104 protein-coding genes (2 of these 104 cut by a window edge) are annotated in these 111559 nt (G+C 71.4%); 64 read left to right on the top strand and 40 right to left on the bottom strand.

What is annotated here, in order from left to right; genetic code table 11:
- The 3 genes in view from pufM to ABL310_RS13985 are tightly spaced (at most 16 nt apart) and all read left to right on the top strand, a layout consistent with a single transcriptional unit that may run on beyond the window.
- Nucleotides 1-419: the final stretch of a photosynthetic reaction center subunit M gene (pufM, locus tag ABL310_RS13995; protein WP_349367628.1), read on the top strand. 559 nt of this gene lie to the left of the window's left edge; only the last 419 of its 978 coding nucleotides appear in the window; its start codon lies beyond the left edge, outside the window; the stop codon is at nucleotides 417-419.
- Entirely contained in the window at nucleotides 416-1522 is a 1107-nt protein-coding gene (pufC, locus tag ABL310_RS13990) for a photosynthetic reaction center cytochrome PufC (RefSeq protein WP_349367627.1), read from the top strand. The genes pufM and pufC overlap by 4 nt, the downstream gene beginning before the upstream one ends.
- Nucleotides 1523-1538: 16 nt before the next feature.
- Nucleotides 1539-2306, top strand: a complete 768-nt coding sequence (locus tag ABL310_RS13985; protein ID WP_349367626.1) for a hypothetical protein — start codon at nucleotides 1539-1541, stop codon at nucleotides 2304-2306.
- A 162-nt stretch (nucleotides 2307-2468) separates the two neighbouring features.
- On the opposite strand, the gene ABL310_RS13980 is transcribed toward ABL310_RS13985, so the two are convergent.
- On the bottom strand, nucleotides 2469-2795 hold the full coding sequence (locus tag ABL310_RS13980) for a hypothetical protein (RefSeq protein WP_349367625.1): 327 nt from the start codon (nucleotides 2793-2795) through the stop codon (nucleotides 2469-2471).
- A 151-nt stretch (nucleotides 2796-2946) separates the two neighbouring features.
- Here ABL310_RS13980 and ABL310_RS13975 point away from each other — a divergent pair, with 151 nt between their 5' ends.
- Entirely contained in the window at nucleotides 2947-3963 is a 1017-nt protein-coding gene (locus ABL310_RS13975) for a sodium:calcium antiporter (RefSeq protein WP_349367624.1), read from the top strand.
- 94 nt (nucleotides 3964-4057) lie between these two features.
- Here ABL310_RS13975 and ABL310_RS13970 read toward each other — a convergent pair whose 3' ends face one another.
- On the bottom strand, nucleotides 4058-4867 hold the full coding sequence (locus ABL310_RS13970; protein ID WP_349367623.1) for a PRC-barrel domain-containing protein: 810 nt from the start codon (nucleotides 4865-4867) through the stop codon (nucleotides 4058-4060).
- A 214-nt stretch (nucleotides 4868-5081) separates the two neighbouring features.
- Here ABL310_RS13970 and parE point away from each other — a divergent pair, with 214 nt between their 5' ends.
- The 3 genes from parE to ABL310_RS13955 all read left to right on the top strand — a co-directional run bounded on the left by parE (nucleotide 5082) and on the right by ABL310_RS13955 (nucleotide 10286).
- Complete coding sequence (gene parE / locus ABL310_RS13965; RefSeq protein ID WP_349367622.1) at nucleotides 5082-7145, top strand: DNA topoisomerase IV subunit B; 2064 nt, start codon at nucleotides 5082-5084, stop codon at nucleotides 7143-7145.
- A gap of 238 nt (nucleotides 7146-7383) precedes the next feature.
- Nucleotides 7384-8877, top strand: a complete 1494-nt coding sequence (locus tag ABL310_RS13960; RefSeq protein ID WP_349367621.1) for an NAD-dependent succinate-semialdehyde dehydrogenase — start codon at nucleotides 7384-7386, stop codon at nucleotides 8875-8877.
- A 35-nt stretch (nucleotides 8878-8912) separates the two neighbouring features.
- Nucleotides 8913-10286, top strand: a complete 1374-nt coding sequence (locus ABL310_RS13955) for an aspartate aminotransferase family protein (protein ID WP_349367620.1) — start codon at nucleotides 8913-8915, stop codon at nucleotides 10284-10286.
- A gap of 51 nt (nucleotides 10287-10337) precedes the next feature.
- Here the strand turns inward: ABL310_RS13955 and glpX are convergent, their stop codons facing one another.
- Nucleotides 10338-11336 carry a class II fructose-bisphosphatase gene (glpX, locus tag ABL310_RS13950; protein WP_349367619.1) on the bottom strand — a complete coding sequence of 333 codons (999 nt, stop codon included), beginning with the start codon at nucleotides 11334-11336 and terminating at the stop codon, nucleotides 10338-10340.
- Between the two features lie 64 nt (nucleotides 11337-11400).
- Nucleotides 11401-12720, bottom strand: coding sequence for a homoserine dehydrogenase (locus tag ABL310_RS13945; RefSeq protein WP_349367618.1), 1320 nt, complete (start codon nucleotides 12718-12720; stop codon nucleotides 11401-11403).
- A 261-nt stretch (nucleotides 12721-12981) separates the two neighbouring features.
- Here ABL310_RS13945 and ABL310_RS13940 point away from each other — a divergent pair, with 261 nt between their 5' ends.
- The 3 genes from ABL310_RS13940 to ABL310_RS13930 all read left to right on the top strand — a co-directional run bounded on the left by ABL310_RS13940 (nucleotide 12982) and on the right by ABL310_RS13930 (nucleotide 16860).
- Complete coding sequence (locus tag ABL310_RS13940) at nucleotides 12982-14262, top strand: O-acetylhomoserine aminocarboxypropyltransferase (protein WP_349367617.1); 1281 nt, start codon at nucleotides 12982-12984, stop codon at nucleotides 14260-14262.
- Nucleotides 14263-14356: 94 nt separating this feature from the next.
- Nucleotides 14357-15190 carry a rhomboid family intramembrane serine protease gene (locus tag ABL310_RS13935; RefSeq protein ID WP_349367616.1) on the top strand — a complete coding sequence of 278 codons (834 nt, stop codon included), beginning with the start codon at nucleotides 14357-14359 and terminating at the stop codon, nucleotides 15188-15190.
- 395 nt (nucleotides 15191-15585) lie between these two features.
- Nucleotides 15586-16860 carry a multidrug effflux MFS transporter gene (locus ABL310_RS13930; RefSeq protein WP_349367615.1) on the top strand — a complete coding sequence of 425 codons (1275 nt, stop codon included), beginning with the start codon at nucleotides 15586-15588 and terminating at the stop codon, nucleotides 16858-16860.
- Nucleotides 16861-16872: 12 nt separating this feature from the next.
- Here ABL310_RS13930 and ABL310_RS13925 read toward each other — a convergent pair whose 3' ends face one another.
- Together ABL310_RS13925 and ABL310_RS13920 are read right to left on the bottom strand one after the other, a co-directional pair.
- Nucleotides 16873-18162 (bottom strand): MFS transporter, encoded by a 1290-nt coding sequence (locus ABL310_RS13925; protein WP_349367614.1) that lies wholly within the window; start codon nucleotides 18160-18162, stop codon nucleotides 16873-16875.
- A gap of 120 nt (nucleotides 18163-18282) precedes the next feature.
- Nucleotides 18283-19218 carry a ChaN family lipoprotein gene (locus tag ABL310_RS13920; RefSeq protein WP_349367613.1) on the bottom strand — a complete coding sequence of 312 codons (936 nt, stop codon included), beginning with the start codon at nucleotides 19216-19218 and terminating at the stop codon, nucleotides 18283-18285.
- 130 nt (nucleotides 19219-19348) lie between these two features.
- Here ABL310_RS13920 and ABL310_RS13915 point away from each other — a divergent pair, with 130 nt between their 5' ends.
- Nucleotides 19349-21298: a glycoside hydrolase family 15 protein gene (locus ABL310_RS13915; protein WP_349367612.1), complete on the top strand. Its 1950-nt coding sequence runs from the start codon at nucleotides 19349-19351 to the stop codon at nucleotides 21296-21298.
- Here the strand turns inward: ABL310_RS13915 and ABL310_RS13910 are convergent.
- Entirely contained in the window at nucleotides 21285-21995 is a 711-nt protein-coding gene (locus tag ABL310_RS13910; protein ID WP_349367611.1) for an HAD hydrolase-like protein, read from the bottom strand. The two genes, ABL310_RS13915 and ABL310_RS13910, sit on opposite strands and share 14 nt — an antisense overlap.
- A 127-nt stretch (nucleotides 21996-22122) precedes the next feature.
- Here ABL310_RS13910 and ABL310_RS13905 point away from each other — a divergent pair, with 127 nt between their 5' ends.
- From ABL310_RS13905 to ABL310_RS13890, 4 genes are all read left to right on the top strand, one after another.
- Nucleotides 22123-22662, top strand: coding sequence for a VOC family protein (locus tag ABL310_RS13905; RefSeq protein WP_349367610.1), 540 nt, complete (start codon nucleotides 22123-22125; stop codon nucleotides 22660-22662).
- Nucleotides 22663-22793: 131 nt separating this feature from the next.
- Nucleotides 22794-23987 carry an MFS transporter gene (locus ABL310_RS13900; RefSeq protein WP_349367609.1) on the top strand — a complete coding sequence of 398 codons (1194 nt, stop codon included), beginning with the start codon at nucleotides 22794-22796 and terminating at the stop codon, nucleotides 23985-23987.
- Between the two features lie 34 nt (nucleotides 23988-24021).
- Entirely contained in the window at nucleotides 24022-25002 is a 981-nt protein-coding gene (locus tag ABL310_RS13895; RefSeq protein ID WP_349367608.1) for a hypothetical protein, read from the top strand.
- Nucleotides 25003-25074: 72 nt separating this feature from the next.
- The gene (locus ABL310_RS13890) at nucleotides 25075-25605 is read left to right on the top strand and encodes a gamma carbonic anhydrase family protein (protein ID WP_349367607.1); all 531 of its coding nucleotides are present in this window, start codon (nucleotides 25075-25077) and stop codon (nucleotides 25603-25605) included.
- A 19-nt stretch (nucleotides 25606-25624) separates the two neighbouring features.
- On the opposite strand, the gene ABL310_RS13885 is transcribed toward ABL310_RS13890, so the two are convergent.
- From ABL310_RS13885 to yidD, 6 genes are all read right to left on the bottom strand, one after another.
- Nucleotides 25625-26314 carry a transglutaminase-like cysteine peptidase gene (locus ABL310_RS13885; protein WP_349367606.1) on the bottom strand — a complete coding sequence of 230 codons (690 nt, stop codon included), beginning with the start codon at nucleotides 26312-26314 and terminating at the stop codon, nucleotides 25625-25627.
- Between the two features lie 329 nt (nucleotides 26315-26643).
- Nucleotides 26644-27252 (bottom strand): transglutaminase-like cysteine peptidase, encoded by a 609-nt coding sequence (locus ABL310_RS13880; RefSeq protein ID WP_374730330.1) that lies wholly within the window; start codon nucleotides 27250-27252, stop codon nucleotides 26644-26646.
- Nucleotides 27253-27464: 212 nt separating this feature from the next.
- Nucleotides 27465-28091: a PilZ domain-containing protein gene (locus tag ABL310_RS13875; RefSeq protein WP_349367605.1), complete on the bottom strand. Its 627-nt coding sequence runs from the start codon at nucleotides 28089-28091 to the stop codon at nucleotides 27465-27467.
- 108 nt (nucleotides 28092-28199) lie between these two features.
- A complete protein-coding gene (locus ABL310_RS13870; RefSeq protein WP_349367604.1) occupies nucleotides 28200-28778 on the bottom strand; it encodes a PAS domain-containing protein in 579 nt (192 codons plus the stop codon).
- 352 nt (nucleotides 28779-29130) lie between these two features.
- Nucleotides 29131-31158, bottom strand: coding sequence for a threonine--tRNA ligase (thrS, locus tag ABL310_RS13865; RefSeq protein ID WP_349367603.1), 2028 nt, complete (start codon nucleotides 31156-31158; stop codon nucleotides 29131-29133).
- 67 nt (nucleotides 31159-31225) lie between these two features.
- Complete coding sequence (yidD, locus tag ABL310_RS13860) at nucleotides 31226-31636, bottom strand: membrane protein insertion efficiency factor YidD (RefSeq protein ID WP_349367602.1); 411 nt, start codon at nucleotides 31634-31636, stop codon at nucleotides 31226-31228.
- A gap of 218 nt (nucleotides 31637-31854) precedes the next feature.
- Between yidD and ABL310_RS13855 the strand changes: the two genes are divergently transcribed.
- Together ABL310_RS13855 and ABL310_RS13850 are read left to right on the top strand one after the other, a co-directional pair.
- Entirely contained in the window at nucleotides 31855-32430 is a 576-nt protein-coding gene (locus ABL310_RS13855; RefSeq protein ID WP_349367601.1) for an SH3 domain-containing protein, read from the top strand.
- A 127-nt stretch (nucleotides 32431-32557) separates the two neighbouring features.
- Entirely contained in the window at nucleotides 32558-33910 is a 1353-nt protein-coding gene (locus ABL310_RS13850) for a replication-associated recombination protein A (protein ID WP_349367600.1), read from the top strand.
- Nucleotides 33911-34408: 498 nt separating this feature from the next.
- Here the strand turns inward: ABL310_RS13850 and ettA are convergent, their stop codons facing one another.
- Nucleotides 34409-36061, bottom strand: coding sequence for an energy-dependent translational throttle protein EttA (gene ettA / locus ABL310_RS13845; protein WP_349367599.1), 1653 nt, complete (start codon nucleotides 36059-36061; stop codon nucleotides 34409-34411).
- 216 nt (nucleotides 36062-36277) lie between these two features.
- Here ettA and ABL310_RS13840 point away from each other — a divergent pair, with 216 nt between their 5' ends.
- The 18 genes from ABL310_RS13840 to ABL310_RS13755 all read left to right on the top strand — a co-directional run bounded on the left by ABL310_RS13840 (nucleotide 36278) and on the right by ABL310_RS13755 (nucleotide 56605).
- Nucleotides 36278-37312 carry an alpha/beta hydrolase gene (locus ABL310_RS13840; protein WP_349367598.1) on the top strand — a complete coding sequence of 345 codons (1035 nt, stop codon included), beginning with the start codon at nucleotides 36278-36280 and terminating at the stop codon, nucleotides 37310-37312.
- Between the two features lie 197 nt (nucleotides 37313-37509).
- Nucleotides 37510-39054: a phytoene desaturase family protein gene (locus ABL310_RS13835; RefSeq protein ID WP_349372061.1), complete on the top strand. Its 1545-nt coding sequence runs from the start codon at nucleotides 37510-37512 to the stop codon at nucleotides 39052-39054.
- A gap of 17 nt (nucleotides 39055-39071) precedes the next feature.
- Nucleotides 39072-39551 (top strand): DUF2141 domain-containing protein, encoded by a 480-nt coding sequence (locus tag ABL310_RS13830; protein ID WP_349367597.1) that lies wholly within the window; start codon nucleotides 39072-39074, stop codon nucleotides 39549-39551.
- Between the two features lie 12 nt (nucleotides 39552-39563).
- A complete protein-coding gene (locus tag ABL310_RS13825; protein ID WP_349367596.1) occupies nucleotides 39564-41099 on the top strand; it encodes a phytoene desaturase family protein in 1536 nt (511 codons plus the stop codon).
- Nucleotides 41100-41757: 658 nt separating this feature from the next.
- Nucleotides 41758-42483: a lysophospholipid acyltransferase family protein gene (locus ABL310_RS13820; RefSeq protein ID WP_374730410.1), complete on the top strand. Its 726-nt coding sequence runs from the start codon at nucleotides 41758-41760 to the stop codon at nucleotides 42481-42483.
- Nucleotides 42480-43598, top strand: a complete 1119-nt coding sequence (locus tag ABL310_RS13815) for a glycosyltransferase (protein ID WP_349367594.1) — start codon at nucleotides 42480-42482, stop codon at nucleotides 43596-43598. The genes ABL310_RS13820 and ABL310_RS13815 overlap by 4 nt, the downstream gene beginning before the upstream one ends.
- A 4-nt stretch (nucleotides 43599-43602) precedes the next feature.
- Nucleotides 43603-45267, top strand: coding sequence for a squalene/phytoene synthase family protein (locus ABL310_RS13810; RefSeq protein ID WP_349367593.1), 1665 nt, complete (start codon nucleotides 43603-43605; stop codon nucleotides 45265-45267).
- Nucleotides 45264-46556: an FAD-dependent oxidoreductase gene (locus ABL310_RS13805; protein WP_349367592.1), complete on the top strand. Its 1293-nt coding sequence runs from the start codon at nucleotides 45264-45266 to the stop codon at nucleotides 46554-46556. Before ABL310_RS13810 ends, ABL310_RS13805 begins: the two co-directional genes overlap by 4 nt.
- Nucleotides 46553-47497, top strand: coding sequence for a 4-hydroxy-3-methylbut-2-enyl diphosphate reductase (gene ispH / locus ABL310_RS13800; RefSeq protein ID WP_349367591.1), 945 nt, complete (start codon nucleotides 46553-46555; stop codon nucleotides 47495-47497). Before ABL310_RS13805 ends, ispH begins: the two co-directional genes overlap by 4 nt.
- Before the next feature lie 173 nt (nucleotides 47498-47670).
- Nucleotides 47671-48390, top strand: coding sequence for a protocatechuate 3,4-dioxygenase subunit beta (gene pcaH / locus ABL310_RS13795; protein WP_349367590.1), 720 nt, complete (start codon nucleotides 47671-47673; stop codon nucleotides 48388-48390).
- Nucleotides 48383-48952, top strand: coding sequence for a protocatechuate 3,4-dioxygenase subunit alpha (pcaG, locus tag ABL310_RS13790; protein WP_349367589.1), 570 nt, complete (start codon nucleotides 48383-48385; stop codon nucleotides 48950-48952). The genes pcaH and pcaG overlap by 8 nt, the downstream gene beginning before the upstream one ends.
- 10 nt (nucleotides 48953-48962) lie before the next feature.
- Complete coding sequence (gene pobA / locus ABL310_RS13785; protein ID WP_349367588.1) at nucleotides 48963-50171, top strand: 4-hydroxybenzoate 3-monooxygenase; 1209 nt, start codon at nucleotides 48963-48965, stop codon at nucleotides 50169-50171.
- Nucleotides 50168-51532 carry a lyase family protein gene (locus ABL310_RS13780; protein WP_349367587.1) on the top strand — a complete coding sequence of 455 codons (1365 nt, stop codon included), beginning with the start codon at nucleotides 50168-50170 and terminating at the stop codon, nucleotides 51530-51532. Before pobA ends, ABL310_RS13780 begins: the two co-directional genes overlap by 4 nt.
- 217 nt (nucleotides 51533-51749) lie before the next feature.
- A complete protein-coding gene (locus tag ABL310_RS13775; protein ID WP_349367586.1) occupies nucleotides 51750-52154 on the top strand; it encodes a carboxymuconolactone decarboxylase family protein in 405 nt (134 codons plus the stop codon).
- Between the two features lie 118 nt (nucleotides 52155-52272).
- The gene (locus ABL310_RS13770) at nucleotides 52273-53331 is read left to right on the top strand and encodes a TRAP transporter substrate-binding protein (RefSeq protein WP_349367585.1); all 1059 of its coding nucleotides are present in this window, start codon (nucleotides 52273-52275) and stop codon (nucleotides 53329-53331) included.
- An 8-nt stretch (nucleotides 53332-53339) separates the two neighbouring features.
- Nucleotides 53340-53930: a TRAP transporter small permease subunit gene (locus ABL310_RS13765; RefSeq protein ID WP_349367584.1), complete on the top strand. Its 591-nt coding sequence runs from the start codon at nucleotides 53340-53342 to the stop codon at nucleotides 53928-53930.
- Between the two features lie 15 nt (nucleotides 53931-53945).
- On the top strand, nucleotides 53946-55274 hold the full coding sequence (locus tag ABL310_RS13760; RefSeq protein WP_349367583.1) for a TRAP transporter large permease: 1329 nt from the start codon (nucleotides 53946-53948) through the stop codon (nucleotides 55272-55274).
- 365 nt (nucleotides 55275-55639) lie between these two features.
- On the top strand, nucleotides 55640-56605 hold the full coding sequence (locus tag ABL310_RS13755) for an IS110 family transposase (RefSeq protein WP_349367582.1): 966 nt from the start codon (nucleotides 55640-55642) through the stop codon (nucleotides 56603-56605).
- A 77-nt stretch (nucleotides 56606-56682) separates the two neighbouring features.
- Here ABL310_RS13755 and ABL310_RS13750 read toward each other — a convergent pair whose 3' ends face one another.
- The 6 genes from ABL310_RS13750 to ABL310_RS13725 form a co-directional block, all read right to left on the bottom strand.
- Nucleotides 56683-57141 carry a cupin domain-containing protein gene (locus ABL310_RS13750; RefSeq protein WP_349367581.1) on the bottom strand — a complete coding sequence of 153 codons (459 nt, stop codon included), beginning with the start codon at nucleotides 57139-57141 and terminating at the stop codon, nucleotides 56683-56685.
- Nucleotides 57142-57170: 29 nt separating this feature from the next.
- Nucleotides 57171-57869, bottom strand: coding sequence for an ABC transporter ATP-binding protein (locus ABL310_RS13745; RefSeq protein ID WP_349367580.1), 699 nt, complete (start codon nucleotides 57867-57869; stop codon nucleotides 57171-57173).
- Nucleotides 57869-58618: an ABC transporter ATP-binding protein gene (locus tag ABL310_RS13740; RefSeq protein ID WP_349367579.1), complete on the bottom strand. Its 750-nt coding sequence runs from the start codon at nucleotides 58616-58618 to the stop codon at nucleotides 57869-57871. The genes ABL310_RS13745 and ABL310_RS13740 overlap by 1 nt, the downstream gene beginning before the upstream one ends.
- Nucleotides 58615-59619 carry a branched-chain amino acid ABC transporter permease gene (locus ABL310_RS13735; protein WP_349367578.1) on the bottom strand — a complete coding sequence of 335 codons (1005 nt, stop codon included), beginning with the start codon at nucleotides 59617-59619 and terminating at the stop codon, nucleotides 58615-58617. The genes ABL310_RS13740 and ABL310_RS13735 overlap by 4 nt, the downstream gene beginning before the upstream one ends.
- Before the next feature lie 13 nt (nucleotides 59620-59632).
- Entirely contained in the window at nucleotides 59633-60553 is a 921-nt protein-coding gene (locus ABL310_RS13730; protein ID WP_349367577.1) for a branched-chain amino acid ABC transporter permease, read from the bottom strand.
- A 213-nt stretch (nucleotides 60554-60766) separates the two neighbouring features.
- Nucleotides 60767-61963, bottom strand: a complete 1197-nt coding sequence (locus ABL310_RS13725; RefSeq protein WP_349367576.1) for an ABC transporter substrate-binding protein — start codon at nucleotides 61961-61963, stop codon at nucleotides 60767-60769.
- A gap of 261 nt (nucleotides 61964-62224) precedes the next feature.
- On the opposite strand from ABL310_RS13725, the gene ABL310_RS13720 reads away from it, so the two are divergent.
- The 8 genes from ABL310_RS13720 (at nucleotide 62225) to ABL310_RS13685 (ending at nucleotide 69926) form a co-directional block, all read left to right on the top strand.
- Nucleotides 62225-63019 (top strand): SDR family oxidoreductase, encoded by a 795-nt coding sequence (locus ABL310_RS13720; protein WP_349367575.1) that lies wholly within the window; start codon nucleotides 62225-62227, stop codon nucleotides 63017-63019.
- Nucleotides 63019-63555, top strand: a complete 537-nt coding sequence (locus tag ABL310_RS13715; RefSeq protein WP_349367574.1) for a MarR family transcriptional regulator — start codon at nucleotides 63019-63021, stop codon at nucleotides 63553-63555. Before ABL310_RS13720 ends, ABL310_RS13715 begins: the two co-directional genes overlap by 1 nt.
- Complete coding sequence (locus tag ABL310_RS13710) at nucleotides 63552-64385, top strand: enoyl-CoA hydratase family protein (protein ID WP_349367573.1); 834 nt, start codon at nucleotides 63552-63554, stop codon at nucleotides 64383-64385. Before ABL310_RS13715 ends, ABL310_RS13710 begins: the two co-directional genes overlap by 4 nt.
- A gap of 10 nt (nucleotides 64386-64395) precedes the next feature.
- A complete protein-coding gene (locus ABL310_RS13705) occupies nucleotides 64396-65556 on the top strand; it encodes an acyl-CoA dehydrogenase family protein (protein WP_349367572.1) in 1161 nt (386 codons plus the stop codon).
- Between the two features lie 241 nt (nucleotides 65557-65797).
- On the top strand, nucleotides 65798-67441 hold the full coding sequence (locus tag ABL310_RS13700) for a benzoate-CoA ligase family protein (protein ID WP_349367571.1): 1644 nt from the start codon (nucleotides 65798-65800) through the stop codon (nucleotides 67439-67441).
- Nucleotides 67438-67899: a thioesterase family protein gene (locus ABL310_RS13695; protein WP_349367570.1), complete on the top strand. Its 462-nt coding sequence runs from the start codon at nucleotides 67438-67440 to the stop codon at nucleotides 67897-67899. Before ABL310_RS13700 ends, ABL310_RS13695 begins: the two co-directional genes overlap by 4 nt.
- Entirely contained in the window at nucleotides 67896-68333 is a 438-nt protein-coding gene (locus tag ABL310_RS13690) for a RidA family protein (protein WP_349367569.1), read from the top strand. Before ABL310_RS13695 ends, ABL310_RS13690 begins: the two co-directional genes overlap by 4 nt.
- 360 nt (nucleotides 68334-68693) lie before the next feature.
- A complete protein-coding gene (locus tag ABL310_RS13685; protein ID WP_349367568.1) occupies nucleotides 68694-69926 on the top strand; it encodes an FAD-dependent oxidoreductase in 1233 nt (410 codons plus the stop codon).
- On the opposite strand, the gene ABL310_RS13680 is transcribed toward ABL310_RS13685, so the two are convergent.
- The 3 genes from ABL310_RS13680 to ABL310_RS13670 form a co-directional block, all read right to left on the bottom strand.
- Complete coding sequence (locus ABL310_RS13680) at nucleotides 69899-71641, bottom strand: hypothetical protein (protein WP_349367567.1); 1743 nt, start codon at nucleotides 71639-71641, stop codon at nucleotides 69899-69901. The genes ABL310_RS13685 and ABL310_RS13680 overlap by 28 nt on opposite strands.
- Nucleotides 71642-71718: 77 nt before the next feature.
- Nucleotides 71719-72129, bottom strand: coding sequence for a type II toxin-antitoxin system VapC family toxin (locus tag ABL310_RS13675; protein WP_349367566.1), 411 nt, complete (start codon nucleotides 72127-72129; stop codon nucleotides 71719-71721).
- A complete protein-coding gene (locus ABL310_RS13670) occupies nucleotides 72126-72392 on the bottom strand; it encodes an AbrB/MazE/SpoVT family DNA-binding domain-containing protein (RefSeq protein WP_349367565.1) in 267 nt (88 codons plus the stop codon). The genes ABL310_RS13675 and ABL310_RS13670 overlap by 4 nt, the downstream gene beginning before the upstream one ends.
- A 167-nt stretch (nucleotides 72393-72559) precedes the next feature.
- Here ABL310_RS13670 and ABL310_RS13665 point away from each other — a divergent pair, with 167 nt between their 5' ends.
- Nucleotides 72560-73243, top strand: coding sequence for a 3-oxoacid CoA-transferase subunit A (locus ABL310_RS13665; protein WP_349367564.1), 684 nt, complete (start codon nucleotides 72560-72562; stop codon nucleotides 73241-73243).
- Nucleotides 73244-73257: 14 nt separating this feature from the next.
- Nucleotides 73258-73908, top strand: coding sequence for a 3-oxoacid CoA-transferase subunit B (locus tag ABL310_RS13660; protein ID WP_349372060.1), 651 nt, complete (start codon nucleotides 73258-73260; stop codon nucleotides 73906-73908).
- A gap of 6 nt (nucleotides 73909-73914) precedes the next feature.
- Here the strand turns inward: ABL310_RS13660 and ABL310_RS13655 are convergent, their stop codons facing one another.
- Nucleotides 73915-74307: a PIN domain-containing protein gene (locus ABL310_RS13655; protein WP_349367563.1), complete on the bottom strand. Its 393-nt coding sequence runs from the start codon at nucleotides 74305-74307 to the stop codon at nucleotides 73915-73917.
- Complete coding sequence (locus ABL310_RS13650) at nucleotides 74304-74534, bottom strand: AbrB/MazE/SpoVT family DNA-binding domain-containing protein (protein ID WP_349367562.1); 231 nt, start codon at nucleotides 74532-74534, stop codon at nucleotides 74304-74306. The genes ABL310_RS13655 and ABL310_RS13650 overlap by 4 nt, the downstream gene beginning before the upstream one ends.
- A gap of 194 nt (nucleotides 74535-74728) precedes the next feature.
- Between ABL310_RS13650 and ABL310_RS13645 the strand changes: the two genes are divergently transcribed.
- On the top strand, nucleotides 74729-75772 hold the full coding sequence (locus ABL310_RS13645) for a GMP reductase (RefSeq protein ID WP_349367561.1): 1044 nt from the start codon (nucleotides 74729-74731) through the stop codon (nucleotides 75770-75772).
- Between the two features lie 422 nt (nucleotides 75773-76194).
- Here the strand turns inward: ABL310_RS13645 and ABL310_RS13640 are convergent, their stop codons facing one another.
- Complete coding sequence (locus tag ABL310_RS13640) at nucleotides 76195-77418, bottom strand: MFS transporter (protein WP_349367560.1); 1224 nt, start codon at nucleotides 77416-77418, stop codon at nucleotides 76195-76197.
- Between the two features lie 194 nt (nucleotides 77419-77612).
- On the opposite strand from ABL310_RS13640, the gene ABL310_RS13635 reads away from it, so the two are divergent.
- The 3 genes from ABL310_RS13635 to ABL310_RS13625 all read left to right on the top strand — a co-directional run bounded on the left by ABL310_RS13635 (nucleotide 77613) and on the right by ABL310_RS13625 (nucleotide 81742).
- Entirely contained in the window at nucleotides 77613-78170 is a 558-nt protein-coding gene (locus ABL310_RS13635; protein WP_349367559.1) for a TetR/AcrR family transcriptional regulator, read from the top strand.
- Nucleotides 78171-78296: 126 nt separating this feature from the next.
- The gene (argS, locus tag ABL310_RS13630) at nucleotides 78297-80057 is read left to right on the top strand and encodes an arginine--tRNA ligase (protein WP_349367558.1); all 1761 of its coding nucleotides are present in this window, start codon (nucleotides 78297-78299) and stop codon (nucleotides 80055-80057) included.
- Between the two features lie 71 nt (nucleotides 80058-80128).
- Nucleotides 80129-81742, top strand: a complete 1614-nt coding sequence (locus ABL310_RS13625; protein ID WP_349367557.1) for an SPOR domain-containing protein — start codon at nucleotides 80129-80131, stop codon at nucleotides 81740-81742.
- Between the two features lie 40 nt (nucleotides 81743-81782).
- On the opposite strand, the gene surE is transcribed toward ABL310_RS13625, so the two are convergent.
- The 6 genes from surE to ABL310_RS13595 all read right to left on the bottom strand — a co-directional run bounded on the left by surE (nucleotide 81783) and on the right by ABL310_RS13595 (nucleotide 86868).
- Complete coding sequence (gene surE, locus ABL310_RS13620; protein ID WP_349367556.1) at nucleotides 81783-82547, bottom strand: 5'/3'-nucleotidase SurE; 765 nt, start codon at nucleotides 82545-82547, stop codon at nucleotides 81783-81785.
- Nucleotides 82548-82552: 5 nt separating this feature from the next.
- Complete coding sequence (gene serS, locus ABL310_RS13615) at nucleotides 82553-83854, bottom strand: serine--tRNA ligase (protein ID WP_349367555.1); 1302 nt, start codon at nucleotides 83852-83854, stop codon at nucleotides 82553-82555.
- 57 nt (nucleotides 83855-83911) lie between these two features.
- On the bottom strand, nucleotides 83912-84715 hold the full coding sequence (gene tatC, locus ABL310_RS13610) for a twin-arginine translocase subunit TatC (RefSeq protein ID WP_349367554.1): 804 nt from the start codon (nucleotides 84713-84715) through the stop codon (nucleotides 83912-83914).
- Nucleotides 84712-85314 carry a Sec-independent protein translocase protein TatB gene (gene tatB, locus ABL310_RS13605; protein WP_349367553.1) on the bottom strand — a complete coding sequence of 201 codons (603 nt, stop codon included), beginning with the start codon at nucleotides 85312-85314 and terminating at the stop codon, nucleotides 84712-84714. The genes tatC and tatB overlap by 4 nt, the downstream gene beginning before the upstream one ends.
- 126 nt (nucleotides 85315-85440) lie before the next feature.
- Nucleotides 85441-85689 carry a twin-arginine translocase TatA/TatE family subunit gene (locus ABL310_RS13600; protein WP_349367552.1) on the bottom strand — a complete coding sequence of 83 codons (249 nt, stop codon included), beginning with the start codon at nucleotides 85687-85689 and terminating at the stop codon, nucleotides 85441-85443.
- Between the two features lie 54 nt (nucleotides 85690-85743).
- On the bottom strand, nucleotides 85744-86868 hold the full coding sequence (locus tag ABL310_RS13595; protein WP_349367551.1) for an ABC transporter ATP-binding protein: 1125 nt from the start codon (nucleotides 86866-86868) through the stop codon (nucleotides 85744-85746).
- Nucleotides 86869-87094: 226 nt separating this feature from the next.
- On the opposite strand from ABL310_RS13595, the gene nagZ reads away from it, so the two are divergent.
- The 11 genes from nagZ to ABL310_RS13540 all read left to right on the top strand — a co-directional run bounded on the left by nagZ (nucleotide 87095) and on the right by ABL310_RS13540 (nucleotide 99491).
- Complete coding sequence (gene nagZ / locus ABL310_RS13590) at nucleotides 87095-88105, top strand: beta-N-acetylhexosaminidase (protein ID WP_349367550.1); 1011 nt, start codon at nucleotides 87095-87097, stop codon at nucleotides 88103-88105.
- Between the two features lie 41 nt (nucleotides 88106-88146).
- Nucleotides 88147-88968 (top strand): ScpA family protein, encoded by an 822-nt coding sequence (locus tag ABL310_RS13585; protein WP_374730329.1) that lies wholly within the window; start codon nucleotides 88147-88149, stop codon nucleotides 88966-88968.
- A 1-nt stretch (nucleotide 88969) separates the two neighbouring features.
- Nucleotides 88970-89731 (top strand): SMC-Scp complex subunit ScpB, encoded by a 762-nt coding sequence (scpB, locus tag ABL310_RS13580; RefSeq protein ID WP_349367549.1) that lies wholly within the window; start codon nucleotides 88970-88972, stop codon nucleotides 89729-89731.
- A 187-nt stretch (nucleotides 89732-89918) separates the two neighbouring features.
- Entirely contained in the window at nucleotides 89919-91580 is a 1662-nt protein-coding gene (gene flgK, locus ABL310_RS13575) for a flagellar hook-associated protein FlgK (RefSeq protein ID WP_349367548.1), read from the top strand.
- Between the two features lie 15 nt (nucleotides 91581-91595).
- Nucleotides 91596-92609 carry a hypothetical protein gene (locus tag ABL310_RS13570; RefSeq protein WP_349367547.1) on the top strand — a complete coding sequence of 338 codons (1014 nt, stop codon included), beginning with the start codon at nucleotides 91596-91598 and terminating at the stop codon, nucleotides 92607-92609.
- Nucleotides 92610-92903: 294 nt separating this feature from the next.
- Nucleotides 92904-94070 (top strand): ABC transporter ATP-binding protein, encoded by a 1167-nt coding sequence (locus tag ABL310_RS13565; protein WP_349367546.1) that lies wholly within the window; start codon nucleotides 92904-92906, stop codon nucleotides 94068-94070.
- Nucleotides 94071-94081: 11 nt separating this feature from the next.
- On the top strand, nucleotides 94082-95020 hold the full coding sequence (locus ABL310_RS13560; protein ID WP_349367545.1) for an ABC transporter permease subunit: 939 nt from the start codon (nucleotides 94082-94084) through the stop codon (nucleotides 95018-95020).
- Nucleotides 95017-95814, top strand: coding sequence for an ABC transporter permease subunit (locus ABL310_RS13555; protein WP_349367544.1), 798 nt, complete (start codon nucleotides 95017-95019; stop codon nucleotides 95812-95814). The genes ABL310_RS13560 and ABL310_RS13555 overlap by 4 nt, the downstream gene beginning before the upstream one ends.
- Nucleotides 95815-95899: 85 nt before the next feature.
- Nucleotides 95900-97084, top strand: a complete 1185-nt coding sequence (locus ABL310_RS13550; protein WP_349367543.1) for a pyridoxal phosphate-dependent aminotransferase — start codon at nucleotides 95900-95902, stop codon at nucleotides 97082-97084.
- Between the two features lie 115 nt (nucleotides 97085-97199).
- Nucleotides 97200-98210 (top strand): thiamine-phosphate kinase, encoded by a 1011-nt coding sequence (thiL, locus tag ABL310_RS13545; protein WP_349372058.1) that lies wholly within the window; start codon nucleotides 97200-97202, stop codon nucleotides 98208-98210.
- 9 nt (nucleotides 98211-98219) lie between these two features.
- Nucleotides 98220-99491 carry an MFS transporter gene (locus ABL310_RS13540; RefSeq protein WP_349367542.1) on the top strand — a complete coding sequence of 424 codons (1272 nt, stop codon included), beginning with the start codon at nucleotides 98220-98222 and terminating at the stop codon, nucleotides 99489-99491.
- Between the two features lie 41 nt (nucleotides 99492-99532).
- On the opposite strand, the gene ABL310_RS13535 is transcribed toward ABL310_RS13540, so the two are convergent.
- A complete protein-coding gene (locus tag ABL310_RS13535; protein ID WP_349367541.1) occupies nucleotides 99533-100027 on the bottom strand; it encodes a fasciclin domain-containing protein in 495 nt (164 codons plus the stop codon).
- Nucleotides 100028-100380: 353 nt separating this feature from the next.
- On the opposite strand from ABL310_RS13535, the gene ABL310_RS13530 reads away from it, so the two are divergent.
- Nucleotides 100381-102561 carry a sodium-translocating pyrophosphatase gene (locus ABL310_RS13530; RefSeq protein ID WP_349367540.1) on the top strand — a complete coding sequence of 727 codons (2181 nt, stop codon included), beginning with the start codon at nucleotides 100381-100383 and terminating at the stop codon, nucleotides 102559-102561.
- A gap of 73 nt (nucleotides 102562-102634) precedes the next feature.
- Nucleotides 102635-102979, top strand: a complete 345-nt coding sequence (locus ABL310_RS13525; RefSeq protein WP_349367539.1) for a tRNA-binding protein — start codon at nucleotides 102635-102637, stop codon at nucleotides 102977-102979.
- Nucleotides 102980-102991: 12 nt separating this feature from the next.
- Here the strand turns inward: ABL310_RS13525 and ABL310_RS13520 are convergent, their stop codons facing one another.
- From ABL310_RS13520 to ABL310_RS13505, 4 genes are all read right to left on the bottom strand, one after another.
- Entirely contained in the window at nucleotides 102992-103255 is a 264-nt protein-coding gene (locus ABL310_RS13520) for a hypothetical protein (protein WP_349367538.1), read from the bottom strand.
- A 136-nt stretch (nucleotides 103256-103391) separates the two neighbouring features.
- Nucleotides 103392-103685 (bottom strand): hypothetical protein, encoded by a 294-nt coding sequence (locus ABL310_RS13515; protein ID WP_349367537.1) that lies wholly within the window; start codon nucleotides 103683-103685, stop codon nucleotides 103392-103394.
- A 73-nt stretch (nucleotides 103686-103758) separates the two neighbouring features.
- Nucleotides 103759-105099 (bottom strand): ATP-binding protein, encoded by a 1341-nt coding sequence (locus tag ABL310_RS13510; protein WP_349372057.1) that lies wholly within the window; start codon nucleotides 105097-105099, stop codon nucleotides 103759-103761.
- Nucleotides 105100-105185: 86 nt separating this feature from the next.
- A complete protein-coding gene (locus ABL310_RS13505) occupies nucleotides 105186-105932 on the bottom strand; it encodes a response regulator transcription factor (protein ID WP_349367536.1) in 747 nt (248 codons plus the stop codon).
- A 254-nt stretch (nucleotides 105933-106186) separates the two neighbouring features.
- Between ABL310_RS13505 and ABL310_RS13500 the strand changes: the two genes are divergently transcribed.
- A complete protein-coding gene (locus ABL310_RS13500) occupies nucleotides 106187-107392 on the top strand; it encodes an IS110 family transposase (RefSeq protein ID WP_349367535.1) in 1206 nt (401 codons plus the stop codon).
- Between the two features lie 26 nt (nucleotides 107393-107418).
- Here the strand turns inward: ABL310_RS13500 and ABL310_RS13495 are convergent, their stop codons facing one another.
- Nucleotides 107419-108078: a MarR family winged helix-turn-helix transcriptional regulator gene (locus ABL310_RS13495; protein ID WP_374730409.1), complete on the bottom strand. Its 660-nt coding sequence runs from the start codon at nucleotides 108076-108078 to the stop codon at nucleotides 107419-107421.
- Between the two features lie 222 nt (nucleotides 108079-108300).
- Between ABL310_RS13495 and ABL310_RS13490 the strand changes: the two genes are divergently transcribed.
- Nucleotides 108301-109188 carry a branched-chain amino acid aminotransferase gene (locus ABL310_RS13490; RefSeq protein ID WP_349367534.1) on the top strand — a complete coding sequence of 296 codons (888 nt, stop codon included), beginning with the start codon at nucleotides 108301-108303 and terminating at the stop codon, nucleotides 109186-109188.
- A 57-nt stretch (nucleotides 109189-109245) separates the two neighbouring features.
- Here the strand turns inward: ABL310_RS13490 and ABL310_RS13485 are convergent, their stop codons facing one another.
- Both ABL310_RS13485 and sseA read right to left on the bottom strand, forming a co-directional pair.
- Nucleotides 109246-110688, bottom strand: coding sequence for a Do family serine endopeptidase (locus tag ABL310_RS13485; protein WP_349367533.1), 1443 nt, complete (start codon nucleotides 110686-110688; stop codon nucleotides 109246-109248).
- A gap of 85 nt (nucleotides 110689-110773) precedes the next feature.
- Nucleotides 110774-111559: the 3' portion of a 3-mercaptopyruvate sulfurtransferase gene (gene sseA, locus ABL310_RS13480; RefSeq protein WP_349367532.1), read on the bottom strand. It continues 63 nt past the right edge of the window; the window shows 786 of its 849 coding nt (coding positions 64-849); its start codon lies beyond the right edge, outside the window; the stop codon is at nucleotides 110774-110776.

Genomic DNA, 111559 nt, shown 5'->3' with positions numbered 1-111559 from the left:
CCGCGTTCTCGATCCGGTACGGTAACCTCTTCTACAACCCGTTCCACGCGCTCTCGATCGTGTTCCTGTACGGCTCGACCCTGCTCTTCGCCATGCACGGCGCGACCGTGCTCGCCACGACCCGCTACGGGTCGGAGCACGAGGTCGAGCAGATCGTCGACCGCGGCACGGCTTTCGAGCGCGGCGGCTTGTTCTGGCGCTGGACCATGGGGTTCTGCGCCACCGCCGAGTCGATCCATCGCTGGGCCTGGTGGTTCGCCGTCCTCACGCCGCTCACCGGCGGCATCGGCATCCTCCTGACCGGCACCGTCGTCGACAATTGGTACGAGTGGGCCGTCAAGCACGGCGTCGCTCCGCCGACCCCGGTCGCCTATCCCGTCCTGCCCGACCCGGCGACCCTGACCGGAGGTGCGCAATGAACCAGAGAACCGCCTGGAGCAACTTCTGGCTCGGCATGGGCGGCGCCGTCGCCGCCGTGATCGGGGTCGGGATCGTCTCCACCTTCGAATGGCCGGACACCGAGTCGGTCCAGACCGGCTATCGCGGCAACGGGATGGTGCAGGTCTACAACCAGGTCGCGCTCGCGAACCAGGTCGCCGAGACCGAGTTCCCCGAGCCCGAGCCGCCGATCGAGCCCGCCGGCATCCTGGCCTCCGAGATCTACGAGAACGTCCAGGTCCTCGGCCATCTCGACGTCAGCGACTTCAACCGGCTGATGCTGTCCATCTCGAACTGGGTCGCGCCGGAGCAGCAATGCGCCTACTGCCACGCCGAAGGCGAGGAGCTGTCGTCCGACAGCCTCTACACCAAGCGCGTGGCCCGTCGCATGATCCAGATGACGATGGACATCAACGAGACCTGGAACGAGCACGTCATGCCCACGGGCGTGACCTGCTACACCTGCCATCGCGGCCAGAACGTTCCGGAATACGTCTGGTTCGAGGATCCGGGCCAGTGGCGCGGGACCGGCCTCGTCGGCAATCCGGCGGAGCAGAACCTGCCCTCCGAGACGGCCGGCCTGTCCTCCCTGCCGTTCGATCCGCTGGTGACCTACCTCGCCGAAGGCCCGGAGGAGATCCGGGTCGCGGGCGAGACGGCGCTGCCGACGGGCAACCGCACCTCCATCAAGCAGACGGAGTGGACCTACAGCCTCATGATGCACATGTCGCAGTCGCTCGGCGTGAACTGCACCTACTGCCACAACAGCCGCTCGTTCGGCGACTGGGAGCAGAGCCCGCCGCAGCGCACCACGGCCTGGCACATGATCCGGATGACCCAGGCGATGAACCAGGAATACCTCGTCCCGCTCGGTCCGGAATATCCGGCCGACCGGATGGGGCCCGGCGGAGACGCGCCCAAGATCAACTGCACCACCTGCCACCAGGGCGCCTACAAGCCGATGTACGGCTACTCCATGATCGAGGCCCACCCCGAGCTCACGACCTTCGGGCCGCCCGAGCTCCAGGACCCGCCCATGGAGATGACGCCGGCCAGCGCCGACGCGCCCGCCACCAGCCAGTGACGAAGGGGACCGCGGCATGATCATGACCATCGTCGAGAGCGGAGGAAAGCTCCCGAAGGGAGCGGCGGCCGCGGTCTTCGCCATGCTGGGCTACGTCGCGGCGGCGAGCATCGTCGCGGGGCTCGGCGATCTCGGCGCGGGGCTGCTCGTCCTCGTCATGGGCGGCGTCACGGTGGGCGTCGTCGACTACATGATGTGGCGCGACGTCTCCCGGGAGGGCGGCGGGCCGGCCCGCGCGCTCGGGACCTACGTTCTCGCCGGGCCGGAGACGGAGGGCGGGCCGGAGAGCCCGGCCGCCGTCCACGCCTTCGACCCGGTGCGGCGGGAGGGCGGGGCGCCGGTGGCGCCTCCGGTCTCAGCTCCGGCGCCCGCTCCCGCGGCGCCGGCCGAGCCGGCTTTCGCCGGCCCGGGCGAGCCGGCCAACGACGAACCGGCCAACGACGCGACTACCCCGACGGCCGGCGTGGCGGTCGCGTCCGAAGCGAAAGCCGTCGCGGCCGACGCCGCGCCGGAGGAGAAGGCCGACGCCGTCGGCTCGCGGCCGCCCGCGCTCGCCGCGCCCCGTGGCGAGCCGGACGACCTCAAGCGCATCAACGGCATCGGGCCCACCAACGAGAAGAAGCTCAACGCGCTGGGCGTCTATCATCTCGACCAGATCGCCGCCTGGGACGACGCCCAGGTGCGATGGGTCGGCGCCTATCTCGCCTTTCCGGGGCGGATCGAGCGCGAGGACTGGGTCGGGCAGGCCAAGGCGATGGCGGGGTCCGACGCCGCCACCGCCTGAGCCGGCGCGGCGCGACGGACCGGGCCTGCGCCCGAACCGTCCGAAAGCATCCGCCATGACATCGAGCGAGACGATAGCGAGCCGTCGGCGCCTTGCGCCGGCGGCTTTCGCCGTTTCCGACGCCGCCGCCCGACGCCGCCGCCCGCCGCGTCGACCGGGACCTCACGCCGCCCGTGTCAGCCGCCTGCGGTTCGCGCGCACGCGCCGGCGATAGAGGCGCACGACGTCCTCCGCGGCAGTCGAGCCCCGGCCGGTCAAGGCGGCGCGGGCGACGAGGTATTGTGCATCGGCGAGCGCCGCGAGCTTCTCGGGCACGAGGAGGTGCGTCTCCTGCGCGGGAACGGCGCCGGTGGCGAGCCCCACGAGCCGCAGCCCGATCACCGCCTGCGCCTCGAAGCCGAGCCGCGCGCTCGCCATCCAGAGGTCGAGCCAGGGATCGAGGGAGAGCCGCTGGAGGCGGGCGAGGGAGGAGAACGCGCTCACGGTCATCGGGTCGCTTTCGTGGTGCGGCGCGGGAGGGGCCGCGGCGGGGTGGCAACCCGCCGCCGGGCGATCGGTTCGCGTCCGGCGGGATCAGCTTAACCCTTCGGTCGTTGTCGCGGGAGCCCCTCCCGCCGCATTTCCGGAGCGCTTCCGCTGCATGCCCGTCGACCTCGCCGCCCTGCCTCTCTGGCTCGTCGCACTCGTGTTCGCCGCCGCGGCGGCCGTCGTCTGGCTCGCCGGCACGCGGCTCGCCGGCGCCGCGGACGCCATCGCCGAGGAATACGGGCTCGGCCAGGCCCTGGTGGGCATGCTGCTGCTCGGCGCCGTCACCTCGCTGCCGGAGATCGCCGTCTCGGTGTCGGCCGGGCTCTCGGGTGAAGCGTCGCTCGCGATCAACAACCTGCTCGGCGGCGTGGCGATGCAGGTGGTGCTCATCGCCTTCGCGGACGCGCTGGTCGGCGGGCGCGCCATCACCGGCGAGGCGGCGCGGCCGAGCCTGCTGCTGCAGCCGGTGCTCTGCGCGGCGCTCCTCGCGCTCCTCGCCGGCGGGATCGCCGCGGGGGAGGTGGCCGTGATGGGCGTCGGCGCCTGGAGCGCGGCGACCTTCGCGGCGGGGATCGTCTTCTTGGTGATCGTCTCGCGCAGCCACGGGCGCGAGCTGCCCGCCGACGGCGGTCGGCGCGCCCGGCGCAAGGGCACGCACGGCCTTCCCGCGCCCGTCGCAATGGTGGGACTGCTCGCGCCGATCCTCGTCGTCGCGGGCTATCTGCTCGCACGCGCGGGCGACGTCCTCGCCGAGCAGACCGGGATCGGCGAGGCCTATGTCGGCCTCGTCCTCGTCTCCCTCGCAACGTCCCTGCCGGAGGTCTCGACCCTGTACGGGGCCGTGCGGCGCGGTCGCTACCGCATGGCCATGGGCGACATCTTCGGCACCAACATCTTCGATGTCGGCCTCGTCTTCGTGGTCGATCTCGCCTATCGCGAGGGTCCGGCCCTGGCCGAGGTCGGCGCCTTCTCCGTCGTCGCGGCGCTGCTCGGCGCGGTCCTGACGCTGATCTACGCCGCCGGCCTCATCGAGCGCGCGGACCGCAAGCTCGCCCGGCTCGGTGTGGACAGCTGGGCGGTGCTCGCAGCCTATGCCGGTGGTCTGGCGCTCCTGTGGACGCTCAGATGAGGAGGGGCGACGGCCCGATCCGCCGCCGGCGAGGGGAAGGCGCGGTGCACGAGGGGATGCCTCCTCGCGACCGCGCCCCTTCCTCTCCCGAGCGTCACTGCGGCTGGGCGGGGGCCGTGTCGTCCTCGGCAGGCGGCGGCGTGGCGCCGGTGGCCTCGACGGGCTGCGTCGGGGTCTCGACCTCGGCTTCGGTCTCCGCCTGACCCTCGGCCCGGCCCTGCTGGTCGAGGCGGGCGAAGTCCGGGGCCTGCTGGAGCTCCTCGCGTGTATAGTCGACGAGGATGTGCCGGATGTCGGTCCCGCCGGTCATGGCGAGGCCCCGGCCGGTCTGCGCGGCGGGCGGCTGCGTCGCGCCGGCTTCCTCGGTCGCCTCGGCCTCGCCCTCGAAGATCACCTCGATCGCCTCGCTGGGGATCGCGACGCGCTTCTCGCCGATGCCGAGAAAGCCGCCGACCCCCACGACGACGCCGAGGATCCGCCCGTCGGCGGTGACGAGCATGTCCTCCACCGAGCCGAGATCCTCGTCGCCGGCGGTGCGCACCTCGGCGTCCATCAGCTCGGAGGCCATGAGGTGGTTCTGGCCCTGGCGGGCGATGAAGCCTCCCTGGAGCTCGACGTCGCCGCCCATGGGTTGCGTGTCGGCCTCGACGGTCTCGACCTGGACCTCGACCGGCTCGGACGTGGTGTCGGTCTCGGCCTGGATCGGCTGCGGCTCGCCGGCCGGCTCGCCGGTCTGCGCCTGGCCGGTCGTGCTCCCCTCGGGAGCCGGCGGCATCACCTGCATCGTCTCCGTCGCGGAGGACGGCTGGTCGGACGCGCCGGACGTGCCGGACTGCGCCAGCGCGGGCCCCGCGAGGAGGAGCGCGGAGAGCGCGCAGGCGGTGGTGAACGAATGACGCTTCATCGGGGGATACTCCCAATCACGCTTCCTCCATGTGGAAGCGCAGCCCGAACGCCGGATGCGATCCCGGCGTTCCCGCCCTATCTGTGGAGAACCCGTGGCGAGAGCGCCCGGCGCGCATTCGGCTTTTGCGGTTTGTGATTTGTTCTCGTATAGAGGCGGGTGGCGTCCCGTTTGCGGGCGGGGTGCGATTCGGGTCGGTCGGGACGGAGTGGGCATGGCGAACGGGGACGATCTCTTCGAAGGCGGTGCGGCGCGCAAGCTGGAGGCGCAGCAGCAGGCGCCGGCCAAGCGCGGCGCGCGCGCGGCGGAGAAGGCGACCGGCGCGATCGGGGAGGCCGGCTACGACGCCTCCGCCATCGAGGTGCTGGAGGGGCTCGAGCCCGTGCGCCGGCGCCCCGGCATGTATATCGGCGGCACCGACGAGAAGGCGCTCCACCATCTCTTCGCCGAGGTGATCGACAACTCCATGGACGAGGCCGTGGCGGGCCATGCGAGCTTCATCGAGGTGGAGCTCGGCGCCGACGGCTTCCTCACCGTCACCGACAACGGCCGCGGCATCCCGGTGGACCCGCACCCCAAGTTCCCCGGCAAGTCCGCGCTCGAGGTGATCCTCACCACGCTGCATGCGGGCGGCAAGTTCGATTCGAAGGTCTACGAGACCTCCGGCGGCCTGCACGGGGTCGGCGTCTCGGTGGTCAACGCGCTCTCCGAGCGGCTCGAGGTCGAGGTCGCCCGCGGGCAGACGCTCTACCGCCAGGTCTATTCCCGCGGCCTGCCGCTCGGCCCGCTGGAGACGGTCGGCCGGGTGCACAACCGCCGCGGAACGCGAGTGCGCTTCAAGCCGGACCCGGAGATCTTCGGCCCGCAGGTGAAGTTCTCGCCGCTGCGCCTGTTCAAGATGGCGCGCTCCAAGTCCTACCTCTTCGGCGGCGTCGAGATCCGCTGGCGTTGCGACGCCTCGCTGGTGGTGCCGGGGGAAGGCTTCACCGAGGAGGCGACGTTCAAGTTTCCCAACGGCTTGAGGGACTATCTTCAGGCCGAGATCGAGGGCAAGGACCTGGTCGTCGACCAGATTTTCGCCGGAAAGGTCTCGAGACCCGGCGGCCACGGCTCGCTCGAATGGGCGGTGGCCTGGCTCGCCACCGGCGAGGACGGCTTCTCCTCCTCCTATTGCAACACGATCCCGACGCCGGAGGGCGGCACGCACGAGTCCGGGTTGCGCATCGCGCTGCTGCGGGGCCTGCGCGAGCACGCCGAGCGCGTCAACCAGACGAAGCGCATGAGCGCGGTGACGGCGGACGACGTCATGGTCACCTGCGCCGCCATGCTCTCGGTCTTCATCCGCGAGCCCGAGTTCCAGGGGCAGACCAAGGACAAGCTCGCGACGCTCGAGGCCTCGCGCATCGTCGAGAGCGCGGTGCGCGACGCCTTCGACCATTGGCTCGCCGCCTCTCCCGCGCAGGCCGGCAAGCTCCTCGACTGGGTCGTCGACCGCGCCGAGGAGAGGCTGCGGCGGCGCCAGGAGAAGGAGGTCGCCCGCAAGTCCGCGACGCGCAAGCTGCGGCTTCCGGGCAAGCTCGCCGACTGCACCCGGGCGGGGGCGGCGGGCTCGGAGCTCTTCATCGTCGAGGGCGATTCGGCCGGCGGCTCGGCCAAGCAGGCCCGCGACCGGCAGACCCAGGCGGTGCTGCCGCTGCGCGGCAAGATCCTCAACGTGGCTTCCGCCGGGCGCGACAAGCTCGCGGCGAACCAGCAGCTCGCCGACCTGATCCAGGCGCTAGGCTGCGGCACCGGGGCGAATTATCGCGACGACGACCTGCGCTACGAGAAGGTCGTCATCATGACGGACGCCGACGTCGACGGCGCCCACATCGCCTCGCTGCTGATCACCTTCTTCTACCGGCAGATGCCGCGGCTGATCGACAACGGCCATCTCTATCTGGCGGTCCCGCCGCTCTACAAGCTCACCCACGGCGCGAAGTCGGTCTACGCCGCCGACGAGGCCGAGCGCGAGCGGCTGACGAAGAGCGCGTTCAAGGCCAACGCCAAGGTGGAGGTGAGCCGCTTCAAGGGCCTGGGCGAGATGATGCCGGCGCAGCTCAAGGAGACGACGATGCATCCGGACAAGCGCCGGCTCCTGCGCGTCGCCATCGTCGCCGACGACCGCGAGGCGACGTCGGACGCCATCGAGCGGCTGATGGGCAACAAGCCGGAAGCGCGCTTCGCCTTCATCTCCGAGCGCGCCGCCTTCGCCGAGACGATCGATCTCGACATCTGAGGCCCGCCATCGCGTTGACCGAGCACGCTCCGCGAGGGAGGAGGACGAGCGGGTGACGCCGCTGGTTCCTGTCGGCAGAGCCCGGGCGCGGCCCGCCCGCCGCGCCGGGCGCCCGGAGAGAATCTCTCCCGCCCGCGCCTCGGACGGACCAAGTCTCCGCCGTCGCCGCGGAAAAAGGCCTCCCTCTCCGCGCGCGCGGCGTAGCCTTCCGCAACGTCGTTTCGCTGGAGGCCCGCCCATGACCGCGCACGTCTCGCGCCCCGATCGCCATCCCGCGCTCGCGCGTCTCGCCGACAAGCGGCTCCTGCGCGAGCTCTCCTATGTCGACGGCCGCTGGGTCGCGGGGGAGGCCGGCGCCGGTTTCGCCGTCACCGATCCGGCGAGCGGCGCCGGGCTCGGCTGGGTGACGGCCCTCGATGCGCACGAGACCGCGCGCGCCGTCGACGCGGCCGCGCGCGCGCAGGCCGGCTGGGCGGCGCTCCTGCCGCAGGAGCGCGCCGAGCGTCTTCGCGCCTGGCACGCCGCGATCCTCGCCGCCGCGGAGGACCTCGCGCTGCTGATGACGCTCGAGCAGGGCAAGCCTCTGGCCGAGGCCCGGGGCGAGATCGCCTACGGGGCCTCCTTCGTCGCCTGGTATGCCGAGGAGGCGACGCGCGTCGGCGCCGAGACATCGGCGAGCCATCTGCCGGGCGCGCAGAGCCTCGTCACCCGCGAGCCGATCGGCGTCGCCGCGCTGATCACGCCCTGGAACTTCCCCTCCGCCATGCTCACCCGAAAGGCCGCAGCGGCCCTCGCGGCCGGCTGCACGGTCGTCGCGCATCCCTCGCACCACACGCCGTTCTCGGCGCTTGCGCTCGCCGAGCTCGCCGAGCGCGCGGGCCTGCCGGCGGGCGTCCTCAACGTCGTCACCGGCGACGCCGAGACGATCGTCGGCGCGCTCGCCGACGATGTTCGGGTCGGCGCGCTCAGCTTCACCGGGTCCACCGAGATCGGCCGTCTCGTCGCCGCGCGCTGCGCGCCGACGATGAAGCACCTCGTCATGGAGCTCGGCGGCCATGCGCCGCTCGTCGTGTTCGAGGACGCCGATCTCGACCGCGCCGTCGAAATCGCCCTGGACGCCAAGTTCGCGACCTCCGGCCAGGACTGCCTCGCCGCGAACCGCATCTACGTCCACGCGCGCCTCTACGACGCCTTCCTCGCCCGCTTCGCGGAGCGGATCGCCGCCCTGCGCGTCGGGGACGGCCTCGAGCCCGACGTCGCGATCGGGCCGATGATGCACGAGCGGGCGGTGGCGAAGATCGCCGCGCAGGTCGCGGACGCGCGAGCGCGCGGTGCGCGGGTCCTCGTCGGCGGCGCGCCGCATCCGCGCGGCGGCTGCTTCGTCGCTCCGACGCTTCTCGCCGACGTGCCCGACGACGCGCTGATCATGCGCGAGGAGACCTTCGGCCCCGTCGCCGCCGTGACGCCGTTCGAGAGCGAGGACGAGGTCGTCGCCCGCGCCAACGCCACCGAGTACGGCCTCGTCGCCTATGTCGTCACCCGGGACCTCGGCCGGGCTTTGCGCCTCACGAAGCGGCTGCGCTTCGGCATGGTGGCGATCAACCGCGTGAAGATCACCGGCGCCCCCATCCCCTTCGGCGGCGTCAAGCAGTCCGGCCTCGGGCGCGAGGGCGCCCGCGCCGGGCTCGAGGAATTCACCACGCTCAAGTACGCCTGCCTCGACCTCGCCTGAGGCGCCGCGGCCCGGACCTGCCAGGAGACATCCCCATGAACGCACACGACAACCAGCTCACCGCCTGGGACCGCGACCACTTCTTCCATCCCTCGACCCATATGGGCCAGCACGCCCGCGGCGAGAGCCCGACGCGGATCGTCACCGGTGGCGAGGGCTGCACCATCGTCGATCGCGACGGCCGGCGCTCGCTCGACGCCTTCGCGGGTCTCTACTGCGTCAATGTCGGCTACGGCCGCACCGAGATCGCCGAGGCGATCTCGCGGCAGGCGCACGAGCTGGCCTATTACCACGCCTATGTCGGCCACGGCTCGGAGGTGGCGATCCGGCTCGCCAAGATGATCGTCGAGCGCGCGCCGGAGCCCATGAGCCGGGTCTATTTCGGCCTCTCCGGCTCGGACGCGAACGAGACCAACATCAAGCTCGTCTGGTATTACAACAACGTGCTCGGGCGCCCGGAGAAGAAGAAGATCGTCTCGCGCTGGCGCGGCTATCACGGCTCGGGCGTGATGACCGGCTCGCTCACCGGGCTTTCGCTCTTCCACGACGCCTTCGACCTGCCGCGTGCCCCCATCCTGCACACGCAGGCGCCCTATTATTTCCGCCGCCCGGACCTCGACATGTCGCAGGAGGACTTCTCCGACTTCTGCGCCGCCGAGCTCGAGGCGCTGATCGAGCGCGAGGGGCCCGAGACGATCGCCGCCTTCATCGGCGAGCCGCTTCTCGGCACCGGCGGCATCGTGCCGCCGCCGACGGGCTACTGGGAGAAGATCCAGGCGGTGCTCGCGCGCCACGACATCCTGCTCATCGCCGACGAGGTGGTGACCGGCTTCGGCCGGCTCGGCACCATGTTCGGCTCGGAGCATTACGGCATGCGCCCGGACCTCATCACGATCGCCAAGGGGCTGACCTCGGCCTACGCGCCGCTCTCCGGCTCGATCGTGGCGAAGGACATGTGGGAGGTCCTGGTCCAGGGCTCGGACGCGCTCGGACCCATCGGCCACGGCTGGACCTATTCCGCCCATCCGCTCTGCGCCGCGGCGGGCGTCGCCAACCTGGAGCTGATCGACACGCTCGGCCTCGTCGACAACGCCCGCGAGGTCGGCGCCTATTTCCGCGGCGCGTTGGCGGACGCGCTCGCGGGCCACGAGCATGTCGGCGAGGTGCGCGGCGACGGCCTGCTCGCGGCTGTCGAGTTCGTGGCGGACAAGGGCAAGCGCGTCTTCTTCGACGCCGAGGCCAAGGTCGGCCCGAAGGTCGCCGCGACCTTGGCGGCGCGCGGCGTCATCGGCCGCGCCATGCCCCAGGGCGACATCCTCGGCTTCGCCCCGCCGCTGTGCCTGACGAATGCGGAGGCCGACACGATCGTCGCCGCGGCGGCGGGCGCGGTGAAGGAGGTGCTGGGGTGAAGGGGCGCCGTTCGGGGGAGGCGGGCAGGGCGCCCGCCTCGGCCGACCTGATCAATCCAGGTGGAACTTCGCCCATTCGCGGTGCTCGGCCGCGATCTTGCGCACGGTGCCCGTCGCCGAGCGGTAGACCACCGTCTCGGTCTCGATCACCTCGGGGCCGAACTTCACGCCCATGGTCAGCGCCGAGTCGGTGACGCCGGTGGCGGCCACGATCACGTCGCCGGAGGCGAGCTCGGTGACGTCGTACTTCTTGTTGGGGTCCTTCACGCCCATGCCGTAGGCGCGCTCGCGCTTCTCCTCGGTATCGAGGACGAGGCGGCCCTGCATCTGGCCGCCGATGCAGCGCAGCGCGCCAGCCGCGATCACGCCCTCGGGCGCCGCGCCGATGCCGAGATAGATGTCGATGCCGGTCTTCTCGGGCTGGGTCGTGTAGATCACGCCGGCGATGTCGCCGTCGGAGATCAGCCGCACCGCGGCGCCGGTGGCGCGCACCTCGGCGATGAGATCGTGGTGGCGCGGGCGGTCGAGGATCAGCGCGGTGATCTCGGCGGGGGTGACGCCCTTCGCCTTGGCGAGAGAGCGGATGTTCTCGGTGGGCGTCGCGTCGAGGTCGACGACGCCGGCGGAATAGCCCGGGCCCACCGCGATCTTGTTCATGTAGACATCGGGCGCGGCGAGCAGCGTGCCGCCCTCGGCCATCGCCATCACGGCGATGGAGCCCGGCATGTCCTTGGCGCAGAGCGTCGTGCCCTCCAGCGGGTCGACGGCGATGTCCACCTTCGGGCCGGTGCCGTTGCCGACGCGCTCGCCGATGAAGAGCATCGGCGCCTTGTCGCGCTCGCCCTCGCCGATGACGACGGTGCCGTCGATGCCGAGTCTGTTGAGCTCGCGGCGCATGGCGTCGACCGCCGCCTGGTCCGCCGCCTTCTCGTCGCCGCGACCGCGCAGGCGCGCCGCGGACACGGCGGCGCGCTCGGTGACGCGCACGAGCTCGAGCGTCAGGATGCGCTCGATGAAGACGTTCGGGACGATGTGTGACGGCGGCTTCATGAACCGGACCTCCTTCTGAGCCTCGACGCGGGCGCGGGACGCCCGGCCATGACGACAACGGCGCTCACTCGCGCTCGATCCGGATCACCTGCGGCGGCTCTGCGACGTGCCCGTCGGCGTCGATGCGCGCCAGCGCCTCGCGGATCGCGGATTCGGTCGTCGCGTAGGTGATGAGCACCACGGGCACCGGCGCGCCGGAGCGGCCGGTCGGGTCGACGTCGGCGGTGCGGGCGCGGTGCTGGATGATGCTCTCGAGCGAGATGTCGGCCTGGGCCATGCGGGTGGCGATGCCCGCGGCGGAACCGGGACGATCGAACACCGAGAGGCGGATGTAGTAGCCGCCCTCGTGGCGCTGCATCGGCGCGCGCTGCGGCCTCTCCAGCCGCGCGGCCGGAACGCCGAAGGCGGGGCGCGTCGCGCCGACCGCCACGTCGCAGATGTCGCCGATCACGGCGGAGGCGGTGGCGTCTCCGCCGGCGCCCGGACCGATCAGGCTGAGCTCGCCCACTGCGTCCGCGTCGATGGCGACGGCGTTGAGCACGCCCATCACCTGCGCGAGCGAGGCGGTCTTGGGCACCATGGTCGGGTGGACGCGCTGCTCGATGCCGGTCTTCGTCCGCTCCGCGACGCCGAGCAGCTTGATCCGGTAGCCGAGCTCGTCCGCCATGGCGATGTCGATGGGCGCGATCTTGGAGATGCCCTCGACGTAGATCGCCTCCGGGTCGAGCGCGACGCCGAAGGCGAGGCTCGTGAGGATGGCGAGCTTGTGGGCCGCGTCGTAGCCCTCGACGTCGAAGGTCGGGTCGGCCTCCGCGTAGCCGAGGCGCTGTGCGTCGGCGAGGCATGCCGCGAAGGAGAGCCCCTCCGCCTCCATGCGCGAGAGGATGTAGTTGCAGGTGCCGTTGAGGATGCCCGACACGCGGGAGACCCGGTTGCCGGAGAGCGCCTCGCGCAGGGTCTTGACCACCGGCACGCCGCCGGCGGCGGACGCCTCGAAGGCGAGCGCGACGCCGTTCTCCTCGGCCAGGCGGGCGAGGGCGAGCCCGTGCTTGGCGAGCAGCGCCTTGTTGGCGGTGACGACGTGCTTGCCGGCGGAGAGCGCCGCCTCGACGAGCGCGCGGGCGGGCCCCTCGTCGCCGCCGATCAGCTCGACCACGCAATCGACGTCCGGGTCCCGCGCGAGCGCGGACGCGTCGTCGTGCCAGGCGGCGTGCGCGAGATCGAGCCCGCGGTCGCGGCTGCGGTCGCGGGCGCAGACGGCGGTGAGCGCGATCGGCCGGCCGGCGCGCGTCGCGAGGCTCTCGGCGTTGCGCGCGATCAGCCGCGCGACGCTCGCCCCGACGGTGCCCAACCCGGCGATCCCCACCCGCAGCGGCTCTTTCATCGAACGATGTCCTTCTTCCCGACCGGCGCGACGGTATTGCACCCTTTCGCGCGCGCTTTCAAGGAAGGGGGCGGGAAACACGCGCGGTCGCGTTCGGCAAACCGAATGTGTCTCCGCGCCCGCACGAGCCGCCTCGCAGCCGCTTGCACCGTGGGCGTTTGCGTGGAGCGCAAGGTCTGTGCGAGGCCATTGACGCGCCCCCTCCGTTCTCTTAAAAGAACGATCGTTCTTCCGTACAGACGCCACCGAGGGAACGCCGCGATGACCGACCGCACGCCCGGGTTCAACACGCTCGCCATCCACGCCGGGGCCACGCCGGATCCGACGACCGGGGCTCGCGCGACGCCGATCTACCAGACGACCTCGTTCGTCTTCGACGACGTCGACCACGCCGCCTCGCTGTTCGGCCTCCAGGCCTTCGGCAACATCTACTCGCGCATCGGCAACCCGACCTGCGCGGTGCTCGAGGAGCGCGTCGCCGCGCTCGAGGGCGGCACCGCCGCGCTCGCGGTCGCGTCCGGCCATGCGGCCGAGTTCCTGACCATGCACGCCCTGATGCAGCCGGGCGACGAGTTCGTCGCCGCCAAGAAGCTCTACGGCGGCTCGATCAACCAGTTCAACCATTCCTACAAGAACTTCGGCTGGACGGTACGCTGGGCCGACACCGAGGATCCGGCGAGCTTCGAGGCCGAGATCAACGAGCGCACCAAGGCGATCTTCATCGAATCGATCGCCAATCCCGGCGGCGTCATCGTCGACATCGCCGCGATCTCGGCCATCGCCAGGAAGCACAAGCTGCCGCTCATCGTCGATTCGACCATGGCGACGCCCTATCTCTGCCGCCCCATCGAGCACGGGGCGGACATCGTCATCCATTCGGCGACGAAGTTCCTCGGCGGCCACGGCAACTCGATCGGCGGCGTCATCGTCGACGCGGGCACGTTCGACTGGGCGGGCGACGAGCGCTACCCGATGCTCTCGAAGCCCCGCCCAGAATACGGCGGCATGGTGCTCGGCGAGACCTTCGGCAACTTCGCCTTCGCCATCGCCGTGCGGGTTCTCGGCCTGCGCGACCTCGGCCCGGCGCTCTCGCCCTTCAACGCCTTCATGATCCTGCAGGGCATCGAGACGCTGCCGCTGCGCATGCAGCGCCATTGCGACAACGCGCTCACCGTGGCGCGCTGGCTCTCGGAGCATCCGGCGGTGGAGTGGGTGTCCTATCCGGGGCTGCCGGGCGACAAGTACAACGCGCTGGCCGAGCGCTATACGCCGAAGGGCGCTGGCGCCGTCTTCACCTTCGGCCTGAAAGGCGGCTACGACGCGGGCGTGGCGCTCGTCTCGAAGCTGCAGCTGTTCTCGCATCTCGCGAATATCGGCGACACCCGCTCGCTGGTGATCCACCCGGCCTCGACCACCCACCGCCAGCTCACCGACGAGCAGCGCGTCGCCGCCGGCGCGGGCCCGGAGGTGGTGCGCCTCTCGGTCGGCATCGAGGATCCGGAGGACCTGATCGCGGACCTGGATCAGGCGCTGGCGGGGTGAGCAGGCACGGGGCGGGGGGCGTGACGCGCCCCCTTCCCATCCGCCCCGCTCTCCGCCAAGCTCCCGCAGCGTCACCCCGCCTCGGGAGCCCCCCATGATCGCCATCGGCGACGACAATCCGCTGCGGCACGTCCGCAGCGCCTACGTCAATCACGCGCTGATCGCCGCTTGCGTGATCGCCTTCTTCCTCGTCCCGGAGACGGCCATCGAGTACGCGCTGCTGCCGGCGCAGATCGTCGGCGCGGGCGGGCTCGGGCCGCAGACGGGGAGCGTGCCCGGCTGGGCGACGCTGTTCACCTACACCTTCCTGCACGCGGGCTTTCTCCACCTCCTCGGCAACATGGTCACGCTCTGGGTCTTCGGCGACAATGTCGAGGACGCTTTGGGGCACGTGCGCTACCTCGTCTTCTTCCTCCTCGCCGGCGCCGCCGGCGGCCTCGCGGAGGCGTTCCTCACCGGCGACCCCGGCATCCCGGTCGTCGGCGCGAGCGGGGCGGTGTCGGGGGTGATGGGCGCCTACCTGATGCTGCACCCGCGCGCGAAGATCTTCGTCCTCGTCGGCTTCCGCGTGCCGGTGGCGCTGCCGGCGGGGCTCTTCGTCGGCTTCATGATCGCGCTGAACCTGATGATGGCGCTCTCCGGCGACACGGGTGCGATGGTCGCCTGGTGGGCGCATGTCGGCGGCTTCGCGGCGGGGATGATCCTGGTCGGGCCGATGCGCTATCACGACGTCGCGCTGTTCCAGCCGGCCCACGCCTATCCCGACCAGACGAAGCGCTTCGCCTTCGCCCGGCGCTTCGTCATCGACCTCACCCCGAGGGTGGTCGCCGGCGTGGAGCGCTCCATGTCCGAGCGCGTCGCCGCCGTGGCGAAGGCGCTCGGGTTCTTCATCGCGATCATGCTCGTGGTGGAGCTGTTCGTGCCATAGACGCGCACCTCCCGGGCCTCCGGGACTCGGCATCGGTGGCGGGGAGAGGAAGGACGAGACGTCGGCGCGCGCTTTTCCTCCTCCCTTGTGGAGGAGGTGTCGGCGAAGCCGACGGAGGTGGGTCGCCGTGCAGCGCGAGCCCTCGTCGATGCTATCGTGCGGGATGTGTGCGTCGCTACCCTCGAGACAGTTCTGCACGACCCACACCCCCGGCCCCTCGCCACAAGGGCGAGGGGAGACCGTCGGCGCACGACACCTCGGGTCGCGACCGTCCTGCCGAAGGCCGGGGCGGGGGCGCGCGCTTGGGGAAGGTTCCGCGCCCCTGCCATGCGCGCGCCCGGCTTGCTCGCGCGGGCGCGGGGGCGCACAAGAAGCACCCGAAGGTCGAGACCGCCATGAACGACACCGCCTCGCCCGCCTCCCGCGCGGCGGCGCACGCCCCCGTGGCGGCGCCGGACGACGCCGCGCGGCATGCGCCGATGCGGTTCGGCGAGTTCGTCGCCATGGTCGCCGCGCTGATGGCGCTCAATGCGCTCGCCATCGACGTGATGCTGCCGGCGCTCCAGGACATCGGCGCGGCGCTCGGCGTCGCCGACCCGAACGACCGGCAGGCGATCCTGCCCGTCTACCTCCTCGGCTTCGCCATCGGCCAGTTCCTGATCGGCTCGGTCTCGGACCGCTTCGGCCGGCGCGCGGTGCTGATCGCGGGCCTCCTGTTCTACGTTGCGGCGGCCCTGCTGTGCACGCTCGCGCCGACCTTCGAGGCGCTGCTTCTGGGGCGCTTCGTCCAGGGCCTCGCCTCGGCCGCCCCGCGGGTCGTGACGATCTCGATCGTGCGCGACTGCTACGGCGGACGGCGGATGGCGAGCGTGCTCTCGCTCGCCATGATGTTCTTCCTCGTCGTGCCGGTGATCGCGCCGGCCATCGGCCAGGCGATCGTGCTCGTCGCGCCCTGGCGCGCCATCTTCGGCCTCCTCGCCCTCTACGGGCTCGGCATGCTGCTGTGGACCGCGACGCGCCTGCCGGAGACGCTCGCGCCCGAGCGGCGGCGTTCGGTCGGCCCGCGCGCCCTCGCCGCCGCCTTCCGCGAGGTGTTCGCCACGCGCCAGACGCTGGGCTACGCCCTCGCCGGCGGGACCATGTTCGGGGCGATGTTCGGCTTCATCGTCTCGGCCGAGCAGATCTTCGCCGAGCTCTACGGCCTCGGCGCGCTGTTCCCGCTCGCCTTCGCGGCGATGGCGCTGTCGATGTCGCTGTCGTCGCTGATCAATTCCCGCCTCGTCGGCCGGCTCGGCATGCGCCGGCTCTCGCACGGGGCGGTGGCGACCTTCACGGCGATCTCGCTCGCCCTGCTCGCGCTGGAGCTGGCGGGGGCGCTCACGCTGGCGCCCCTGATGATCCTGCTCGGCGGGGTGATGTTCCTCGTCGGCATGATCTTCTCGAACTTCAACGCGCTGGCGCTCGAGCCGATGGGCCACATCGCCGGTACGGCCTCCTCCGTCTTCGGCTCGGTGACGACGCTGATGGCGGCCCTGATGGGCGGCGCCATCGGCCAGGCCTACGACGGCACGGTGCTGCCGCTCGTCGCGGGCTACGTCGTCCTCGGGCTCACCACGCTCGCGATCCTGCTGGTTACCGAGAAGGGACGGCTGTTCGAGCGCGGGGCGTGAGGCGCAACCTCCTCACGCGGCCTCCTCGCGCGCCGCCCGCTTCGCGTCGCGCCGGCCCAGGACCGCGTAGATCCCCCCGGCGATCCCGGCGAGCACGCCGCCGGTCCCCACGGCCCAGACCGGCGCCGTCGCCGCCGCCAGCGGCCCGGCGAGGATCGGCGGCACGCCGCGGCCCAGAGACCGCAGCGAGGCGTAGATGCCGAGTACCCGGCCCTGGTCGCGGTCCTCGGTCGTCTTCGAGACGAGCGCCGTCAGGTTCGGCCGGGCGAGGCCGTTGAACACGGCGAAGAAGGGCACGAGCGCGTAGAGCTGCCAGGTCGTCTGCACGAGCGTGGTCGCGAGGATCGTCGCCGCGACGCCGAACAGCACGACAAGCACGACCCGCTCCGCGCCGTATCGCTCCTTCACGCGCTCGACGAGGAGGGTCTCGACGAGGACGAAGCCGATCCCGATCGCGGTGAAGAACAGGCCGATGTCGGTCGTGCCGAAATCGAGCCGCTCGATCAGGAAGACGTTGAAGAAGGTCGTGAAGAAGGCGAAGCCGAGATAGAAGGCGAGCCCGGTGACGTAGAGCGTGCGTCGCGGCCGGTCGTGGAAGGCGTCGCGCACGTTGGCGAAGGCGCGCGTGGCGTCGAGCCGGTCCTCCTTTCGCTCCGCCAGGGTCTCCGGCAGCGCGAAGAACACGATCGCGATGTTCACGAGGCTGAGCGCGGCCGCCAGGAAGAAGGGCACCGCGGGCGAGAACCAGGACACGATGTCCGGATCGGACAGGACGCCGCCCAGCAGCGGCCCGAGCACGAAGCCGGCCGAGAGCGCCGCCGAATAGTAGCCGAAGCCCTTGGCGCGCTTGTCGCCGTCGGTCAGGTCGGCCATGGTCGACTGCGTGATCGCGACGTTGCCGCCAGTGACGCCGTCGACGAAGCGGGCGACGAAGAGGAGCGGGATCGAGGCGAGGAGCGCGCCCGTCCCGAACAGCAGGTAGGCCGCCGTCGACCCGCCCACCGAGGGCAGGATGAGCTTGCGCCGGCCCCATCTGTCCGCGAGCTGGCCGAGCACCGGCGCCGCCGCGAACTGGGTCAGCGCGTAGGTCGCGCGGAGCAGCCCCAGGAGAACGTAGCCGAGCGCCACCTGCTCGGCCGTGTCCAGCAGGTAGAACTCCGAGGACGGGTCGGCGAAGAGGATCGGCAGGATCGGCAATAGGACGCCGAAATCGAGCTCGTCGAGGAAGACGGAGAACAGCAGGATGCGCTTCGCCCGTCGACGGGATCGGGGATCTCGGGGGGACGCGGTCTCGGCGGGCACGGGCGGTCTCGTCGCGAGACCGGGAGCCTCGCGCCTTTCCTTCGGGGGGGAGCGATGATCGGAGCGGGCAACGCGCGGGGGGCGGGGACGTTCGCCCGGGGCGACGACAGGCCGCGCGCCTCAGCCGCCGTGCCCGCCCGCGCCGAAGCGCTCGCGCAAAGCCGCGCAGACGTCCCCGCGCTCCACCGGCGCGGTGAACCAGACGACGTCGTAGGCCGCCGCCGCGTCGCCGAACGTCTCCATGAGGGCGGCGGGGTCGCGCGCGTCGGCGGGCGCCTCGACGAAGGCGATCGAGAGCACGTCGCGCCCGGGCGCGCGGGCGTCGAGATAGAAGGGAACGCCCTCGGCGCCGACATGCCCTGCGCCTGCGATCAGCACAGCCGGCCGGCCCGCGGCCTCCAGCAGCGCGTCGGCCATGCGGGCGTCGCGCAGGCGCTGCGCGGCGACGAAGGCCGGCACGGCCTCCGCAGGCAGGAGATCGCAATGGCCCTCGACGATGGCGCGCTCCATCCGCGCGGCGGCGGCCGCCGGCAGCGGGCGGTCGAGGCCGAGGCGGGCCCGTTCCGCGTCGCCGGCGCCGAGCGGATCGGCGAGCTCCGCCCGGGCCGCGTCGCCGCCGACGGCTTCCCAGCCGGCCTCGAGGGCTACGGACAGGATCGGGGCGTACATGCCGTAGTCGGGCCAGCCGCGGGCCTCCCACCTCAAGGCCTCGCCCAGATTCGGCACGTCCCGCGGCCGCGCGTCGGCGAGCGGGGCGTCCTCGTTCCCGCGGACCATCTCCAGGACGAGACGGCCGTCGACGGCGTCCTCCGCCGCCTCCGCGATCGCCCAGGCCTGGAGCGCGTGGTGGTCCGGATTGTCGTGGCGCTCGCCCAGCAGCACGACGTCGGCGGCGGCGATCCGGTCGGCCAGCGCGTCGGAGGTGAGCGTCGCGCCCGTGCGGGCGTCGCGGATCGTCCCGACGAGCGGGCCGCCGGGGGCGATGGCGGGGGCCGGCGCGGCGAGAGCCGAAGCGGCGAGGAGCGCCGCGAAGGCGGCGAATGCGATGCGGGTCATGCCCGCTGACATGGGCGAGCGGCCCTGGGACGACCAGCGCCCGCGACGACGGGTCCTGGGATTCGCCTCGCCTGAAACGGCCGCGCTTCCTCTGCGTTGTCCACGCGATCGCGCCACCGAGGAGGAGCCCGTGTCCCCCACAGCCGTCCCCTACGACCAGCCGCCCATCGCCGAGTACGCGCTCATCGGCGATTGCCACGGCGCGGCGCTGGTGTCGCGCACGGGCGCGATCGACTGGCTGGCGCTGCTGCGCTTCGACGACGACCCGACCTTCTTCCGCCTCCTCGACGGCGGCCAGAGCGGCGATCACGGCGGGGGCGCCTGGGAGATCCTCCCCGACGGCGTGATCGAGGTGCGCCGGGCCTATCTCGAGCGCACCAACGTGCTGCGCACCACCTTCGTCTGCGAGAGCGGCGTGCTCGAGGTCACGGACTTCATGCCGGTGGGGCGCACGCGCGAGGCGTCCGTGCACGACTACGTCTCCCTCAACGCCCCGGGCTGGGTGATCCGCCGGCTCGAATGCACCGAAGGGCGCGTCTCGGTGACCTCGCGCTTCTCGCCGCGGGGGCCGGGCTTCTCGAAGGACCCGCTCGCCCTCGTCGTGGAGGAGGGCCGCGTCGCCGCCGCGGGCGGGCTGATGCTCTGGTGCGGCGGCGCCATCGAGACCCGCGACGGCGAGGCGCTGATCCGACACGAGATCGCCGCAGGCGAGGTGGTGCCCACCGTGCTCACCCACGTCATGCCGCTGTTCGACCCGCGCGAGCGGGCCGAGGACCTGTTCCGCGTCACCTGCGCCTATTGGCGGGAATGGACGGAATACGTGCGCTACCGGGGCCCCTACCTCGAATGCGTCGTCCGATCGGCGCTGGCGCTGAAGTGCCTCACCTACGCGCCCACCGGCGCCCTCGTCGCGGCGGCGACGACGTCGCTGCCGGAGGAGCTCGGCGGCGCGCGCAACTGGGACTACCGCTTCTCCTGGCTGCGGGACGCCACCTTCGCGCTCTTCGCGCTGTCGGCGCTCGGCTACAGCGGCGAGGCGGCCCGGTTCTCGCACTTCCTCACGCGGCGCTGCCTGCGCGAGGGCTCGACCATGCGCATCGTCTACGGGCTCGACGGCGAGCCCTTCCTGCCGGAAAGCGACCACGAGCATCTCGCCGGCTATCACGGCTCGCGGCCGGTGCGCACCGGCAACGGCGCCGCCGAGCAGCGCCAGCTCGACGTGTTCGGCGAGGTGCTCGACTGGGCCGAGCTGCGCCATGCGCTCGGCGCCGAGCTCGGGCCCGACGAGAAGGCGCTGATGGCCTCCATCGCGGACCATGTCTGCCTGACCTGGCATCTGCCCGACCAGGGCCTGTGGGAAATGCGCTGCGATCCGCGCGACTTCGTGCAGGGCAAGGCCATGGCCTGGGTCACGCTGGACCGCGCCGTGCGCCTTCTCGGCGACCGGCCGCTCTGGCGCGAGAACCGGGACGCCATCCTCGCCGCCATCCGCGAGAAGGGGCTCGCGGGCGATCCGCCCCATCTCGTCCAGAGCTTCGGCCGCACCGAGACCGACGCCGCGCTCCTTCAGGTGCCGCTGCTCGGCCTGCCGCTGGAGAAGGAGATCTACGAGGCCACCGTGCGCAAGGTCGAGGAGGAGCTGAAGGTGGGCGATCTCGTCTATCGCTATCGCGGCGCGGACGGGCTTTCGGGCGAGGAGGGCGCCTTCATGATCACGAGCTTCTGGCTGGTGGAGGCCTATCTCGCCGTCGGACGCGGCGAGGAGGCGCGGGAGCTGTTCGAGCGGCTCGTCGCCCGCGCCAACGACGTCGGGCTCTATGCCGAGGAGATCGACCCGAAGACCGGCGGCTTCCTCGGCAACTTCCCGCAGGCCTTCACGCATCTCTCCCTGATCTCGAGCGCGGCGCTGCTCCATCTCTACGAGGCCGGCGGCGCCGAGGCGATCCGCGGCTCGAACACCGACCGCGCGCGGCGCCTCGTCGGCAAGACCGAGGGCTTTCGGGCGCTCGCCTACGCGCTGGTGCGCAACCGCTCGGTGAAGCTGTTCTCGTCGAAGGAGAGCGTTCTCACGCTCGATTGACCGGTCGAACGCCTCCGGACGAGGCCGGCGCGCAGGCGCCGCCGGGCGCCAGCGCCGCGGCGATCTCGGCGATGCTCCCGAAGACGTGCGCGGGCCCCACCCGCGCCAACGCCTCCGGCGTGTTGTATCCCCAGGACACCGCGCCGAAGGCGAGGCCCGCCTCGTGCGCCGCCTCGCCGTCGCGGATCTCGTCGCCGACGCACAGGACGTGGGGCGGCGGCACGCCCGCGCGCCTCACCAGCGTGCGGAAGACGCGCGCCTTGCCGAACAGCTTGGCGCCGCAGGCGAAGGTCTCGACGCGGGCCGCCGCGGGGCCGAGCGCGCGGCGGACCGCGACCTCGCCGTTCGAGCTCACGACCGCGAGGCGCACGCCCCGCGCATCGAGAGCGGCCAGCATCTCCGGCACGCCGGGAAAGAGCGCGATCTCCGCCGCTTCGGCGAGTCGATGGACATGCGCGGCGATGCGCGGCAGCTTCCAGGCCGGCACCTCCAGGTGAGCCACGATCTCGCGGGCGGACAGGCCGCGCATCGCCGCGACGTCGAGGCCAGCGGCCGCCGGTATGGCGAACCGCGCCGCGATGTCGTCGAGCAGCGTCGAGAACCATGGCAGAGTGTCCGCGAGCGTGCCGTCGAAATCGAAGATCGCGAGGCGGTAGGGCGGCGGAGCGGTCTTGACGGGAACGGGTCGCGTCGGCATGGCGGCCTCCTGACGAGCAGCGTGCGCCGCACCATCTCGCGGCGCAACCCGGAGGAACGCGCAGATGCGCTCTGTTCCTTGCGTCCACGCAATTGATTCTGGCCAAGGGCGGGAGCATTCTATGCGCATGACGCACGAACCCGGCTCCGCCGCCCCCGATGCGGCCTCCTCCACCCGCCCCATCGCGCCCGGTGCGCGAATCGGGCACGTCCATCTCAAGGTCGCCGACCTCGAGCGCGCGCTCGGCTTCTATTGCGGCGTGCTCGGCTTCACGCCGACGCAGCGCTACGGAACGGACGCGGCCTTCGTGTCGGCCGGCGGCTATCATCACCACATCGGGCTCAACACGTGGCAAAGCAAGGGCGGGCGTCCGCCGCCGCCCGGGGCGACGGGCCTGTTCCACACGGCGATCCTCTATCCCACCCGCGCCGATCTCGCCGACGCCCTGCGTCGCGTCCTCGCCGCCGGCTACCCGCTCTCGGGCGCCTCGGATCACGGGGTGAGCGAGGCGCTCTATCTCGACGACCCGGACGGCAACGGCGTCGAGCTCTACTGGGACCGGCCGGAGGCCGACTGGCCCCGCGACGCGGACGGGAACCTCGCCATGGTCACCCGCCGCCTCGACCTGGAGAGCCTGCTTGCGGAGCGGGCGCCGTCCGGGTCCTGACCCGCACGCGCCCATGCCGCGATGCCTGCCGCGCGCAGTCGGGCTGCGTCGTGCGCAGATGACAGGACACGCGTTTGCGCGCAGTCTCCCGCGCCCCGAGCCGCATCGCGCTCGGCAGAGGCGGGAGCGGCATGCGAGGGATCGGACGACAGGCGCGCGGGGAGGGCGGCGACGCCGGCATGGCCCTGCGGCTCGCCGCCTTGTCGGCCGCGGCGTTCGCCGGCGTCGGCGTGCAGGCGCCGTTCCTGCCCATCTGGCTCGAGGGTCGTGGGCTCGACGCGACGACGATCGGGATCGTCGTCGCCCTGCCGATCTGCGTGCGCATGCTGGCGAGCGCGCCGCTCACCGCGCTGACGGATCGCGGCGTCTCGGCGCGCCGCCTGCTCGTCGTCGCGCACCTCTCCCTCGGCCTCGCCTTCGCGCTGCTGTTCCTCGCGCCCGGGCCGTGGTCGATCGCCCTCGTCGTCGTCGTCGCGGCCCTGGCGCAGTCGCCCATCGTGCCCGCGACCGATCTCGTCCTCACCGACCAGGTGCGCGAGCGTCCGCGTCTCGATTACGGCCGCCTGCGCATCTTCGGCTCGCTCGCCTTCCTGGCGACGTCGGTGGGGATGGGCTACCTGCTCGAGATCGCCCCGCTCGACGCGGTCGTCGTCGCTCTCGTCGCGGCCGGCCTCGTCGGCGCCGCGATCGCCTTCGCCACGCCGCCCCTGACGCAGGAGCGGGCGAGCCCGGAGCGCCGCGCGCCGCCGGCGAGGCTTCCGCGGGCGCTCCTCCTCGTCATAGCCGCGGCGGGGCTCGTCCAGGCGAGCCATGCCGGCGTCTACGCCTTCGGTTCGATCCATTGGAAATCGCTGGGCTTTTCAGGCTCGACGGTTGGCTATCTCTGGGCCGTCGGCGTGGTGACGGAGATCGTGCTGTTCTACTTCGTCGGCCGCTCGGTCGGGCGCTCCTCGGGCCTTCTCCTGATCGCGCTCGGCGCCGGCGCGGCCGTCGTTCGCTTCGTCGGCCTCGCGCTCGAGCCCGGGCCGCTCGCGACCTTCGCCCTGCAGAGCCTGCACGGGCTGACCTTCGGCGCGACGCATCTCGGCGCCATGGCGGCGCTGACCGCGCTCGCTCCGCCGGGCGCGCGCGGCCGGGCGCAGGGCGCCCTCGCCGCCGTCCAGGCGCTCGGCATGGCGAGCGCCATGGCGCTCGGCGGGGTCGTCTACGACGCCGCCGGCGGGCTCGTCTTCCTGGCGATGGCGCCGCTCGGTGCGGCAGGGCTCGCGCTCGTGGCGGTCGCTGGGCGTGCGCGGCTCAAGGAAGGCTTAAAGGCTCTGCGGTAGGGTCGTCCGAGTTTCGAGGAGCTTGTGCGATCCCATGACCCTCCCGCGCGCCGAGCCGACCCGTCCCGACGATCTCCTGGAGCTTCCGCTCACACCCGAGGGCGTGCGCGCGCTTCGCCGGCGCTTCTACGGCGACGACGACGCGATCTCGCTCGACGAAGGCGAGACCCTGTTCGCGCTCGCGCGCGCCGTCGGCGAGCGCGGCTGCCGGGAATGGAGCGACTTCTTCTGCGAGGCGATCGCCGATCTCCTCGTCAACCAGATCATCCCGCGCGGCTACCTGTCGGAGGCGCAGGCCGCCTGGCTGATCGCGCGGCTCGAGGGGCGCCCGGCTCTGTCGAGCGAGTTCGCCGCGCTGATCAAGGTCATGGAGCTCTCCCGCTCGGTGCCGGATCGGCTCGCGGCCTTCGCGCTCGGCCTCGTCCGCGACGTGGTGCTGACGGGGGAGGGCGAGGCGATCACCGGCGCGCGGCACGAGCCGGGCCGCGTCACCCGCGCCGACGTCGACGCCCTGCGCCGCGTCCTCTTCGTCGCCTCGAGCGAGGGCTTCGGTCACGTCACCCGCGCGGAGGCGGACGTCCTGTTCGACATCGCAGACGCCACGGCCGGGGCGGAGAACGACCCGAGCTTCGCCGACCTCTTCGCCCGCGCCGTCGGCAATCATCTCCTCGCCGGGCCGGGCCGGCATGCGCCGAGCCGCATGCAGACCCTGCGCCGGGAGACCTGGCTCGACCAGCGGCGCAGCCTCGGCTCCGGCATCGCCGCGAGCTTCAAGTCCATGGCCGCCCAGGCCTTCGGCCTGGCCCCGCGCGACCCCGATCCCCAGCCGGAGACGCTCGACGTGGTCGCGCTGACGCCCGACCGGGTCGACGACGAGGAGCTCGCCTGGCTGATCGGGCGGATCGAGGCGCGGCCGGGCTTCTCCGCAGCGGAACAGGCGCTTCTCGCCTTCCTCGTGCGCGAATGCGAGAACCTCTCGCCCCGGCTCAAGGCGCTCGCCGCGCTCGCTGCGTGAGCGCCCGCTCTTGACGCGCGCGGCTCGCGACGCTTCCCTCCGGAGCCCCGCTCACGAGACAGGACGCTCCAGATGCCGCTCTACGCCCTCGACGACGTCACGCCCGAGCTGCCCGGCGAGGGCCGCTACTGGATCGCTCCGGACGCGCACGTGATCGGACGGGTGCGGCTGGGCGTCGACGTCGGCATCTGGTTCGGCGCCGTGCTGCGCGGCGACAACGAGCCGATCGACGTGGGCGAGGGGACGAACATCCAGGAGCACGCCGTCTGCCACACCGATCCCGGCGCGCCGCTGACCATCGGCGCGCACTGCACGATCGGCCACCACGCGATCCTCCACGGCTGCACCATCGGCGACAACAGCCTGGTGGGGATGGGCGCGACGGTGCTGAACAACGCGGTCCTGGGCAAGAACTGCCTCGTCGGCGCCAACGCGCTCGTGACCGAGGGCAAGACCTTCCCCGACAATTCGCTGATCGTCGGGGCGCCCGCGCGTGTCGTGCGCACGCTCGACGAGAACGCGGTCCTGCGGATCCGGCACTCCGCCGATCGCTACGTCGGCAATTGGCGGCGCTATGCCGCGGGCCTGCGCCGGCTCGACTGAGCCGGCGCGGCGGGCGCGATCACCGGGAAGCCGCGACCGTGGTGGGAGAGGCGACCACGCCGCCCAGGGAAACCCAGGCCGAATCCATGGCGCCTTCGCGCTTGATGTAGGTATAGCCGGTGGCCGCCCACGGCTTCACGGCGTCGAGCTTGTTGTCGAGGATCAGGTCTCCGTGATCCGTGCGCACGGCGAGGACGGCGTGACCCTCGTTGTTCTCGTCGAGCACCACGGTCATGCGCATCGCCCGGCGGGGAATGCCCGCGGCGGCGAGACGGGCGCGCTTCAAGAGCTGGTAATCCTCGCAATCGCCGTAGCCGGTCTCCGGAAACTCCCAGCTGTCGACGACGCCCCATTGCTGGGCGTCGGTCATCGGCCTGACCTGCCGGTTGACCTGCCGATTGACGCTCACGATCGTCTGCCAGATCGCCGGGGTGAGCTGGATCACTTCCGGCTCGTTGCGGTTCACCGCACATTCGGCCGGGTTGGCCGCACAGAAGCGCGACCAGGCCGGCACGGGCCGTGCGCCGCCCGTCGTGGCGAGCTGATAGGACGGCTCCGGGAACGGCGCCGCGCTCGCGCCGACCGGCGCGCCGGCGATCAGGGCGGCGGCGCCGATCGCCGCGGCGAAAGCCGCGATCTTGCGCCGAAGCCCCGACGCCCGCAGGATGATGTCTCCGGCGCCAGCGCCGACGTTCCGAATGTGCCGCATGACCGCGCCCCACGGTTCGTTGTTAAGCTTCTGTTTAGGAGGCTGCCATGGTCGGGCGCGGGGCTCAAGCCGCTCGGCACGATCACGGCTAACGATCCCGCGAGGCGTTGGTTCCGCGCAACACACTGATTTTCCAGCGCAAGCTTGGCCGTAAGCGGCGCAGGGACGACGCCTCCCTTGGGGAGAGGTCCCGAAAAGGGGAGGGGCCAGCCTCGCGGCTGGCCCCTCGTGCGATCCCGGTCGGGGACGGGGAGGGTGGGGACGTGACCGGGTGTCGCAACCCCGTGCGCGCGCCCGTGCGGCCGCGAGGCCGCCCGAGCCGGAGCGAATCAGTTTCGGTTGGCGGTCGCCACGGGCGAGCGGACGTGGCCGAGCGAGGTCCATTGCGCGCCGTCGGAGCCCTCGCGCTTGACATAGACGTAGCCGGTGTCGTGCCAGGGCAGGACGGCGTCGCGCTTGTTGTCGAGGATGAGGTCGCCGCGGTCGGTGCGCAGCATCAGCACGGCGTGGCCCTCGCCCTCCTCGTCGATGACCACCGTCATGCGCATGGCGCGCCGCGGCAGCCCCGCCTGGGCGAGCAGGTTGCGCTTGAGCAGCTGGTAATCCTCGCAATCGCCGAAGCCGCCCGTCGGGAAGGTCCAGAGGTCGGCGAGGCCGTAGGCTTCCCAGTCCGTGGTCGGTCGCACCGCCGCGTTCACGCGCGTGTTGACGTCGAGGATCGTGCGCCAGCTCCCGGCGTCGAGGCGGATGACGTCGGGCTCGCGGCGATCGACGGCGCATTCGCCCGGATAGGAGCGGCAGAAGTCGACCCAACCTTGAATGGGTCGCGCCGCGCCCGCATCGTAGCTCGCCACCGACATCGCGGGCAGCGCCTGCGCCGCGCCGGCGGCCATGAACGCGGCCCCCGCCAGAAGAGTGGTGATGATCGTCTTGCGCATGGTTCTCTCCCTGTCCGAGGGAGAGACTGGGCGCGGAGGTTGCGCCGTGCGCTGAAACGAATAGGCGCAATTCGAGCGATTCGGGCGCGGACGCGGCGCATGGCCCCTCTATCGCGCGTCAAAGCTGACGTGCGGTGACGCGATCGCGTCGAATTGAACGGTTTTCGGCAGGAGAGCGAGAGCGGGCGCGCCGAGGCGCAGGAGGCCCGGTCTCAGAGAACGATGTTCTCGTCGAACTTGTCGGGCGAGATCTGCAGCAGGAACTCGACGGCGATGCCGTTCTGGAAGTGGCGCACCACCCGCGCCGGTGTCGAGCCGACGAGGAGCCCTGCGCCGATCCCCGGGCGCTTGTCCGTGGCGATGCCCGCGCCCGAGATCGAGACGTCGATCAGGGTGGCCGGCAGGTCGATGCCCTCGTCGAGCTTGAGCACGACCTCCTTGTGCACGGGCGCGATGCGCTCGTGGCGGCGATCTTCGGGCAGCCCGAGCTCGTGGCGGTTGGCGAGCCAGGTGAGCTGGGAGGCGAGCTTGTCGCGCTTGCGCGCCGTCGCCTGGATGGAGAGCGCGAAGCCGCGCTCGGTGTGCCGGGCGATCACGCCCTCGACGCGCCCGATATGCTCGAAGTAGCACACGACCCGCTCGCCGATCTGCCCGCGCACGGGCGCGATCAGCGCGACGCCGCCCGGGGAGAAGTCCACGCTCTGGCAGGGATATTCCTGGTGGTTCTGCAGCATGTAGCGCCCCAGCAGGACGACCTTGACGCGGGCGTGCTGACGTCTGTCGGTGCGGCGCAGGGTCAGGGCGCTCTCTTTCGGCAGCGTCAGGGGCGAACCGGACATGCTTTCTCGGGCCTCGGCCAGATCACGGGTGCGGATCCGGACCATAGGGCCGTTTGGTTAAGAGCCGCTTTCCAGTGCGCCGCTCCGCGAGAAAGTCGATCAGGGGTTTCAGAGTCGCCCGCCCTGGTGCACGACGAAGCGCCGGCGTCGTTCGCCCGCGTCGAGCGGTGGCGCCATCTCTTGGAGCGGCCGGCCGGAGGGCCAGATCACCCGCATGGACACGGTCGTGAGCGCGCCGATGGCGTGATAGCCGATCCAGGACGGGACGACCCGCGCGGAGAGGCAGCCCAGCGCGCGGGCGTTGGGGCGTCCGCGATGGCGGAGCGGCAGCACGACGAGCTCGAGGTCGACGGTTTCCCCGGTGTCCGTGGCGCCGACGAGGCCGCAGAGCACCCCCGCGGTCTCGTCCACGACGATGTCGAGGTTGCGGCGCATGTCGTGTCGCGCGCGCTCGGGCCAGAGGTCGACGAGGCGGCCGTCGCGCAGCTCGCGGCCGAAGAGGGCGCACATGCGCGTGCCGGCGAGGCGGAAGCGAGCCTCGCGCTGGGCGTCGAGCTCCAGCACGAAGGTGTCGGCGAGGACGTGGCGGATCTCGCCCGGCTCGATCTCGCCACGCTCGGGCGCCGCGCGCTCGCCGCGCAGGGCGTCCCAGTACGAAAACAGCATCCGCGACGCGGGGTGCTTCATGCCTCGTCTCCCGTTCCGCCGGCGCGTGCCGCGGGCCGTATGACCCGTTGTGCGACACGCCCGGCGCGCATTCCTTCTTCGGCGAGTCGGAACGCGAAGGCCATGCCCCCCGTGCCCTGCGAACGGGGAAACCCTTGGTTAACCTTAACGAGAGCTTACCGTTGCCGAGCCGGGCCGGCGAGGGCACTCTGACCCGGCTTCTGGACTTCGTTTCGACGGGGAGGCCGGGACGGGACACGCGCCGGAAAGAGCGTGACGACCAAAGACGTTTCGAGCCTCGACACGCGACGGGGGAGGGCGACGAGCCCTCCCCCGTTTGCCTTTCGAGCGGAGGCGTCGGCCGCCCGCCCCCTCACCGCATCGCGTGACCGTGCTGGCCGTCGAGCTGGACGCCTTCGCTCGGCAGCGATTCCGCGGGCATGGCGTGGGCGCGCTCCACGTCCGGCGGCACCGCCTCCTTCACGAGAGACGCGAGCGCCTCCTCGAGGGGCAGGCTCGTCTGCTCCTGCGAGCCGAGCCGGCGGATGTTGACCGTGCGCTCGGCCGCCTCGCGCTTGCCGACGACGAGGATCACCGGGACCTTGGCGTGCGAGTGCTCGCGCACCTTGTAGGTGATCTTCTCGTTGCGCAGGTCGGCCTCGACCTTCAGCCCGGCGCGCTTCGCCGCCGCCGCCACCTCGCTCGCGTAGTCGTCCGCGTCCGAGGTGATGGTGCACACCACCGCCTGGCGCGGCGCGATCCACAGCGGGAAGTGCCCGGCATAGTGCTCGATCAGGATGCCGAGGAAGCGCTCCATCGAGCCGCAGATGGCGCGGTGGACCATGACCGGCATCTTCTTTTGCCCGTCGGCGTCGACATAGAAGGCGCCGAAGCGCTCCGGCAGGTTGAAGTCCACCTGCGTCGTGCCGCATTGCCAGTCGCGCCCGATGGCGTCGCGCAGGACGTATTCGAACTTCGGCCCGTAGAAGGCGCCTTCGCCGGGGTTGATCGCGGTCTTCACCCGGCCGCCCGCCTTCCGTTCGATGTCCTCGAGCACGCGCGCCATCACCGCCTCGGCGTGGTCCCAGGAGGCGTCGGAGCCCACCCGCTTCTCCGGCCTGGTCGAGAGCTTCACGACGATCTCCTCGAAGCCGAAATCGGCGTAGGTCGAGAGGATCAGGTCGTTGATCTTCAGGCACTCGTCGGCGAGCTGCTCCTCGGTGCAGAACACGTGCGCGTCGTCCTGCGTGAAGCCGCGCACGCGCATCAGCCCATGCATGGCGCCCGACGGCTCGTAGCGGTGCACCACGCCGAACTCGGCGAGCCGCAGCGGCAGGTCGCGGTAGGACTTCAGCCCGTGCTTGAAGATCTGCACGTGGCCCGGGCAGTTCATCGGCTTCAGGGCGAACCAGCGCTTGTCCTCCGCCTCCTCGCCGGCGGACTGGGCCGCGAACATGTTCTCGCGATACCAGCCCCAGTGGCCGGAGGTCTCCCACAGCGAGGTGTCGAGGATCTGCGGCGCGTTCACCTCGTCGTAGTCGGCGGCGAGGCGCCGACGCATGTAGGAGACGAGGTTCTGGAACAGGCTCCAGCCCTTCGGGTGCCAGAACACGACGCCCGGCCCTTCCTCCTGAAAGTGGAACAGGTCCATCTCCCGCCCGAGGCGGCGATGGTCGCGCTTCTCCGCTTCCTCGAGCTGCTTGAGATAGTGCTCGAGATCCTCCTTCGAGGCCCAGGCGGTGCCGTAGATGCGCGTCAGCATCGGGTTCTTCGCGTCGCCGCGCCAATAGGCGCCGGCCACCTTCATCAGCTTGAAGGCGTCGCCGATGCGCCCGGTCGAGGGCATGTGCGGGCCGCGGCAGAGGTCGAACCAGTCGCCCTGATGGTAGATCTTCAGGTCCTGGTCGGCGGGAATGGCCTCGACCAGCTCCACCTTGAAGCTCTCGCCCTTGGCCGCGAACACCTCCTTCGCCCGGTCGCGCGACCAGATCTCCCGGGTGAACGGCCGGTCCGCCTTGATCAGCTCGCGCATCTTCGCCTCGATCGCGGCGAAGTCGTCGGGGGTGAAGGGCTCCTCGCGATGGAAGTCGTAGTAGAAGCCGTTGTCGATCACCGGCCCGATCGTCACCTGCGTGCCCGGAAAGAGCGTCTGCACGGCTTCGGCCAGCACGTGCGCGCAATCGTGGCGGATCAGCTCCAGCGCGCGCGGGTCCTCGCGGGTGACGAACTCGATGGCGGCGTCGGCGCGGATCTCGTCGGAGAGGTCGCGCAATTCGCCGTCGAGCGTCATCGCGACCGCCTTCTTGGCGAGCGACTTCGCGATCGACTCGGCCACCGCGCGGCCGGACACCGCGTCCGGGAACTCGCGCTTGGCGCCATCGGGGAAGGAGAGGGTGATCATGGGTCGGGCTCCTTGCTCACTCCTGCGAACGAGGCAGGTAAGCGGGACGAGACGGCGTCGGGTGTCGTCAGCTGCGGGCCGCGCCGCCGTCGTCTGGCGCGCCCTCGCCGGCGGTGGAACGGGTCTCGGGCCCGTTCACGCCCCGCCAGCGGCCGTAGGCCCAGGGCGTATACCACCGGCCTCGCGCGGGCAAGGCGTCCGGCACGTTGTCGATGCCGTGCGTGCCGAACGGCCCGCAGCGGCAGATCCGGGCGACGCCCATCCAGCCGCCGGCCCACAGCCCGTAGCGGCCGATGGCCTCCGCCGTGTAGTCCGAGCAGGAGGGCAGATGCCGGCACTGGCGCCCCATCAGTCCCGACAGCGTCAGCTGGTAGCCCCGGATCGCCCCGCGCGCGGCCGTCCGCGGCGCGCGCCTCGCGGCGGCCTTGGCGGCGTCGAACAGGGCGTCGAGGCGGGTCTCGGGCGGAGGGGTGGCCATGACCGGAAGATGGGGGGCGGGGCGCCGGCGCGCAATCCGCGTGCGGCCGAACCCGTCCTCGACCCGGTACGCAAGCATTCAGCCTGCGTTCAGCGCGACGTCCCTATGAAACCCCACACGACGATGGCGGTTTCGACCCCCATCGACCGAAAGGAGAGCTGCGTTCGTCTCGACCTCCGCAGGACGAGACTCGAGCGTAGCGTTGAAGGAGCATGCACATGAGTGCGAAGACCATGATGAAGCGGCTCGGCCTCGCCGCCGCGACCTGCCTGATCGGCGGCGCGGCTTTCGCGTATCCCGCCCAGGTCTCGCAGGACCTGAACCTGCGCGCCGGGCCCGGGACGGGCTACCAGGTCCTGACCACGATGCCCGGCGGCGCGATCGTCGAGGTCGAGGGCTGCCGCAGCGGCTGGTGCCGCCTCGACTATCGCGGCCGCGAGGGCTGGGCGAGCGCCCGCTATCTCGGCGAGCCGCGGCAGGCGCGCCGGGGCCCGCCCGCGCACGCCCCGGCTTACGGCTATCGCGAGCGCGTGCGCCCGGCGCCGGGGATCACCTTCGAGTTCGGCTTCGGCGCGGACCGGGACTATGATCGCGACCGCCGCTGGCGCGACGACGACTGGGGCGACCGCGACTATTATCCCCGCCGCCGCGGCGACCGCGTCGTCGCCCGCCGCGATCGCGACGGCGACGGCTATTACGAGACGATCCGCATCCGCCGTCCGGACGGGACGGTCGTCGTGCGCCGCGACCTCGACCAGGACGGGCTGTTCGACGATTTCGTCCGTCGGTTCTGAGGACGGCGACCCGGCGTTCATCCGAATGCGCTGGACGCGAACGGCCCGGATCGCCCGATCCGGGCCGTTGTCGTCGGCATATCCGGAGCCCTCGCGCCCGCCCCGCGGCCGGGATATGGTGCGCGCCATGGCCGACCTCTTCTCCGACTCCGCCGACGATCGCCCGCCGAGACCCGCGGGAGACGCCGCTCCAGAGCACGACCTCGCCCGCCCGCTCGCCGACCGGCTGCGGCCGCGCACCCTCGCCGACGTCGTCGGCCAGGAGCACATCGTGGGGCCCGACGGCGCGCTCAGCCGGCTGATCGCGTCGGGCTCGCTCGGCTCGCTGGTGTTCTGGGGGCCGCCGGGCACCGGCAAGACCACGGTGGCGCGGCTGCTCGCGGGCGAGACGAAGCTCGACTTCGTGCAGATCTCGGCGATCTTCTCGGGCGTCGCCGACCTCAAGAAGGTCTTCGAGGCCGCCCGCCAGCGCCGGGCCATGGGGCGGGGCACGCTGCTCTTCGTCGACGAGATCCACCGCTTCAACCGCGCCCAGCTCGATGCCTTCCTGCCCGTGATGGAGGACGGCACCATCACGCTGGTCGGCGCGACGACGGAGAACCCGTCCTTCGAGCTCAACGCGGCGCTGCTCTCGCGCGCCCGGGTGCTGACCTTCCGCTCGCTCGACGAGACGGCGATCGAGCGCCTCCTCGCCCGCGCCGAGGCGGTCGAGGGGAGGGCGCTCCCCCTCGACGCGGACGCCCGCGCCGCGCTCGCGCGCATGGCCGACGGCGACGGCCGCGCGGCGCTGACGCTGGCCGAGGAGGTCTGGCGCTCGGCCCGGCCCGGCGAGGTTTTCGACACGGCAACGCTCGTCGAGATCGTCCAGCGCCGCGCGCCGATCTACGACAAGGGCCAGGAGGGCCATTACAACCTCATCAGCGCCCTGCACAAGACGATCCGCGGCTCGGATCCGGACGCCGCGCTCTACTATCTCGCCCGCATGCTCGACGCCGGCGAGGATCGTCTGTTCATCGCGCGGCGTCTCGTGCGCATGGCGGTGGAGGACATCGGCCTCGCCGATCCGCAGGCGCTCACGGTCGCCAACGCCGCCAAGGACGCGTTCGATTTCCTCGGCTCGCCGGAGGGCGAGCTGGCGCTGGCCCAGGCGGCGGTCTACCTCGCCACCGCGCCGAAATCGAACGCGGTCTACACGGCCTACAAGGCGGCGATGCGCACGGCCAAGGAGCACGGCTCGTTGATGCCGCCGAAGACCATCCTCAACGCGCCCACCAAGCTCATGAAGAGCGAGGGCTACGGCTCGGGCTATGCCTACGACCACGATGCGCCGGACGCCTTCTCCGGCCAGGACTACTGGCCCGAGGCGCTGGGCCGGCAGCAGTTCTACGCGCCGGTCGACCGCGGCTTCGAGCGCGAGGTGAGGAGGCGGCTCGACTGGTGGGAGAAGCTCAGGCGGGAGCGGCGGGGCGGGGCGGGGTGACGCGTACTGTCCCGATCCCGCCGAGGCCAGCTGCCGCACGCATCTCGTGCGGCAGGACGCCGACGATCGACGGTGTGAGCGTGCGGGACCGACGCCTGACCCTCTCCTTCCCTGTAGGGGAAGGTGGCTCGGCGAAGCCGAGACGGATGGGGCGCGGCGCGTAGCGACGCGTTCCGCGAAGCGGAAACGACCGGTGGCCGGCGGTGTCGCCCGTCGAATTCGGCTTCGCCGAACGCGCCTGCGGCGCGCCCCATCCGTCACCGCGCTGCGCGCGGCGACACCTTCCCCTACAGGGAAGGAAAGGGTTCGGCGCCCGCCGAGCACAACGGCGCGGCACGATCTGTGGGTCGAGTGGCCGGAGGGGAGGGAGTCGGCCAGCAGGGCCGGCGGATGGGGAGAGCCGGCGTGAAGCCGTGACGGCCCCTCCGGGCCGCTGACGCGGCCCACCTCCCCTGCGGGGAGATGGCGGCGCCGCCCTCACGGACGGCGCCTTCCTCGTCACCGCGTGAACTTCTTGTACTTGATCCGGTGCGGGATCGTGCTGTCGATGCCGAGCCGGCGCTTCTTGTCTTCCTCGTAGTCCTGGAAGTTGCCCTCGAACCACTCGACGTGGCTCTCGCCCTCGAATGAGAGGATGTGGGTCGCGATGCGGTCGAGGAACCAGCGATCGTGGCTGATGATCACGGCGCAGCCGGCGTAATCCTCGAGCGCGCCTTCCAGGGCGCGCAGGGTGTCGACGTCGAGATCGTTGGTCGGCTCGTCGAGGAGAAGCACGTTCGCGCCCGACTTCAGGATCTTGGCGAGGTGCACGCGGTTGCGCTCGCCGCCGGAGAGGACGCCGACCTTCTTCTGCTGGTCGCCGCCCTTGAAGTTGAAGGCGGCGCAATAGGCGCGGGAATTCATCTCGCGCTTGCCGAGATAGATGATGTCGTTGCCGCCCGAGATCTCCTCCCAGACGGTCTTGTTGGCGTCGAGCGTGTCGCGCGACTGGTCGACGTAGCCGAGCTTCACGGTGTCGCCCACCGTGATCGTGCCGGAATCGGGCGTCTCCTGGCCGGTGATCATCCGAAAAAGCGTGGTCTTGCCCGCGCCGTTCGGCCCGATCACGCCGACGATGCCGCCCGGCGGCAGCTTGAAGGAGAGGTCGTCGATCAGCAGCCGGTCGCCGTAGCCCTTGGTGAGGCCTTCCGCGTCGATGACGTTCTGGCCCAGCCGCTCGGCGATCGGGATGATGATCTGCGCCGTCGCGGGGCCCTTCTCCTGCGACTTCGCGACGAGCTCCTCGTAGCGGGCGATACGCGCCTTCGACTTGGTCTGGCGCGCCTTCTGCGAGGCCGAGACCCATTCGCGCTCGCGCTCGATGGTGCGCTGGCGCGCCTCGTCCTCGCGGGCCTCCTGCATCAGCCGCTTCTGCTTCTGCTCCAGCCAGGAGGTGTAGTTGCCCTCGTAGGGGATGCCGCGGCCGCGATCGAGCTCGAGGATCCAGCCGGTGACGTTGTCGAGGAAGTAGCGATCGTGGGTGACGATCAGGATCGCCCCCGGATAGGTGCGCAGGTGCCCTTCGAGCCAGGCCACCGTCTCGGCGTCGAGATGGTTGGTCGGCTCGTCGAGGAGCAGGAGATCGGGCTGCTGCAGCAGGAGCTTGCACAGCGCCACGCGGCGGCGCTCGCCGCCCGACAGGGAGCCGACGTCCGAATCGTCCGGCGGGCAGCGCAGCGCGTCCATGGCCTGGTCGACCTTGGAATCGAGGTCCCACAGGCCCTTCGCCTCGATCTCGTCCTGGAGCGCCGTCATCTCGTCGGCGGTCTCCTCGGAATAGTTCATGGCGAGCTCGTTGTAGCGATCCAGGATCGCCTTGAGCGCGGCGACGCCGTCCTCCACGTTCTGGCGCACGGTCTTGGCCGGATCGAGCTGCGGCTCCTGGGACAGGTAGCCGACGGTCGCGCCCTCGGCGACCCAGGCCTCGCCGTTCCACTCCTTGTCGAAGCCGGCCATGATCTTGAGCAGCGTCGACTTGCCCGCGCCGTTGGGGCCGAGAACGCCGATCTTCGCGTCGGGGTAGAAGGACAGATGGACGTTGTCGAGGACCTTCTTGCCGCCGGAATAGGTCTTCGAGAGACCCCGCATGTGATAGATGAACTGTCGAGCCACGGCCGGAAATCCTGCTGCGAGTGCTGTCGGGAAAGTCGCGCGCAGGCTTACCAGGGGAGGGGGGCGGCGGCAAGGCGGAGGGCGCCCTCCGGCCGCCCCCGCGACGTCCCGGCGCGCTTCCCCAGCGGCGCGGAACGGATAGTTTAAGCTCTTGGTTGTCGCCTGATCACGTCTCGGCGCCGTCCGGCGCACCCGAAACCGGAGTTCCGCCCGCCCATGGCAGACATCGATCCGCCGCGCTTCACCGAGGCCGCTCTCGGTCCCGTCGCGCTCGGCGCTCTGGCGATCGCCGCCGGCGGAGCGGCGCTCTACGCGTTCGTGCACGGCCGCCGGGTCGAGCGCGAGCGCCATCCCCCGCACGGCCGCACGGTGCGTGTGGACGGCGTGCGGATCCACTACGTCGAGGTCGGCCCGGCGGACGCGCCGCCGATCCTGTTCGTGCACGGCAACGGCGCCTGCCTCGACGACATGCTGCTGTCGGGCCTCGTCGGCGCCTGCGCCGGGCGCTATCGCTGCATCGTGCCCGACCGGCCGGGCTACGGGCATTCCAGCCGTCCGCGCGGGCGCTCCTACGCGCCGGAGGACCAGGCGGAGCTGATGAGCGCCTTCCTGCGCGAGATCGGCGTCGAGGCGCCCCTGGTCGTCGGCCATTCCTGGGGCACGCTCGTCGCCCTGGCCATGGCGCTCGATCCGCGCGCGCTCGTCTGCGGGGCGGTGCTGATGTCCGGCTACTACTATCCCCAGGACCGCTCCGACATCTTCGTCATGGGCCTCCCGGCGACCCCCGTCATCGGGCCCGCGCTGCTGTGGACGCTCGGCCTGCCGACGATGCGGCGCATGGCCCCGAGGCTCCTGGGCCACATGTTCGATCCGCTGCCCGTCCCCGAACGCGTGCTGGCGGACTATCCGTTCGCCTACGGGGAGCGGCCCTCGCAGATGCGCGCGGCGGCGGCCGAGCTCGCCGTCATGCGCGACGCCGCCACCGACCTGACTGCGCGCTACGCCTCGTGCGTCGTGCCGGTCTCGCTGCTCCATGGCGCGGAGGACAAGGCGATGGCGCCGGCGCTGCACACGCAGCGCCTCGCGGCCGAGCTGCCGGGCGCCCGCGTCGCGCTGCTTCCCGGGCTCGGCCACATGATCCATTATTTCGCCCAGGACGCCATCGTCGCCGCCATCGACGAGACGATGGGCCGAGCCTGTCGTCCCGCGGCGTCGTCGCCGGAGGTCGTCGCGCCGCGCGCAGCGGAGTGAGCGGCGCGCGAGAGTGATCCTTTGCGTGCGCCGCAGCGTACGTGTTGAGACGGCGGCGGAACTGCCGCAAGATCGAAGAAGCACGCGTGAGTGTGGGGGTCGTCTGCACGATGAGGTACCAGGAGGGTCTGACGTCCGAGTTCGGGCACGGCGCCAACGGGGCCGCGCTCGACTCCGTCAAGGACGCGTCGGCGGGCATGGAGGAAGCCGAGGGCGCGCGCGTCGCGATCGTCGGCGCCGGGCCCGGCGGTCTCGCCGCGGCGCTGCTGCTGGCGAAGCAGGGCGCGCGCGTCACGGTCTACGAGAAGGACGCCCAGGTCGGCGGCCGCACCAAGACTGTGACGGCGCCGGGCGGCTACAAGTTCGACATCGGGCCGACCTTCTTTCTCTATCCCCGCATCCTGGCCGAGATCTTCGAGGCCTGCGGCGAGCGGCTCGCGGACCATGTCGAGCTCGTCAAGCTCGACCCGCAATACCACGTCGTCTTCGAGGGCGGCGGGGATCTCAAGGCCTCGCCGGACGTGGAGCGCCTCGCGGCCGAGATCGCCAAGGTCGCGCCGGCGGACGCGCAGAACGTGCCGCGCTTCATGGAGGAGAACCGCAAGAAGCTCGAGCTCTTCCGCCCGGTGCTGGAGCAGGCCTTCGGTCGTCCGCTCGACGTCGTCTCGCCGACCATGCTGCAGGCGCTGCCGATGATGCGGCCCTTCTCCAGCGTCGACGGCGACCTCAAGCGCTATTTCGCCGACCCGCGGGTGCGCCTCGCCTTCTCCTTCCAGACCAAGTATCTGGGCATGTCGCCCTACCAGTGCCCGAGCCTGTTCACGATCCTCTCGTTCCTGGAATACGAGCACGGCGTCTTCCACCCGATCGGCGGCTGCGGCGCCGTGTCGGAGGCGATGGCAAACCTCGCGCGCAAGCTCGGCGTCGAGATCAAGCTGTCGACGCCCGTCGACGAGGTGCTCTACGAAGGCGACCGGGCCTGCGGCCTCGTCGTCGGCGGCGAGCGGGTGAACGCCGACGCGGTCGTCATCAACGGCGATTTCGCCCACGCCGCCCGCCGGTTGATCCCCGAGGAGCATCGCCCGCGCTGGCGCGACCAGAAGCTGAAGAAGGCGCGCATCTCCTGCTCCACCTTCATGCTCTATCTGGGGCTCGAGGGCGATCTCGGCGATCTCGAGCACCACACGATCCTGCTCTCGGACGACTACGCCAACAATCTCGCCGAGATCGGCGATTGCCGCCTGCCGACGAAGCCGTCCTTCTACGTCCAGAACGCGGCGCGCACCGACGCCTCCATGGCGCCAAAGGGCCATTCCAGCCTCTACGTGCTGGTCCCCGTGCCGAACCTGCGCTCGGGAACGGACTGGGCGACGCAGGCCGCCGCCTTCCGGGCCAAGACCTTCGAGCGCCTGAAGGTGCTCGGCCTCACCGACATCGAGAAGCGCATCCGCTACGAGCGGGTCATCACGCCCGCCGGCTGGGAGGACGAGTTCGCCGTGAACGAGGGCGCGACCTTCAACCTCGCTCACGATCTCGGCCAGATGCTGTATTTTCGCCCGCACAACCGTTTCGGCAAGGGCGTCTACCTCGTGGGCGGCGGCACGCATCCGGGCTCGGGCCTGCCGGTCATCTACGAGGGCGCGCGGATCACGACGAAGCTCCTGCTCGAGGATCTCGCCGCCCAGCGCGCGCCGAAGCGTTCCCTGTTCCGACGCGCGCCCGAGACGCCGGTCCGCGCTTGACGACAGAAAGGGCTCCCATGCCGCTTCGCTCCATGCTCGCCGGCGTCGCCCTCCTCGCCGCGCTGCCCGCGGCCGCCTCGGCGACGTCGCTGACGGTGCGCGTCTCCGGGGTGGCGCCGGGTGCGGGGCCGGTCTTCGTCGGCCTGTGCGATCGCGATCTGGTCCAGAGCCAGTGCCCGGTCGGCCGCTTCCAGCGCGCGAACGACGGCACGCTGTCCTTCCGTTTCGACGGGCTCCAGCCCGGGCGCTGGGCGGTGGCGGCCTACCAGGACGTGAACGGCAACGGCACGCTCGACACTCAACCGATCCTGGTCTGGCGTCTGCCGAGCGAGCCCTACGGATTTTCCAACGACGTGGGCCGCTACGGCCCGCCGACCTTCAGCGGCGCGGCCTTCCAATTGCCGCCCTCCGGCGGCACGGTGGCGGTCCGCCTCGCGCGCCTGCCGCTCGACGACGAGGACGCCGTCCAGCGGGCCATCGAACGCCAGAGACAGTGAGAGGAGCGTAACGTGAACGGGTCGTCCAAGAAGGTGGCGGTGATCGGGGGCGGGCTCGGCGGGCTCGCGAGCGCATGCGTGCTCGCCGCGCGCGGGCACGAGGTGACGCTCTTCGACAAGAACGCCTGGGTCGGCGGCAAGGCGGCGGTGCTGCACGAGGGCGGCTTCCGCTTCGACATGGGCCCGACCATCCTCACCGTGCCGCGCGTCCTGCACCGCATCTTCGCCGAGGCCGGCAAGCAGGTGTCGGACTACATGGACCTCGTGCGGCTCGACCCGCAATGGCGCTGCTTCTTCGACGACGGCACGCATTTCGACCTGTGCGAGAGCGTCGACAAGATGCGCGCCGACATGAACGCCTACGCGCCCGGCGTCGGCGCCGGCGACGGCTACGAGCGCTTCATCGCCAAGTCCAAGAACCTGCATGAGATCTCCGAGCGGTTCTTCTTCTGGAAGCCGGTCGAGGACCTGTTCGACACGATCAACATCAGGAAGAACTTCGACCCCGGCACCCTGCGCGACGTCTTGGCGCTTCGTATGGGCTTCTCGGTCGCCGGCACGATTCGCTCGCACGTGAAGGACGAGCGCCTCTCGCAGATGCTCGACCACTTCACGCAATACGTCGGCTCGAACCCCTACGGCGCCCCGGCCGTGCTGTGCTCCATCGCCCACATGCAGGTGGCCGAGGGCATCTGGTACCCGATGGGCGGGACCCGGGCCGTCGCCGAAGGGCTGGCCAAGCTCGCCACCGATCTCGGCGCGACCCTGCGGCCCTCCACCGACATCGTCGGCCTCGAGCTCCAGGGCAAGCGCGTCACCGGCGTGAAGACGGCCTCGGGCGAGACCGAGCGTTTCGAGAAGGTCGTGTCCAACATGGACTCGATCCGCACCTATCGCGAGCTCGTCGGCGGCGATGTCGGCAACCGCTACGACAAGAAGGGCTTCGAGCCGGCCTGCTCGGGCGTCGTGCTCTATCTCGGGCTGAACAAGCGCTACGACCATCTCGCGCACCACGACTTCGTCTTCTCCCGCGATCCGGAGGAGGAGTTCCACTGGATCTACGACAAGGGCGAACCCGCGCCGGATCCGACCGCCTATCTCGCCGCGCCGGCGGCGACCGACCCGTCGGTGGCGCCCGAGGGCGGGGAAGCGCTCTACGTCCTCGTCCACACGCCCTATCTGCGCCCGCATCACGACTGGTCGAAGATGTTCGCGCCCTATCGCGAAAAGATCATCGAGAAGCTCGAGCGCACCGGCGGCATGCCGGACCTGCGCGAGCGCATCGTCGTCGAGCGCCACCTCACGCCGCAGGACATCCACGATCGCTACAAGGTGCTCAACGGCGCGATCTACGGCCTCGCCAGCCACGGCAAGTTCCTCGGCGCCTTCAAGCCGGGCAACCGCTCGCGGGACATCGAGGGTCTCTACCTCGCCGGCGGCGCGGCGCATCCGGGCCCGGGCATGCCGATGGTGATGATGTCCGGCTGGATCGCCGCCGACGCCCTCGACCAGGACGCCCGTGGCGGCGGGCTGGCGAAGGCGTCGTGACGAGGCCGTGATGGGGGGCGCCGCCCGACACGCGCCGCGCCGCCATCTCCCCGCAGGGGAGGTGGGCCGCGGCGCAGCCGCGGACCGGAGGGGACGGGGCGGCGAGCCTCACGCCGGTTCCGGTGCGAGGCGTTCTCGCACGACACCGTTCGCGCCGCGCGCGCCGGAGTTCCCCTCTCCCTCGTGGGGAGGGGCTAGGGGTGAGGGGCGTCGTGCAGGTCTCGACCGTCCCGGAAGAGCGCGGCCATCGAGCGCCTTCCTTCCCTGTAGGGGAAGGTGGCTCGGCGAAGCCGAGACGGATGGGGCGCGGCGCGCGAGCGACGCGTTCCGCGAAGCGAAAGCTCCCCGGCGGCCGGCGGTCGCGCCCGTCGATTTCGGCTTCGCCGAACGCGCGTCCCGCGCGCCCCATCCGTCACCGCGCTTCGCGCGGCGACACCTTCCCCTACAGGGAAGGAAGGATGCCGGTGCGTCCAGCAGGGGCCTCGGAGCGTCGCGATCGCGGGAGACGCGCTGAATGCCCGAGGACGCCCCCGACCCCCGCGCCAAGGCGAGGCGGCTCGCCGAGAAGCTCCCGGCCGCCGAGCGCCCCACCGCCCTGCGCGACCCCCGGCGGCTGAAGTTCTTCACCTTCTACTTCCGCCGCTACTTCACCCGGCACATGAACGCGCTGCGCATGCCCCATTGGGGTGCGCCGAGCCTTCCCGACGAGCCCGCGCCGCTCGTCCTCTACACCAACCATCCGGCCTGGTGGGACGCAGCGACCTACATCCTCGCGGGACAGCGCTTCTTCGCCGACCGGCAGGGCTACGCCCCCATCGACGCCGAGATGCTCGCGGCCTACGGCTTCATGAAACGCATCGGCGGCTACGGCATCGATCTCGACAGCGCCCGCGGCGCGGCGAATTTCCTCGCCGCCTCCGCCGACATCCTCCTCCACGACGACGCCGTGATCTTCCTCGCCGCGCAGGGGCGCTTCATGGACGTGCGCGCCCGGCCGATCGGCCTGAAAGCGGGGGTGGCGCGGCTGCCCGAGATCGCGCCGCACGCGCTTTTCGCGCCGCTCGCCATCGAGTACCAGTTCTGGGAGCAGCGTGGGGCGGAGGCCTTCGTCGCCTTCGGCGCGCCGGAGCGCGGCGCGGACCTCCTCGCGCTGGACAGGGAGGCGCGCCGCGACCATCTCGAGGCGCGGCTCACCGGCGTCCTCGACCGGCTGGCGGAGGACGTCGCGACCCGCGATCCGGCGCGCTTCGAGACGCTGCTCTCGGGCGAGGCCGGGGTCGGCGGGATCTACGGGGTGTGGAAGCGCCTGCTCGCGGCGCTGAAGGGCGAGCGCTACGAGGCCGCGCACGGGCGCCGGCCGGAGACGGGAGAGACAAGGCCGTGACCGTGCTCGCCATCCTCGCCCTCGGCTTCGCCGCCTTCGGGGCGCTGCTCGGCGCCATCAACCTCGCCGCCATGCGCACGCCCGCCTACCGGGAGGCGGGGGAGGGGACGCGCGTCTCCGTGCTGATCCCGGCGCGCAATGAGGAGGCGAACATCGGCGCCTGCGTCGAGAGCGCGCTCGCCTCGCAGGGCGTCCCCGTCGAGGTCGTGGTCATGGACGACGGCTCGAGCGACCGCACCGCGGAGATCGTCCGCGCCATTGCCGAGCGGGATCCCCGCGCCCGGCTCGAGCAGGCCCCGCCGCTGCCCGAGGGCTGGACCGGCAAGGTCCACGCCTGCCAGCGTCTGGCGGATGCCGCGCGCGGCACGCATCTCCTCTACGTCGACGCCGACGTGCGCCTCGCCCCGCGCGCTGCGGCCTCGCTCGTCTCCCACCAGCAGCTGAAGCAGCTCGGCCTCGTCAGCGGCGTGCCCCGGCAGGTGATGAAGGGCTGGGGCGAGCTCCTCACCGTGCCGATGATCAATTTCCTGATGCTCGGCTACCTGCCGGTGCCGATCATGCGCACGCGGCCCGATCGCGGGCTCGGCGCCGCCTGCGGCCAGATGATGCTGTTCGAGCGCGCCGCCTATGACGCGATCGGCGGGCACGCATCGATCCGCCACCTGCTGCACGACGGCATCCAGCTCGCCCGGCGCATGCGCGACCACGGCCGCATGACCGACGTGGTGCTGGGCTCCGAGCTCGCCACCTGCCGCATGTACGAGACCTTCGACCAGGCCTGGGCGGGCTTCATCAAGAACGCGCACGAGGGGATGGCCTCGTGGGGACAGCTGCCGGTCTGGACGGCGCTCCTCGGCTTCGGCCACGTCCTTCCGCCGGTCCTGGTGATCCTCGCGCTTCTCGGCATCGGCCCGCTCGTCCCGGCGCTCGGCGCGCTCGTGCTGTCGCTGGGCCTGCGCGTCGCGATCACCCGCGCCACCGGCGAGAGCTGGTGGACCGTGCCGCTCCACCCGGCGACGGTGACCGTCGGGCTCGCGATCCAGTGGGCCTCGCTCCTGAAGCTCGGCCGCGGGCGCGCTTCCGGTTGGAAGGGCCGCGTCTATCCGGCACAATGAGCGCATGAGCACCGCCACCGCGCCGTTCCCGACGAAGACCCACCGCGACGAGAACTTTCCCGTCGCCTCGCGGCTGATCGCCCGGCCGCTGCGCGCGCCGGTCCTCGCCTTCTACCGCTTCGTGCGCGCCGCCGACGACGTCGCCGATTCCGACGCGCTCTCCCCCGAGGCGAAGCTCGCGCGCCTCGCCGCGATGGAGCGGGCGCTGCGCGCCGGTGACGCCGCCGAGCCCCTCGCCGCCGCGCTCCACGACGCCGACGCGCGCTTCGGGGCGGGGATCGAAGAGGCCTGCACGCTCCTCGACGCCTTCCGGCAGGACGCCGTGAAGTCCCGCTACGCCGATTGGGAGGAGCTTCTCGCCTATTGCCGTCGCTCGGCCGATCCGGTCGGGCGGTTCCTGCTGCGCCTCCACGGCGAGTCCAGGACCGCGCAGCCTTCCGCCGACGCGCTCTGCTCGGCGCTGCAGATCCTCAACCACCTCCAGGATCTCGTGAAGGACCGCGCGGCCCTCGAACGCGTCTACCTGCCGGTCCCCTGGATGGCGGAAGCGGGCGGGGAGGGCGCCTTCTTCGACCCCGCCGCCGCCGCCCGGCGCCGCGCCATTCTCGACGCCGCCCTCGACCGGGTCGACGACCTCCTCGCCCGCGCCGCCGAGCTGCCCGCGCGCGTGCGCTCGCGCCGGCTCGCGGCGGAGAGCGCGGTGACGCTCGCGCTCGCCCGCCGCCTCGCCGCGAAGCTGCGCGTCGGCGATCCCGTCGCGACCCGCGTCGCGCTCGGCAAGCGCGACTTCGCCGCCGCCTTCGCCGGCGTGCCGCGTGCGCTGGCGACCTCCGCCGACGCGGCGGACTACGCGGTGGTGAAGCGCGTCGTCGCGGGCTCGGGCTCCTCCTTCAAGCTCGGCATGGCGGCCCAGGCGGCCCCGCGCCGGCGGGCGAACTACGCGCTCTACGCCTTCTGCCGCGTCGTCGACGACATCGCCGACGGCGCGGCCCCGCTGGTCGAGAAGCGCGCCTTCCTCGACGCCTGGCGCCGCGAGATCGACGCGCTGCCCGGCGCGCCGACCCATCCGATCGGCCGCGAGCTCGCCCGCGCCATGCGCGCTTACGACCTGCCGCACGCGGAGTTCCACGCCATTCTCGACGGCATGGAGAGCGACGGCCGCCCGCGCGTGCGCATCCCCGACGCCGCCGCCTTCGACCTCTATTGCCGCCGCGTCGCCGGCGCCGTGGGGGCGCTCTCGATCCGCATCTTCGGCGCGCCCGATGCGCACGATTTCGCCCTCGTCCTCGGCCGCACCCTCCAGGTCGTCAACGTGCTGCGCGACATCGACGAGGACGCCGCCATCGAGCGCGTCTACGTGCCCCTCGACCGCCTCGCCGCGCTCGGAATCGCGGACGGCCCGGCGCAGGCGATGGTCGCCGATCCGCGCTTTCCGGAGGCCTGCGAGGCGCTCGCCGCGCAGGCGCGGGCCGGCTTCGCCGAGGCCGACCGGATGCTGGCGGGCCTCGACCGCAGGGCGCTCAAGCCCGCGATCCTGATGATGGAGGGCTACCGCGCGCTCTTCGCCAAGCTCGAGGCCCGCGGCTATTCCCGGCGCGGCGCGCTCGTGCGGCTGACGAAGCTGGAGAAGGCGCGGCTCCTCCTCTCCGCCCTGCGGAGCCGCCCATGAGGGAGCGCCCACGCCTCCACGTCGTCGGCGCCGGGGTCGCGGGGCTCGCCGCGGCGCTCGCGGCCGCGCGCGCGGGCGCGCAGGTGAGCCTCTACGAGGGGGCTCCGCAGGCGGGCGGGCGCTGCCGCACCGTCTCGCCGCCCGGCGGCTTCTCGCACGACAACGGCACCCACGCCCTTCTCGGCGCCAATCCGCGCGCGCTCGCGCTGCTGGAGGCGGTGGGCGCCCGGGAGAGCTGGATCGAGCCCGAGCCCGCGGGCCTGCCGGTCTACGACGCCGCCACCGGCCGTCTCGCGACGGTGGGCCTCCACCCGCTCGACTGGCTGCGTTCCTCGCTGCGCCCCGAAGGCCTCGGCCTCGCCGACCTGCCGCGGCTGGCGCGCCTGGCGCTGCCGATCGGCGACCGGCCGATCGGCGCGCTCTTCGCCGGGCGGCCGCTGCTCGAGAGCTTCGTCGAGCCGCTCACCGTCGCCGTGCTCAACACGCCCGTCGAGATCGCCTCCGCCCGCCGCCTCGGCCGGGCCCTGCGCCGCGTCGCCCGCCCCGGGGGCGCGCGCCTCTACGTCGCCGAGAGCGGGCTGGGGCCCGACCTCGTCGCGCCGGCCCTCGCGACCCTGGAGCGGCTCGGCGCGCGGGCGGCGACCGGGGCGCGCCTGCGCGGCGTCGAAGGACAGGGCGAGCGGCTGACCGCGCTCGCCTTCGCCGACCGGACCGTCCCGCTCGGACCTTCCGACGGCGTCGTCCTCGCGCTGCCGCCGGCCGAGATCGGCCGGCTCTTCCCGGCGCTCGCCGTGCCCGAGGACTACGAGCCCATCGTCAACGCGCATTTCCGCGTCGCCGGCCCGGAGCGCCCGCGCTTCGTCGGCCTGCGCGGGGCGCTCTCGCATTGGGCGCTGGCGCGGCGCGACCACGTCTCCGTCACCGTCTCCGCCGCGGGCGCGTCCGTCTCGGACGATCCGGAGAGCTTGGCTGCGCGTATCTGGGAAGAGGTCGCCCCGGCGTTGCGGGCGGCGGGCGTGGCGATCGGCGAGCGGGGAGAGGCGCGGGTGGTCAAGGAGAAGCGGGCGACGATCCGCCAGGCGGCGGGGCCGGACTTCCCCCGTCCGCGGGCGCCCTATCGCAACCTGCGCTTCGCCGGCGACTGGCTGAGCCTGCTGCCCGCCACCATCGAGGCGGCCGTGATCTCGGGCGAGGAGGCCGCCCGCGACCTCCTCGGCCGCGGCGCCCCGCGCGCCGCGAGCGCGCCGACGCTCGACCCGGTCCGGAGCGCGCGAGGGAGCGCGCCATGACGCGCCGGGCGCCCCTCACCGTCCTCCTCGCGGCCCCGCGCGGCTTCTGCGCCGGCGTCGACCGCGCGATCCAGGCGGTGGAGGACGCCCGCGCCGCCACCGATCGCCCGGTCTACGTCCGCCACGAGATCGTCCACAATCGCCGTGTCGTCTCCGATCTCGAGGCGAAGGGCGTCGTCTTCGTCGACGAGGTCTCCGAGATCCCCGACGGCGCGGTGACCATCTTCTCCGCCCACGGCGTCGCCCGCGCGGTGGAGGACGAGGCCGCCACCCGCGGGCTCGACGTGATCGACGCCACCTGCCCGCTGGTGCGCCGCGTCCACCACGAGGGCCGCCGCCACGCCGCGCAGGGGCGGGACGTCGTGCTCATCGGCCATCGCGAGCATGTCGAGGTGGAGGGCGTAGTGGGCCAGATCGAGGGCGCCGTCCACGTCGTCGCCTCCATCGCCGAGGTGGAGGCGCTCGCGCCCCGCGATCCGGCGATGCTCGCCTACATCACCCAGACCACGCTCTCCGTCGACGACACGAAGGACATCATCGCGGCCCTGAAGGCGCGCTTCCCCGCCATCGTCGGGCCGGACACGAAGACGATCTGCTACGCCACGCAGAACCGTCAGGCCGCCGTGCGGGCGCTCGCCACCCGCGCCGAGCGCATCGTCGTCTGCGGGGCGCGCAATTCCTCCAACACCAATCGCCTGCGCGAGCTCGCGAGCTTTCTCGGCCGCCCGGCGCGGCTGATCGAGGAGGCGCACGAGCTCGAGGAAGCCTTCGTCGAGGGCGTCTCCGTCATCGGCCTCACCGCCGGCGCCTCCGCGCCGGAAATCCTCGTCCGGGAGACCCTCGCGCGCCTCGCGCTCTGGCGCGAGCTCACGGTCGAGGAGGTCACCACCGCCACCGAGACGACGCGCTTCGCGCCGGTGGAGATGAGCGTTCTCGCCTAGCGAAGGCCGCTCCCGCACGCCGCCCTCCGCCGCTGTTCCCACGATCTCGCGAGTCCCTTTGACAATCGCCTCGCATCGCGCCAAACTCATTCGCATACGAACGACCTCGCGGCGACGAGCGTGCGGCGGACCAGGAAACGCGGGCCCGGAACAGGGGGTCGAGGAGAAGCTCCATGAGCGACACGACGCGCGCCTATCCGCGCGAGAGCCTCTCGGCGCATCCGCCGAACGACGCGCCCGCCTACGCCTCGACGCGCCTGCGCGCGCCCCGCCAGCCGCTCGTGATCCTGCCGCATACGCTCACCGAGCTGACGGGGCCGGTCTACGGGCACGAGAGCGCCGCGCCGGGCGAGAGCGACCTCACCGCCGGCCACGCCGGCCCGCCGCTCGGCGAGCGCATCGTCGTCACCGGCCGCGTCCTCGACGAGGACGGCCGGCCGGTCCCGCACACGCTGATCGAGATCTGGCAGGCGAATTCCGCCGGCCGCTACATCCACGTGAACGACCGCCACGACGCGCCGATCGACCCGAACTTCACCGGCGCCGGCCGCGTCGTCACCGACGAGAGCGGCGGCTACGCCTTCACCACGATCAAGCCCGGCGCCTACCCTTGGCGGAACCACCACAACGCCTGGCGCCCGGCGCACATCCACTTCTCGCTCTTCGGCCCGAGCTTCGTCAGCCGGCTCGTGACGCAGATGTATTTCCCCGGCGATCCGCTGCTCGGGCTCGACCCGATCTACCAGTCGATTCCCGATCCGCGCGCCCGCGAGCGGCTGATCTCGTCTTTCGACATCGAGACGACGACGCCAGAATGGGCGCTCGGCTACCGCTTCGACATCGTGCTGCGCGGGCGCGGCGCGACGCCGATGGAGGACCCGCACCATGGCTGAGCGCGGCGTCACGCCCTCCCAGACGGTGGGCCCCTTCTTCGCCTATTGCCTGACGCCCGAGGCCTACGACGCCCGCGGCATCGCCGGCAACGAGATCGCCACGCCGGATGCGCCGGGCCGGCGCATCCACGTCGAGGGCCGCGTCCTCGACGGGGCCGGCGAGCCGGTGCCGGACGCCATGGTCGAGATCTGGCAGGCGGACGGGGAGGGGCGCTACGCGGACGCGGCCGGCAACGCCGCCTTCCGCGGCTTCGCCCGCGCCGAGACCGACGTCGACGGCCGCTTCGTCTTCGTCACGGTGAAGCCCGGCCCGGTCCCCGGTCACGATGGCGTCTCCCAGGCCCCCCACATCGCCGTCTCGGTCTTCGCCCGCGGGCTGCTCAACCGCCTCGCGACCCGGATCTATTTCGACGACGAGCCCGCCAATTCCGGCGACCCCGTCCTCGCCCTCGTGCCGGCCGAGCGCCGCGACACGCTGATCGCCCGCCGCGAGGCCGAAGGCGTCTACGCCTTCGACGTGCGCCTGCAGGGCGAGGGCGAGACCGTCTTCTTCGAGATCTGAGGAGGCCGCCATGGCCCACCGTCACGTCCCAGCGAAAAAGGTGCAGGTCGGCATCATCGGCGCGGGGCCCGCGGGCCTGCTGCTCGCCCACCTCCTCCACCTCGCGGGCATCTCGTCGGTCGTGATCGAGGCCAAGAGCCGCAAATACGTCGAGGAGCGCATCCGCGCCGGCGTGCTCGAGCAGGGCACGGTCGACGTCCTGCGCGAGACCGGAATCGGTGCGCGCATGGACCGGGAGGGCCTCCTCCACCACGGCACGATCCTGAAATTCGCCGGCGAGGCGCGCCGCATCGACTTCCAGGACCTCACCGGCCAGGCGGTGATGGTCTACGGCCAGCACGAGGTGGTGAAGGACCTCATCGCCGCGCGGCTCGAGTCCGGCGGCGAGATCGTCTTCGACGTCTCGGATACCCGCATCGACGGCATCGAGGGCCGCGAGCCGACGGTCTCGTACCTGAAGGACGGCGCGCGCCACACGCTCGCCTGCGACTTCGTCGCCGGTTGCGACGGCTTCCACGGCGTCTCCCGCGCGGCCATCCCGGCGGACGTGCTGCGGGTCTACGAGCGCGTCTACCCGTTCGGCTGGCTCGGCATCCTGGCGAAGTCGCCGCCGGCCTCCGAGGAGCTGATCTACGCCAATCACGAGCGCGGCTTCGCGCTCCTCTCGATGCGCTCGCCGGAGATCAGCCGGCTCTATCTCCAGTGCCCGCCCGACGAGGAGATCGCCAACTGGCCGGACGAGCGGATCTGGGAGGAGCTGCAGGTCCGCCTCGCCGGCGGCGAGGGCTGGCGGCTGGAGGAAGGGCCCGTGATCCAGAAGGGCGTCACCGCGATGCGCAGCTTCGTCGCCGAGCCGATGCGCCACGGCCGCCTCTTCCTCGCGGGCGACGCCGCGCATATCGTGCCGCCGACGGGGGCGAAAGGCATGAACCTCGCGGTGGGCGACGTGCGTGTCCTCGCGCGCGGGCTCGAGGCCTTCTACCGTGACGGCGGCGAGGACGGGCTCGCCGCCTATTCGGACACGTGCCTGCGCCGGATCTGGAAGGTGCAGCGCTTCTCCTGGTGGATGACGCAGATGCTCCACACCTTCGACGACGCGTCTCCCTTCGACCGGCGCCGCCAGCTCGCCGAGCTCGACTACCTCACCACCTCCCGCGCCGCCGCGACGACGCTCGCCGAGAACTATGTCGGCCTGCCCATGGACTGGGGGCCGCAATGACGCTCTCCGCGCTCGATTCCGCGCTGACGGGGCCGCTCTTTTCGAGCGCGGCCATGCGCGCGGTCTTCGACGATCGGGCGCGGATCGCGGACATGCTCACTGTGGAGGCTGCGCTCGCCCGGGCGCAGGCCGGTCTCGGCCTCGCGCCCACGGGGCTCGGAGACGCCGTCGCGGCGGTCTCGCCGGACGCCTTCGACCTCGCCGCGCTCGGGCGCGAGACGGCGCATGCCGGCGTGCCCTCGATCCCCTTCCTGAAGGCGCTGCGGGCCATGCTCCCCGCGGATCTCGCCGGCGACCTGCACAAGGGCGCGACGACGCAGGACCTGCTCGACACCGCCCAGGCGCTGGCGCTCGCGCGCGCCTTCGCCCTCCTGGCCGCGGATCTCGACGCGACCCTCGCCGGCCTCGCGACCCTCGCCGAGCGCCACGCGCGCACGCCATGCGCCGGGCGCACCTACGGCCAGCACGCGACGCCGGTGACGTTCGGCTTCAAGGCCGCGGTCTGGGCCGCCGGGATCGCCGACATCGCGGCCGAGCTGCCGGCCGTCCGCGCAGGCGTCTGCATCGCCTCGCTCGCCGGCCCGGCGGGGACGCTCCCCGCCTTCGGCGCGCGCGCGCCGGAGGTGGCCGACGCCTTCGCCCGCGAGATCGGGCTCGCCCCCGCGCCGATCGCCGCCCATGCGCGGCGCGCGGAAGTGGCGCGGGCCGGGACCTGGCTCGCGACGCTTCTCGGGGCCCTGGCGAAGATGGCCGGCGATATCGCCCATCTCGCCTCGACCGAGGTGGGGGAGGCGGCCGAGCCCCACGCGCCCGGCCGCGGCGGCTCCTCCGCCATGCCGCACAAGCGCAACCCGGTCTCCTGCACGGTGATCCTCGCCGCGGCGAGCGCCGCCCGCGGTCACGCGGCGACGCTGCTCGAGGGCATGACCGCCGCCCACGAGCGCCCGGCCGGCGCCTGGCACGCCGAATGGCACGCGCTGCCGACGCTGTTCGGCCTCGCCTCGGGCGCGCTTCGCGAGGCGCGGACGCTCGCCGAGGGTCTCGTCGTCGACGCGGCGGCGATGGCGCGCAATCTGGATGTCACCCGCGGCCTCCTCTTCGCCGACGCCGCCGCCGCGGCGCTCGCGTCGACCCTCGGCGCGCAGGCGGCCGAGGCCCGGGTGACGGCCGCCGCCGACGCGGTGCGCACGCGCGGGATCGGCCTGCGCGCCGCGCTCGAGGAGGGCGGGGACCTCCCGGCCGAGGCGCTCGACCGCGCCTTCGATCTCACGCCGTACGTCGCCGCCGCCGCCGCCTTCGTCCCCCGCGCGCTGGCGCAGGTGGAGGCGGCGCGCGCGGACCTCGCGGAGCACGGGCGATGACGTCGCTCCACGCCGTCATCCCCGGCCGGAGCTGGCGAAGCCCGCGCAGGGGAAGGGGGCCCAGCGTGGCACGTCGCGGCGAAGCCGCGGCTATCGGCGGCGACCAGCCGCCTGGTCGGCGGCGACGGAGCGCCTTCGGCGCAGCATCGTTACGCTGGGTCCCCTTCCCCTGCGCCGCTTCGCGGCTCCGGCCGGGGATGACGGAAGGAGAAGCTTCATGAAGGACGACCCCCGCTACGACGCCGGCCTCGCCACCCGAAAGGCCGTGCTCGGCGAGGTGCATGTCGAGCGCTCGCTCGCCAAGGCCGGCGCCTTCGCCGGGCCGTGGCAGGACTTCATCACCCGCACCGCCTGGAACGACGTCTGGAACGACGAGACCCTGCCCTGGAAGACGCGCTCGATCATCGTGCTGACGATCTGCACGGCGCTGCACCGGGAGGAGGAGTTCAAGCTCCACGTCCGCCCGGCGCTGAAGAACGGGGTCACCGTCGCGGAGCTGCGCGCGCTGCTGATCCAGTGCGCCGTCTATGCAGGCGTGCCGGCGTCGAACGCCGCCTTCCGCTGGGTACGCGAGGTTCTGGGCGAGGAGGCCGACGCCCTCGCGCAGCCGGGAGACGGTTGACGCCGCAACTAATTTCATGCTGATTCACGCCCCGGATCGGCAGCGCGCCACGAAAGACGGTGCGTCATCACGCAGGGGAAAAGCCCGGGGAACGGGCCAGCCTAGGGAGAAACCGAGCATGTCCACGCGCTTCATCAAGGGCTTCGCTCTCGCCGCCACGGCGGGCGCGATGTCCATCGCCACCATGTCCACCTCGGCGCTCGCCCAGGAAGTGACGCTGCGTCTCCACCACTTCCTCCCCGCCGCCTCGCAGGCGCACCAGAAGTGGCTCGAGCCCTGGGCCGAGAAGGTCGAGGCCGACTCGGAGGGCCGCATCGACGTCCAGATCTTCCCGGCCATGCAGCTCGGCGGCCGCCCGCCGCAGCTCTTCGATCAGGCCCGCGACGGCGTCGTCGACATCGTCTGGACGCTCGCCGGCAACACGCCCGGCCGCTTCCCCTCGCTCGAGGCGCTGGAGCTGCCCTTCGTCCCGCACGCCACGGGCGAGGTGACGAGCGCCGCCGCGCACGAGTTCTACGAAGAGAACGCGACGGAAGAGCTCTCCGACGTGCACGTCCTCGCCGTCTTCGGTCACGGCCACGGCAATTTCTACACCCGCGAGAAGACGATCGTGCGCCCCGAGGACGCCGAGGGCATGACCATCCGCGTGCCCAACCGCGTGATCAACCAGACGCTCTCGAATCTCGGCGCCAACCCGCAGGGCATCCCGGCCCCCGGCGTGCCGGAGGCGCTCTCGCGCGGCGTCGTCCAGGGCGTCGTCTTCCCCTACGAGGTGGTGCCCGCGCTCAAGGTCGACGAGCTCACCGACAAGGTCGGCGCCTTCACCGGCGACCGCTCGCTCTACACCGCCGTGTTCCTGTTCGTGATGAACAAGGGCGCCTACGAGGGCCTGTCCGACGAGAACAAGGCGGTGATCGACGCCAATTCCGGCCTGGAGCTCGCCACCCAGATCGGCGCCAAGTGGGACGAGTGGGACGAGATCGGCAAGGCCGCCATCATGGAGAGCGGCAACGAGATCACCTACATCGAGGGCGACGCGCTCGAGGCCTGGAAGGCGGCCGGCCAGCCGGTGATCGACGCCTGGGTCGAGGAGCAGAACGCCGCCGGCCGCGACGGCGCCGCCCTCGTCCAGTCGGCGCAGGACCTCGTGTCCGAGCACGAAGCCGCGCTGAACTGAGGCGTACCTTGAACGCGACCGCGAAGCGGCCGACGGCGGCGCTCACCGCCGTCGGCATCCTCCTGGAGCGGGTCAGCGGCGCCGTCGCCGTGCTCGGCGGCGTCGCGCTGCTGGGCATGATCGTCGTCTCGGTGATCTCCATCGTCGGGCGCTCGATCCTGCCTGGCCTCGCCGATCTCGTCGGCCTCGAGTTCCGCGCGGCCTCGATTCCGGGAGACGTCGAGCTCGTGCAGATCGGCACGGGCGTCGCGGTGTTCTCCTTCCTGCCGTTCTGCCAGCTGCGGCGCGGCAACGTCATCGTCGACTTCTTCACGGCGGGCGCGCGGCTTCGCGTGCGCGCGGCGCTCGACCTCGTGGGCAACCTGATCTTCACGGCGCTCGCGGCGCTGATCGCCTGGCGGCTGGTCTACGGCCTCCAGGACAAGCTCGCCTACAACGACACGACCATGGTGCTGCGCCTGCCCGAGGCCTATCCCTTCGCCTACGGCGTCGCCTGCGCCTGGCTCCTCGCGATCGTGTGCGCCTATACCGTCTGGCGCTCGGCCGAGGAGGTCCTGACCAACCGCCCGATCGGGCCTCACGACATCGCCGAGCACTGAGGGGCGCGAACTTCCATGTCGAACGTCGCGCTGGGCGTCCTCTCCTTCGCGGTCCTGCTCGGGCTCCTCGTGATCCGCATCCCGATCGGCGTCGCCATGGCGGCGGTGGGCGCGGCGGGCTTCGTCTATCTCTCGGGGCTCACCCCCTTCCTCGCCTACCTGAAGCAGACCCCCTACGAGGTCTTCGCCAACTACTCGCTCTCGGTGATCCCGCTCTTCCTGCTGATGGGGAACTTCGCGGCGCGCTCGGGGCTCTCGGCGAACCTCTACAAGGCGGCGAACGGCTTTCTCGGGCACTACAAGGGCGGGCTCGCGATGTCGTCGGTGGGCGCCTGCGCCGCCTTCGGCACGATCTGCGGCTCCTCCCTCGCGACCGCGGCCACGATGGGCCGCGTGGCGCTGCCCGAGATGAAGAAGTACGGCTATTCCGGCGCGCTCTCGACGGGGTCGATCGCGGCCGGCGGCACGCTCGGCATCCTGATCCCGCCCTCGGTCGTGCTCGTCATCTACGCGATCCTCACCCAGCAGAACATCGCCAAGATGTTCCTCGCAGCAGCGATCCCGGCGGTGCTCGCCGTGATCGGCTTCATGATCGCCGTGCGGGTCTATCTCGCGCTCTCGCCGGAGAGCGGCCCGCCCTCCGAGGCGATCCCGTGGCGCGAGCGCCTCGCGCGGCTCGCGCGGGTGTGGCCGGTCGTCGTGATCTTCCTCGCGGTGTTCGTCGGCATGAACGGCGAGAACCTGTTCGGCCGGGCGCTGTTCACGCCCACCGAGGGCGCGGCGGTCGGCGCTTTCGGCACCTGCCTCGCGGCGCTCACCTACGGCCACCTGCGCCCCTCCGAGGTGATCGCGGTCTTGAAGGACACCGCCGTTCAGACGGCGATGATCTTCCTCATCCTGCTCGGCGCCGACTTCTACAACGCCTTCCTCGCCCGCACCCAGATGCCGATGGTCGCCGGCGACTGGGTGGCCGGGCTCGGCCTCGCGCCGGTGCTCGTGCTCCTCCTCATCGTCGCCATCTACCTCCTGATGGGCGCGATGATGGATTCGCTCTCCATGATCCTCCTCACCATCCCGATCTTCTTCCCCATCGTGATGGCGCTCGATTTCGGCCTCACGCCCGAGCACACGGCGATCTGGTTCGGCATCGTGGTTCTGATCGTGGTGGAGCTCGGGCTGATAACACCGCCCGTGGGGCTCAACGTCTACATCATCAACGGCCTGGCGAAGGACGTGCCCATGTGGGAGACGTTCAAGGGCGCGTCGATCTTCCTCGCCGCGGAGATCGTCCGCGTGGGGCTCTTGATCGCGTTCCCGGTATTGACGCTGTGGCTGGTGATGTAGGGCGACGCGGGCTCGGCCTGTCATCCCCGGCCGGAGCCGCGAAGCGGCGCAGGGGAAGGGGACCCAGCACGACTTTCCGCGCCGAAGGCGCTCGTTCGCCGCCGACCAGGCGGCTGGTCGCCGCCAGAGGGAGCGCCTTCGGCGCACTTCTTGCGCTGGGTCCCCTTGTATCTTCGTCGGCGACCTTGAGCGCTGCTAAGCTTGGGGTTGCGACGGGGTCGGTAGCAGCCGACCCCGTCGCGGGCGGGACGCGCTCGTGAGTCCCCTCTGGCCGACAACCGTGGGAAGCCTGGGACGCCCGCCCTGTCGCACGCGACCGCACAGTCGCTTGGTCTCCAACGATCGCATGCGCAAGGAAGGCTACCGTGACGACACCGATTTGTGGAGTGGACATCGGCATGGAGCGGCTCGACGCCGCCCTGTCCGGACAGGAGAACGCGAGGAAGCACCTCGTCGTCGAACGAACGCCCGAAGGCGTCGCACGTCTCGCGGAATGGTGCCGCGCGCACCGCGTCCGCCTCGTCGTGCTGGAGGCCACCGGCGGGTACGAGCGCCTCGTCCACCGCCTGCTCTGGGCGGAAGGGCTGCCTTGCGCCATCGCCAACCCCCGCCAGGTCCGCCACTTCGCCGAGGCCATCGGCAAGCTCGAGAAGACCGATCGCATCGACGCCGGCGTCATCGCCGACTTTGGGGCGACGGGAAAGCTGCGCCCCAAGGCGCCGGACGACGCGGCGCAGGCCCGCCTCGGCGAGCTCGTCACGCGTCGACGCCAGCTCGTGCGCGACAAGGTCGCCTGCCAGAACCGCGCACGCCTGGTCGAGGACGAGGCCGTGCGCGCCTCCATCGAGCGCCAGATCGACTTCCTGCGCGAGGAGGTCGCTTTGTTCGATCGCGAGATCGCCGAGCAGACCCGCACCGCCCCGCTCGCCAGCGCACTGCTCGACGCCTTCTGCGAGATCAAGGGCGTCTCGACCGCCAGCGCCGCCCTCGTCCTCGCCGACCTGCCCGAGATCGGGCTCCTCACCGGCAAGCAGGCCGCCAAGCTCACGGGAACGGCTCCTCTCGCCAAGGACAGCGCCACCATCGCCGGCAAACGCTCCACCCGTGGCGGCCGCGCCAGCGTCCGATCCGGCCTGTACCCGATCGTCACCGTTCTCGTCCGCCACAACCCCGACTTCGCCGCCAAGCACGCCGCCCTCAAGGCCAAGGGAAAAGCGCCAAAATCCATCCGCATCGCTCTCCTGCGCAAGCTCGTCGTCCGCCTCAACGCCATCGCCAGAGACGTTCGAAAAGCCCTTGCCGAAAGCCAGCACAATGCCGTAGCCGCTTGACAGACAAGACAGTCGCTTCCCCTCCGCGCCTGCGGCGCTCCGGCCGGGGATGACCGCGTGAACTCGGGCAGGGCCCCTCAAGCCCCCGGAGGCGGCGGCAGGAACTCCACCTCGTGCTGGGCGGACAGCGCCACCACCGCGCCGGGCTCCTGCTCAGGCAGATTGTGAATACCCCAGAACAGGTCGTAGAGCTTCCGGGTCGGCGTCACCCAGAACAGGCACTTCACCGGCTGGTCGGTCTTGTTGAAGATGCCGTGGGGCATGCCCTTGGGCATGCGGATCAGGTCGCCCGCCTGCGCCACCACCTCCTCGCCGCCGAGCATCAGGTCGAAGCGGCCCTCGAGCATGTAGATGTACTCGTCCTGGGTCGGGTGGATGTGCGGCGGCACGAACGTGCCGACCGGGAAGGTGGCGTGCCAGGAGAAATTGTGCTCGGTGACGTTCTTCGGCACGTAGATCTGGCCGAGGATGTTCCACTTCACCCCTTCCAGGCCCTCGCCGGCGGGCGTGATCCCGGCGATCTCATCGGTGCGCATGTCTCGGTCCCCCTCTCGTCTCGATACGCTCACACGTGCAGGAACCGGTCCTTCACGCTCGCGTCGGCCTTCAGCTCGGCGCTCGTTCCCGTCCAGGCGACCCGGCCCTTCTCGACGACGACGTGGCGGTCGGCGAGCGGGATCAGCGCGTCGACGTTCTTGTCGATGACGAGGATGGCCTGGCGCTCGCCCTTCAGCCGCCCCAGGCAGTCCCAGATCTCGGCGCGGATGAGGGGCGCGAGCCCCTCCGTCGCCTCGTCCAGGATGACGAGCTTCGGGTTCGTCATCAACGCACGTCCGATGGCGAGCATCTGCTGCTCGCCGCCCGAGAGCTGCGAGCCGAGGTTCCGCCGCCGCTCCTTCAGGCGCGGGAACAGCTCGTAGACCTTCTCCAGCGTCCAGCGCGGGGCGCCGAAGCGTGCGGCCGAGGTGGCGATCAGGTTCTCCTCGACGGTGAGCGTCGGGAAGATCTGCCGGCCCTCCGGCACGAGGCCGATGCCGCATTGCGCGATCCGGTAGGAGGGCAGCCCGCGGATCGGCCGGCCCTCGAAGGTGATCTCGCCGCCCTTGGGGCGCACGAGGCCGAGGATCGAGCTCACCGTCGTCGTCTTGCCCATGCCGTTGCGGCCGAGCAGCGTCACGACCTCGCCCTCGCCGATGTCGAAGGAGATGTCGAACAGGACCTGGGCCGGCCCGTAGCTCGATTCGAGATGGCGCACGGACAGCATCAGGCGGCCTCCTCGCCGAGATAGGCCTCGCGCACGGCGGGGTCGGCGCGCACCACGTCCGGGCTGCCGGTGGCGATCACCCGCCCGTAGACCAGCACGCTCACCCGGTCGGCCAGCGCGAACACCGCCTCCATGTCGTGCTCGATCAAAACGATCGTGTAGCGCCCCTTCAGGCCGAGCAGCGTCTCGACCACGCGCTCGCTCTCCTCGCGCCCCGTGCCCGCCAGCGGCTCGTCCAGCAGCAGCAGCTTCGGCCGCGTGGCGAGCGCGACGGCGAGCTCGAGCTGGCGCTTCTCGCCGTGGGACATCTGCCCCGCGATCACGTCGGCGCGGCCGCCGAGGCCCACGGTCGCGAGCGCCTCCATCGCCTGGTCGTCGAGATCGCGCTCGCGCGCCGGATCGCCGAAGAAGCGGAAGGACGAGCCCGAGCGCGCCTGCACCGCGACGGCGACGTTCTCCCGCGCGGTGAAGCCCGGAAGGATCGAGGTGATCTGGAAGGAGCGGGCGAGCCCCGCGCGCACCCGCTCGTGCATCGGCGCCTGCGTGACGTCCCGCCCGCCGAACAGGATCGTGCCGGAATCGGAGGGGGCGAGGCCGGAGATCTGGTGGATCAGCGTCGTCTTGCCCGCCCCGTTCGGCCCGATGATCGCGTGCAGCTCCCCGGTCTCGACGGCGAGCGAGACGTCGTCCGTGACGGCGAGCGCGCCGTAGTTCTTGCGCAGGTTCTTCAATTCGAGGAGCGCGCTCATTTCGCCCTCCGGAAGAAGCCGAGGATGCCGCCGCGCGCGAACAGGGCGACGAGGACGAGGAACGGGCCGAAGATCAGCTTCCAGTCCTGGGTGATGCGCGCGAGGATCTCCTCCAGGAACAGGAACGAGACGGCGCCGAGGATCGGCCCGACCAGCGTGCCCATGCCGCCGAGCACCACCATGATGATGAGCTCGCCCGAGCGCTGCCAGGAGATGAAGGCGGGCGAGACGAACTCGATGTGGTTCGCAAGGAGAAAGCCCGCGAGCCCGGCGATCATGCCGGCGATGACATAGGCGGCGAGCTGGTAATGGTAGGGATTGTAGCCGATTGCCTGCATGCGCACCGGGTTCTCCTTCGTGCCCCGCAGCACGCGCCCGAAGCGCGAGCCGACGATGGCGCGCAAGAGGCCGTAGACGCCGATCAGGCAGGCGAGGACGACGTAGTAGAACACCAGATCGTTCTCGAGCACGTCCGACCCGAAGACGAGGCTGCGGGTCGGCAGCGTCAGCCCGTCGTCGCCGCCGTATGGCGCGAGCGAGGTGGTGAGAAAGTAGACCATCTGCCCGAAGGCGAGGGTGATCATGATGAAGTAGACGCCCTTCGTCCGCAGCGAGATCGCTCCCGTCACGAAGGCGAAGGCCGCGCTCACGGCGAGCGTCGCGAAGAGCTGCACGAAGGCGTCCGGCACGGCGTGCGCCATCAGGATGCCCACCGCGTAGCAGCCGATGCCGATGAAGGCCGCGTGACCGAAGGAGACCAGCGCCCCGTATCCGAGGATGAGGTCGAGCGAGAGCGCGGCGATGGCGAAGATCATCGCGCGCACGACGAGCGAGAGCAGGTAGCCCTCCGCCCCGATCTGCGCGAGCGCCGGCGCGATGGCGAAGAAGACGAACAGCGCGAAGGCGAGCGCCTCGCGGCGCAGGAGCGAGGGCCGGGCCGCCGGCGGCGCCGCGGGCGAGGCCGCCGGCGCCTTGGTCGCGGGGGAGGCGGTGTCGAGCATGCGGTCCCGCTCCTCAGCGCTTCACGGGAAAGAGGCCGGCGGGGCGGAAGAACAGGACCGCGGCCATGAGGATGTAGATCAGCATCGGCGCGATGGCGCGCCCCACGGTGGAGGCGCCGCCGGGGTCCATGAACAGCCGCAGGACGTCGCCCGCGAAGGTGCGCCCCAGCGTGTCGACGAGCCCGATGATCAGCGCCGCGAGGAAGGCGCCGCGGATCGAGCCGATGCCGCCGATGACGATGACGACGAAGGCGAGGATGAGCAGGTTGTCGCCCATGCCGGGCTCGACCGAGAGAATCGGCGCCACCATCGCGCCGGCGAAGCCCGCGAGCATCGCGCCGAAGCCGAACACGATCATGAAGAGCCGGCGGATGTCGACGCCGAGCGCCGAGACCATCTTGGCGTTGGTCGCGCCGGCGCGCACCAGCATGCCGGCGCGGGTGTAGTTCACCAGCACGTAGAGCAGCGCCGCGACGCCGAGCCCGGCCGCGATGATGGCGAGCCGGTAGACGGGATAGAAGAAGCCTTCGAACAGCACGATCGAGCCCTGCAGGAGCTCCGGCACCGGCACGAAGAGCGGCGAGGAACCCCAGACCACCTTCACCCCCTGGTTCAGGAACAGGATGATGCCGAAGGTCGCGAGCACCTGCTCGAGGTGGTCCTTGTCGTAGAGGTGCCGGAACACCACCGCCTCGAGCAGCAGGCCGAAGACGAGAGCGGCCGGCAGGGCCATGACGAGCCCGAGCCAGAAGCTCCCGGTCCACGAGGCGAAGGCGAAGGCGAAATACGCCCCGATCATGTACTGCACGCCGTGGGCGAGATTGATGAAGTCCATTACGCCGAACACGAGCGTGAGCCCCGCGGCGATCAGGAACAGGATGATCCCGAACTGCAGCCCGTTGAGGGTCTGGACCAGGATGAGCGTGGTGTACATGGCGCGATGGTCCTCGCCTCGCTCCCTCCCTGTAGGGGAGGGGACGGCCGGCGTCGCCGGCCCAGGGGTGGGGTCCGTGGTGGCATGCTTCGGCTTCGCCGAACGCGCCTGCCGGCGCGCCCCATCCGTCTCGCCGCTACGCGGCGATCCACCTTCCCCTACAGGGAAGGAGAGAGGGGGCGGCGGGTCCGCCGCCGCCCCCGCCCAGATGCCTCAGCCGCCCATCATGCACTTGTCGGCGTAGACGTCGCCGTAATCGTCGAAGACCTGCTCGGCGATCTCGGTCTGGTACATGCCGTCGTCGCGCTGCCCGACCTGGACGAGGTAGAAGTCCTGAATCGGGTACTGGTTGACGTTGAAGGCGAAGTCGCCGCGCAGGGACTGGAAGTCGGCCGCGCGGATGGCGTCGAGCAGGCGCTCCTGGTCCGCGACGTCGCCCCCGGTCGCCTCCAGCGCCGAATCGAGCAGCATCGCGGTGTCGTAGGCCTGCATGGCGTAGGAGCCCGGCACCTTGCCGTACTTCTCCATGTAGGCGTCGACGAACTCGGAATTGCCGGGGGTGTCCATGTCGGGCGCCCAGGTCATCGCGCCGAACATGCCGAGCGCCGCGTCCTGCTGCGCGGGGAGGGTCGACTCGTCCACGGTGAAGGCCGAGAGGAAGGGGATCCGGTCCTTCATGCCGGCCTGATTGTACTGGCGCACGAGGTTCACGCCCATGCCGCCCGGCATGAAGGTGAAGACCGCGTCCGGCTGCATCGCCGCGATGCGGGCGAGCTCGGCGGAGAAATCGAGCTGGCCGAGCTGGGTGTAGACCTCGTCGACGATCTCGCCCTCGAAATGGCGCTTGAAGCCCGCCGCCGAATCGCGCCCGGCCTGGTAGTTCGGCACCATCACGAAGACGCGCTCGTAGCCGCGGTCCTGCGCGACCCTGCCCATCACCTCGTGGACCTGGTCGTTCTGGTAGGAGGTGACGAAGAAGTTCGGGTTGCACTCCTCGCCGGCGTAGGAGGACGGGCCGGCGTTCGGGCTGATCAGCACCTTGCCGGAATCCATCACGGGCTTGTGGATCGCCTGGAGGATGTTCGAGAAGATCGGCCCGACGACGAAGTCGACGTCCTCGCGCTCGATCAGGCCGTTGACGCGCGTGAGCGCGACGTCCGGCTTCTGCTCGTCGTCGGCGACGACCACCTCGACGGGAACGCCGCCGAGCTCGCCGCCGAGCTGCTCGACCGCGAGCTGGAAGCCGTCGCGCGCCTGCTCGCCGAGCGAGGCGGCGGGGCCCGACAGCGTCACGATGATGCCGACCTTCACGGGGTCGGCGTCCTGGGCGTGCGTCAGCGCGGTGGTGGCGAGGAGCCCCAAAGCCGCGAGACCGATGGTCTTCGAGAACCTCTTGGAAAAAGTCGACATGACGTGCGTACTCCCGATTGGCTGTTCCCCGCGCGATTTTCCGCGCTTGTTCCCGCCGCGCAGCCACCATGACGCCGCAAAGCCGTCCCGAAAAGCCCCTTTCGGCACGGTTCGCCGCCTCGACCCGCGGCCAAACCCGATCCGACCCGCTTGACGCGACCCGCCTCCAGGCCTGATATTTGAAGCTTAAAACAAGCCACGCGCAAACCACAAGCGCCAAAAGCCGCCGCGGGGCGGCGAGCGGGAAGAGCGGAGACCGGCATGGACGCAGCACCCACGCATCAGATCGTCCCCCACGCGCGCCTCTCCGGGCGGCACGCCCTCGTCACCGGCGGCGGACGGGGCATCGGCCTCTCGATCGCTCGGGCGCTGGCGCAGGCGGGCGCCACGGTCACGGTGCTCGGCCGCGACATGGCCTCTCTCGAGCGCGCCATCGCCGCCGGCTCGGCGCACCACGCCGTCACCGCGGACGTCACGCTCGAGGACGCGATCGTGCACGGCTTCGAGGAGGCGGTCGAGCGCGCCGGGCCCATCGACCTGATGGTCTGCAATGCGGGCGCGGCCGAATCGGCGCCTTTCCAGGCGACGACGAACGACATGCTGTGGCACATGATGGACATGAACTTCATGAGCGTCGTCTACGCGGCGCGCGCCGTCCTGCCGGCCATGGTCGAGCGCGGCTTCGGGCGCATCGTCGCCGTCGCGTCCACCGCCTCGCTCAAGGGTTACCCCTACGTGTCCGGCTATGTCGCGGCGAAGCACGCGACGCTCGGCCTCGTGCGTTCGCTGGCGCTCGAGACGGCGCACAAGGGCGTCACCGTCAACGCCGTCTGCCCCGGCTACACCGAGACCGACCTCGTCGCCCAGAGCGTCGAGCGCATCGTCGCCAAGACCGGGCGCTCGCCCGAGGACGCGATGAAGGAACTCACCAAGCACAATCCGCAGCGGCGGCTCGTGCGCCCCGAGGAGGTCGCCGACACGGTGGCCTGGCTGTGCGGCGAGGGCGCCTCAGCCATCACCGGTCAGGCGATCGCGGTCGCCGGAGGCGAGGTGTGATGCACGAGCGGGTGTATCTCGACCACGAGGCGAAGGCGCTCGAGGCCCCGGCGGAGCACGCCGCCGAGCTCCGGCTCTGGCTGCGCCTGCTCACGCTCTCCACCATGATCGAGGGCGAGGTGCGCCGGCGCCTGCGCGAGCGCTTCGACGTGACGCTCCCGCGCTTCGACCTGATGGCTCAGCTCCTGCGCGCGCCCGACGGGATGACGCTCTCGGACGTCTCCAAGCGCATGATGGTCTCGAACGGCAACGTCACCGGCCTCGTCGAGCGGCTGGTCGAGAGCGGCCATGTCGTGCGCCGCGTCTCCGAGACGGACCGCCGCGCCCAGGTGATCAGCCTCACCGACGCCGGCCGCGCCGAGTTTCGCGCCATGGCGGTCGAGCACGAGCAATGGATCGCCGAGATGCTGTCGGGCCTCGACGAGGACGAGATCGACACGCTGATGCGACTCCTCGGCAAGGTGAAGGCCTCGACCCGCGCCGCGATCGACCAGGGCCCGAAGAACCCGGGCCCGAAGAACGGAGCTTCCCGATGAAACCCGCCAACGCGGTGACACTTCCCGTCGCCTCCTACCGGCCGACGCACTTCCTGCTCGAGGTGGCGGACGGCGTCGCGCACGTGACGCTGAACCGCCCCGAGAAGAAGAACCCGCTCACCTTCGAGAGCTACCGCGAGCTCACCGACTTCTTCGCGGCGCTGAAGAAGGACGACGGCGTCGGCGCGGTGGTGGTCTCGGGGGCGGGCGGCAACTTCTCCTCCGGCGGCGACGTGTTCGAGATCATCGAGCCGCTCACCGAGATGGGCACGAAGGGCCTCACCGCCTTCACCCGGATGACGGGCGAGCTCGTCAAGGAGATGCGCGCCTGCCCGCAGCCGGTGATCGCCGCCGTGAACGGCGTCTGCGCCGGCGCCGGCGCCATGATCGCGCTGGCGAGCGACGTGCGCCTCGCATCCGCGAGCGCCAAGGTCGCCTTCCTGTTCAACAAGGTCGGCCTCGCCGGCTGCGACATGGGCGCCTGCGCCCTGCTGCCCCGCGTGATCGGCCAGGGCCGGGCGTCCGAGCTGCTCTACACGGGCCGCTTCATGAGGGCGGAGGAGGGCGAGCGCTGGGGCTTCTTCTCGCGCATCGTCGACGAGGAGGCCCTTCTCGCCGAGGCGCGGGCGCTGGCCGCCGAGATCGTCGCCGGGCCGAACTACGCCAACACCATGACGAAGCGCATGCTCGCCATGGAATGGGCGATGTCGGTGGAGGAGGCGATCGAGGCGGAAGCCGTGGCGCAGGCCCTGTGCATGACCACCAACGACTTCCGCCGCGCCTTCGAGGCCTTCGCCGCGAAGACGAAGCCCGTCTTCGAGGGCGATTGAGGAGGCCTCCATGCCCGACGAGAGCTTCCTCTCCTGGCCGTTCTTCGAGGAGCGGCATCGCGCCTTCGCCCGCGATCTGAAAGAGTTCGCCCGCGATCTCCACGTTTCGCACGACGACGTCGACGCCGCCTGCCGCACGCTGGTGCGCCGTCTCGGCGAAGCCGGCGTGCTGCGCGCCGTCGCGCCCGCCGCCTATGGCGGCGAGGGCGAGGGCTTCGACGTGCGCACGCTGTGCCTCGCGCGCGAGATCCTCGGCTACCACGACGGCCTCGCCGATTTCGCCTTCGCCATGCAGGGGCTCGGCACCGGCTCGGTGACCCTGTTCGGCGCGGACGAGCTCAAGCGCCGCGTCCTCCCCGGCGTCGTCAAGGGCGAGCGCATCGCCGCCTTCGCGCTCTCCGAGCCCGAGGCGGGCTCCGACGTCGCCGCGCTCGAGACCACGGCGCGGATCGAGGGCGACACCGTCGTGATCGACGGCGAGAAGACCTGGATCTCGAACGGCGGCATCGCCGACCATTACGTCGTCTTCGCCCGCACCGGCGAGGCGCCCGGCGCCCGCGGCCTCTCCGCCTTCCTGGTCGAGGCCGACGCTCCGGGCCTCACGGTCGCCGAGCGCATCGACGTCATCGCGCCCCATCCGCTGGCCCGGCTCCGGTTCGAGAATTGCCGCGTGCCGCTCTCTCACCGCATCGGCGAGCCCGGCGCCGGCTTCAAGGTGGCGATGGCGACCCTCGACGTCTTCCGCTCGACGGTCGGCGCCGCGGCTTTGGGCTTCGCCCGCCGCGCGCTCGACGAGGCGCTCCACCGCGCCCGCACCCGCCACCTCTTCGGCGCGCCCATGGGCGAGCTGCCGCTCACGCAAGCCGCGCTCGCCGAGATGGCGACCGACGTCGACGCCTCCGCGCTCCTCGTCTACCGCGCCGCCTGGACCAAGGACCAGGGCGCGCCCCGCATCACCCGCGAGGCCTCCATGGCCAAGATGGTCGCGACCGAGAGCGCCCAGTCGGTGATCGACAAGGCGGTCCAGATCTTCGGCGGCCTCGGCGTCACCAAGGGCGTCAAGGTGGAGGAGCTCTACCGCGAGATCCGCGCGCTGCGCATCTACGAGGGCGCCACCGAGGTCCAGAAGATCGTCATCGCCCGCGAGACGCTGAAGGGAGCGGGGGGATGAGGGAGGAACGCGGTTCGCCCTGTCATCCCGGATTGCGAAGCAAGTCCGGGACCCAGAGCCGCAGGAGCCGCTCTCAGGGTGCGCGGGAGCGCGCCCGTCCACGTGAGGCCGATGCAGGCGTTCGTGGCCGCGGCGTTCGCCCGCCGCGACTTCGAGCCCCTGTGGTTCTGGGTCCCGGACTGCCTTCGGCATCCGGGATGACAGCCCTTGCATCTCTCCCCATCGCAGCCCGGAGACGCGCATGACCCCCAGCGCCCATACGGACACCTTCGCGCGCGACAATCTCCCGCCGCGCGAGCTCTGGCCGGACTTCCTCTTCACCCTGCCCGAGCTGCGCTATCCCGAGCGCCTGAACTGCGTCGAGGCTTTCCTCGACGTCCATGTCCGCGAGGGGCGGGGCGATCGCTCCTGCATCGTCTCGCCCGGCGAGACGCTGACCTATGCCGCGCTGCAGGACCGGGTCAACCGCATCGCCAACGTGCTCACGAAGGATCTCGGCCTCGTGCCGGGCGGGCGCGTGCTGCTGCGCTCGGCCAACAACCCGATGATGGTCGCCTGCTATCTCGCGGTGCTCAAGGCCGGCGGCGTCGTGGTCGCGACCATGCCGCTGCTGCGCGCCCGGGAGATCGCCTATCCGGTGCAGAAGGCCGAGGTCGCCATCGCGCTGTGCGACGCGCGCCTCGCCGAGGAGATGCGCAAGGCCGAGCCGCTCTGCGACGCCCTCGAGCGCGTCGTCTATTGGGGCACGCACGACGCCTTCGGCCTCGAGGCGCTGATGGCGGAGGCCTCGCCCGAGTTCGATGCGGTCGACACCGCCGCCGACGACGTCTGCCTCATCGGCTTCACCTCGGGCACGACGGGCAACCCGAAGGGCACGATGCACTTCCATCGCGACATGCTCGCGATCTGCGACGCCTACGGGAAGCACGTGCTGCGCGCTGAGCCGGACGACCGCTTCATCGGCTCGCCGCCGCTCGCCTTCACCTTCGGGCTCGGCGGCATCGTGCTGTTTCCGATGCGCATCGGCGCCTCGACGGTGCTGCTCGAGAGGGCGGGGCCGAACGAGCTCCTGCCGGCCATCGCCGAGCATCGGGCGAGCGTGGTCTTCACGGCCCCCACCGCCTATCGGGCCATGCTGCCGCACCTGCCGGAATTCGACGTCTCCTGCCTGAGGAAATGCGTCTCCGCCGGCGAGCCGCTGCCCAAGGCGACCTTCGACGCCTGGGAGGACGCCACGGGGCTGAAGCTGATGGACGGCATCGGCGCGACCGAGATGCTGCACATCTTCATCGCCTCTCCCGAGGAGGAGATCCGCCCCGGCGCCACGGGGCGTCCCGTCCCGGGCTACGAGGCCAAGGTAATCGACGAGGAGGGGCGCGACCTGCCGCCCGGCGAGATCGGTCGCCTCGCCGTGCGCGGGCCCACCGGCTGCCGCTACCTCGCCGACGACCGCCAGACCAAGTACGTCGAGAACGGCTGGAACGTCACCGGCGACACCTACCTCATGGACGAGGACGGCTACTTCTGGTATCAGGCGCGCTCGGACGACATGATCGTTTCCTCCGGCTACAACATCGCGGGGCCCGAGGTGGAGGCGGCGATGCTCACCCACCCTGCGGTGGCCGAATGCGGCGTCGTCGGCGTGCCGGACGAGGAGCGAGGCGCCATCGTGCGCGCCTACGTCGTCCTGCGCGAAGGGCAGACGGGGGACGCCGCCATGGCCAAGACGTTGCAGGAGCACGTCAAGAGCGAGATCGCGCCCTACAAGTATCCGCGCTCCGTCGTCTTCGTCGAGGCCCTGCCCAAGACCCAGACCGGCAAGCTCCAGCGCTTCGCCCTGCGCCGGCAGGCGGCCGACGAGGCCTCGCGGGAGGCGCTCCGGTGAGCGAGCGCATCACCCCGCCCGCCCGCGAGAGCCTCGGACCCGGCGTGCACCTCGCGCCGGTGAAGATCCGCTTCGCCCATTGCGACCCGGCCGGCATCGTCTATTTCGCCCGCTGGTTCGACATGCTCAACGGCGTGATCGAGGATTTCTTCGGCGAGGCGCTCGGCCTCGACTACCACGTCCTCATCCGCGACCGGCGCCTGGGGCTCGGCTACGGCCAGGCCCACGCGGACTACCTCAAGCCCGGGCTGATGGGCGACATCGTCGATTTCGCCGTCCTCGTCGAGCGGATCGGCGGCGCCTCGATCACCCTCGCCATCCCCGGCTATCGCGGCCACGAGCCCGTGATCGCCGCCCGCCTCGTCATCGTCACGACGGATCTCGACGCCCACAAGGCGATCCGCGTGCCCGACGACGTGCGCGCGGCCTTGACCCGTTACCAGGAGAGAAGTCGATGACCGGTCTGCGTGAGCGTCTGATGGGGCAGGGGGAGACGGGCGGCCCGCGCGTGCTCCAGCCCGCCGATTGGCCGATGCCGAAGGGCTATTCCAACGGCATGGCGGCCGCGGGCACCCTCGTCGTCACCGGCGGCGTCGTCGGCTGGGATGCGCAGGGGCGCTTCCCCGACGGCTTCGTCGCGCAGACGCGCCAGGCGCTGGAGAACATCGTCGCGGTCCTGAAGGAAGGCGGGGCCGAGCCGCGCCACCTCGTGCGCCTCACCTGGTACGTCACCGACATGGACGCCTATCTCGCCTGCCAGCGCGACCTCGGCCGCGCCTATCGCGACGTGATCGGCCCGCACTATCCCGCCATGGCCCTCGTCCAGGTCGTGCGCCTGGTGGAGCGCGCCGCCCTCGTCGAGATCGAGGCGACGGCGGTCGTCGCCGGCTGAGGGCGAGGCCACGATCGCGCTCGAGACGGTGACGATGCGCGCCATCGGGGCGCGCGTTCGGATCGTCGAGCCCCGATTCACGCGCGCCCATCGGCAGCGGCGCCGCGGCCGGGGTGGCGCGTGATCCCGGCCGCGGCCTGATCGGCGCCGGCGTGGGAACGGCGGCGCCGTTTCACCGTCGACGACCACGACCTTCCGGTGCTGGGCTTGTGCTCCCCGGCACAATACGCAAGATCCTCAGTTGACGAGCCGCGCTGATCCGCATCGGCGCGGATTTGACTTGGGAAAGCTTCGCGGTCAGGCTGCGAGTCGCAGCAAAGCGCGAGCAAACCCCCCGTATTCGCGCCCGAGGGTTCCCACGTGCGTATCGTCGTCATCGGAGCCGGCATCATCGGCCTGGCCTGCGCCTACGCGCTCGTGCGCGACGGGCACGACGTGCGCGTCGTCGACCGGGCGCCGGAGGGCGACCGCACCTCTTTCGGCAATGCCGGCGGCATCGCCGTCACCGAGATCGTGCCGGCCTCCGTGCCCGGCCTGTGGAAGAAGGTCCCGGGCTGGCTCGTCGACCCGCTCGGACCGCTGGCGATCCGCCCCGGCCACGCGCCGCGGCTCGCGCCCTGGCTGCGCCGCTTCCTCGCCGCCGGACGCGAGGTCGACCGCATCGCCGCCGCGCTCGCTGCGCTCAACCGGCGCGTCTACGACGATCTCGTCCCGCTCCTCGCCGACATCGGCCTCTCCGGCGACCTGCACCGCGTCGGCGCGCTCACGCTCTACGAGCGCGAGGCGGCCTGTCTCGCGGACCGCTGGGAATGGGAGCTCAAGGCCCGCCACGGCTTCGCCCACGAGACCCTCACGGGCGAGGAGGCGCGCGCCCTCGAGCCCGCGCTCTCCCCGCGCATCGCCCGTGCGATCTACGACCCGAGCTGGTCGCACGTCTCCGATCCCCGCCGCATCGTGGACGGACTCGCGCGCTGGCTGCGCGAACGCGAAGTGCCCTTCCACCAAGCGGAGGCGACGGCCCTCGACCCGAAGCTCGACCGGGTGACGATTTCCCTCGATGACGGCACCGCGGGGGACGCCGACATCGTCGTCGTCGCCGCCGGCGCCTGGTCGGCGCGCCTCGCCGCCAGCGTCGGAGACCGCGTCCTGCTCGAGGCGGAGCGTGGCTACAACACCACGATCCCGGACCCGGGCGTCGCCGTCACGCGCCAGCTGATCTTCGCCGAGCGCAAGTTCGTCGCGACGCCGCTGTCCATCGGCCTGCGGGTCGGCGGCGCGGCGGAATTCGCCGGCCTCGACGCGCCGGCGAACTACGCCCGGTCCGAGCGCCTCGCCAAGCTCGCGAAGATCTACCTGCCCGATCTCGCGACCGAGGGCGGCTCCCGCTGGATGGGCAACCGTCCGTCCACGCCGGATTCGCTTCCCGTGATCGGCTGGTCTCCCGGCAAGGGCCGGGTGATCTACGCCTTCGGCCACGGCCATCTCGGCCTCACCCAGGCGGCGACGACGGGCCGGCTCGTCGCCGGCCTGCTTTCGGGCGCGACCGGCGACATCGACATGGAGCCCTATTCCATCGCGCGCTTCGCCCGCTGAGGGGGCTGGGCGCGCGACGCCCGCGCCTCGGCCGCGGCGCCGCCTCTCCGCCAGCCCTCCAGCAGCGCGGGCCGCAGGGCGTCGATCCGCGGCAGCGCGGCGTCTCCCACCGCAGGCGCCGGGGCGGGGATCGCCCCGGGCACGAAGCCGAGCGCCGCGAACGGCGCGAGCAGGGCCTCGTCGCGCGCGAGCACGTGCACGGGCACGGCGCGCGAGGCGTCCTCGCCCGTGATCAACGGCGCCGGCTGGTGGTCGCCCATCACGATCGCCACCGTGTCTGGCCCCAGCCGCTCGGCGACGAAGGCCGCCGCCGCGTCGATGGAATGGGCGACGGAGAGCGCGTATTGCACGCGCACCTTCTCCCGGTCGCGCCAGATCTCCCGCGGCTCCGGCGCACCGTCGGTCCAGCGCCGGTAGACCGACCCGTCGCCGAGGTCCTCCCACGGCACCACGTCCGGCACCGGCAGCCACGGCGCGTGGCTCGAGATCAGCGCCGCCATGGCGAAGACCGGCGGGCGGTCCGGCCGGTGGAGCTCCGTGTCGGCGAGGTGGTCGAGGGCGAACTGGTCCGGCACGATGCCCCAGTAGAAGAACGGGCCCTCGTAGCCCATGTCCGCGGCCTCGTAGGTCGCGTCGTAGCCGAGCAGCTTGCCCTCCGGCCAGGGCAGGGTGATCGCCGGCATCGACTGGACCGTGCGGTAGCCCGCGCGCGAGAAGTCGTCGACGAGGGTGCGCGGGTTCTCCGACAGGAAAAGGGCGTAGAGCGTCTGGTCGTCGATGAATCGGCCGGACGAGATGCTGGCGTGGTTGAGCCAGGACTGCCCGCCGGCGCTCGCCGCCACCATGCGGCCCGATGTCATGGCGAAGCCGGCCCCGCGCGCCGCCGCCTCGAAGGCGCCGAGGCGCGGCGCGATCGAAGCGGCGTAGGCGGGCGTGTCGAGGGCGGTGACGCCGTAGCTCTCGATGAAGATCAGCACCACGTCGCGCCCCGCGAGCGCGCCGAACAGGGCCTCGTCTGGGATGCCGTCGGCCGCGTCGCGGGCGAGGTCGGCGCGGAAGGCCGCGCGGCGCGCCAGCGCGAGGGAGACGCCCTCGACCTGCTGCGAGGCGGCGAGGCTCGCCGAGGCGCCCACCGGCCGCCAGCCGGGCAGGCCCTCCATGAAGGCCTTCTGCCCGCCGAACAGCGCGAGCGCGCCGGCCCCCAGCGCGAACATCGACGTCCGCGCCGCCGGCGCCGCGAACAGGCCCGCCACGCGGGCGAGCAGCCAGGCGAGGACGACATGCAGGGCGCCGAGCGCGACGAGAAGCGCCGCCACGGCGCCCCAGGCCCGCAGCGGCCCGAGCAGCGTCTCGGCGACGTCCATCGTCGCCGGCAGGAGCGAGACGTCGAGATAGAGGTTGAGCGGCCGGTCCACCATCGAGCGCGCGACGAGATCGCCGATGCGGATCGCCACCAGCAGCGTCAGCACTCCGGCGACGGCATGCAGGAGCCAGCCGGGCACGCGCCCCGCCTTCGCCCGCGTGAGCGCCAGCACGCCGAACGCCGCCCCGACCTCCAGCGCGAAACCGAGATGGAAGAGGCCGAACAGCGCGTCCGTGAAGGGCGGCAGGTTCACGGCGAGGCTCGCCGCGAACCACGCCGCCAGAAGGATCGCCGCCGCCGCGAGCGGGGAGGGGGAGCGGGAGGGGTCGTCGATGAGGGGCGCACGCGCCATGCCGGTTCCTTCGCCGTCGAAGGGTCTACGCGGGAGAGGGCGCGGCGGATGGGGGGAAGTCAAGCGGGGCTATGGGGTCACGGCCCGAGCACCGTCACTCCCAGGCCACGGGCCGCTGCGTCGAGGCGCTGGTCGCAGGTCGCCAGCGGCAATGCTCGACGCAGCGCCACCTCGAGATAGGCCCCGTCGTAGAGGGTCAGGCCGTGATCGTGCGCCAGCGTTCTCGTCGCCGACCAGGCGTGATCGGCCGTCTCGGTGTCGATCTCGATTTCGAGGTCGCTGAGATCCGCGATCGTCTGATCGGCGAACGCCATCGTACAGCGGCCACGCCGCACGGAGATGCGAAGCACGTTCGCGACTTCGAGCTTCCAGAGCGACGGCGCGATCGCGCCGCGCTCGATCGCATGATCCAGGACCGTGCGACCGGCCGGCGTCTGCTCGTCCTCGAAGAACCAGGAGAGCGCCATCGATGCGTCCAGGACGATCACTCCCCGCGCCGTCCTTCGTCGAGCATCTCGCGAATGCTCAGCCCGTCGAGCCGCACGCCTTTGCTTCGCGCCAGGATGCGCGCGCCGGCTTCTCGCGCTTTCCGGATCGTCGCCTCGGATCGCGTGGGCTGGATGACGACGTTCCCGTTCTCGACCGCGCATTCGACCGTCGCGCCCTTCGAAAGCCCGGCGTCGCGCACGACCTCCGCCGGCAGCCGCACGGCGAGGCTCTTGCCCCATTGCCCGATCGTCGACTTCGTCATTCGCGTTCTCCTCTGAGGATATCAATAGGATATCCCACCCGCGCCCGCAAGCCGCCTCATCCCCGCCCATCCGGTCTCCCCGCCGCGCCACCTTTGCCCCGCCGGCCGCTTCCGCTAAGCCTATCCGCGAAGCGGGCCCCGACGCCCGCCGCGGGGAGGGAACCGGCATGATCGACAAGACCGTCCCGACGCTGGAGGCGGCCGTCGCGGGCATTCGCGACGGCTCGACCGTGCTCGTCGGCGGCTTCGGGACGGCGGGGATGCCCTTCGCCCTCATCGACGCGCTCATCGCCCAGGGCGCGAAGGATCTCACCGTCGTCTCGAACAACGCCGGCAACGCGGATACAGGCCTCGCGGCGCTGCTGGCCACCGGGCGGGTGCGCAAGGTGATCTGCTCCTTCCCGCGCCAGCACGACAGCTGGGTGTTCGACGAGCTCTACCGCTCCGGGAAGATCGAGCTCGAGGTCGTGCCCCAGGGCAATCTCGCGGAGCGCATGCGTGCCGCGGGGGCGGGGATCGGCGCGTTCTTCGTGCGCACCGGTCACGGCACGCTGCTGGCCGAGGGCAAGGAGACGCGCACCATCGACGGGCAGGACTACGTCCTCGAATACCCGATCCGGGGCGACGTCGCGCTGATCAAGGCGCGTGCCGCCGACCGGCACGGCAACCTCGTCTACACCAAGACCGCCCGCAATTTCGGTCCGGTCATGGCGAGCGCCGCGGCGCTCACCATCGCCCAGGTTTCCGAAATCGTGCCCCTCGGCGCGCTCGATCCCGAAAGCGTCGTGACCCCCGGCATCTTCGTCTCGCGCGTCGTCGTCGCGCACGAAGAGACGCCCCCGTCCTGGTGAGGAGCGCCGCCGTGATGACGCCCGTGATCAACAAGCTCGACCGCAACGCCATGGCCGCCCGCGTCGCCCGCGACATCCCGGACGGTGCTTACGTCAATCTCGGCATCGGCCTGCCGACCCTCGTCGCCGACCACCTGCCCGAGGGGCGCGAGATCGTGCTCCACACCGAGAACGGCCTTCTCGGCATGGGCCCGCGCCCCGCGCCCGGCGAGGAGGATCCCGAGCTGATCAACGCCGGCAAGAAGCCGGTGACGACGCTGCCGGGCGCCTCCTTCTTCCACCAGGCGGACAGCTTCGCCATGATGCGCGGCGGCCATCTCGACATCTGCGTGCTCGGCGGCTTCGAGGTCTCGGTCGCGGGAGACCTCGCCAACTGGCACACCGGCAAGCCCGACGCCATCCCCGCCGTCGGAGGCGCCATGGACCTCGCCATCGGCGCCGAGCGCGTCTACGTGCTGATGGAGGCGCTGACCAAGGACGGCCGCCCGAAGCTCGTGCGGGAATGCACCTATCCGCTCACCGGCCGGGCCTGCGTCTCGCGGGTCTACACCGACCTCGCGACCTTCGAGATCACGCCCGACGGCGTGCTCGCGCGGGAGCTGGTGGAGGGCCTGACGCTGGGGGATCTGGAGGGGTTGCTGGGGGTGGGGCTGCGGGCGGGGTGAGGGCGCTCAGACGAAGGGATTGCGGATTTCCAGGCCGTTGATCACGCGCCCGTGCTGCATGTCTTCGGAATACATTACCCCACAACCATGGTTGATCACCGCGGCGAGAAGAAGTGCGTCGAAGAACGAGAAGCCGTCCGATCGAGCCAAGTCGACCCCGAGCCGATAGGTTTTCATCGTGATCGGGAGAGGCTTATCGACGGCGGCCAGAACACGGCCGATTACCCGGTTGATCCGATCCCAATCGGCGCCGTACTTTCGCCGAAGCACGTTCGTCGCCTCGTTCACGACCTGTACGCTGATGACGCCCCCGCTTCGGAGACGCTCACGCGCGATCTCGGCCTTGCGCCCGTCTTCTTGCGCATAAATGATGACGTTGGTGTCGAAGAACGCCTTCACCGCGCATTCGCTTCTTCGCGGTCGAAAACGTAGCCTTCGGGCCTGACGAGGTGCTCGGTGGCCATGGCGTCGACGGCGGCCTGCCGGCGATCGGCCTTGTCCAGGACGAGGCGATCACGACGAGCGGTAATTATTTCGACGTCGTCTCCGGGCGCGAGGCCGAGCTCGTCGACCACTGCTTTGGGTAGCCGTACGGCCAAGCTATCTCCCCACCTCGCAACGCGCATGGCTTCCTCCTCTCCTCTCAGATATCGTTGAAATGATATCATTGCCATGCCGAACCGTCCACGCTCGCATTGTCCCCGCCCGCCGATTGCGCTAATCTGAGCCGAAATCCGCTACAGCCGCAGAGCCTGCGCGCGGGGTTTCGCACGGAACCCCGCCTCTGGCGCGCGCGCGTGCGCTCACGGGAGGTCTCAACATGCGCATCGAGAACGATCCGAAGCTCGACTTCAAGGACGTGCTGATCCGGCCCAAGCGCTCGACGCTGGCCTCGCGCGCCGCCGTCGAAATCACCCGCACGTTGCGCTTCATGCATACCGGCTGCACCTGGACCGGCTTCCCGCTGGTGGCGGCCAACATGGACGTGACCGGCACGATGGGCATGGCGCGCGCGCTCCTCGCCCACGGGGCGATGGTCGCGCTGCACAAGCATTACCCCGCCGAGGCGCTGATCGACTTCTTCAACGGCCCCGATTCGGCCGCCGCCTTCTACACGGTGGGCACCGCCGAGGCGGACTGGGAGAAGTTCGCCGCGGTCAAGCGCCGGGCGCCGGTCGGCTTCCTGTGCATCGACGTCGCCAACGGCTACACCGAGAAGTTCGTCGAGATGGTCGAGAAGGCCCGCGCCGAGAACCCCGACGCGGTGATCATGGCGGGCAACGTCGTCACCGGCGACATGACCGAGGCGCTGATCCTGGCGGGCGCCGACATCGTCAAGGTCGGCATCGGCCCGGGCTCGGTCTGCACCACCCGCAAGATGACGGGCGTGGGCTATCCGCAGCTCTCCGCGGTCATCGAATGCGCCGACGCCGCCCACGGCCTCAAGGGCCTGGTCTGCGCCGACGGCGGCTGCACGGTGCCCGGCGACATCGCCAAGGCCTACGGCGCGGGCGCCGACTTCGTCATGCTCGGCGGCATGCTCGCCGGCCACGATGAATGCGAGGGCGAGATCGTGCGCGATGTGGTCGACGGCGTCGAGCAGCCGGCCAAGATGGTGTTCTACGGCATGTCCTCCGACACCGCGATGAAGAAGTACGCCGGCGGCGTCGCCGCCTACCGCGCCTCCGAGGGCAAGACCGTCACCGTGCCTTATCGCGGCCCGGTCGACGGGACGATGCAGGAGATCATGGGCGGCGTGCGCTCGATGATGACCTATATCGGCGCAACCAAGCTCAAGGAGGTGCCCAAGCGCACCACCTTCGTGATGGTGGGCGCGCAGCTGAACACGGTGTTCGGCAGCTGAGCGCGTCTTCTCCCGCCAAGGCGGGTCGAGCCGACCCGCGCGCGGCTTCGTCCGGCGCCCGCGCGGATTCGTCTGACGCTTGCGCGGCGAGCTCCGGGAAGTCCCGCGCCGGCTTCGGGGCGCTGAACAGGAAGCCCTGCACCTCCGTCAAGCCCACCGCGCGCGGGGCGTGCACGATCTCCTCGTAGCGCGGCGTCTCGCGGCGCGGCCCCGCCGCCGCCCGCCACCGCCGCAGCAACGCCTGCGCCTCCCGTGTCGGCGCGGGCCAGAGGCGTCGGGGGGAGGCGAACATGGGGGCGACCGGCTTCTTGTCGCACGTGCGAAAAAGATCCGTGCGACCTGCGAAGAATATGTAAACAGAGGTGCTTAGGAGGCCAAGTGCGGCGGCCGAAGCCGCGCGCCGCCCCCCGCGGGGGCCGTCCTCAGCCGGGCTCGTGCGCGCCGTCGGGGCAGGGCGCGCGCGGCGACGGCGCCATCGCCGCCTGGCGCGCGCGGGCGAAGGCGCGCGCCGGGAGGAAGCAGGGCATCAGCGTCGCCGCCGCGGCGAGAAGGAACACGCCTTCGCGCCCCAGCGTCGGCGACAGCGCCCCGCCGACGAGCGGCCCGATCATCGCCCCGAAGGTGAAGATCAGGAAGGTCGACCCGAACCCCGCCGAGGGGCGCTCCCAGAAGACGCGCAGGCTCCACACGCCGAGGAGCCCCGTCACGAAGATGAAGGCCGCGCCGAACACCGCCCCGGAGACGACGATCGCCGCGCCCGAGGCGGGGGCGAGGCCGATGAGCAGGCAGGCCGTGGCGATGGCGGCGTGCGTGCCGCGGGTGACGAGCGGGAGCCCGCGCCGGTTCACCGCGTCCCCGGTCAGCGCGCCGATGAAGCCCGATATTCCCGTGAGCGCCCAGAAGGCGATCTCCGGGCGCTGCAGCGCCCCGAGCGAGCCGCCGGCCTCGAAGATCGTCGCGATGGAGAAGGTCCAGTACACCGCCGTGGTCAGCCCCGCGATCAGCGCGCTGGCGTAGAGCGGCAGCGCCGCGGGCTTGATCAGGTCCGCGGCTCTGAAGGAGGGCGCCTGCGGCAGGCCGCGACCGGGCGGGTAGGGCGGCGCGAGCGCGATCGCGCCGGCCCCGAACAGCACGGAGGCCAGCGCGAAGGCGGCCCAGGCGTGCTGCCACAGGTCCGCCGGCACGAGCGCGAAGGGCGCGGCCAGGATCACGCCCGCGCCCGTGCCCGAGTTCATCACCGCGAAGAGCCGGTTGCGGCCCTCCTCCCGCGCCACGATCGACACCCAGTCGGAGAGTGCGGGGAAGACGAGCCCGGGGCTCGACCCGGCGAGCGCGACCCCGACGGCGAGAAGCACGAGCCCGTCGGCCAGCGAGACGATCGCGGCGCCGATCGACGCGGCGGCGACGCCGAGCACGATCGGCAGGCGCGGCCCGAAACGGCCGGAAGCCCAGGCCGCGGCGATGGTCGCGAGGACGTAGGAGGCGTAGGAGCCGCTGGCGACGAGCCCCTGCGTCGGCTCGTCCATCTGGAAGGTCTCGGCGATGCGCGGAAGGAACAGGCCGTAGCCGTAGCGCGCGATGCCGAAGGAGACGCCGACGAGCGCGAGGCCCGCGGCGGCCGTCCAGAACAGAGGGGGAAGGCGCATTTTTTCGCTCCGGGATGAATATACAGGCTTGTATAGCAGGCGCGATGTGATATGTCTAACCCCGCAACTGGGGATAGAGTCGCCCAGTCAACGTGCTAATCGTCCGATGTTCTAACCTCTCGCTACGGTAGTTTACCGAGCGAAAGAGCGGCGTATATTGCTCAAGTCGCGCAGAAACGAAGGCGTAGGTGACAATGACCGACAGCCGAACGACGATCGTCGAGCGATCGAACGAGCTTTTCTATCGATTGGGCTTCGTGGGGGTGAGCGTGGAGGCCGTTCTCGACGCCTCGGGCACCTCGCGCGGGACCTTCTACAAGCATTTCCGCGGCAAGCACGACGTCGCGCTCGCCGTGCTGGAGTACCGGGCCGACCTGTTCGAGACCGAGATCGGGCGGGCCGTGGACGGCGCGCCCGATGCGGCGGGCATCGCCGAGGGCCTGTTCGAGGCCCTGCGCGCCTGGCATGCGCGATACGGCGCGCGCGGCTGCCTGTTCCAGACCGCGGCCTCGGAATACGGCCGTCAGCACCCCGACGTCTTCCGCCTCGCCCGCGACCACAAGGTGCGCGTGCGCGGCCTGCTCGAGACCGCGCTCGCCCGGGCCGGGGCCCGGGACACGCGAGGGGCCGCCGAGCAGCTCCTGCTCCTGCTCGAAGGTGCGGTCGCGCTCGGCCAGTTCGACGATCAGCAACGCCAGATCGATGCGGCCAGGCGCGCCGCCTTGGCCTTGATCTCAGGCGTGAGAGCATGAACGCCTTCGCGCCCGACCACCCACCCCCTTCCCCCCCGGCCCGTTCCGTCCTAAACCCCGCACACGACGCGAACCGGCCGCGGCGGCGCTCGTTCCGCCACGGCCACAGGAACGGCCAGGCCAGACATGAACCTCTTCGCCCTATTCGAGGCCCGCGTGGCCGAGGCGCTCGCTCGGCTCGTGGAGGCCGGCGCGCTTCCCGCGGGGCTCGACCACGCCCGCGCGGTGGTGGAGCCGCCGCGCGATCCCGCGCACGGGGACCTCGCGACGAACGCCGCCATGGTGCTCGCCAAGGACGCCGGGACGAAGCCGCGCGACCTCGCGGAGAGGATCGCCGCCGACTTGCGGGAGGATCCGCGCATCGCAGCGGTGGAGATCGCGGGGCCGGGCTTCATCAACCTGCGTCTCGCGCCGTCCGTCCTGCACGACGTGCTGCGCGCGGCGGTGCGCGAGGGCACGGGCTATGCGCGCGGCGGCGCGGGGACGGGCGCGAAGATCAACGTCGAGTACGTCTCGGCGAACCCGACGGGCCCGCTTCATGTCGGCCACGGCCGCGGGGCGGTGTTCGGGGACGCGCTGGCGAACCTCCTCGCCTTCGTCGGCGAGGACGTGACGCGCGAATACTACATCAACGACGCGGGCGCGCAGGTCGACGTGCTCGCCCGCTCGGCCTACCTGCGCTACCGCGAGTGCCTGGGCGAGGACATCGGCCAGATCCCGGATGGGCTCTATCCCGGCTCCTACCTGATTCCCGTGGGCGAGGCGCTGGAGGAGATCCACGGGCCCGGCCTGCTCGAGCAGGACGAGGAGACCTGGCTCCCCATCGTGCGCGACACGGCCATCGACATGATGATGGGGATGATCCGCGCCGACCTCGCCGCGCTCGACATCAAGCACGACGTGTTCTTCTCCGAGCGCTCGCTCGCCGCCGGCGAGACCGACGACATCGAGAGCGCCATCGCGGACCTGCGCGCGCGCGGCCTGATCTACGAGGGCCGGCTCGAGCCGCCCAAGGGCGTGAAGGACGAGGAGTGGGAGGACCGCGAGCAGACGCTGTTCCGCGCGACCCGGTTCGGCGACGACACCGACCGCGCGCTGCTCAAGTCCGACGGGTCCTACACCTATTTCGCCGCCGACATCGCCTATCACCGCTCGAAATACCTGCGCGGTTTCTCGGAGATGATCGACGTCTGGGGCGCCGACCACGGCGGCTACGTCAAGCGCATGAAGGCGGCGGTGGCCGCCGTGACCGGGGGCGAGGGGGCGCTCGACGTCAAGCTCTGCCAGCTGGTGCGGCTCCTGCGCGGCGGCGAGCCGGTGAAGATGTCCAAGCGCGCCGGCGATTTCGTGACGCTGCGCGACGTGGTCGACGAGGTCGGCCGCGACGCGGTGCGCTTCATGATGCTGATGCGCAAGAACGACGCGACGCTCGACTTCGACCTCGCCAAGGTGGTCGAGCAGTCGAAGGACAACCCGGTCTTCTACGTGCAGTACGCCCATGCGCGCTGCTCGTCGATCTTCCGGCAGGCGGCGGAGCAGATGCCCGGCGTCGATTTCGGGCCCACGGTGCTGGCGCAGGCGGACCTCTCGATCCTCTCGGACGAGGCCGAGCTCGACATGCTGCGGCGGATCGCCCTGTTCCCGCGCACGATCGAGCAGGCGGCCGGCGCGCACGAGCCGCATCGCGTGGCTTTCTACCTTTACGACCTCGCCGCTTCGCTGCATCAATTATGGAACAAGGGCAAAGACTTGCCGCAATTACGGTTTGTTAATCAAGCCGACCGACAGTCCACGCAGGCCCGGCTGGCCCTGGCCCACGCCGTGCGGTGCGTCATCGCTTCGGGGCTGTCGATCCTCGGCGTGTCGGCGCCCGACGAGATGCGCTGAGCGGTCATCGGGCCGGGCGCGCGGGACGGCGCCGAGACTGACGGGGCCAGGGACGAGAAGGGTCGAGCGCGATGAGCGACAACGCGAGAAGGCGGCTTTCCATCGATCTCGACGAGATCGAGCGGCAGCTCCGGCAGGGCGGCGGCCAGCCGCAGGCGGGCGCCCCGTCGCAGAAGGCGGACCCGCTCTCCGAGCTCGCCCGCATCGTCGGCCAGGACGACCCGTTCGGCGCGCTCCTCGACGAGGACCAGGCCCGCCGCGGCCGCGCGCCGCAGACGGGGCAGGGAAGCGAGCGCCACGCGCCGCCGGCCGTCGAGCCCGATCTCTATCAGGACGACGTGCGGGCCGAATACGCGGCGCACGGCTTCGACGTCGACGACCCGTATGCCGAGGACGGGGCCGTTCGCGAGGACTACGCGGAGGCCGCGCACGACGACGGCTATGCCGAGGACGTCTACGACGACGGCTACGCCCCGCACGACGATGCGGCCGACTGGGCCGGCGACGGCGCGGTCTACGAGGAGGAGGAGGCGCCCCGCCGCGGGCTCGGCCGCAAGAGCCTCGTCACCGCGGGCGCGCTCGTGGTCGTCGCCCTGGTCGGCGTGGGGAGCGCCCTGTGGTTCGCCGGCAGCGTCGAGCAGGATTCCGACGCGCCTCCCCTGATCGCGGCCGATTCCGAGCCCGCCCGCGTCGCGCCCGCCGATCCCGGCGGCGTCGAGATTCCGAACCAGGACACCGCGCTCCTCGACGCGCGCGACGGTGGCGAGAGCCGCGTCGTCGACCGCGAGGAGCAGCCGGTCGACATCGCCGGTCTCGCGACCGAGCCGGTCGAGCCGGCGCGCGAGGCTCCGCGCGTCGTTCTGCCGAGCCCGGGCGCCGCGCCCGCGCAGCCGGCGGACCGGGCCGAGGACCCGATCGGCCAGGCCGTCGCGGAGGACGGCCTCGGCGCGCTCTCGAACGGCCTGCAGCCGCCGCTCGTCACCTCGCCGGCGGTCGCCGCCCTCGGCGAGCCGCGGCGTGTGCGGACGGTCACGGTGCGCCCGGACGGCACGATCGTCGCTCCCACGGGCCTGCAGCCGGCGACGTCCGCAGCCGCGCCCGCGCCGGAGACGGCGCCCGCGCCGGCTCCCGCGACGGAGCCGATCGAGCCGCTGGCCACGGCGCCCGCCGCCGAGCCCGTTCCCGTCGCGCCCGCCCCGGACGATCTGCCGTCCCCCGCGGCCGACGATCTGCCGCCGCCGACGCAGACCGCCGCCGCGGAGCCCCTGCCGGCGCCGCCCGTGCCGCCGCCGGCGCCCACGCGCAGCGCACCCACGCAAACCGCCGCCGCGCCCCAGCCCGCCGCTCCGGCGCCGCAGCCGGCCGCGCCGTTGCAGCTCTCGGCCTTGCAGAACGCCGCCCCGGCTGCGCCCGCGGCGCCGGTGGCAAGCGGCCCGACCGGCGGCTACGCCGTCCAGCTCGCCATCCGCGGCTCCGAGGATCGCGCGCGCCAGGCGTTCGACCAGCTCCAGGCGCAATATTCCGCGATCATCGGCGACGGCCAGCCGATCATCCGCCAGGCGGTGGTGAACGGGAACACGATCTTCCGCGTGCGCGTCGGCGCCTACTCGCTGGAGCGCGCGACGCAGGCCTGCGACCAGATCAAGGCCGCGGGCGGCGACTGCTTCGTCGCGCCGAACCGGTGACGCGGTCCCGGGCCGCCGAGCGGCCCGGGACGAGCGATCTTCAGCTCTCGAACGCCTGCGCCAGCGCCGTCATGGTGGGCTCGTCCGTCAGGTCGAGCTTCAGCGGCGTCACCGAGATGCGGCGCTCGTTGATCGCCCAGAGATCCGAGCCGTGGCCCGGCGTCGTCTGGGCGCGGGCGAAGGCGATCCAGAAATAGGGGTTGCCGCGCCCGTCGCGACGCTCGTCGATCTTGAGGAGTTCCTGGTTGCGCAGGCCCTGATGGGTGATCGCGACGCCCTCGACCTTCTCCGGCTCGCAATCCGGGAAGTTGATGTTGATCAGCGTGTGCTGCGGGACCTCGAGGCCGAGCACCTTCGAGACCACGCCCGCCCCGTGCGCCTCGGCGCAGGCCCACTTGATCGCCGTGCGCCCGCCGGCGCCGTAGGCCTGGGAGAGCGCGATGGAGCGCACGCCGAGCATGGTGCCCTCGATCGCCGCCGCGATGGTCCCGGAATAGGAGACGTCCTCGGCGACGTTCTGGCCGCGATTGACGCCCGAGAGGACGAGATCCGGCTTGCGGTCGGCCATGATGTGGCGGATCGCCATGATCACGCAGTCGGTGGGCGTGCCCTTGATGGCGAAATGCCCCTCCGACGTCTCGCGCAGGCGCAGCGGGTCGTTCAGCGAGAGCGAGTGCGAGACGCCGGACTGGTCGGTCTCCGGCGCGACGACGGTGACGTCGTCGGAGAGCTGGCGCGCGATCTTCTCCAGGCTCTTGAGGCCCGGCGCGTGGATGCCGTCGTCGTTGGTGCAGAGAATTCGCATGAGGTTCAGGCTTTCTCGATTCGGGTCGTGCCGCCCATATAGGGCGCGAGCGCCGACGGCACGGTGACCGAGCCGTCCTCGTTCTGGTAGGTCTCGAGCACGGCGATGAGCGCGCGCCCGACGGCGACGCCCGAGCCGTTGAGCGTGTGGACGAAGTGCGGCTTGCCCTCGCGGCGGAAGCGCGCCTGCATGCGCCTTGCCTGGAAGTCCCCGCAATTCGAGCAGGACGAGATCTCGCGATAGGTGTTCTGTCCGGGCAGCCAGACCTCGATGTCGTAGGTCTTCCTCGCCGAAAAGCCCATGTCGCCGGAGGAGAGCGTCATCACCCGGTAGGCGAGGTCGAGCCTGCGCAGCACCGCCTCGGCGCAGGCGAGCATGCGCTCGTGCTCCTCGTTCGACTGCTCCGGCGTCGTGATCGAGACGAGCTCGCACTTGGCGAACTGGTGCTGGCGCAGCATGCCGCGGGTGTCGCGCCCCGCCGCGCCGGCCTCTGCGCGGAAGCAAGGGGTGAGCGCGGTGAAGCGCAGGGGCATGCCCTCCTCCGGGAGGATCTCCTCGCGCACGAGGTTGGTGAGAGAGACCTCGGCGGTGGGAATGAGGCCGAGGCGGTTCTCGCGCGGGGCGTCGAGCTGGTCGCCCTTCACGGCCCAGAACTGATCGTCCTCGAATTTCGGCAGCTGCGCGGTCCCGTAGAAGGCCTCGTCGCGGACCATCAGCGGCGGGGCGACCTCGAGGTAGCCGTGCTCCTGCGTGTGGAGGTCGATCATGAACTGGCCGAGGGCGCGCTCGAGCCGCGCGAGCCCGCCCTTCAGCACGACGAAGCGCGAGCCGGAGAGCTTCGCAGCGGTCTCGAAGTCCATCAGGCCCATGGCCTCGCCGAGCTCGTAATGCTCCTTGGCGGCGTTGGCGCGCCGGGGCTCGCCCCAGGCCGAGCGCTGGACGTTGGCGCTCTCGTCGGGGCCGACGGGGACCTCGTCGCCGGGGAGATTGGGGATGCCGGCGAGCGCCTCCTCGAGGGCGGCGACGGCCTCCTTCTCGGCATGCTCGAGCTCGCCGAGCCGATCCTTCAGGCCGGCGACCTCGGCCATCAGGGCCTGCGCGCGATCCTCGTCCCTGGCCTTCTTGGCCGCGCCGATCTCCTTGGAGAGCGCGTTGCGGCGCTCCTGCGCGGACTGCGCCTCGGCGATGACGGACTTGCGGCGGTCGTCGAGCGCGATCAGCTCGGCGGAGCGGGGCGCGAGGCCGCGCTTGGTCAGCCCGTCGTCGAAGGCCTGCGGGGTCTCGCGGATGGCGCGTATGTCGTGCATGTCTCTCGAACCGGCGCCGGGACTGGAGGGCGGCGCCGATCGAGGGGCTCTAGCGCCTCAATCGGCCGCCTCGCGCGCGGCCTCGGCTTCCGCGCGCTTCTTCTCGACCATGCGGACGGCGAAGATGGAAGCCTCGTAGAGAAGCAGGGTCGGGATCGCAAGGGCGAACTGGCTGATCACGTCGGGCGGCGTGAACAGGGCGGCGATCACGAAGACGAAGACGATGGCGTATTTGCGCTTGTCCTGCAGGAAGGCCGAATCGATGATCCCCGCGCGCGCCAGCAGGGTGAGCACGACCGGCAGCTGGAAGCAGATGCCGAAGGCGAAGATCAGCGTCATGATCAGCGACATGTACTCGCTGACCTTGGGCAGGAACTCGATCGTCGGCGCGCCCTCGATGGCCAGCTGCTGCATCCCGACCGAGAAATGCATCAGCAGCGGCATGGCGATGTAGTAGACCACCAGCGCGCCCGTGCCGAACAGGACCGGCGTCGCGATGAGATAGGGCAGGAAGGCGTCGCGCTCGTTCTTGTAGAGGCCCGGCGCGACGAACTTGTAGATCTGCACCGCGACGTATGGAAAGGCGAGGAAGGCCGCGCCGAAGACGGCGACCTGGATCTGGGTGAAGAGGTACTCGAGCCCGTGCGTGTAGACGAGCCGCGCCAGCTCCGGCGAGCCGACGGCGTTCACGTAGGGCTGGACCAGGATGTTGTAGATGAACTTCGCGAAGCCGAAGCAGGCGAAGAACAGCACCACGAAGGCGATCAGCGAGCGGATCAGCCGCTGGCGCAGCTCGATCAGGTGCTCGATCAGAGGCGCGCGCGAGGCCTCGATGTCGTCGGGCTTGACCGAGAGCGTCACGGCTTGACCTCTTCCTTCTCGGCCGACGCGGACGCGGCGACGGGAACGGGCGCGGCGGCGGGCGGCGGGGGCGCGGCCTTGGCGCCGGGATCGTCGCCGGCGGAGGCGGCGGGCGCGGGCTTCTCCTGCGAAGGCTTGGACTCGCCCGCGTCAGGGGCCTTGGCGTCAGGGGCCTTGGCGTCGGAGGTCTTGGAATCGGAGGTCTTGGAGTCGGAGGCCTTGGTGAACGACACCTTGCCGTCGGGGGACTGGACGACCGACGCCTTGGCGTCCGATTCCTTGGCGAGGCTCGGCCCCTCGGCCTTCTTCTCCCCCGGCTTGCCCTCCACCGAGCGCTTGATCTCGTCGCGGGCGGCCTTGGCCGGGTTGAGGCCGGCCTGGGCGGCGCGATTGATGCCCTCGACCTCCTTGCGGACGCTGTCGAGCTCGGCCTCGCGCATGGCCTGGTTGAACTGCCCCTGGAACTCGGACGCCATGCGCTTGATCTTGCCGACGGCCTGGCCGACGGCGCGCAGGGTGCGGGGCAGATCCTTCGGACCGATGACGATCAACGCCACCGCGCCGACCAGCATCATCTCGCCCCAGCTCAGATCGAACATGGCTTCCTGCCCCGGGATCGCGCGCGGCGGGCGCACGCGTTACGTTGCGTCATGCGGAACGCGCCGCGCTGCAGCGGATGCAGCACGACATCTCTTCCGACGCGACGCCGCCTGAAAGGCGCGTCCTCAGCCCGCCTTGTTGGCGTTGGCGTTCTGCGCGGTCTGCGCGGTCTCGCCCGGCTGATGCTCGATCGAGCGCGCAGGCTCGTTCGACTGGTTCTGGACCGCCTGGCTCTCGTCGTCGGCCATGCCCTTCTTGAAGGCCTTGATGCCCTTGGCGACGTCGCCCATCATCTCGGAGATCTTGCCGCGGCCGAACAGCAGCACGACGATCAAGCCGACGACGATCCAGTGCCAAATGCTAGCGCCACCCATACCTAGTCCTCCACCGCCGGACGCCCGGCGTTCCTCTCGTGCGAGGCCGCCAACCTAGTGGCGACCCGTGGCGAAAACAAGAACTTCCGCCGGATCGACGTCGATTCCGACGTCCTGGCCGGCATCCGGACGATATGCCTCACGGCTGCGCGCCTGCAACGGCGCATCGAGGCCCTGCACGACGACGTGGACGAGGTCGACCTCGCCGAGGAAGCGCCGCGCGGTCACCCGGCCGGGGATGCAGAATCCCGGCGCGCGCAGCCGGATCGCCTGCGGGCGCACGCACACGATCGCGGCTTCGCCGTCCGCGATCCCCGGCGCCGCGAAGTGGCCGAGCGGCGTCTCCACCCGCCCGCGCGTCACGACGCCCTCCACCTCGTTGAAATCGCAGAAGAATCGCGCCGCGAACAGGTCCGCCGGCCGGCGGTAGATCGTCTCGGCGGGCCCCTCCTGCACGATCCGGCCCGACCGCATCAGCACGATCCGGTCGGCGATGCGCATCGCCTCCTCCGGATCGTGGGTGACGACGATGGTGGTGGCGCCCGTCTCGCGCAGGATGGCGACGGTCTCCTCGCGGATGGAGTCGCGCAACCTGCGATCGAGGTTGGAGAAGGGCTCGTCCATCAGCAGCACGCCCGGGCGCGGCGCGATGGCGCGGGCGAGCGCGACGCGCTGCTGCTCGCCCCCGGAGAGGACGTGGGGGAACTCGTTCATCAGCCGCTCGAGCCCCACCCGCGACAGCGCGCGCTTGGCCGAGGCGAGCGCGTCCGGCTTGGCCAAGCCCTTGAGGCCGAAGAGCACGTTGTCGAGGATGCTCATGTGGGGAAACAGCGCGTAGTCCTGGAACATCAGACCCACGCCCCGCGCCTCCGGCGGCACGAACCGCGCCTCCCCGCTCACCTCCTGCCCGTCCAGCAGGACCCGTCCGGCGGTGGGCCGCTCGATCCCCGCCGCCACCCGCAGCAGCGTCGTCTTGCCGCAGCCGGAATGGCCGAGCAGGCACACGAGCTCGCCCGGCTCGACGCAGAGCGTCACCCCGTCGAGGGCGCGGGTGACGCCGTAATCCACATGCACGTCCTCGAACGCCACCTGCGCCGGAATCGACGCGCCCGCGGTGCCCCGCTGGCCGAAACGGCCGAAGGTCAGGCGGTCGGTGAGCGTGGCGGGGGTGGGTTTCATGCGGGGCCGGGGTTTTCGCGGGGTGTGGGGGATATGTGCGATATCGGGGGGCGTTTGTCGACGGGGGGGGGCGCCGCGCTCGGCGAGCGCCGCGCAGAGCGGCGACGCCGCCTCGGCGGGATGCTCTTGCCCGGGACCGGGGCGGCTTTAGGGTGGCCGGGGCGGCGCCGAATCGCGGCCGGACGCCGCGAGACGCCCACACGACGGACGCGCCAAGGACCCCCCGATGCCCCGCGCCATGATCCTCGGCCTCGCCGGCCCGACCCTCTCGCCCGCCGAGGCCGCGTTCTTCCGCGAGGCGGACCCGTGGGGCTTCATCCTGTTCCGCCGCAACGTCGAGAGCCCGGCCCAGGTCGCGGCGCTCACGCGCGCCCTGCGCGAGGCGGTGGGGCGGGACGCGCCGATCCTGGTCGACCAGGAGGGCGGGCGCGTGCAGCGGCTCGGGCCGCCGCATTGGCCGAAGCATCCGCCGGCCGCCGTCTACGACCGCCTCGCGCTGCCGCTGGAGGAGAAGCTCGACCTCTGCCGCCTCGGCGCGCGGCTGATCGCGGCGGAGCTGGCGCAGGTCGGCATCGACGTCGATTGCCTGCCCTGCCTCGACGTGCCGGTCCCGGGGGCGGACGCGGTGATCGGGGACCGCGCCTATGCCGACGATCCGGCGCGGGTCGCGCGCTTCGGCCGCGCGGCGGCGGAGGGCCTCCTCGACGAGGGGGTGCTGCCGGTGATCAAGCATCTGCCGGGGCACGGCCGCGCCGGGGTCGACAGCCACAAGGCGCTGCCGATCGTCGAGGCGAGCGAGGAGGCGCTGGAGAGCGCGGACTTCGCGCCCTTCGTGGCGCTCGCCGACATGCCGCTCGGCATGACCGCGCACGTGGTCTACACGGCCGTCGACGCGCGGGCGCCGGCGACGCATTCGGCGCGGGTCGTCTCCGAGGTGATCCGCGGCCTGATCGGCTTCGACGGCCTCCTGATGACCGACGATCTCGGCATGCACGCGCTCGGCGGCGGCTTCGACGAGCGCGCGGCGAAGGCGCTCGCCGCCGGCTGCGACGTGGCGCTGCACTGCTCCGGCGCCATTCGCGAGATGGAGGCCGTCGCCTCCGTCGCGCCGGTTCTCGCGGGGGAGGCCGCCCGCCGGGCCGAGGCCGCCCTCGTCGCCCGGGGGCGCCGGGCCGCGCCCATCGATCTTGTGGACGCCCGCGCGCGCCGCGACGCGGCGCTTGCGACGCTTCGCTGAACGGGCGAGTCTCCTCGGTCGAACGGGGAGATTCGCACAGAGTGGACGCGCCGCGCACCATCGGCTTCGACGAGGAGGGCAGGGGCCCCGTCCGCGAGGACGGCGAGCCGGCGCTCGTCGTCGACGTCGGCGGCTACGAGGGGCCGCTCGATCTCCTCCTCGACCTCGCCCGCCGGCAGAAGGTGGACCTGCGCGAGATCTCGATCCTGGCGCTCGCCGAGCAGTACATCGCCTTCATCGAGGAGGCCCGGCGCCTGCGGCTCGAGCTCGCGGCGGATTATCTCGTCATGGCGGCCTGGCTCGCCTACCTGAAGTCCCGCCTGCTGCTGCCCGAGCCGCCGAAGGGCGAGGAGCCCTCGGCGGAGGAGCTCGCCACCGCGCTCGCCGAGCGCCTGCGCCGGCTCGAGCTGATCCGCGCCGCCGCGAAGGCCCTCGACGCGCGCGAACGGCTGGGGCGGGACGTCCACGCCCGCGGCGCGCCCGAGCCCATCGCCATCCGCACCCGCCCGCTCTACGAGGCGAGCCTCTACGACCTTCTGAAGGCCTATGCGCAGCAGCGCCAGAAGCAGGCGGCCTCGCGGGTGACCATGCGCCGGCGGGTGGTCTGGTCGCTGGTCGAGGCGCGCGAGACGCTGGAGCGGCTCCTCGGCCACGCCGTCGACTGGTGCGTGCTCGACGACTGGCTTCTCGAGTACATGACGACGCCCGCCCTGCGCGCCACGGTGCGGGCCTCGGCGCTCTCGGCCTCCCTCGAGCTCGCCCGCGAGGGCAAGGTCGTGCTGCGCCAGGACCGCACCTTCGGCCCGATCTGGCTGAAAGCCGAGACCCGCCGCGAGGACCAGCCTGCGCTGGAGGATGCGTGAGATGAACGCCGATCGCCGCTTCGCCGCCCTGTCCGACCGGCTTTCCACCGAGATCGCCGCCGCGCGGCTGCATTCCGAGCATCTGCGCATGGCGGAGGCGCTGCTCTTCGCCTCGGCCGAGCCGCTGACCGAGGCCGAGCTCGCCGAGAAGCTGCCCGCCGGCGCGCGTGTGGCGCGCCTCGTCGAGGACCTCGCCGCCTATTATTCCGGGCGCGGGGTGAACCTGGTGAAGGTCGCGGGCGGCTACGCCTTCCGCACGGCTTCCGACCTGTCGCACCTGATGGCCAAGGAGGTGGTGGAGCCGCGCAAGCTGTCCCGCGCCGCGCTCGAGACGCTCGCCATCGTCGCCTACCACCAGCCCGTCACCCGCGCCGAGATCGAGGAGATCCGCGGCGTCTCGACCTCCAAGGGCACGCTCGACACGCTGATCGAGGCGGGGTGGGTGCGCCTGCGCGGGCGCCGCCGCGCGCCGGGCCGGCCCGTCACCTACGGCACGACCCGCACCTTCCTCGACCATTTCGGCCTCGATGCGATCGATGCGCTGCCGGGCCTCGAGGAGCTGAAGGGCTCCGGCTTCTTCGAGGGCCGCCTGCCGCCGGGGCTCTCCGTCCCGCTCCCCTCCGACGACGACACCCTGCGTCCGGACGAGGAGCCGCTCGACGACGGCGACCTGTTCATGCCGCTCGAGGTGGAGGCTGACGAGGGGGAGGGAGAGGCGGACGAGGCCTCCTCCGGCGCGGCGGCGGGGCGCGGCGCGCGCTGAGCGACGCCGGGGCGGAGCGACCCGGCAGAATCTGCCGCCGACCCGGCGAAAATCGCCGAGCGCCCCGGTTTCTCGACGATCGGAACAAGGGAAAAGCAAGGGTTTTGGGCTGGCATCGGGCTTGCTGAGTGAGGACCGCCCGGGCGGTGTTCGCCCCGGGCGCCGAGCGAGCGAGGTCGATGCGCCCATGACGCTGATGTCCGCCCTGAGCGCCGCCGTCTCCGGCCTGCGCACGACGCAGGCGGGCATCGCGGTCGTCTCGCAGAACGTCGCCAACGCCGATTCCGTCGGCTACACCAAGCGCCGGCTCCAGCCCGTCGAGGCCGTGGCGGGCGACCGCTCCGCCGGCGTGCGCGCGGGCGAGATCCAGCGCGTGCTCGACCGCGTGGTCCAGCGCCAGCTGTGGCAGGAGAATTCCGGGTCCGGCTATACCGGCCTGCGCGCCACGATGAGCGGCGCTTTGGAGCGGCTCTACGGGCCGCCGGGCTCGGCGAGCGCCCTCGACACGCTGCTCAACGGCTTTTCGGGCGCGCTCGAGCGCCTGGTCGACGACCCCGCCTCCACCACCGCCCGCACCGGGGTGATCGGCGCCGGCCGCACGCTCGCCTCGCGCATCGGCGCGGTCGCGGAGGGCGTCCAGGCGCTGCGCACGGAGGCCGAGGGCCGGATCGCGACGCTGGCGGAGGAGGCGAACACGCTGCTCGCGGGCATCGAGCGCGTCAACCGCTCGATCCTCAGCGAGGGCCCGACGGCGCCGCTCGCCGACGAGCGCGATCGGCTGATCGGGCAGCTCTCGGCCATCGTCGACCTGCAGGTCCATCAGGGCGGCAACGGCTCGGTCACGATCACGACCGGCGCCGGGCAGACGCTGTTCGACGGCGCGCGCGCCCTGCGCTTCGAGTTCGAGGGGCGCACGCAGCTCGGGCCGCAGAACCGCTACGACACGACGCCGCCCTCTGTCGGCGTGCTCTCGCTCGTCTCGGCGACGGGCGCGCGCACGGATCTCGTCGCCGCCGGCGCGGTCCGCTCCGGCGCGCTGGGCGCGGCGCTGGAGATGCGCGACGAGACGCTGGTCCAGGCGCAGCTCCAGCTCGACGAGCTCGCAGCCGGGCTCGCGCGGGGCTTCTCCGACGAGCCCGCCACGGTGACCGGGACGACGCCCGCCTTCACCCTGTCCTCCGCCGCCTATCCGCTCACCGTCGAGATCGCGGTGGGCGGGACCTTCGTGCGCGCCTCCGCCGGCTCCGAGGCCGATCTCAACGCCGCGCTCGCGCCCCACGCGACGATCGCCGGCACGGCGGTCAACGTGCCCGGCGGCACGGTGCTCTCCGCGGCCACCACGCGCACCGGAACGGCGGGCACGGGCGCCTTCGCGTTCTTCGAGGATCCGGCGCAGCCGCCCGGCTATACGGGCGCGAACGACCAGATCACCGGCTTCGCCCAGCGCATCCGGGTGAACTCCGCGGTGGCGTCCGATCCGAGCCTGCTCGTGAACTCGGCCTTCGCCGGCGATCCCGCCCGGCCGGGCTTCATGCGCGACGGGCTCGCGCGCAGCCAGACCTTCGCTTCCCAGGCCGGGCTGTCGGGCTCGGCGCCGTTCCAGGGCGACGTCGCGAGCGCGCTGCGGCGGACGGTCGAGGTCCAGGGCGCCGCCGCGGCGACCTCGGCACGGCTCGACGAGGGCCAGAGCGTGGCCCTCGCCACGGTCGAGGGGCGCTTCGCCCAGACGTCGGGCGTGAACATCGACGAGGAGATGTCCCAGCTCGTGCAGCTGCAGACGGCCTACGGCGCCAACGCCCGGGTCATGTCGGCGGTGCGCGAGATGATGGACGTGCTGCTGCGGATCTGACGAGGACGTGTCGCGATGACCATTTCGCCTTTCTCTCCCGGATCCTTCGCCTCGCGCGAGAGCGCGCGGATGTTCGTCGACATGCGCCGGGCGGCCGAGACGCTCGAGAAGCAGATGGCGACGGGGCAGAGGTCCGAGACCTACAGCGGGCTGGGCTTCGAGCGGCGCACCTCGCTCGACCTGCGCGCGCGCCTCGCCTCGCTCGAGAGCTACGGCGAGACCATGACGAGCGCCGATATCCGGCTGAAGGCGATGGTCGACGCGACGACCGGCCTCGAGAAGCTCGCCTCGAAGACGCGCTCCGCCGCGCTGGAGCCGCTGTCGGGCATCGTCTCGGCCGACGGCGTGCCGCAGGAGCAGGCGCTCGCGCGCAACAACCTCGCCTTCGCGGTCGAGATCCTCAACACCGATCTCAACGGCCGCCATCTCTTCGCGGGCCGCGCCAGCGACACGCCGCCGGTGGCGCCCTATGCCGAGATCTTCGCCGAGCTGCGCACGGCGCTCGCGGGGATCACCGATCCGGACGCCGTCATGACGGCGGTGGACGCCTATTTCGCCACGACGACGAACTGGCAGCCCGCGGGTGCGGACAACGGCCCGGGCGATCCGCGCGCCAGCGTCACGGCGCGGGTCGACGAGGGCCAGACGGTGGCCGTCGGCGCGCGCGCCGACGAGCCGGCCTTCCGGCAGATGCTGGTCTCGCTCGGCGCCCTCGCCGCCGCCGACACGAGCGTGATGACCCCGGAGCAATACGCCGCGCTCTCGGCGCGCGCCGCCGACCGGCTCTCGCGCGACAATCCCCAGCCCGCCGAGGTCGCCGCCGATCTCGGCCGCGCCCAGGCGACCATCGCCGGCGTGCGCGAGCGCCACGAGGCGACGGGCGCGCTCCTCCAGGAGGCCCTCGACGGCGTCGAGACGGTCTCCACCGAGGAGGCGGCGGTCTCGCTCCTCAACCTGCAGACCCGGCTGCAGGCGAGCTTCCAGACGACGGCGATCCTGTCGCGGCTGTCGCTGGTGAACTACCTGTGATCTCGTGACGCCGCTGGGCTGAAATACGCATAGGATCGTGCCGCGTCGGTGTCGAATGGCAGGACCCGCCCGTCGAGCCGTTCCAGGATGACCTGGAGCATGGCGTGACGACGTCGGCGCACCTGTCCGGTCGGCATCGCGACCCGACCTCGAGAGGAAACGCGCCGGTCCAGCCGTGCACGCGCCGCCCGGCGGCGGGATTTTCGCATCCGCGCCCCGGCACGTCTCTTGCGGAGCCGGTCCGGTTTGCCCTATGGGGGCGCCGTGCCGAACCGCCGAGGCTGGAGGGCCGAATTGCCCGTCGTCGAGAAGTCCTCCCGCGCCATCGGCGCGGTGCGCCAATCCTTCGCGCCCTGGAACGACCCGCAGGCGCGCCCGCTGATCCGCTTCGAAGGCGTGACCAAGCGCTTCGCGGACGCGGTCGCGGTCGACGACCTGACGCTCTCGATCTACGAGAACGAGTTCTTCTGCCTGCTCGGCCCCTCCGGCTGCGGCAAGTCGACCCTGATGCGCATGCTCGCGGGCTTCGAGGAGCCCACCGCCGGGCGCATCCTCCTCGCAGGCCAGGACCTCGCCGGCGTGCCGCCCTACCGGCGGCCGGTGAACATGATGTTCCAGTCCTACGCGCTCTTCCCGCACATGAGCGTGGAGAAGAACGTCGCCTTCGGCCTCAAGCAGGAGGGGATGGAGAAGGACGCCATCGCCGCGCGCGTCTCCCAGATGCTGAAGCTCGTGCAGATGGAGCGCTTCGCCTCGCGAAAGCCGCATCAGCTCTCCGGCGGCCAGCGCCAGCGCGTGGCGCTCGCCCGCGCGCTCGCCAAGAAGCCGAAGGTTCTGCTCCTCGACGAGCCGCTGGGCGCCCTCGACAAGAAGCTGCGCGAGGAGACGCAGTTCGAGCTGATGGACATCCAGATCGAGCTCGGCACCACCTTCCTGATGGTCACGCACGACCAGGAGGAGGCGATGACCATGGCCGACCGCATCGCGGTGATGGACGCCGGACGCCTCGTCCAGGTGGGCACGCCGGGCGAGATTTACGAGCAGCCGAGAAACCGCTTCGTCGCGGATTTCATCGGCGACGTGAACATCCTGGAGGGCCGGGTCGACGCGCGCGAGGAGAGCGGCCTGTGGCGCATCGCGGCCGAGGCCGCGCAGGGGCCGCTCGCCGTCGACGATCCGGACGAGGCGCTCGACCCCGGCCAGGCCGTCGCGGTCGCGGTGCGCCCGGAGAAGATGACCGTGAGCCGCGAGCGGCCGCAGGGGCCGAACGCGCTGGAAGGCGAGGTCTGGGACATCGGCTATCTCGGCGACTGGACGATCTACCGCGTGCGCCTCGACACCGGGCAGATCGTGCGCGTCTCGCGCGCCAACATGACCCGCTTCGTCGAGCGGCCGATCGACCTCGAGGAGCGGGTCTTCATCGGCTTCGCCCCCGACGCCGCCGTCATCCTCTCGAGCTGAGGGGAGGGGAGATGGCGAGCCCGATCCGCAAGCATCGCGATGACACGGGACGGCGCGGCTGGGGCCGGCGCCTCGTCATCGGCGCGCCCTACCTATGGCTGTCGCTCTTTTTCCTCCTGCCGGTGCTGATCGTCCTCAAGATCAGCCTGTCCTATCCCGAGCTCGCCCAGCCGCCCTACGCGCCCACCCTCGACCTCTCGGCGGGGTGGGAGGGGATCGTCGGCTTCGTGGGCGAGCTCTCCTTCGACAATTTCGTCTTCATCACCTCCGACGACCTCTACGTCGCCGCCGTGCTGTCCTCGCTGCGGATCGCGGCGTCCTCGACGCTGATCCTGCTGCTCGTCGGCTATCCCATCGCCTACGCCATGGCGAAGGCGCCCGAGGGGCTGCGCGGCATCCTGGTGGCGGCGGTCATCCTGCCGTTCTGGACGAGCTTCCTCATCCGCGTCTATTCCTGGATCGGCATCCTGCGCCCGGAGGGGCTGCTCAACGGCCTGCTGATGGCGCTCGGCGTCATCGACCAGCCGCTGACCATCCTCAACACCGAGATCGCCGTCCACATCGGCATCGTCTACACCTACCTGCCCTTCATGGTGCTGCCGCTCTACGCCACGCTGGAGCGCATGGACGACAGCCTGATCGAGGCCGCGCAGGATCTCGGCTCGACGCCCCTGAAGGCGTTCTGGACCATCACCGTGCCGCTCTCCTGGCCGGGCATCGTCGCGGGCTCGCTGCTGTGCTTCATCCCGGCGGTGGGCGAGTTCGTCATTCCCGACCTGCTCGGCGGCTCCGACACCCTGATGATCGGCAAGATCCTCTGGGCCGAGTTCTTCTCGAACCGCGACTGGCCGCTCGCGTCCGCCGTGGCGATCGTGATGCTGGTGGTGCTCGTCGTGCCGATCGTGCTCTTCCGCGAGGCGGAAGCGCGCCGGATGGAGGAGGGCCGATGACGGGTCGTCTGTCGCCGTTCAACGTCGTCTCGCTGACGCTCGGCTTCGCCTTCCTCTACATCCCGATCCTGATCCTGATCGTCTACTCGTTCAACGCCTCGCGGCTGGTCACGGTGTGGGGCGGGTTCTCGACGCAATGGTATTTCGCGCTGCTCGAGAACGAGCCGCTGCTCGACGCCGCCTGGGTGACGCTGCGCGTCGCCTTCGTCACCGCCATCGTCGCGACGGTGCTCGGCACGCTGGCGGCGGTCGCGCTCACCCGCTACGGCCGCTTCCGGGGGCGGGCGCTGTTCACCGGCATGGTCTACGCGCCCATGGTGATGCCGGAGGTGATCACGGGCCTGTCCCTCCTCCTCCTCTTCGTCGCGATCGACGTGGACCGGGGCTACTGGACGGTCACCGCCGCGCACGTGACCTTCTCGATGTGCTTCGTCACGGTCGTGGTGCAGGCCCGCCTCGTCGCCTTCGACCGCGCGCTCGAGGAGGCGGCGATGGACCTCGGCGCGACGCCGCTCACGACCTTCTTCTCGGTGACGCTGCCGGTGATCGCCCCCGCGGTGATCGCGGGCTTCCTCCTCGCCTTCACGCTCTCGCTGGACGACCTCGTCATCGCGAGCTTCACGTCGGGCCCGGGCGCGACGACGCTGCCGATGCGGATCTATTCCTCCGTGCGGCTCGGCGTGACGCCGGAGATCAACGCCGCCTCGACCATCCTCATCCTGCTGGTGACGGTGGGCGTGATCGTCGCGGCGATCGTGACCAAGCGCTCGGTGATGATGCGCCAGGCCGGATGACGCGGGCCGGCGTCCGAATTGACTTCCCGCCGGCGCGTCGCACAATCCGCGCCCCGTCCCGCTCGCGCCTTAGGAGATCGCGGCCATGATCAGAACCGTTCCCGCCTTCTCCCGCATCGGCGAGGAGAACGCCTTCGCCGTGCTCGCGCGCGCGACGGCGCTCGCCCGCGCGGGCGCGGACATCGTCAATCTCGGCATCGGCCAGCCGGATTTCGCGACCCCGCCGCACGTCGTCGAGGCCGCGATCCAGGCGCTGCGGGACGGTCATCACGGCTACACGCCCGCGACGGGGATCCTGCCGCTGCGCGAGGCGATCGCGGCCGATCTCGAGAGCCGCACCGGCGCGGGCGTCGATCCGGAGCGGGTGATGGTGGTGCCCGGCGGCAAGGTCACCATGTTCATGGCGATCCTGATGTTCGGCGAGCCGGGGGCGGAGATCCTCCATCCGGATCCGGGCTTCCCGATCTACCGCTCGATGATCGAGTTCACCGGCGCGACCCCGATCCCGATCCCGATCCGCGAGGAGAACGGCTTCGCCTTCTCCGCCGCCGAGACGCTCTCGCTGATCACGCCCCGCACGCGCCTGATCATCGTGAATTCCCCCGCGAACCCGACGGGCGGCGTCACGCCGCGCGCCGAGGTGGAGGCCCTCGTCGCCGGGCTCGCGGCGCATCCCGACGTCGCGATCCTCTCCGACGAGATCTACGGCGCCATGACCTACGACGGGGAGGAGCACGTCTCGCTCCTCACCTTCCCCGAGATCCGCGACCGGCTGATCCATCTCGACGGCGCCTCGAAGACCTATGCCATGACGGGCTGGCGGCTCGGCTGGTCGGTCTGGCCGGACGGGCTCTACGAGGCTGCGCGCAAGCTCGCGGTGAACTCGTTCTCCTGCGTCAACGCCGCGACGCAATATGCCGGCATCGCCGCGCTCGCGGGCCCGCAGGACTGCGTGGCGGAGATGATGGCGGCCTTCGACCGGCGCCGAAGGCTCGTCGTGGAGGGGCTGAACGCGCTGCCGGGCGTCTCCTGCATCACGCCCAAGGGGGCGTTCTACGCCTTCCCGAACATCCGCGACACGGGCTGGCGGGCGAAGCCGCTGGCCTCGGCGCTGCTCGAGAAAGCGCATGTCGCGACGATCGGCGGGCCCGATTTCGGATTGACCGGGGAGGGGTACCTGCGCCTTTCCTACGCGGCCTCGGAGCCGGCGATCGAGACGGCGCTGGAGCGGATGGGGCGGTTCCTGCGCGAGGAACGTCCCGGCGCGTGAGCGGGCGCGGGACACGCGCCCGTGCGCATTCGCGTACCTGCGAAAGTCACGCTTGCTTCGGTGCGTGGCCGAGCCTAAGTCGACGCCCGACAAACTGCCTCAGCGGAAGACGAGCATGGCCGAGCCGGCGCGCGAGAATGAGGGGCCCCTCTCCGAGGACGATCTGATCGCGCGCTATTTCCGGCCGCTGGCCGGGGAGGGCGCCTTCGGCCTGCGCGACGACGCGGCCCGGCTCACGCCCGGGGCGGGGATGGAGCTCGTCGTCACCGTCGACACGCTGGTGGCCGGCGTCCACTTCTTCGCCGACGACCCGCCCGGCGCCATCGGGCGCAAGGCGCTCGCGGTCAACGTCTCCGATCTCGCGGCCAAGGGCGCGACGCCGCGCGGCTTCCTGCTCTCCGCCGCCCTGCCGCAGGACTACGCGCCGGCCTGGCTCGCCGACTTCGCCGACGGTCTCAAGGACGCCGCCGAGGCGTTCGGCTGCCCGCTGCTCGGGGGCGACACCGTGAAGACGCCGGGGCCTTTGACGCTCTCGGTGAGCGCCTTCGGCGAGACGCCGTCGGGGACGATGGTGCATCGCTTCACGGCGCGGCCGGGCGACCGCGTCGTCGTCACCGGCACGATCGGGGACGCGGCGCTTGGCCTGTTGCTGCGCACCGCCCCGGGCGCGTCCTGGACCGAGGCGCTCGGCGTCGACGGCCGCGTCTTCCTCACCGATCGCTACCTGCATCCGCGCCCGCGCCTCGCGGCGATCCCGGCGCTGCGGCGCCACGCCTCGGCGGCGATGGACGTCTCCGACGGGCTCGCCGGCGATCTCGCCAAGATGTGCGGGGTCTCGCGCGTATCCGCGGAAATCGACTTGGCGCTGGTGCCCCTCTCGGACGCCGCGAAGGCCGCGATCAAGGCCGACGGCGCGCTTCTGGACCGGGCGCTAACCGGCGGCGACGATTACGAAATTCTCGCGGCCGTGCCCGACGCCGGCCTCGCTCCGTTCCTCGACGCCGTCGATCGGGCGGGGGTGCGCGCGAGCGTGATCGGCTCGTTCGTCGCGGGCGACGGGCTGCCCCTTTTCCGTGACGACGGTGTGGAAAAGCGCTATGCGTCGGGCTCCTACAGCCATTTCTGAGCGGACCGGATGACGAAGCCTGCCGCGGGCGCGCTCGCCGAGCGCGCGACCGCGCCCCAGCCCCAGACCCAGACCCACGAGGTCGACGACGCCCTCGCCAAGCGCAACGCCGTGGTGCTCGCCGGCGCGCAGGCGCTCGGCGGGGCGAACCCGGCGATCGTGATCTCGCTCGGCGGCATCGTCGGCCAGCAGCTCGCGGAGAACGACGCCCTCGCGACGCTTCCGGTGAGCCTGCTCAATCTCGGGCTGGCGCTCGGCACTATCCCCGCCGCGATGGTGATGCGCCGCTTCGGCCGGCGCTCGGGCTACATCGTCGGCGCCGTGATCGGCGTGATCGCGGGCACGCTCGCCACGGTCGGCATCGCCCGCGAGCTGTTCGCGCTGTTCTGCCTGGGCACCTTCGTCGCCGGCTTCTACGGCTCCTACGTCCAGTCCTACCGCTTCGCCGCCGCGGACACGGCGAGCCCGGCCTTCAAGGCGCGGGCGATCTCCTACGTGATGGCGGGCGGGCTCGCCGCCGGCGTGCTCGGGCCGCAGGTGGTGATCTTCACCCGCGAGGCGATCCCGGGCGCGCCCTTCGCCGGCTCGTTCCTGGCGCAGGCGGGGCTCGCGCTGCTCTCGATCCTCGTCGTCTCGTTCTTTCGCGCCCCGCCGGCGCCGCCGCCGCGTCCGGCGGGTGCGGCGCCCGTCGACACCGGCCGGCCGCTCTCGGTGATCATGCGCCAGGGCCGGTTCCTGATCGCGGTGAGCGCCGGGCTCGTCTCCTACGGCCTGATGAGCTTCCTGATGACGGCGGCGCCGCTCGCGATGGTCGGTTGCGGCCTGCCCATCGAGACGGCGGCGCTCGGCATCTCCTGGCACATCCTCGCCATGTTCGGCCCGGCTTTCTTCACCGGCCGGCTGATCGAGCGATTCGGCAAGGAGACGATCACCGCGATCGGCCTCGTGATGATCGCGATCGCGGCCGCGATCAATCTCGGCGGCCTCAGCGTGGCGCATTTCTGGGGCGGTCTCGTCCTGCTCGGGCTGGGCTGGAACTTCGGCTTCATCGGCGCGACCGCCATGGTGACGGACTGCCACCGGCCGGAGGAGCGCACCAAGGTCCAGGGCGCGAACGACTTCCTGGTCTTCGGCTCGGTCGCCATCGCCTCCTTCTCGGCGGGCAAGCTCCTCGACGTCGGCGGCTGGGAGACGCTCAACTGGCTGGTGTTCCCGCCGATCACCGTGGCGCTCGCCCTCGTCGCGCTTCAGGCGCGCGACAAGCGGATGCGGGCCGCCTGAGGGGGCCGGCAGCGCCCGGGCGGGCCGGCCCCGGTCACCGATCAGCCGTCGGGCAGCATCACCTTGTCGATGACGTGGATGATCCCGTTGTCGGCGCGGATGTCGGCCGCGACCACGTTCGCGCCGTCGACGACGACCGCCCCGGTATGCGCGTCCTTTGCGATGGCGAGCAGGCGGTCGCCGCCCTGCTTGATGGTGCGGATGTGGATCGTGCGGCCGGGCAGCTGGTTCGAGGCGAGCTCGCGCGGCAGCACGTGGTAGGACAGGATCGCCGCGAGCTGATCCCTGTTCTCCGGCTGGAGCAGGCTTTCCACCGTGCCGGCCGGAAGCGCCGCGAAGGCCTCGTCGGTCGGCGCGAAGACGGTCAGGTTCTCGCCCGTGGCGAGGGCCTCGGCGAGGCCTGCGGCCTCGGCGGCCGCGAGCAGCGTGCCGAAGGTGCCCGCCTCCTGGGCGGTCTCGACGATGTTGGCGGCCTGCGTTGCCGCGCCCATGCCGAGCCACGCGAACACGGCGGTTGCGATCACGGTGCGCTTCATGTCCGTTTCCTCTCCTGTCGTGCCCCGGGACGGCCGGGTCCGGAAGACGGTACGGAAAGGGGGCCGATCACGGATCGTTCACGAAGGCGTGTGGCGCAGTGGGTCGCCCCGCCGCGCCCGGATCGCGGCGGATCGACCGATCGGGCGCCCCGTGCCGGCTCTGAGGCCGCCGTCTCGGCCGAATCCGGGGAAAAACGAAGGATTGCCCCCCAAGACTCATTTGCGCACCGCCGCAAAGTTTGGCACGACTTCTTCCGGAAACCTCAGAGGGGGCGAGCGCCGGCCCCGGCGCGTCGTGCACGCGTCGGCCTTGCAACGGACACGGCGCCGACCCCGATCCCAAGGACGGTCAGATGCTCGCACTCACACTCATCATCCTGGGCGGTGCGCTATCCATCGCCTACGGCCTATGGGCCATCAACGACGTCATGAAGCGCGACGCCGGCACCCTGCGGATGCAGGAGATCGCCGGCGCCATCGCGGAAGGCGCGCAGGCCTACCTCAAGCGTCAGTACATCACCATCGGCATCGTCGGCGTCGTGCTCTTCGCCGCGATCGTCTGGCTTCTCGGGATCTGGGTCGCCATCGGCTTCGCCATCGGCGCCGTCCTCTCCGGCGCGGCCGGGTTCATCGGCATGAACGTCTCGGTGCGCGCCAACGTGCGCACGGCGCAGGCGGCGGCGACCTCGCTGGCCAAGGGCCTCGACGTGGCGTTCAAGTCCGGCGCCGTCACCGGCATGCTGGTGGCGGGCCTCGCGCTGCTCGGCGTCGCGGTCTACTACACGATCCTCACCCGCGTGCTCGGCGAGGATCCCGGCGGGCGCGTGGTCATCGACTCGCTCGTCGCGCTCGGCTTCGGCGCCTCGCTGATCTCGATCTTCGCCCGTCTCGGCGGCGGCATCTTCACCAAGGGCGCGGACGTCGGCGGCGACCTCGTCGGCAAGGTCGAGGCCGGCATCCCGGAGGACGACCCGCGCAACCCGGCGACCATCGCCGACAACGTCGGCGACAATGTCGGCGACTGCGCGGGCATGGCCGCCGACCTGTTCGAGACCTACGCGGTGACCTTCGTCGCCACCATGGTGCTCGCGGCGATCTTCTTCGCCGGCCAGGGCGCGATGGAGACGATGCTGCTCTACCCGCTCGCCATCGGCGCCGTGTGCATCGTCACCTCGATCGCGGGCACGTTCTTCGTCAAGCTCGGCTCCAACGGGTCGATCATGGGCGCCCTCTACAAGGGCTTCGTCGCCACCGGCGTGCTCTCCATCGCCGCGATCGCGGTGGTGAACCTCGTCCTGTTCGGCGGCTTCACGACCGAGTTCACGGCGGTGGTGCCGACGCTGGGCGGCGGCGAGAACACGACGGTGTTCACCTCGCTCGACCTGTTCCTCGCGGCCGTGCTCGGCCTCGTGGTCACCGGCCTCATCGTCTGGATCACCGAGTACTACACCGGCGTCGGCTTCCGGCCGGTGCGCTCGATCTCGCAGGCCTCGGTGACGGGCCACGGCACCAACGTCATCCAGGGCCTCGCCATCTCGCTCGAGTCGACGGCGCTGCCGACGCTCGTCATCGTGTTCGGCATCATCGCCGCCTATCTGCTGGCGGGCCTCTTCGGCATCGCCATCGCGGTGACCGCGATGCTGGCGCTCGCCGGCATGGTGGTGGCGCTCGACGCCTTCGGCCCGGTGACGGACAACGCCGGCGGCATCGCCGAGATGGCGGGCCTGCCCAAGGAGGTGCGCCGCTCCACCGACGCGCTCGACGCGGTGGGCAACACCACGAAGGCCGTCACCAAGGGCTACGCCATCGGCTCGGCGGGCCTGGGCGCGCTGGTGCTGTTCGCGGCCTATACCTCGGACCTCAACTACTTCATCCTCGAGGCGAACCGCGAGGGCTCGACGCAGTACCAGTACTTCGCCGGCGTCACCCCGGACTTCAACCTGTTCAACCCCTACGTGGTGGTGGGCCTGCTCTTCGGCGGCCTGATCCCGTTCCTGTTCGGCGGCATCGCCATGACGGCGGTGGGCCGCGCGGCGGGCGCGGTGGTCGAGGAGGTGCGCCGGCAGTTCAAGGAGAAGCCCGGCATCATGGAGGGCAAGGACCGCCCGGATTACGGCCGCGCGGTGGACATGCTCACCAAGGCCGCCATCCGCGAGATGGTGGTGCCCTCGCTGCTCCCGGTGCTGGCGCCGGTCGTGACCTACTTCGTGATCTACGCGGTGGCGGGCAAGAGCCAGGCCTTCTCGGCGGTGGGCGCCATGCTGCTCGGCGTCATCGTCACGGGCCTGTTCGTCGCGATCTCGATGACGTCCGGCGGCGGCGCCTGGGACAACGCCAAGAAATCCTTCGAGGACGGCTTCGTCGACAAGGACGGCGTCAAGCACATGAAGGGGTCGGAGGCCCACAAGGCCTCGGTCACCGGCGACACCGTCGGCGACCCCTACAAGGACACCGCCGGCCCGGCGGTGAACCCGGCGATCAAGATCACCAACATCATCGCGCTTCTGCTGCTCGCCGTTCTCGCCCACAATTGAGGCGGCGCGCGGCGCCCGGCACGGGCCCTCTCCTCCGAGAGGGGGCCCTTTTCCGTTTCAGGAGGCACCCGCCATGGACACCCCGCAGATCGTCTTCGACGACTTCCTCAAGGTCGACATCCGCGTCGGGCGGGTGGTCAAGGCCGAGCCGTTCCCGGAGGCGAGGAAGCCCGCCTACAAGCTCACCATCGATTTCGGCGCGGCGATCGGCGAGAAGCGCTCCTCGGCGCAGATCACGAAGCACTACGCGCTGGACGAGCTGGAGGGCCGGCTGGTGCTGGCGGTGGTGAACTTCCCGCCGCGCCAGATCGGCAAGTTCATGTCCCAGGTGCTGACGCTCGGGGTGCCCGACGAAGAGGGCGAGGTCGTGCTGATCGAGCCCTCGAAGGACGTGCCCATCGGCGGGCGGCTTTATTGAGCGAGGCGACGGTCAGATCCGCTCGGCGGCGACGATCGCCAGCGTGACGAGGGCGAGCAGCGCGCCGGGGACGGCGAGGGCGACGCCGATGATCTGGACGCGCTCGAAGCCGCTCGCCTCGCGCCAGAGGGCGGCCAGGCGCGCGAACACACTGGATCGAGACCGATTGCGCGCCTCGTGAAGGTGCGCCACGCGAAACGCGATCTCGGCGAGGCAGGCGACCTCGTCGTCGTTGAAGCGGGCCTGCGGCCTGGTGCGGCAGGCGCTGGCCACCATGGCTTCGATCTCGAGAAGCAGCGCTGTGGCGCGAGCGCCCGCGTCCCGAATATCGGACGTCGCCCGAACGAAGGCGGCACTCCGCGCGGCTCGCTCGAGCAGGGCGTCGCGCGACCGGTCGGGGTCCCGCACGAGGTCAGGCCTTCTCGAAAGCGCGAGCGAACGCGTTCGCCATCTCGCGGTCGAAGCCGCGTTCCGTCAGCGCCCGCATCGTCTCTTCGTAGGGTGGAATGCTGTCGCGCACCATGTACGGCTTCAAGAATTCGGTGATCGTGCGGACGTCGTCCGCCCCGAACCCGCCCTCGAGCAGGAACTCGGCGAGGTCCACGGCCCGCGCATTGGCGAGAGCCTCGGCGATGATACGATCCGGCTCTCCGAGAATGCGCGCCCGCGGCCCAGTCGTGACTGGATGACCCAGATCGCCGGTCATCGTGATCTCCTGCTTGCGTCCGCAGTCGACGCTAGTTCAAATCAGGGCGTGCCGCAAGCTCGGATCTACACCCTCACGCCGGCAGCCGCACGCTCGCCCTCAAGCCCCCGAGCGGGCTGTCCTCGAGCCCGATGTCGCCGCCATGGGCGCGGGCGACGTCGCGGGCGATCGGCAGGCCGAGGCCGGAGCCGCCCTCGTCCTGATTGCGCGCCTCGTCGAGGCGCACGAAGGGCTTGAACACCTCGTCGCGGAGCTCGACCGGGATGCCGGGCCCGTCGTCGTCGACATGGATCGTCAGCCAGCGGCCCTCGTGGATGGCGGTGATGGCGATGATGTCGCCATGGCGCGCGGCGTTGGACACGAGGTTGAACAGCATGCGCCGGAAGGCGTCGGGGCGCACGATGACCGCGGCGTCGCCGTCGATGGCGAGCCGCACGGGATGGCCCTGCCGCTCGGCGTCGGCGGCGAGCTCCTCGAGCAGGGCCCGCAGGTCGACCTCGACCGCGGTCTCGCCGGCGTCGCCGCGGGCGAAGGCGAGGTAGCCCTCCAGCATCCGCGTCATCTCGTCGACGTCCCGGCGCAGGTCCTCGACCTCGGGCGTGTCCATCAGGGCGAGCGAGAGCTTGAAGCGGGTGAGGATGGTGCGCAGGTCGTGGGAGACGCCGTTGAGCATGGTCGTGCGCTGCTCTCGGGCGCGCTCGATGCGCCGCTTCATCTCGATGAAGGCGTGGCCCGCCTGGCGCACCTCGCGCGCGCCCCGCGGACGAAAATCGGCCTCGCGGCCCTTGCCGTAGCTCTCGGCGGCCTCGGCGAGCGTGAGGATCGGGCGGATCTGGTTGCGCAGGAACAGGATGGCGATGGCCATCAGCACCAGGGACGAGCCGATCATCCACAATAGGAAGATGTGCGAGTTCGAGGCGTAGGCCTGGCTGCGCCGGGCGACGACCCGCATCACCGCATTGTCGAGCTTGATGCGGATCTCGATGAGGTTCGAGCGCCCGAGCGTGTCGATCCAGAAGGGGCGGGCGATCTGCCGGGCGATCTGCTCGGAGAGGGCGGCGTCGAGGATCGAGAAGAACGGCTTCGGGCCGGGCGGGGGCAGCTCCACGCCGCGCTGGATCTCGACGTCGAGCCCGAGCCGCTGCGAGGCGATGCGCCGGAGCGTGCGGCCCTCCTCGTCCTGCGGATAGGTCTCCCAGACGTCGATGAGCGCGGCGATGTCGGCGGTGACGGCGGAGGAGAGCCGCATCGTCACCGTCTGCCAGTGCCGCTCCATGAAGACGTAGGCGATGATCGACTGCAGCAGCACGATCGGCACGATGACGATGATCAGCGAGCGGGCGTAGAGGCCCTTCGGCATCATCGAGCCGAGCCAGCGGGCGCCGCGGCCGTAGGCGCGCGCGGAGCCGCGCACCGGAGCCCACAGGGCGCCGAGCGTGCGCCGCGCCGCGCTCCTGCGCGGCTTGCGGCCGTCCGCGGCGCCGACGCCGTCCACGACGCTCACCGCTCCGCGACGAGCTTGTAGCCGACCCCGCGCACCGTCTGCAGCAGGAGCGGGTTCGCCGGGTCGATCTCGATCTTGCGGCGCAGCCGGTTGATCTGCACGTCCACGGTGCGCTCGTTCAAGGCGACGCCGGCGCCGGAGAGGTCCTCGCGCGGGACGTTCTCGTTGGCGCGCCCGCCGAGAATGCCGAGGATCTCGCGCTCGCGCTCGGTGAGCCGGATCGCCTCGTCGCCACGCCGCAGCTCGCCGCGATCGAGGCGGAAGGTGAAGGGCCCGAAGCGGATCTCCTCCCCCGGCCCCGCCTCGCCGACGGGCGCGGCCGCGATGCGCTTGAGGATGTTGTTGAGCCGCAGCACCAGCTCGCGCGGCTCGAAGGGCTTGGGAAGGTAGTCGTCGGCGCCGATCTCGAGGCCGGTGATCCGATCCTCGGTCTCGGCGCGGGCGGTGAGCATCAGGATCGGCGTGTCCGCCGTCTCTCGGACGGAGCGGGCGTAGTCGAAGCCGGTCTCGCCCGGCATCATCACGTCGAGGACGAGCGCGTCGAAGACGAAATGTTCGGACTTCGCCCGAGCCTCCGCGGCGCTCGCCGCCGCCGTCACGCGGAAACCGTTCTCGCCCAGATATTTGGCGATGAGGTCGCGCAGGCGCCTGTCGTCGTCGACGACGAGGACGTGGGGGGCGTGATCGGGCACCTCGATGCGGGTCTCGCCCGCGCCGGGCGCGACGGCGGCTGTCTCGCTCATTGGTGCACCTTCGGGCTGGCGGATGCGGAGCCGCGGAGCGGCGTAGTATTCGCCAGCCCGAGCGCCTGCCGCGACGGCCGGCGTCGCTTGCCCTTCGAGGGCCCGTATGAGACCCGCCGCGCGGCAGGTGCCGGGAGGACCGGACGGACCACGGGGTGTAGCGCCTGAGCCTGCCAGCCGGAGCGCCTTCCAATGAGCGATCCGCACGACCTCCCGGCTCGGGTGAGGGTACACCGAACCGGGAGACGTCGCCTATGCCTTTCACTGTTGGTTTCGACTGGGGCGGCGCGGGCCATGCGGCCTGCGTCCTCGACGAGACGGGTGCGGTCCGCGCACGCCTCGACGTCCCGCACACCGCCGCCGGCCTCGCCAAGCTCGTGGCCGCGCTCGCGCGCATCGCGCCCGTCGGCGAGATGCCGGTGGCGATCGAGCGCCCGTCCGGCCTCGTCGTCGACACGCTCGTCGCCGCCGGCCATCCGGTCGTGCCGATCCACCCGAACGTCGTGAAGGCCTGCCGTCCGCGCTATCGCGCCGCCGGCGGCAAGTCCGATACGGGTGACGCCTACATGCTCGCCGACATCCTGCGCACCGACGGGCATCGCTTCGCCCCGCTGCGCCAGGCCTCCGACGCGGTCAAGGCGCTGCGCGCCCTCGTGCGCGGGCGCGACGACCTCGTCGCCACGCGCGTCGGCCTCGCAAACCAGCTGCGCAGCCTGCTCGAAAGCTTCTGGCCGGGCGCCGCCGCGATCTTCGCCGACGTCGACAGCCCCGTCGCCCTCGCCTTCCTCGCCCGCTACCCCACGCCCGAGAGCGCCGCACGACTCGGCGAGAAGCGCATGGCCGCCTTCATGGCCCAGGCCCGCTACAGCGGCCGCCGCAGCGCCGCCGAGCTCCTCGCCCGCCTGCGCGCCGCGCCGATCGGCCTCGCCGGCCGGGACGAGAGCGAGGCCAAGGGCGAGATCGTGCGCGCCCTCGTCGTCGCCCTCGAGCGCATCGTCGCCGCGATCCGCGACCTCACCGCCCGCATCGAGCACGACGTCGCCGAGCTGCCCGACGGCCGCATCGTCATGTCCTTCCCGCGCGCCGGCCGCATCAACGCCGCCCAGATCCTCGCCGAGATCGGCGACGACCGCGCGCGCTTCCAGACCGCAGACCAGCTCGCCGCGGAGGCCGGCGTCTGCCCCGTCACCCACGCCTCCGGAAAAAGCAGGGGCGTCGTCTTCCGATGGGCCTGCAATCACCGTCTGCGCGCCGCCCTCACCTGCTTCGCCGACAACTCCCGCCATGCCTCCCCCTGGGCCGCCGACGTCTACATGCGGGCCAGGCAGCGCGGATGCAGTCACCCCCACGCCGTCCGTATCCTGGCACGCGCCTGGATCCGCATCCTCTGGCATGCCTGGCGAGATCGAGCCGAATACGAACCCGCACGCCATCTCGCCGCGCAAAAATGCGCCGCGTAGAAAAACAGAGGTGGACACGGGGTGTCTCATGCGGCCTCTCCGGTGGGATCGCCGCCGACGAGGCGCGCCACCGCGGCGCGCTCGGACGGATCGATCATGGCCAAGAGAAAGTCCACGACCGCGGCTCGGCCGTCGTCGGGCACCTCGGCGAGCGCCCGGCCGATGCGCTGCGTCTGCAGCCGCGCCAGGCGCCGGGCGAGCTCGCTCCCCTGCGTCGTGACGTGGAGCAGGCGCTGGCGCCTGTCGCTCGTGCCCGGGCGGGCCTCGACGAAGCCCTTCTCGATCAGCTCCTTGAGCACGCGGTTGAGGCTCTGCTTGGTGATCCGAAGGATCTCCAGGAGTTCGGCGATCGTGAGGCCGGGATTGCGGGCGACGAAATGCAGGACGCGATGGTGCGCACGGCCGAAGCCGTATTCCGTCAGGATCCGGTCCGGATCGCCGACGAAGTCGCGGTAGGCGAAGAAGAACAGCTCGATCAGGTCGTAGGCCGGCGCCTCGGGCTCGTCCGCGCCGGGCTCGCGCCCGTGCTCCCGCGCGTGCGCGCGCGCCGCGTCCCGCACGCGCCGGGACGCGGCGCCCTCGCTCGCCGCGAAGGGGAGGGGGGAGGTCTCACGCTGCGACCCGTCGAGGGCAGCGTCCGGGGTCCGCTCGAGGGGCTTCTCCAGAGGCGTCTTGTCCAGAGGCATCTTGGCCGTCGCTTGCGTCACGCCGAAAAAATCCGTTCGCTCGTTATGTCAGCCTTGTTGACATATCTCAGGCGGATTGTTACTCGTCAAGCCCGATCGGCGAAAGGATCGATCGTTCTTCCGCGCAGGCCGGCAATTGCGTGTCGCAAGACGCGATCCGGCCGACCGAAACGGGCGCTCTGCGCCCGCCCCAAGCTGTGAACCCTGAGGAGTCGTGGTTCCATGTCCGCTCTCACCTTCGATCAACGGGACGGCTACATCTGGCTGGACGGCGCGCTGGTGCCGTGGAGCGAGGCGACGCTGCACGTGCTCTCGCACGGGCTGCATTACGGCTCTTCCGTATTCGAGGGCGAGCGCGCCTATGGCGGCGCGATCTTCAAGTCGACGGAGCATTCCGAGCGCCTGCGCCGCTCGGCCGAGGTGCTGGATTTCGAGATCCCCTACACCGTCGCCGAGATCGACGCGGCGAAGGATATCGTCGTGCAGAAGAACGGCCTCGTCGACGCCTATGTCCGCCCCGTCGCCTGGCGCGGCTCTGAGATGATGGGCGTCTCGGCGCAGAAGAACACCATCCATCTCGCCATCGCCGCGTGGGATTGGCCGAGCTATTTCGACCCGGCGCAGCGCCTCAAGGGCATCCGCCTCGACATGGCCGAGTACCGCCGCCCGGACCCGAGGACCGCGCCCTGTCATTCCAAGGCGGCGGGCCTCTACATGATCTGCACGATCTCGAAGCACGCGGCGGAGCGCAAGGGCTACGCCGACGCGCTGATGCTCGACTGGCAGGGCCGCGTGGCGGAGTGCACCGGCGCGAACGCGTTCTTCACCCGCGACGGCGCGATCCACACCCCCATCGCCGACTGCTTCCTCGACGGCATCACCCGGCGTACGGTGATCGATCTCGCCAAGCGCCGCGGCTTCGAGGTGATCGAGCGCCGGATCATGCCCGACGAGCTCGACAGCTTCAACGAGTGCTTCATCACCGGCACCGCCGCCGAGGTGACGCCGGTGTCCGAGATCGGGCCCTACACGTTCCAGCCCGGCAACATCACCATGACGCTCATGGAGGACTACATGTCCGAGGTGCGTCCCAAGGCCCAGGCCGCCTGATCGAGGGGCCCCGGCGTCGGGCCCCGCGACCGCTCCCGCGCCCGGCGTGGGAGCGGCTCAACCCCGCAGCACGGTGGTGATGGTGCGTCCGTCTCGGTTGATGGTCAGCTCCCAGGCGCCGCGGCCGCGCGAGAGGGCGCGCTCGACGTCGCCGGTCGCCTCGATGCGCACCCGGTTGATCTCGATGAGCGCGTCGCCCGGCCGGAAGCCGTAGCGGGCGGCGATGGAGCGCGGCGGCACCTCCTGGACGACGACGGCGCCGACCATCTGCAGGATGCGCATCTCGTCCGCCACGGCGGGCGAGAGGTTGACGACGAGAGCGCCGTCGAGCGGCGAGCGCGCCTCGATACGGATCGGATCGCGCGGCGGGTCCTCCGGCGGCGGGATCAGCCGCACGGCGAGGTCCACGCGCTCGCCCCGGCGCAGCACGGTGAGCACGCTCTCCCCGTCCACGCCCGCGAGCGCGAAGCGATAGCCGAAGGCCTCGGTGTCGGCGATCTCCTGCCCGTCCACGGCGAGCACGACGTCGCCGCGGGCGAGGCCCGCCTCGGCCGCCGGGCCGTTCGGGTGAAGGTCGGTGACGAGAGCGCCGACGGGGCGCAGCAGGCCCACGCCCTCGGCGAGGTCCGGGGTGAGCGCCTGCAGGCTCGCGCCGAGCCAGGGCCTGCGCACCCGCTCCGCCCCGTCCTCCGCGCTCGCGACGACGGCGCGCACCATGCTGGCGGGGATGGCGAAGCCGATGCCGTGCGAGCCGCCGGAGCGCGAGAAGATCGCCGTGTTGACGCCCACCAGCCGCCCGCCCATGTCGAGCAGCGCGCCGCCCGAATTGCCGGGATTGATGGCGGCGTCGGTCTGGATGAAGAACTGGTAGTCGGAGATGCCGATCTGGGTGCGCGCCAGCGCCGAGACGATGCCCTGCGTCACCGTCTGGCCGACGCCGAACGGGTTGCCGATGGCGAGCACCAGATCGCCGACCTCGAGGGCGGTGTCGTCGCCCAGCGGAATCGACGGGAAGGTCTCGTTCGAGGCGATGCGCAGCACGGCCAGATCGGTGCGCGGGTCGCGCAGCACGATCTCGGCGTCGAGCTCGCGCCGGTCGACGAGGGCGACGCGGACCTCCTCCATGCCCTCGACCACGTGGTTGTTGGTCACGACGAGCCCGCTCGCGTCGACGATCACGCCGGATCCGAGCGAGCGCTGCACCCGCTCGCGGGGCATGCCGCCGAAAACGTCCTCGCCGAAGAAGCGGCGGAAGAACTCCTCGCGGGGGTCCGACGGCGCGCGGCTGCGCGTCTCGCCGTAGACGTTGACGACGGCGGGCGCCGCCTCGCGCACGAGGGGCGCGAAGGAGAGCTGGATCTGCGCGGCGCTGCCGGGGACGGCGCGGCTCTCCGCGGGCCTCTCCGGCGCGCGGTCCTGCGCCACGAGCAGGCCCGCCGGCGCGGCGACGAGCGCGGCGAGGGCGACGAGGAGGATCGCGCGTGTGCGTGTGCGCAGCATGGCTCGGAGCCCCGATTCGGGAAGGAACGCTCGCACATCGCTAGCGCATGGGCGCGGGGCTTGTCACCAGCGCCCCGCGCGCGGCTCAACGGTCGTCCGTCTCCACCGGGCAATCGTCCCGCGTGCCCCATTCCGCCCAGGAGCCGTCGTAGAGCGACCGCGCCGGGCGGCCGATCTTCTCGAAGGCGAGGGACAGGATCGCCGCCGAGACGCCCGAGCCGCAGCTCGTGATCACCGGCCGGCTCGGATCGACGCCCGCGCGGTCCAGCGCGGCGCGGATCGTGTCGGCGTCGGCGAGGCGGCCGTCCTGCACGATCTCCGCGAAAGGCACGTTGTACGCCCCCGGCATGTGCCCTGAGCGGACGCCCGGCCGCGGCTCCGGCGCGCGGCCGGCGAAGCGGTCCGCCGGACGGGCGTCCACCACCTGGGCCGAGCCGGTCTCGAGCGCGCGGCGCACGTCGGCGAGATCGGCGACCGCCGAATGGTCGACGCGCGGCGTGAAGCTGCGCTTCGCGCGCGGGCGCGCCGGGCCCTCCTCGACGGGCAGCCCGGCCGCCTTCCAGGCGGGGAAGCCGCCTTCCAGGATGGAGACGTCGCTCGCGCCGAAGGTCTCGAAGGTCCACCACACGCGCGGGGCGGAGAACAGGCCAGCGCCGTCGTAGACGACGATCTGCATGCCGTCGCCGATGCCCATCTCGCCGACCCTGGCGGCGAAGACCTCCGGCGTCGGCAGCATGTGCGGCAGATCGGAGCCCTCGTCGCGCACGGCGTCGATGTCGAAGCGGATCGCGCCGGGGATGTGACCCTCGCGGAACTCCGCCTCGGCGTCCCGCCCCATGGTGGAGAGGTAGTAGGAGCCGTCGACGACGAC

Origin of the sequence: Salinarimonas sp., assembly GCF_040111675.1 — a bacterium.
In the GTDB taxonomy this organism is placed as follows: Bacteria; Pseudomonadota; Alphaproteobacteria; order Rhizobiales; family Beijerinckiaceae; genus Salinarimonas.
This window is presented reverse-complemented; position numbering and strand designations above follow the sequence as displayed.

What these genes read in the sequence shown, in the direction of transcription:
- ABL310_RS13500 (WP_349367535.1), top strand. Translation starts at nt 106,187, where the DNA reads ATGCCTTTCACTGTTGGTTTCGACTGGGGCGGCGCGGGCCATGCGGCC.
- nagZ (WP_349367550.1), top strand. Translation starts at nt 87,095, where the DNA reads ATGCCCCGCGCCATGATCCTCGGCCTCGCCGGCCCGACCCTCTCGCCC.
- ABL310_RS13810 (WP_349367593.1), top strand. Translation starts at nt 43,603, where the DNA reads ATGAGCACCGCCACCGCGCCGTTCCCGACGAAGACCCACCGCGACGAG.
- ABL310_RS13665 (WP_349367564.1), top strand. Translation starts at nt 72,560, where the DNA reads ATGATCGACAAGACCGTCCCGACGCTGGAGGCGGCCGTCGCGGGCATT.
- ABL310_RS13885 (WP_349367606.1), bottom strand. Translation starts at nt 26,314, where the DNA reads ATGCGGCACATTCGGAACGTCGGCGCTGGCGCCGGAGACATCATCCTG.
- ABL310_RS13910 (WP_349367611.1), bottom strand. Translation starts at nt 21,995, where the DNA reads ATGCCGACGCGACCCGTTCCCGTCAAGACCGCTCCGCCGCCCTACCGC.
- glpX (WP_349367619.1), bottom strand. Translation starts at nt 11,336, where the DNA reads ATGAAGCCGCCGTCACACATCGTCCCGAACGTCTTCATCGAGCGCATC.
- ABL310_RS13700 (WP_349367571.1), top strand. Translation starts at nt 65,798, where the DNA reads ATGACCCCCAGCGCCCATACGGACACCTTCGCGCGCGACAATCTCCCG.
- ABL310_RS13830 (WP_349367597.1), top strand. Translation starts at nt 39,072, where the DNA reads ATGCCGCTTCGCTCCATGCTCGCCGGCGTCGCCCTCCTCGCCGCGCTG.
- ABL310_RS13805 (WP_349367592.1), top strand. Translation starts at nt 45,264, where the DNA reads ATGAGGGAGCGCCCACGCCTCCACGTCGTCGGCGCCGGGGTCGCGGGG.
- parE (WP_349367622.1), top strand. Translation starts at nt 5,082, where the DNA reads ATGGCGAACGGGGACGATCTCTTCGAAGGCGGTGCGGCGCGCAAGCTG.
- argS (WP_349367558.1), top strand. Translation starts at nt 78,297, where the DNA reads ATGAACCTCTTCGCCCTATTCGAGGCCCGCGTGGCCGAGGCGCTCGCT.
- ABL310_RS13515 (WP_349367537.1), bottom strand. Translation starts at nt 103,685, where the DNA reads ATGACCGGCGATCTGGGTCATCCAGTCACGACTGGGCCGCGGGCGCGC.
- ABL310_RS13760 (WP_349367583.1), top strand. Translation starts at nt 53,946, where the DNA reads ATGTCGAACGTCGCGCTGGGCGTCCTCTCCTTCGCGGTCCTGCTCGGG.
- surE (WP_349367556.1), bottom strand. Translation starts at nt 82,547, where the DNA reads ATGCGAATTCTCTGCACCAACGACGACGGCATCCACGCGCCGGGCCTC.
- ABL310_RS13600 (WP_349367552.1), bottom strand. Translation starts at nt 85,689, where the DNA reads ATGGGTGGCGCTAGCATTTGGCACTGGATCGTCGTCGGCTTGATCGTC.
- serS (WP_349367555.1), bottom strand. Translation starts at nt 83,854, where the DNA reads ATGCACGACATACGCGCCATCCGCGAGACCCCGCAGGCCTTCGACGAC.
- ABL310_RS13740 (WP_349367579.1), bottom strand. Translation starts at nt 58,618, where the DNA reads ATGAGCGCGCTCCTCGAATTGAAGAACCTGCGCAAGAACTACGGCGCG.
- ABL310_RS13855 (WP_349367601.1), top strand. Translation starts at nt 31,855, where the DNA reads ATGAGTGCGAAGACCATGATGAAGCGGCTCGGCCTCGCCGCCGCGACC.
- ABL310_RS13735 (WP_349367578.1), bottom strand. Translation starts at nt 59,619, where the DNA reads ATGCTCGACACCGCCTCCCCCGCGACCAAGGCGCCGGCGGCCTCGCCC.
- ABL310_RS13780 (WP_349367587.1), top strand. Translation starts at nt 50,168, where the DNA reads ATGACGCTCTCCGCGCTCGATTCCGCGCTGACGGGGCCGCTCTTTTCG.
- ABL310_RS13880 (WP_374730330.1), bottom strand. Translation starts at nt 27,252, where the DNA reads ATGCGCAAGACGATCATCACCACTCTTCTGGCGGGGGCCGCGTTCATG.
- flgK (WP_349367548.1), top strand. Translation starts at nt 89,919, where the DNA reads ATGACGCTGATGTCCGCCCTGAGCGCCGCCGTCTCCGGCCTGCGCACG.
- ABL310_RS13955 (WP_349367620.1), top strand. Translation starts at nt 8,913, where the DNA reads ATGAACGCACACGACAACCAGCTCACCGCCTGGGACCGCGACCACTTC.
- yidD (WP_349367602.1), bottom strand. Translation starts at nt 31,636, where the DNA reads ATGGCCACCCCTCCGCCCGAGACCCGCCTCGACGCCCTGTTCGACGCC.
- scpB (WP_349367549.1), top strand. Translation starts at nt 88,970, where the DNA reads ATGAACGCCGATCGCCGCTTCGCCGCCCTGTCCGACCGGCTTTCCACC.
- ABL310_RS13920 (WP_349367613.1), bottom strand. Translation starts at nt 19,218, where the DNA reads ATGACCCGCATCGCATTCGCCGCCTTCGCGGCGCTCCTCGCCGCTTCG.
- ABL310_RS13975 (WP_349367624.1), top strand. Translation starts at nt 2,947, where the DNA reads ATGCCCGTCGACCTCGCCGCCCTGCCTCTCTGGCTCGTCGCACTCGTG.
- ABL310_RS13820 (WP_374730410.1), top strand. Translation starts at nt 41,758, where the DNA reads ATGAACGCGCTGCGCATGCCCCATTGGGGTGCGCCGAGCCTTCCCGAC.
- ABL310_RS13725 (WP_349367576.1), bottom strand. Translation starts at nt 61,963, where the DNA reads ATGTCGACTTTTTCCAAGAGGTTCTCGAAGACCATCGGTCTCGCGGCT.
- ABL310_RS13485 (WP_349367533.1), bottom strand. Translation starts at nt 110,688, where the DNA reads ATGCTGCGCACACGCACACGCGCGATCCTCCTCGTCGCCCTCGCCGCG.
- ABL310_RS13660 (WP_349372060.1), top strand. Translation starts at nt 73,258, where the DNA reads ATGACGCCCGTGATCAACAAGCTCGACCGCAACGCCATGGCCGCCCGC.
- ABL310_RS13730 (WP_349367577.1), bottom strand. Translation starts at nt 60,553, where the DNA reads ATGTACACCACGCTCATCCTGGTCCAGACCCTCAACGGGCTGCAGTTC.
- ABL310_RS13890 (WP_349367607.1), top strand. Translation starts at nt 25,075, where the DNA reads ATGCCGCTCTACGCCCTCGACGACGTCACGCCCGAGCTGCCCGGCGAG.
- ABL310_RS13770 (WP_349367585.1), top strand. Translation starts at nt 52,273, where the DNA reads ATGTCCACGCGCTTCATCAAGGGCTTCGCTCTCGCCGCCACGGCGGGC.
- ABL310_RS13495 (WP_374730409.1), bottom strand. Translation starts at nt 108,078, where the DNA reads ATGCCTCTGGACAAGACGCCTCTGGAGAAGCCCCTCGAGCGGACCCCG.
- thrS (WP_349367603.1), bottom strand. Translation starts at nt 31,158, where the DNA reads ATGATCACCCTCTCCTTCCCCGATGGCGCCAAGCGCGAGTTCCCGGAC.
- ABL310_RS13895 (WP_349367608.1), top strand. Translation starts at nt 24,022, where the DNA reads ATGACCCTCCCGCGCGCCGAGCCGACCCGTCCCGACGATCTCCTGGAG.
- ABL310_RS13645 (WP_349367561.1), top strand. Translation starts at nt 74,729, where the DNA reads ATGCGCATCGAGAACGATCCGAAGCTCGACTTCAAGGACGTGCTGATC.
- ABL310_RS13640 (WP_349367560.1), bottom strand. Translation starts at nt 77,418, where the DNA reads ATGCGCCTTCCCCCTCTGTTCTGGACGGCCGCCGCGGGCCTCGCGCTC.
- ABL310_RS13980 (WP_349367625.1), bottom strand. Translation starts at nt 2,795, where the DNA reads ATGACCGTGAGCGCGTTCTCCTCCCTCGCCCGCCTCCAGCGGCTCTCC.
- ABL310_RS13595 (WP_349367551.1), bottom strand. Translation starts at nt 86,868, where the DNA reads ATGAAACCCACCCCCGCCACGCTCACCGACCGCCTGACCTTCGGCCGT.
- ABL310_RS13840 (WP_349367598.1), top strand. Translation starts at nt 36,278, where the DNA reads ATGGCAGACATCGATCCGCCGCGCTTCACCGAGGCCGCTCTCGGTCCC.
- ABL310_RS13650 (WP_349367562.1), bottom strand. Translation starts at nt 74,534, where the DNA reads ATGCGCGTTGCGAGGTGGGGAGATAGCTTGGCCGTACGGCTACCCAAA.
- ABL310_RS13705 (WP_349367572.1), top strand. Translation starts at nt 64,396, where the DNA reads ATGCCCGACGAGAGCTTCCTCTCCTGGCCGTTCTTCGAGGAGCGGCAT.
- ABL310_RS13560 (WP_349367545.1), top strand. Translation starts at nt 94,082, where the DNA reads ATGGCGAGCCCGATCCGCAAGCATCGCGATGACACGGGACGGCGCGGC.
- ABL310_RS13720 (WP_349367575.1), top strand. Translation starts at nt 62,225, where the DNA reads ATGGACGCAGCACCCACGCATCAGATCGTCCCCCACGCGCGCCTCTCC.
- ABL310_RS13550 (WP_349367543.1), top strand. Translation starts at nt 95,900, where the DNA reads ATGATCAGAACCGTTCCCGCCTTCTCCCGCATCGGCGAGGAGAACGCC.
- ABL310_RS13530 (WP_349367540.1), top strand. Translation starts at nt 100,381, where the DNA reads ATGCTCGCACTCACACTCATCATCCTGGGCGGTGCGCTATCCATCGCC.
- ABL310_RS13945 (WP_349367618.1), bottom strand. Translation starts at nt 12,720, where the DNA reads ATGAAAGAGCCGCTGCGGGTGGGGATCGCCGGGTTGGGCACCGTCGGG.
- ABL310_RS13875 (WP_349367605.1), bottom strand. Translation starts at nt 28,091, where the DNA reads ATGTCCGGTTCGCCCCTGACGCTGCCGAAAGAGAGCGCCCTGACCCTG.
- ABL310_RS13625 (WP_349367557.1), top strand. Translation starts at nt 80,129, where the DNA reads ATGAGCGACAACGCGAGAAGGCGGCTTTCCATCGATCTCGACGAGATC.
- ABL310_RS13850 (WP_349367600.1), top strand. Translation starts at nt 32,558, where the DNA reads ATGGCCGACCTCTTCTCCGACTCCGCCGACGATCGCCCGCCGAGACCC.
- ABL310_RS13570 (WP_349367547.1), top strand. Translation starts at nt 91,596, where the DNA reads ATGACCATTTCGCCTTTCTCTCCCGGATCCTTCGCCTCGCGCGAGAGC.
- ispH (WP_349367591.1), top strand. Translation starts at nt 46,553, where the DNA reads ATGACGCGCCGGGCGCCCCTCACCGTCCTCCTCGCGGCCCCGCGCGGC.
- ABL310_RS13985 (WP_349367626.1), top strand. Translation starts at nt 1,539, where the DNA reads ATGATCATGACCATCGTCGAGAGCGGAGGAAAGCTCCCGAAGGGAGCG.
- ABL310_RS13680 (WP_349367567.1), bottom strand. Translation starts at nt 71,641, where the DNA reads ATGGCGCGTGCGCCCCTCATCGACGACCCCTCCCGCTCCCCCTCCCCG.
- pobA (WP_349367588.1), top strand. Translation starts at nt 48,963, where the DNA reads ATGGCCCACCGTCACGTCCCAGCGAAAAAGGTGCAGGTCGGCATCATC.
- thiL (WP_349372058.1), top strand. Translation starts at nt 97,200, where the DNA reads ATGGCCGAGCCGGCGCGCGAGAATGAGGGGCCCCTCTCCGAGGACGAT.
- ABL310_RS13870 (WP_349367604.1), bottom strand. Translation starts at nt 28,778, where the DNA reads ATGAAGCACCCCGCGTCGCGGATGCTGTTTTCGTACTGGGACGCCCTG.
- ABL310_RS13900 (WP_349367609.1), top strand. Translation starts at nt 22,794, where the DNA reads ATGCGAGGGATCGGACGACAGGCGCGCGGGGAGGGCGGCGACGCCGGC.
- ABL310_RS13750 (WP_349367581.1), bottom strand. Translation starts at nt 57,141, where the DNA reads ATGCGCACCGATGAGATCGCCGGGATCACGCCCGCCGGCGAGGGCCTG.
- ABL310_RS13960 (WP_349367621.1), top strand. Translation starts at nt 7,384, where the DNA reads ATGACCGCGCACGTCTCGCGCCCCGATCGCCATCCCGCGCTCGCGCGT.
- ABL310_RS13930 (WP_349367615.1), top strand. Translation starts at nt 15,586, where the DNA reads ATGAACGACACCGCCTCGCCCGCCTCCCGCGCGGCGGCGCACGCCCCC.
- pufC (WP_349367627.1), top strand. Translation starts at nt 416, where the DNA reads ATGAACCAGAGAACCGCCTGGAGCAACTTCTGGCTCGGCATGGGCGGC.
- ABL310_RS13905 (WP_349367610.1), top strand. Translation starts at nt 22,123, where the DNA reads ATGACGCACGAACCCGGCTCCGCCGCCCCCGATGCGGCCTCCTCCACC.
- ABL310_RS13715 (WP_349367574.1), top strand. Translation starts at nt 63,019, where the DNA reads ATGCACGAGCGGGTGTATCTCGACCACGAGGCGAAGGCGCTCGAGGCC.
- ABL310_RS13775 (WP_349367586.1), top strand. Translation starts at nt 51,750, where the DNA reads ATGAAGGACGACCCCCGCTACGACGCCGGCCTCGCCACCCGAAAGGCC.
- ABL310_RS13525 (WP_349367539.1), top strand. Translation starts at nt 102,635, where the DNA reads ATGGACACCCCGCAGATCGTCTTCGACGACTTCCTCAAGGTCGACATC.
- ABL310_RS13690 (WP_349367569.1), top strand. Translation starts at nt 67,896, where the DNA reads ATGACCGGTCTGCGTGAGCGTCTGATGGGGCAGGGGGAGACGGGCGGC.
- ABL310_RS13535 (WP_349367541.1), bottom strand. Translation starts at nt 100,027, where the DNA reads ATGAAGCGCACCGTGATCGCAACCGCCGTGTTCGCGTGGCTCGGCATG.
- ABL310_RS13635 (WP_349367559.1), top strand. Translation starts at nt 77,613, where the DNA reads ATGACCGACAGCCGAACGACGATCGTCGAGCGATCGAACGAGCTTTTC.
- ABL310_RS13970 (WP_349367623.1), bottom strand. Translation starts at nt 4,867, where the DNA reads ATGAAGCGTCATTCGTTCACCACCGCCTGCGCGCTCTCCGCGCTCCTC.
- ABL310_RS13835 (WP_349372061.1), top strand. Translation starts at nt 37,510, where the DNA reads ATGGAGGAAGCCGAGGGCGCGCGCGTCGCGATCGTCGGCGCCGGGCCC.
- ABL310_RS13710 (WP_349367573.1), top strand. Translation starts at nt 63,552, where the DNA reads ATGAAACCCGCCAACGCGGTGACACTTCCCGTCGCCTCCTACCGGCCG.
- ABL310_RS13745 (WP_349367580.1), bottom strand. Translation starts at nt 57,869, where the DNA reads ATGCTGTCCGTGCGCCATCTCGAATCGAGCTACGGGCCGGCCCAGGTC.
- ABL310_RS13540 (WP_349367542.1), top strand. Translation starts at nt 98,220, where the DNA reads ATGACGAAGCCTGCCGCGGGCGCGCTCGCCGAGCGCGCGACCGCGCCC.
- tatB (WP_349367553.1), bottom strand. Translation starts at nt 85,314, where the DNA reads ATGTTCGATCTGAGCTGGGGCGAGATGATGCTGGTCGGCGCGGTGGCG.
- pcaG (WP_349367589.1), top strand. Translation starts at nt 48,383, where the DNA reads ATGGCTGAGCGCGGCGTCACGCCCTCCCAGACGGTGGGCCCCTTCTTC.
- ABL310_RS13520 (WP_349367538.1), bottom strand. Translation starts at nt 103,255, where the DNA reads ATGGTGGCCAGCGCCTGCCGCACCAGGCCGCAGGCCCGCTTCAACGAC.
- ABL310_RS13935 (WP_349367616.1), top strand. Translation starts at nt 14,357, where the DNA reads ATGATCGCCATCGGCGACGACAATCCGCTGCGGCACGTCCGCAGCGCC.
- ABL310_RS13490 (WP_349367534.1), top strand. Translation starts at nt 108,301, where the DNA reads ATGTCCGCTCTCACCTTCGATCAACGGGACGGCTACATCTGGCTGGAC.
- ABL310_RS13505 (WP_349367536.1), bottom strand. Translation starts at nt 105,932, where the DNA reads ATGAGCGAGACAGCCGCCGTCGCGCCCGGCGCGGGCGAGACCCGCATC.
- pcaH (WP_349367590.1), top strand. Translation starts at nt 47,671, where the DNA reads ATGAGCGACACGACGCGCGCCTATCCGCGCGAGAGCCTCTCGGCGCAT.
- ABL310_RS13670 (WP_349367565.1), bottom strand. Translation starts at nt 72,392, where the DNA reads ATGACGAAGTCGACGATCGGGCAATGGGGCAAGAGCCTCGCCGTGCGG.
- ABL310_RS13940 (WP_349367617.1), top strand. Translation starts at nt 12,982, where the DNA reads ATGACCGACCGCACGCCCGGGTTCAACACGCTCGCCATCCACGCCGGG.
- ABL310_RS13555 (WP_349367544.1), top strand. Translation starts at nt 95,017, where the DNA reads ATGACGGGTCGTCTGTCGCCGTTCAACGTCGTCTCGCTGACGCTCGGC.